Genomic DNA, 115,343 nt, shown 5'->3' on the forward strand with positions numbered 1-115,343 from the left:
CCACCGCGCGGCGGGGTCGGGCGCGGCGACGGCCGCATCCCGCCCGCGCCACCCGGCGGCCGCGGCCCGGTGCCGCTGCCGCTGACGTAGCCGGCCCGGCCGGGCGCGGCGGCGGTGCGGGTGCCGACCGCCTTGGTACCCATGGCGCCGAGCGCGGCCGCCGCGACCAGCGTGCCGCCGGTCGCGGTGAGGCCGGAGCCGCCGCTGCCGACGATGGCGACCGCGGGGGTCACCAGCCGCATGAGCGCGGGCAGCACGAAGGCGACCGAGCAGAGCAGCACGATGGCGACCAGCATGCGCTGCGCCTCCTCGCCCTCCGGCAGCCCGCCGGTCGGGGTGAGGCCGTCCACGTGCCCTGCGGTGGTGAAGGCGATCATGTAGACGATGGCGGCCACCGGTTTGTAGAGCATGAAGGCGATGATCCAGCCGACCAGTTTTTGGTACGAGGACTTGCCGAGGTCCATCCCGGACGACGCCGCGGCCAGCGGAAGCACCCCCGCCGCGATGATCAGCAGCCCCTGCCTGACGATGGCGAGCACGATCTGCGCCAGCGCGCCGAGCAGCCCGACGATGGCGATGATCAGCACCAGCCCCGGCGAGAACGCCTGCAGCTTGCTGGTCTTCACCATCAGCTCGGCCATGTCCTTGGCGTTGCCGTTGGTGGCGTCCTGGATGAGCCAGTCCGCGAAACGATCCGACGCCTGGGTACCCGCCACGATCACCGCGCCGAGCATCCAGGAGCTGAACACCACCCGGGCGAACATCCGGAAGGACTCGGCCGCCTCGCTCACGGCGGCCCCGCGTCTGGCCGCGGCCAGCCGCGCGCCGGAGAGGATCACCGAGGCTATGAGCAGCAATATCTGGATCTGGTACGTGTACTCGTTGATCTTGGTGAAGAGCGACCCGGAGTCGCTCGCCGCCTCGTTCGGCACCCGCATCCAGAAGGTCAGCGACAGCACGATGGCCTCGCCGAGGCCGTTCATCAGCGAGTCGACCACCTTGCCGAAGGTGGAGTCCCACGCCTTGTCCTTGACGGCGGTCGCGGCATCGGTCGGATGCGAGGCGGCATTGCCCGCCTTGCACACCGCCGAGGCCGCGTCACCCAGCGAGACGCCGGGAATGCCGACGCTGTCGAGGGTGTCGTGCAGCTCGTTGCACGCCTCGTCGAAGCCGTAGGTCTGGCCGTAGGCGATCATCGGCGTCGCCATCGTCACCGTGAAGACGACCGCGAGAATCGTGATTATCCGCCGTAGCATGGCATCCACCCCTCGATGTAGTGCCTGGTCACCATCGGGTCCACCCCTCGAGCGTCTCGAGGTACTCGGTCTGCGAGTTGGTCGACGAGGTCGGCTTGAGCCGCCAGTCGCCCGCGTCCCACACCACCACGAGCCGGACGGCGGCCCACAGCTGCTTGCCGTCGACGACCGGGCCGCGGGCGGCGAGCCGCACGATCGCCAGGTCGTCGGCGTAGTCGTCGATCTTGAAGGCATCCGGGGCCACCAGGTAGCGGGTGACCCGCTCCGGCTGCTGCTCCGGCAGTTTGTCCGCGGCCAGCGCGTTCTCGTACGCGGAGAGCTGCTGCGGCGAGACCCGCACCTGGGTGACGTACAGGTCGCGGTTGGCCGGGCGCGCGTTCAGCCGGTAGGTGATCTGCGCGGCGGCCAGCGCGGCGCCCTGCGGGGTGTGCGCGTAGCCGACCGCGAGGCCGTTCTCGATCCGCGCCGGGCCGTCCGAGGTGGAGAACGGCACCGAGGCGCCGTAGACCCGCTGCCAGCCCTGCGGCGCGGTGGTCCCGATCGGGGCGGCGGTGAGCCAGGCCGGGTCGCCCGGCTTGCGCTGCTTGCTCGTGTCCTGCGGCAGCGGCTGCCCCGCGGAGTTGTTCGGGATGTCCACCCGGCGGCCGAGGAAGTCCGCTTCCGGGGAGGCGAAACCCGTTCCGGTCCCGGTGTTCGCGGCCGGTGGCAGCGCCACGGTGGCGTCGGCGTCACCCCGGTTCAGGTAGACGACGAAGCCGACGATCAGGATCAGCGCCAGCACCGCGCCGGAGGCGATGACGCCGAAGGAGACGCGCTCCCGCGGCGCCGCGGAATCCTTGCCGCTCACGGCACCTCCCCCCGCCTGCTCACTTCGGGGCCTCCAGCTTCACGAGCTCCGCGGGCACCTGGTCCACCGCGTCCACCGGGCGCACGGTCGACTCCGGGTCGGGCAGCCGCAGCCGCCAGTCCTCGTCGAACCACTCGACGGTGGTGTGTGTGACGGCGCGCGAGGAGTCCGAGTACTCGGTGTAGACGTCGACCGTGGAGCGCTCGTCGGTGTAGCCGGTCACCCGGTACCCCAGCACCCGCGGCGCGTACTCGGCCGCGGCCGGGCCGGTGATCGAGAGCTGCACCCGGTTGATCGCCCACTCGTCGCGCGCGGGGCCGGGCACGACCTCCCGGTTCACCACCTGCGACCACTGCCCGTCCGGCGCGATGGAGAGCCGGACGGTGTGCACGATGGCGGCCACCGCCGCGCCGGGCGGCGAGTGGTCGAAGCCGGTCGCCGCGCCGTCCGCGCCGGAGCGCGGCCCCTGGTCGGCGTGCGGCAGCGCGACGCCCTGGAAGGACTGCCAGCGCACATTACTCGGGGCGGCGTTCAGGTCGGGGCCGGACTCACCGGAGCCACCGCCGCCGCAGGCGGTGGTCGCGGCGAGCAGCAGCGCGACGCCGACCGCGCCCGCACCGGGTCTCTGGATTCGATTCATGATGCTGGAGCTCCCCCTGACCGTCGGCGTCACGCAGGCAGGAACGCGAGTGCGATGCCGGAGGCGGTGCTGGCCACGATCGCGCCGAGCAGGCTCATGAGCACGCCGAAGGAGGCGTCGTTCACGGCCAGGTCGGACTTGAAGGCCATCCAGAGCCGCCCCGCGGACAGGATCATCCAGGCCAGGCAGACCAGCAGCACGAACCAGAGCAGCCAGTTCAGCAGCTGCATCAGCGGCTCCAGCACGTCGGCAGGCATCTGTTTGTAGGCGAGCACGGCCGACCTCACGTCCCGATGACGGCGTTCATGATGGTGCCCGCGCTGGTCGCGACGACGCCGCCGATCATGGCGCCCGCCACCATCTTCGGCGACTCCAGGCCGCCGCCGGTCCACCGCTCCCAGGCGAACTTGCCGCCCGCGTAGATGATCGCGACGATCCCGGCGAGCAGCACGAACCAGGTGAGGTAGCGGACCAGCTGGAGGATCTTCTCGGATCCGGGCGGCGCCTCTGGTGTCGGGTTGCCGACCTGGGCAAGGACAATGCCCGCGTCCTGTACGGCCAGCAGCAGCGCGCTCATCCGGATACCTTTCTCGAAGCGGAGATGACGTGGTTCGACACGGCGTTCACTCCTCGAACATCCGCTCGTCGGCGTCGTAGCTGGATTCGCGCAGGGCGGAGCGGGCCGCCGCGACGATCTCGGAGCCGAGCCGGTGGATCTCCGGCGGCACCTCGTCGAGCGGATCGATCCGCCGCTTGCGCGGCAGCTGCACGTCTCCCGGTGTCCACACCGGCAGCTTCTCCGGCTCGACCAGGGTCCACTCCTCGACCCACGGCACCTGCCAGAGCTGGCCGGCCAGCGAGCCGACCACATCGCGGTACCTGCGGATCTCGGCGGGCAGCCTGCCGGGGCGGGCGGCGACGGTGACCAGGCCGAGCACATCGGCGCGGCCTGCGTAACCGGAGAGGTGCTGGCGGAGCAGATCGTGCGCACGGGTCAGCCCGGGGATGGTCTCCCTGGCGACGAGGACGACGAACGGCGATTCACGCTCGAAGACGCCGGGCCAGCGGCGGCTCGAATCCGCCACTGGCGCAAGCACATGCGCGAGCGTACTGGCTCCGGCGCCCCCGTGTACACCCAGCACCCAGACCAGCGGCGCGCGCCCGATTCCGGGCACCGGACGCTGCCAGATGGGAGCACGCCGGGACTCCGGCGGCGCGATCACGCCCGCCGTTCCCGGCTCCGGAGCGGAGCGGCGCGGAAGTTTCATGGCCGCCGTCATGATGCCACGCTGCGCAGTAGCTCGTCGTAGGCCGCACGGGTGGTCTCGGCCAGCTCGCCGTGCTGCACCAGCTCGCCGCGGGCCAGGTGCGGGTCGTACGGGATCTCGCGGATCTCGTGCACCCAGCCGGCCAGGTGCTCGCGCAGGTGCTCGGCCACCCGGGAATCCGAATCCGGGAGCTGGTGCGAGACCACGATGGTGGTGTCGCCGACGATGCCGCCGCCCGGCCCCTCGTCGGCGGCGCCGAACTGGTCGTCCAGCCACTCCAGCGTCACCCGCAGCCGGTTGGCGGCGTCGGTGCGCGACGGGATCGCCAGGACCAGCGCGATCTCGGCGTCGTCGAGCAGCGGGCGCAGCTGGCGCGCGGCGATCGGGCTTCCGCCGTCGTAGACCGCGGTGAAGCCGGCCTGCGAAACCGCCCGTGCCACGGTCAGATACGTCGCGCGGCGGCGCAGCGGGGCCTCGTCCCGCCAGAGCAGCCCGATCCCGGAGGAGGCCCGGGACAGGCACTCCTTGAGCGGGGCGGGCTCGTCGTCGCCGCGGCCGTAGAGCCACGACTGCAGGCTGATCGGGTGCAGGTGTTCGTCGGCGCCGCGCAGCGCCAGATCGCCGCCCGCGGCGGTGGCGTCGACCGCCACCGTCGGGGTGCCGCCCGCGGCCCGCGCACCCGCGAGCCCGAGCACCGTCGTCGTCGTGCCCGCGCCGCCACAGCCCCCGACCACCAGGATCGGTCGCTGCCGGTCGGCCCGGGAACTCCTGTCCTCTCCCATCGCTACTGCTCTCCTCTACCCGGCCGCGATGCCCGTGATCAGGGTGCGGCCGCCGATCTCCGCGGTGGTGACCGTCTGCCTGCTGTAGGTCGCGGGGACTCCACCCGGCCGCTGTTCGGTGACCTCGACCGAATACCGATTGTCGCCCACCCCGGTGATCCGCACGCAGTGCGTGGTTCCGGCCGGGATGGAGTCGATTCCGCGCTGGATCACCTCGGCAGGCGAGACCGCCGCCGCAGGCGCGACCAGCTGCCGCGCGGAGGCGCCGCTGCGATCCACGTAGTACGCGTACTGGAAGGCGAGGATGGCGTCCGGCCCGGACATGGCCCCGCCCCGGCCCGCGCCGCGCACCTCGGTCGGGGTGCGGCTCGCCTGGCACTCGGCGGCCGGGCCGCCCGCGCTGCTGAACTGCATGGCGGAGGGGACGACCGGGGCCGAGCCGGTGCGGTCGGCGCCGGAGCCGAGCAGGTAGACCACGCCGAAGGCGGCCAGCACCAGCAGCAGCACCGCGACGCCGAGCACGACGAAGGCGCGGCGGCGCTTGCCCTCCGCCTGCGGGGCCTGCGCGCGCACCGCGAGCGGGCCGGGCAGGGTGCGCACCGTGCCGTCGTCGTCCCGGCCGGGCGCGGCGGCCGGGGGCGGGCCCGCACCGACCCAGTCCGACCAGCCGCCGACGAATTCGCTGCGCTGCGCGGTGACGTCGCTGGGCACGTAGTTGTCGAAGCGGTCGTCGCCCTGCCACTGCTCGCGCTCGCCGCGGTGCGCGTCGATCGGGGTGACGGTGTCGCCGCCGAGGTCGGCGTCGGCGAACAGGTCGGCGGCGTCCAGCGGGTCCGGCGGTTGCGGGCGCAGCCGCGGGACGGCGGCGGCTTCGGCGGCCGCCGCTTCCTCGGCCTCGCGCTCCCAGGGGAACTTGAGTTCGTCGTCGATCTCGTCCAGCGGGGTGGTCGCGGTGGTTCCGGTGTCGACCTGGACCACCTCGGCATCGATCACCGGGGGTGGCGGCTCGGCCGCGGCCTCCGCGATCTCCGGTTCGCCGCCGACGGGTGCGATGACCACCGGTTCCGCCGGTGGCTCGACGAGGACCGGCTCGATGACCTCCGGCTCGACGACCTCCGCCACGCTCGGCGGCTCGTCGGACGCGCCGGGCTGCGCGCGGTCGGCCCCCTTGTCCAGCACGATCCGCGGCTCCGCGGCGGGCGTCTGCTCCGGGTTCGTCCGACGCCCCTCGACGGCGTCGGCCGGGTCTACCGAGAGGAGCGGTGTGCCCGGCGGCGCGGCGTCGGGGTCGGGATCGGGGGCTGCCGGATGCTCCGGCGCGGCGGCCGCGGCCTCCGGCTCCAGCGCCCCGTACCATCGCGACAGTTGTTTGTACGACTTCAACATTCCCCCATTCCCGCTGATCGGGGCGCGTGCTGCGGCATCAATCGGCCCTTCTCGGCGTTCAGTTCCTGGAGAACGGATAGGCGTTGCCTGCGGAATCGGGTCGGTCGGCGGGGGGCGCCGACGGCACCGAGCCTCCGGAGGAGGCGCCGTCGACTCCACTCCCGAAGGGGAATTGTCCCGTACCCGACGGAGCCGGTGTCGGAGACGCGCCGGAGCTGCCGTCGAAGAATCCGGTCGGTACCTTCGGGGCCGCTCCGGACGGCTTCCCGCCGCTGCCGATGGTCGCGTGGATGTCGTGCGCCGTCGCCGCGAGCCAGTCCGCCACGAACTGGGTCGGCGCGTCGCCGTTGGCCGAGACGGACGCGTTGCCGTAGGCGCCGTGCCGCTGCACCGTGTCCCAGTAGCGGACCCAGGTGGTGACGTTCAGCAGCTCACGGTTGTCGGTGATGTTCTGCACCACCGCCTCGAAGGCCTGGGTCACCAGGCGGGAGACCGTGGTCGGCGGAATCAGCTGCGGGATCGCGCCGAGCAGCTTGGTGCCGAGCAGGAGCAGCGCGGCGGGCGGGTTGCTCAGCGCGGCCGTCGCGAGTTCGGCGATCGCGGTCGGGTTGAGCACCGTCTTCACGACGGTGACCACAGCGTTCAGCCCGATCATGCCGACCTTGAGCATGGCCTTGAAGGCGCCGTTCAGATCGACCGGGGTGCGCGGGTCGGAGGCCTCGGCCAGCCGCTGCGAGATCGACTGCTTCGGCGCGATCGAGAGATTCGCGAGCGAGGTGCCGGAGACGTCCTCGTTCACCACCCTGGTGGCGGTCTTGATCGAGGTGAAGGCCAGCGCCTGCGAGATGGAGACCAGCGAGGCGATCGGGTCGCCGCCGCTCAGCTTGGCCTGGCCGGCGATATTGGCCACCGCCTTGAGGATCGGCGCGCCCTCGGGGGCGTCGCAGGCGAGATCGCCTGCGGCACAGAAGCTCGCGACCCGGCCGGTGAGCGAGCCGAAATTGGCCGCCCGGTCCCGCTCGGGGCCGATGCCGCCGCCGGTGGCAGGCGCCTGCGGCAGCGCGGCGATGCTCGCGATCTCGTCGCCGGAGACGCCGGGGGCGGCGTCCGGGGCGGCCTTGCCCGGTGCGCCGGGGAAGAGCGGGGCGCCCGGATTGCGGGTGGGGTCACCGAAGAGCGCGACGGCCGCGACCTTGTCGGCGGCCAGCACGCCGTGCCCCTGCCCGACCTCCTGCGCGAACATCGAGGCGACGTGCGCGCCCTGCGAGTACCCGACGATCGCGAAACGGGTCTCGCCGCAGCGATCGGCGACCTGCTTGGCCATGGTGCGCAGCCGGACCAGCCCGCCGGTGATGGACTCCGAGTACGGCGCCTGCTGGCCGCCGACGGCGCCGCCGAAACCCGCCTCGTACGGCACATAGGCGCGGTCGACCAGCCCCGGATCGCTCGCCTTTGCCAGCAGCGGCCGGAAGACGGTGGAGAGCATGCCGGTGTCGGTGCTCGGCGCGGCGTCCGGCGAGGACTCACCGGTGCCCTGGATCCCGAGCGCGTACAGCGCGGGACACGACGCGATCTCCAGCTCCGTGGATGGCCCGGCAGGTGGCTGCGCGGCGGCGGTGCCCGTGGTCGCGGTCGCCACAGCGACGGCGAACGCGACGAGCATTCCCGAGATTCTTCCCGTGTACGTTGCCATAGCGGTTCGCAATCAGTCCGTATCGCCGAGCCAACAGGACGCTTCGAAACGCAATAGACCGTAACAGATTCCGGCTATGACTGCGGGCGCGGCGGAAACATTCCGCAGGACACCGTGGTGTCCACGACACATCGACGGCAATCGCTCGGCGGCACACCGCAAGTTTCCGATTTCCACGCGTGGCGCCGGGTGCGCCGCGCGGCAGGGAACGGCCGCGGGGAGGAAGTTACCACCGTCACCGCCGTTGTGGGGCTAATTGCGGGCAAACAGATCGCTGTTCGTGTCGCGCCGCAAGATCGAACCACTGCCCCAGCACTGCCTGTGCCGGATTACGCGGCCGAGGTTACTCGGTAGACGTCGTAGACGCCCTCTACGTTGCGGACGACGTTGAGGACGTGGCCGAGGTGTTTGGGGTCGCCCATTTCGAAGGTGAACTTGCTGATGGCGACCCGGTCGCCGTGGGTGGTGACGGAGGCCGAGAGGATATTCACCTTCTCGTCGGCGAGGACCTTGGTGACGTCGGAGAGGAGGCGGGTGCGGTCGAGGGCCTCGATCTGGATGGCCACCAGGAAGACCGAGGAGGGCGAGGGGGCCCACTCGACCGCGATGATGCGCTCCTGCTGGGCCTGCAGGGATTCGGCGTTGGTGCAGTCGGTGCGGTGCACGCTGACCGAGCCGCCCCTGGTCACGAAGCCGAGGATCGCGTCGCCGGGGACGGGGGTGCAGCACTTGGCGAGCTTGGCGACCGTGTTCGTCGCACCGGGGATGAGGACGCCCGCGTCGCCGGTGACGCGCTGCCTGGACGGGGTGCTGGAGGGGGTGGAGCGCTCGGCGAGCTCGTTCTCCACATCGCCGATGCCGCCGAGCTGGGCCATCAGCCGCTGCACGACGTGCTGGGCGGAGACCTGGTGCTCGCCCACCGCGGTGTAGAGCGCGGAGACGTCGTCGTAGTGCAGCTCCTTGGCCAGCGAGCCCATGGCGTCCGCGCTCATCAGCCGCTGCAGCGGCAGCCCGGAGCGCTTGACCTCCTTGGAGATCTGCTCCTTGCCGGTCTCCAGCGCCTCCTCGCGGCGCTCCTTGGCGAACCACTGCCGGATCTTGGCCTTGGCGCGCGGCGAGACGACGAAGTTCTGCCAGTCCCGGCTCGGGCCCGCGTTCTGCGCCTTCGAGGTGAAGATCTCGACGACCTCACCGTTCTCCAGCTGCCGCTCCAGCGCGACCAGCCTGCCGTTCACCCTGGCGCCGATGCACTTGTGCCCGACCTCGGTGTGCACCGCGTAGGCGAAATCGATCGGGGTCGACTTCTGCGGCAGCGTGATCACGTCGCCCTTGGGGGTGAAGACGAAGATCTCCGGCGACTTCAGGTCGAAGCGCAGCGACTCCAGGAACTCGGCCGGGTCCGCGGCCTCGCGCTGCCAGTCAAGCAGCTGGCGCATCCAGGACATCTCGTCGACCTCGGTGGAGTCGACGGTGTGCTTGCCCTTGGTCTCCTTGTACCGCCAGTGCGCGGCGATGCCGAACTCGGCGGTCCGGTGCATCTCGTGCGTGCGGATCTGCACCTCGAGCGGCTTCCCGTCCGGGCCGACCACGGTGGTGTGCAGCGACTGGTAGACGCCGTAGCGCGGCTGCGCGATGTAGTCCTTGAACCGGCCGGCCATCGGCTGCCACAGCGAGTGCACCACGCCGACCGCGGCGTAGCAGTCGCGGATCTCCTCGCACAGGATGCGGATGCCGACCAGGTCGTGGATGTCGTCGAAGTCCTTACCCTTGACGATCATCTTCTGGTAGATCGACCAGTAGTGCTTCGGCCTGCCCTCGACCACCGCGTTGATCCGGGAATCGGTCAGGTTGTTCACGATCAGCGCGCGCACCCGGGCCAGGTAGGTGTCGCGCGAGGGGGCGCGGTCGGCGACCAGGCGGACGATCTCGTCGTACTTCTTCGGGTGCAGGATCGCGAAGGCGAGGTCCTCCAGCTCCCACTTCACCGTGGCCATGCCGAGCCGGTGCGCCAGCGGGGCGATCACCTCGAGCGTCTCGCGCGCCTTCTTCGCCTGCTTCTCCGGCGGAAGGAAGCGCATGGTGCGCATGTTGTGCAGCCGGTCGGCGACCTTGATCACCAGCACCCGGGGGTCGCGGGCCATGGCGATGATCATCTTGCGGATGGTCTCGGCCTCGGCGGCCGCGCCCAGGTTCACCTTGTCCAGCTTGGTGACGCCGTCCACCAGGTGCGCGACCTCGCGGCCGAAGTCGGCGGTGAGCTGCTCCACCGAGTAGCCGGTGTCCTCCACCGTGTCGTGCAGCAGCGCCGCGGTCAGGGTGACGGTGTCCATGCCGAGCTCGGCCAGGATGTTCGCGACCGCGAGCGGGTGCGTGATGTACGGGTCGCCGGACTTGCGGAACTGGTGCTTGTGCCGCTCGTCGGCCACGTCGAAGGCGCGCTGCAGCAGCACCAGGTCGCCCTTGGGGTACAGCTCGCGGTGCACCGTCGCCAGCGGCTCCAGCACCGGCTTCACCGCCGCGATGCCGCGCTGCCCGGTCATCCGCCGGGCCAGCCGGGCCCGAACCCGCCGCGACGCGGAGGTGGGTACCGCGGCCGAGCCGCTGCGCGGGGGCGTGGGAGACGCCTCGGGGGTCGCGGCGGCCTGCTCGGGCTCGGGGCGGGGTTCGTCCGCCGAGTTCCCGGCGTTCACCTCGTCCAGATGCTGAGTCATGCCACCGCCTCTCTGATCCCCCCGGTGCCCCGAGGAGATTCCCACTTTAGTCCCGATCAGGCGTTACCGTCCCGCCTGCGTGCAAAGGCTGCGAGGGCTGATCATCGTCGTCGAAAGCCCAGACCGCGGCCGGGCGACCGGTCGCCTTCACTCTGCGCCGCTCCTCGGTTCGATTCAACCCGGGGACGCTCGCGAGGGTCCGGTTCAAGTTGGCGGGGTCCGGGCGGGTGCCGTGCACGGAGGTGGCCAGTTCGACGGCGCGGGTGGCGGGGAACTGGGGGCCGAGCAGGGCGCGGGTGAAGGCGGGGTCTTTCCAGAGCAGGCCGGTGAGGAGGGTGCGGGCGGTGCCGACGATGGCGTTGTGGTCGAAGGCGAGCGGCGGGACGCTGTCGAAGGAGACCCAGTCGGCGGGGCTGTCGTGCGGGCTGAGCACCGCCCACATGGCGATGGAGAGGGTGGGGCCGCGCGGGTCGCGGCTGGGTTCGTCGAAGGTGACCAGCTGCCCGATGGCGGCGATGGCGGGTTCGGGGGCGCCGAGTTTGGTGACCAGGGCGCGGTGCGCGGCGGCGACCAGGCGTTCGCCGCGGCCGAGCAGGACGCCGGGCAGTGCGAGCTCACCGGCGAACGGCGCGTGCCCACGCGGCGCGACCCCGAGCCGGATGCCCCGGTCCTCCCCCCAGAACCGCAGCGTCACCACATCCACCGATACGACCGACTGCATTGGGATATTCTCGCGCGGCCGCGCTCAGGCCGCGCGAGTGGCAGGGGTGGGGCGGCGGTCGGACCGGGCGGGGCCGTTACCGGTGAGCAACACGGGGGTACCCAGTTCGCGCTCCAGGTAGGCGGGGATGTCGGCGGGGAGATCCGCCAATTGCGGTGTGGCGGAGCGCAGGAGCTCGGTGAGGGACTCCTGGTGGGCCAGGTCCCTGACGGGCCCGACGGGCAGGCGGCGGATGATCCCGCCCGGGGTGCGGTAGGCCGTCGCCACGCGGAGCTGGCCGGGGACGTCGAGATGGTTGACGACCAGCCCGTCGACCCCGCCGCACACCGCGAGCGCGTAGCGCAGCAGCACCAGATCGAGGTGCCCGCGGCGGAACGCGCCCTGGTAGGGGCCGGTGCCGTTGTGCGGCTCGGGGAGGTCGAGCGCCGCGTCCTCGGTGGGGAACGGGCCGTCCCCGTGCCGGGTCTGGTAGCTCCTGGTGACGCCGAGCACGGTGCCGGTGGCGCCGATGCCTGCCAGCAGCGCGCGGGCATTGCTCGGCTCGACCGTCGACCAGGTGGTGTGCGGGTGGAACCCGCGCCACTCGTCGAGCAGCACCCCCTGTGCGCCCTCGAACACCAGCGGCCCGCGCCGGGCCAGCCGGGCGAGCTCGCCGTCGCCGACGATGCGGACGGCGGCGGCGAACTCCCGGTACATGCCGACCAGCTCGTCCACCGGTTCGTAGCCGAAGCCGCTGCCGTCGAGCAGCGGCGCGTAGTGCGCGGCCAGCGCGGTGAGCAGCGCCCGCAGCCGGTCCGGGTGCGCGCAGTCGGCGACCGTCGGGGCCGGGTGTTCCAGTGCGTAGGAGGCGGTCTCGCCGATCCCGCGACCGCAGGAGCCGTGCCTGCCTGCGCCGCGGGCCCGCTCCCGCGCCCGGTTCGCGGCGATGTGGATCGGGGTGGTGAGCAGCGCCCGGCCGTCGACGGCGAGCAGCCCGAGCGGGTCGGGCACGCCGAGCGCGGCGAGCGCCTCGGCCTCGGCGGCGAGCGCGATCGGCTCCACCAGCACGTGCCGGGAGAGCAGCGTCGGCACCCCGGCGAGGGTGCCCGACCCGAACTGCGCGAAGGTGTGCGTGCGCGCGTCGGCGACGACGGTGTGCGCGGCCTGCGCCCCGCCGTTGAACCGGACGACGGCGGCGGGGCCGAGCCCCGCCGCCGGGGAGCACAGCCAGTCGACCGTCGCCCCCTTGCCCGCGTCCCCGAAGCCGAGGTCGACCACGATCACGTGCGCACCGGGGACGGCGCCGCCACGTCGGTTCACGCCGTCCGCTTCCCGGGCAGCGCCTTGCGCTCCCCCAGCGTGCGGGCGACCGCGTCGGCCCCGGTGGCGCCGACATCGCGCAGGTCGGCGAGGCCGGTGGCGAGGTCGACCCGGTCCTCGCCGAGCCCGATGGTGAGCGCGATGAGCTCGCAGACCGCGGCCGGGTCGTCCAGCTTCAGGAAGTTCTGCCCGAGCAGCCCGCGCCAGTGCTCCGCGATCTCCGGATCGTGGAAGTAGCTGGACTGGTCGGGCAGGATGAAGTAGACGTGCCAGCGCTCGGCCAGCTCCCGGTAGATCGACTCCACCGAGACGTCCTGCCGCACGCTGTCGCCGATCACCGCGCGGATGTGCCTGCTCGCCAGCCGCGGCTTGTTCAGCTCGTCACCGATCAGGAACAGGTAGCCGCGCTTGCCGCGCTTGTCCCAGGCGTCGGTGGTGACGTGGGTCGCCATGAAGTAGGCGGCGAGCTCGTAGCTCTCCGACTTCTGGCCGCCGCCACCGCCCTCCAGCAGGATCGAGCGCAGCTGCTCGTCCATCCGGTTGTCCGACTCGAACTGGCCGACCTGCAGCGGCACCCGGTCGCTGTCGGCGTCGCCGATGGCGCCGAAGAGCAGCTGCGGGTCGTCGGCGTAGCCGCGGCTGCGCAGCAGGCCGTGCAGCAGCCCCAGCTTGTTCTGCATGATCCGCGGCACCCGGCCCATCGAGCCGGTGACGTCGAAGAGCACCGCGATCGGCAGCGCGGTGCCGTGCTCGTCGGAGTCACGGCACTCGCGCGCCCGCACCCCGAACGGCTCCAGGCTCGGGTGCGCCCGCCAGCTGTCGTAGGGCTTGTCGCGCACCTCGGCGGTGTAGCCGAAGTCGTCCTCGCCGCGCCGGGCGCGGAAGGTGGCCGCCGCCCGGTAGGCGGTGTCGTCCCAGTGTCCGTATCCCATGTCCGTCTCCTCCCGTGAAGTAGTTTTAGTGTAGGTGACCAAATCCAATCCGGCAAGGGTCGCCGACGGTTCGGCGACCCGGCGGGGTCAGGTGAGCGGCAGGTCCTCGACCTCGGGGCCGGTGCAGCGCAGCACGCGGGTGAGGCCGAGCGCGGCGAGGAAGCGCTGGTCGTGGCTGACCACGACCAGCGCGCCCCGATAGCCGGTCAGCGCCTGGGTGAGGTGCCCGAGGCTGGGCAGGTCCAGGTTGTTGGTCGGCTCGTCGAGCAGCAGCAGCCGGGGGGCGGGGTCGGCGAGCAGCACGGTGGCGAGCGCGGCGCGCAGCCGTTCGCCACCGGAGAGCGTGCCCGCCGCCGCGTCGGCGGCGGCGCCGCGGAAGAGGAAGCGGGCGAGCCGGGCCCGCACCTCCTCGACCTCCGCGTGCGGCGCGGCGGCCGCCACGTTCTCGAACACCGAGCGGGTGTCGTCGAGCACGTCGAGCCGCTGCGGCAGCAGCTTCCACGGCAGCTTCGGCCCGGATTCGGCGATCCGGCGCAGCAGCGTGGTCTTGCCGACCCCGTTGCGTCCGGTCACCGCGATCCGCTCGGGGCCGTGCACCCGCAGGTCGACCGAGACACCCCCGGGCAGCGCGGCACCGGTCAGCTCGACCACCTCCTGCCCGGGGTGCACCAGCGTGCGCGGCAGCTCGATCCGGATCTCGCGGTCGTCGCGCACCGCCTCCTCGGCGCCGCGCAGCTGGTCGCGGGCGGTGTCCAGCCTTTCCAGGTGGGTATTGCGCAGCTTGCCCGCGGAGACCTGCTGGCTGCGCTTCTTCTCGTTGGCGATGATCTTCGGCGCCCGCTTGGTCTCGGAGAGCATGCGGCCGTACCGCACCCGGCGGTCCAGCTTGATCCGGGTCTCGACCAGCTCGCGGCGCTGCCGCCGCAGGTCGCCGCGGGCATCCCGGACCGCGGCCAGCGCGGCCTCCTGCTCGGCCGCGACGATCCGCTCGTACTCGCCGAAGCCGCCGCCGAAGAGCCGCAGCCCGCCCCGGTAGAGCTCGGCGGTGACGTCCATGCCGTCGAGCAGCTCCCGGTCGTGGCTGACCACCAGCGCGATGCCGGTGAACTGGCCGAGCACGGCGGCGAGGCGCTGCCTGGCGACGCCGTCCAGGTTGTTGGTCGGCTCGTCGAGCAGCAGCACGGCCGGCTCGGTGAGCAGCTCCGCGACCAGGCCGAGCAGCACCGTCTCGCCGCCGGAGAGCGTGCCGATGGTGCGGTCGAGCGCGGCCGGGCCGTCGGCGACGTGGCCGAGGCCGACCCGGGCGAGCAGCGCCACCGCGCGCTCCTCGACATCCCAGGCCGCGCCGACGGTGTCGAAGTCGGCGGGCGTTCCCCCGCCCGCCTCGATCCGGTGCAGCGCGGCGCGCACGGCATCGATGCCGAGCACCCGGTCGACCCGGAGGCCGGTGCCGAGCCCGATATCCTGGCGCAGATAGCCGAGCGGGCCGGGGCGGGTGATCGAGCCGCGGCCGGGGGTGAGTTCACCCGCGACGAGCCGCAGCAGCGTGGACTTCCCGGCGCCGTTGGCGCCGACCACCCCGATGCGGCCGGGGGCGAGGGTCGCGGTCAGCCCGTCGAAGACGGGGGTGCCGTCGGGCCAGGTGAAGGCGACGTCCGACAGGGACAGCGAAGACGAAGGAGTGGGCACGGTTGCTCCCGAGGTGACTGCGACGGAACGCGGCGCGCGAGATACGGGCCGCCCGGGCGAGACCTCAGATCAGCAACAGCCGCTCCGTTTCGTCGGGAACAAGACGATTCAGGGTAACCCCGGCACCACCGCCGGGGTCAACTCCTTTTAGACGGTGACGATGGCGGTGACCGGGTAGCCGCCCTGCCTGGCCCGCCCGGCGAGAAAGCCGATCTCCAGCACGACGGCGGCCGCGACCACCTCGGCGCCCGCCTCGGCGAAGAGCTCCGCCGCCGCGGCGAGCGTGCCGCCGGTGGCGAGGACGTCGTCGAGCAGCAGCACCCGCCTGCCGCGCAGCCGCACGCCGTCGGCCGGGATCTCCAGCGCGGCGGTGCCGTACTCCAGGGTGTACTCGCGGGAGACCACCGGCGGCGGCAGCTTGCCGCCCTTGCGCACGGCGAGCACCCCGGTGCCGAGGCTCGCCGCGACCCCAGCGCCGAGCAGGAAGCCGCGTGCGTCCACCCCGGCGATCAGGTCGGCGTCCGGGGCGCAGGCGGCGAGGCCGTCGAGCACCGCGCGGAAGCCGGCGGCGTCCGCGAAGACCGGGGTGAGGTCGGCGAAACGCACTCCGGGCGTGGGGAAGTCGTCGTGCCAGCGGGTGAGCCGGTGCACCGCGTCGGCGGCCTTCGTGTGCCCGCTCATCGGGGTCCCCTCCGATTCGGTCACCGGGTCAGCCGCCAGCGGTCCATGTTCCAGCCGGTGCCGCCCTGGGTCGGCCCGGCGACGCCGTTACGCAGCCCGGTGCCGAAGGCGATCAGCCGGGGCGTGGCGAAGAGCGGGATGCTGGGCAGCTCGGACCAGAGCAGGTTCTCCGCCTCGGTGAGCAGCCCGAGCTGGCCGGCCGAGGCGTCGTCGGCGGCGAGCTGGTCGGTGATCGCGTCGAAGCGGCCGTTGCCGAACCGCCCGACGTTGGAGCCGTTCCCGGTGCGCAGCGCCGACATGGCGGCCACCTCGGTGCTCGCCCCGGCCGGGCCGGTGGCGGCGGCGGTGCCGCCGAGCACGGCGTCCACCGCGCCCTCGGTCAGCCGGGTGGGCTGGAAGTCGGGGGCGCCCGCGTCGACGACGGTGATGCCCGCGGCGCGGCAGGAGTCGGCGATGGCCCTGACGGTGGCGGCGCGGCGGGCGTCCGGTGTCCGGTAGCCGATCCGCACGGTCAGCTCGCCCGCCTTCACGTTCGGGTCGACCGTCGCGTACTTCTGCGCGGCGCCGGTGGCGGCCTCGTAGAACAGCGAATCCTGCTGCACGATATGGGCGTTCAGCATGGCGGAGCCGATCCCGCGCTCCGGCCGCTCCGGCACCGAGCCGAGGGTGTCGAAGAGCGCCTTGCGCGGCACGCAGGCGGCCAGCGCGCGGCGCGGCTGCACCCCGGCGAAGACCCCGCCGGTGCTCAGCACGAGCTGCTCGGCACCGCGGCCGGGGACGGTGCTGGCGGAGAAGCCGTCGAGCGGCAGCTCCGGCACCGAGCCGGCGCCGATGTCGATCACCCCGACGGCATTGTCGCCGATCTTGGCGGCGAGGTCGGTTCCCTTGGGCCACACCACGATCCGGCCGGTCTCCGGCTTCGCGCCCCACCAGCGCTCGTTGGCGACGAGCACCAGCCCCTCGCTCTCGCTGTAGGAGCCGATGCGGTAGGGGCCTGCCGAGGGGAAGCGGCTCGCGTCCAGCGCGCCGGGGGTCATGGTCCAGCCGGTGTTCCAGAAGTCGGCGAGCTTGCCGAGCGCGACCAGCTCGCCGGTGCGCACCGCGCCGATCAGGTTGGTCACCCCGGTGGCCTGGGTGGCGACGTGCGCGGGCATGAGCTCACCGGCGGCGAAGAGCGTGCGCCACGGCACGTAGCGGCGGCCGGGGCGGAAGACGACGGTGGCGTCCTTGGAGCCGGGCTCGCAGTCGATCCGCTCGATGTCCTCGTACCCGGCGGTGCTCGCGCTGTCGAAGAGCGGCGCGCCGCCGGAGGTGAACCGGCCGCTGCGCGCGGCCCAGGTGAAGACCAGGTCGTCGCAGGAGGTGGCGATGCCGTCGGAGTAGACGCCGTCCGGGCTGAGCCGGTACTGGATGGTCTGCGCCTCCCCCGGCACCTCCTTGGCGGTGCCGACGTCGGTGTCGGCCACCTGCTGGCCGTCCGGGCCGGTGTAGAAGAACCCGGTGAGCACCCGGCCGAAGACGGCGGGCGAGCCGCTGGCCCACCCCACCGTCGTCCCGCCGTTGTAGCTGCTGATCACCGCGTCGGTGGCATAGCCGATGGAGGGCACCTGGCTCTCGCTGGAGCACCCGGCGCCGAGCCCGGCCGCGACGATCGCGGCGGTGAGCGCGGCGACCACCCGCCGCGCTCGGATCCCGGGCCGGTGCCCGCGGCGTGGAAGTCGCAACGTCGAAACCCCTTCGTTCCCGAACGATGTCACCGGGGCCCGGCGGCCCCGCCGCTGCTACCGGCGGCTGCGCTTCCCGCTGGGGCGCGAACCCGCCCGCGGGCCCTGGCCCGCGCCGCGGGCCCGCCGGGGCTCCGCCTCCTGGGCACTGCGCGCCGTCGCGGTGCCCGCGCGCCGCTCGGCGGCGGCGCCGACCCGCTCCGCGGCCGCCGCGGACCGCTTGGCCTGCACCTTTCTGGTGTGCGCGGCCACCGGACCCCACCGCTCCTTGAGCGAGACCAGCAGCGGCGTCGCGAAGAAGATGGAGGAGTAGGTGCCGACGAGCAGCCCGACCAGCTGCACCAGCGCCAGGTCCTTGAGGGTGCCGACGCCGAGCAGCCAGACCGCGATCACCATCAGCCCGACGATCGGCAGGATGCCGATCAGGGCGGTGTTGATCGAGCGCATGAGCGTCTGGTTGACCGCCAGGTTGGCCTGCTCGCCGTAGGTGCGGCGGTTCAGGTGCAGGATGCCCCTGGTGTTCTCCTCGACCTTGTCGAACACGACCACCGAGTCGTAGAGCGAGAAGCCGAGGATGGTCAGGATGCCGATCACGGTGGCCGGGGTGACCTCGAAGCCGACCAGCGAGTAGACGCCCGCGGTCACCGCAACGTCGAAGACCAGCGCCGCGAGCGCGGCCAGCGCCATGTCCCGCTCGAAGCGGATGGCGATGTAGATCGAGACGACCACCAGGAACACCGCGAGCGCGATCAGCGCCTTGCGGGTGATCTGGCCGCCCCAGGTCTCGCTGACGTCGGAGACGCTGATCGAGGCCCGGCTCGGGCTGCCGTCGGAGTCCTGCGGCTGGAACCGCTCGTAGATCGCGGCGCTCAGCTGGTCGACCTGGGTCGCGTCCAGCGCCTCGGAGCGGATCAGCACGGTGGCCGAGCCGCCGGTGCCGACGGTCTGCACCGACTCCGGGTCGAAGCCGAGCGCGCCGGAGTAGGTCTGCTCGACCTGCTCGGTGGTGGCCGACCCGGCCGGGAACTGGATCTGCGAGCCACCCTCGAAATCGATGCCGAAGTTGAACCCGCGGATCGCCATGCTGGCCAGCGCGATCAGCACGATCACCGCGGTGATCGTGTACCAGCGGCGCCGGTTGCCGATCACGTCGATGGCGCCGGTGCCGGTGTAGAGCCTGCTGAAGAAGCCGCGCGCGTGCGCCCGCTGCACGGGCGTGAAGACGTCCGTGACCTCGGTGGCGTTGGTGCCGTTCTCCAGCGAGTAGCCGCTCGCGCGGTCGGTGTCGTTGTTCGTCACGGTGCTCACGCCTTCCCGAGTGCGGGGCGGGCCGCGGAGTGTTCCCGCGCGACCTGCTGCATCGCGCCGAGGCCGTTGACCGCGGGCTTGGACCAGAACGCGGTGCGCGAGGCGAGCAGCACCAGCGGCGCCGTCACCAGGAACACCACCACCACGTCCAGGATGGTGGTCAGCCCGAGCGTGAAGGCGAAGCCGCGCACCTGGCCTGCGGCGAGGATGTAGAGCACCGCGGCGGCGATGAAGCTGACCGCGTTGCCGGAGAGGATCGTGCGCTTGGCCCGCTGCCAGCCGCGCGGCACCGCCGAGCGGAAGCTGCGGCCCTCCCTGATCTCGTCCTTGATCCGCTCGAAGAAGACGACGAACGAGTCGGCGGTCATGCCGATGCCGATGATCAGACCGGCGACGCCCGCCAGGTCGAGGGTGAACCCGATCCAGCGGCCGAGCAGCACCATGATGCCGTAGACCGCGAAGCCGGAGGCGATCAGCGAGAGCGCGGTGAGCAGCCCGAGCATCCGGTAGTAGGCGAAGCAGTAGAGCAGCACGACCGCGAGCCCGATCGCACCGGCGAGCAGCCCCGCGCGCAGCGAGGCGAGGCCGAGCGTCGCGGAGACGGTCTGCGCCTCCGAGGTCTCGAAGGAGAGCGGGAGCGAGCCGTACTTCAGCGTGTTGGCCAGCTCCTTCGCCGACGCCGCGGTGAAGTTGCCGGAGATCTGGGTGCGGCCGCCCTGCTGCGGGCCCTGCTGCACCACCGGCGCCGAGACCACCTGCGAGTCGAGCACGAAGGCGACCCGCTTCTGCACGTACTCGCCGGTGAGCGCGGCCCACTCGTCGCTGCCGCCGGACTTGAACTCCAGGTAGACCTCGTGCCGCGCCTGCTGCTGGTTCAGCCCGGAGCTGGCGTCGGCGATGTCCTGGCCGTCGATCCGGCTCTTGTCCAGCAGGTAGACCTCGGTGCCGTCGCTCGCGCAGGCGACCAGCGGCAGGTTCGGGTCGTCGTTGCCGCGCAGCGGGTCGGGCTCGGTGCAGTCGAGCGTGGCGAGCGCCAGCTGCTGCACGGCCTGGTCGGTGCTCTGCCTGGTGGCCTTGGCCTCGGCGATCTCGGCGCGAGCCTGCTCGGCCGGGGTCAGGTTGCCCGGGCTGGGCTCGGGGGTCGGTGTCGGGGTCTGATCGGCGGGCGGCGCGGGCACCGGTTCGCCCGGCGGGACCTGCTCGATCGGCGGCGCGGGCTCCGGCGGCACCTGGGCCGGGAAGAGCCGCGGCTGCGGGGCGGGCGCGATCTCGGGGGCCGGTGCGGGAGCGGCGCCGTCCGGAGCGGGCGCCGGAGCGGCACCTTCGGGAGCGGGCGCGGGTGCGGGCGCGGCCGGGGTCTGCGCGGTGTTGCGGCCCGCGGCCGGGACCGCGGTCAGCACCGGGCGCACGTAGAGCTTGGCGGTGGTGGCCAGGGTGCGGGCCTGCTGGCCGTCCTCACCCGGGACGGTGATCACGATCGTGTCACCGTCGATCACCACCTCCGAGCCGGAGACGCCGAGGCCGTTCACCCGGTTCTCGATGATGGACTGCGCCTGCTTCAGGCTGTCCTGGCTCGGCCTGCTGCCGTCCGGCGTACGCGCCGTCAACGTGACCCGCGTGCCTCCCTGCAGGTCGATGCCGAGTTTCGGGGTGGGGGACTTGTCCCCGGTGAAGAAAACCAGCGCGTAGATCAGAGCGAGCAGGGCAACGAAGAGGCCGAGCAGTCGCCATGGATGCGCCGATCCCTGTGACGGAGGCACAGTGGGTCATCTCCTAGAGCGGAAGTCGAGTGGAACCGGCGCGCCGAGGCGGGCGCACCGACTTGTCCGCGCCGGGCAGCGGCGCGGACCGCGTGAACCTGACGAACGAGGTCAGTCCTTGGTCAGCCGGGTCTCGGTCTGGCCAGGGGTCTCCTCGGCGCTCGCCGGCGCGGCGGCCTCGACCTCGGACGCGGCGGGCACGACCGGGTCGGCGGCGCTCGCCTCCTCGACGGCGGTCTCGTCGTCGGTGCGGACCTCGCGGACGGCCTGGCGCAGCCAGGTCGTCACGACCTCCTCGGCGATCTCGAGATCGACGGTCGTCTCGTCGACCTCGACCACGGTGCCGTACAGCCCCGAGGTGGTGGTCACCCGATCCCCGATCTTCAGGTCGTTCTGCATCGCCGAGACCTTCTCGGCCTCACGCTTCTGGCGGCGGACGCCGAGAAACATCGGCACGAGCAGAGCGACCAGCAGCAGCGGAAACAGCAGTTCCATCGTCGACGTCAGTTCCTGGTTCGTGGGTGGGGTGGACAGGTACCCACACAGTCTGCCAGTTGGCGGAACCGGCCCCGCACTCAGGCGGGCGCGCCACCGTAGACGTAGTCGTCCAGCGGGAAACGCACGGCCTCCCGGTGCGCGTTCAGCGTGCTGGTCGGGCGCAGCAGCGCGGCCTCCCCGTGCGGGTCGAAGTAGTAGCTGCGGGCCGACCCGCAGTCGCCGCCGTAGAAGACCGAGGTGCCGAGCCGCTCGGTCACCCGGTCCAGGAATTCCGCGTTCGCGCGCTCGGTGACCTCGAAGGTGGCCGCGCCGCGCTTGGCCAGCTCGCCGAGCAGCCTGCCCATGTGCTTCATCTGCGCCTCGACGGTGGTGAAGTACGAGAGCCCGCTGTAGGAGTACGGGCTGTTCAGGCTGAGGAAGTTGGGGAAGCGCGGCACGGTGATGCCCTCGTAGGCCTGGAAGCGGCTCGCCCGCCACCAGGCGCCGAGGTCGACGCCGTCCCGGCCGAGCACCGTGATGGCCGGGAAGTTGGCCTGCCACAGGTCGAAGCCGGTGGCGAGCACCAGGGTGTCCAGCGCGACCTCGGAGCCGTCGGCGAGCGCGATGCCGCCGGGCGTCACCTCGGCGATGCTTCCGGTCTCCAGCCGCACGTGCGGGGAGTTGAAGACCCGGAAGTAGCGGTTGGAGAAGGTCGGGCGCTTGCAGCCGAAGTCGTAGCCGGGGGTGAGCGCGCGCCTGGTCTCCGGGTCGCGCACCGAGGTGCGCAGGTGCGCCTTCGCCAGCAGCCCGGCGCCCCGATTCAGCACCTTGGCCCTGGTGAACTCCAGTACGCCCGCCACCATGATCGCCTCCAGCACGGAGGTGTTGGCCAGCCGCGCGGCCCGCTGCGTCACCGGCAGCGCGGCGAAGAGCCGCTGCACCGCGGCCGGGATCGGGGTGTCGACCTTGGGCACGACCCAGATCGGGGTGCGCTGGAAGACGGTGAGCTCGGCGGCGACGTCGGCGAGCTCGGGGACCAGCTGCACCGCGGTGGCGCCGGTGCCGATGACGCCGACCCGCTGCCCGGTCAGGTCGAGGTCGTCCGGCCAGGCGGTGGTGTGCACGATCCGCCCGGTGAAGCCGTCGATGCCGGGGAAGGGCGGGGTGTAGGGCTGGGAGAGGAAGCCGGTTGCGGTGATCAGGAAGCGCGCGGTCAGCTCGCCGGATTCGGTGCCGACCACCCAGTGCTGCTGATCGGCGTCCCAGCGGGCCTGCTCGACGGCGGTGCCGAAGCGCATCCGGCGGCGCAGCCCGTACCGCTCGGCCACGTGCTGCGCGTAGCGGCGCAGCTCCTCCCCCGGCGCGAAGAGCCGGGACCAGTACGGATTCGGCTCGAAGGAGTACGAGTAGGTGACCGAGGCGATGTCGACCGCGAGCCCGGGGTACCGGTTCACGTGCCAGGTGCCGCCGAGGTCGGCCTCGCGCTCCAGGATCACGTAGTCGCTCAGCCCGAGCCGATCCAGCTGGATGGCGGCGCCCATCCCGCCGAACCCCGCACCGACCACGATCGCGTCGTACCGCGCCATCGCCACACCTTCCTTCGTGACCCGTCCGTCACGGAATGACATGTCATTCCGCTCTACGCCGACCGTATCATCGGCGGGGTGACGAAGCCATCGACGCGGGCCGACCGCCGCAAGGCGGAGCTGCGCCGCGACATCATCGACACCGCGTTCGTCTGCTTCGCCGAGAAGGGCTACCACGCGACCGGGATCGCCGACATCGCCACCGAGCTCGGCATCGGGCACGGCACCTTCTACCGCTACTTCAGCAACAAGCGGGAGATCATCGACCACGTCATCGACGATCTCGCCGCGCGCATCGTCACGGCGCTGGCCACCGAGAACTCCCCGGACGCGGCCGCGACGCTGGACGACTACCGGGCCCAGATCGAGCGGATCGGCGCCGCGCTGACCGTGATCCTGGTGCAGGACCGCCGGGTGGCGCAGCTCCTGCTCTTCCACGCCACCGGCATCGACGACGAACTCACCGCCCGGCTGTACGGCCTGCTCGACACCGCCGACGCGCTCACCGCCGGCTACCTGGAGCACGGCGTCGACCGGGGTTACCTGCGCGCCGACCTGGACACCGCGAACACCGCGAAGGCGGTCACCGGGATGCTGCTCGCGGCCGTGCTGCACGGGCTGCGCGACCCGGAGGGCGACGTGCGCGCGCTCGCCGAGGCCATCCGGCGGCTGCTGGTGGACGGCGTCCGCCGGGAAGGTGCCGGCGACCCCGGCTGAACCAGGACGCGGGAGCGGCCGCCTCGGTATCGTGTTCCGGGGTCCACCACTCTCGCGGGGGTTTCACACGTTGTTCGGAATGAACCGGTCGATCAGGAAGTCGCAGGTGTTGGCAGGACGCGCCCCCGCTCCGCCGCGGATGACCCCGGACGAGGTCGGCCGCGCGCACTTCGACCGGCCGCCGCTCGGGCAGCGCGGTTACCACGCCGACCGCGTCGACGAGTTCCTGAAGTCGGTGGCCGCCACCCTGGCGGGCGCGGGCGCGCTCACCGCCGACGACGTGCGCCGGGTGACCTTCCCGGTCCCGCGCTTCGGCGGCCGCGGCTACCAGACCGACCAGGTGGACGAGTACCTGGACCGGATCCGGCTGGAGCTGGAGTCCAGGCAGAACGGCGGGCCCCCGGCGCCGGAGCAGCGCGCGCACAGCAACGGCGGCAGCGCCATCCTCACCCCGGACGACGTGCACCGGGTGCGCTTCACCGGCGCCGTGCTCGACCGCCGCGGCTACGACGAGGAGGAGGTGGACGCCTTCCTCGACCTGGTCGCCACCACCCTCGCGCACACCGGGCCGGGCACCCTGACCGCCGCCGACGTGCGCGAGGTGCGGTTCACCGGTGCCCGGCTCGGCGCCCGCGGCTACAGCCGCGAGGAGGTCGACGCCTTCCTCGACCTGGTGGTCACCGCGCTGGAGCAGCGCCGCTAGCGCTCCCCCGCGCGCAGCCCCGGCTCCTGCAGTTCGTCCGGGAAGACGAAGCGGCGGAACGCCCAGAACCGGAAGGCCATGGCGAGCAGCACCCCGAGGAGCTGCCCGCTGACGAAGTTCGCCACCGCCTGGGTGACCGGCCCGACGAAGGGAACCCGCAGGTCCAGCACGTAGAGCGAGATCGCCTGCGGGATCAGGGTGACGCCGATGCCGAGCGCGCTGACCGCGAAGAAGAGCGCGGCCTCGTGGTGCCGCTGCCTGCCGCCCCTGGTTCGGAAGGACCACTCGCGGTTCAGGATGTAGGAGGCGATCGTCGCGATCAGCACCCCGAGCAGCCGCGCGGTGAGCGGCTTGTCGCCGAGCACGGTGAGCTTCAGGGCGTAGACGACGCCGGTGTCGATGAACCACGTGATCGCGCCGACGACAGCGAATTTCAGCAGCTCGCGGTGGCGGAGCACGGTGCTGCGGTGCGGCTCCGGGATGCGACCGAGCACGGACTGGACGACCGTCATCCGACCGACTCTAACCGCGCGCGCGGGGCGGCGCTCAGTCGAAGAGGTCGAGCGTCTGCTGGGATTCGTGCGCGCGCACCTCGAGCGAGCCGTTGAACGCGCCAGCGGGCGGCACCAGGCCGAGGTGCGCCCAGGCCGCGGTGGTCGCGACCCGGCCGCGCGGGGTGCGGGCGACCAGCCCGGCGCGGACCAGGAACGGCTCGCACACCTCCTCGACGGTGGCCGCCTCCTCCCCCACCGCGACGGCCAGCGTGGAGACGCCGACCGGGCCGCCGTTGAAGCCGCGCACCAGCGCGCCGAGCACCGCGCGGTCCAGCCGGTCCAGGCCGAGGCCGTCCACGTCGTACACCTCGAGCGCGGCCCGGGCGATCGCCAGCGTGACGTGGCCGTCGGCGCGCACCTCGGCGTAGTCGCGCACCCGGCGCAGCAGCCGGTTGGCGATTCGCGGCGTGCCCCTGGAGCGGCCGGCGATCTCGGCGGCGGCGTCCGGGTCGATGACGACGCCGAGGATCCGCGCCGAGCGCACCAGGATGCGCAGCAGCTCGTCGGGGTCGTAGAAGTCCATGTGGCCGGTGAAGCCGAAGCGGTCACGCAGCGGCCCGGTCAGCGAGCCGGAGCGGGTGGTGGCGCCGACCAGGGTGAAGGGCGCGATGTCGAGCGGGATGGAGGTGGCGCCGGGGCCCTTGCCGACCACGACGTCGACCCGGAAGTCCTCCATGGCGAGGTACAGCATCTCCTCCGCCGGGCGGGCGATGCGGTGGATCTCGTCGATGAAGAGCACGTCGCCGTCGACCAGGTTGCTGAGCATGGCGGCGAGATCGCCCGCCCGCTCCAGCGCGGGGCCGGAGGTGACCCGCAGTGCGGTGCCGAGCTCGCCGGCGATGATCATGGCCATGCTGGTCTTGCCGAGCCCGGGCGGGCCGGAGAGCAGCACGTGGTCGGGGGTACCGCCGCGCTGCTTGGCGCCGCGCAGCACCAGCGCCAGCTGCTCCCTGACCCGGGGCTGGCCGATGAACTCGTCCAGCGAGCGCGGTCGCAGCCCGGCCTCCAGCTCGCCGTCGGATGGCTGCTCGACCGCGGCGACCGGGGAGTCGTCGTCGGCGAAATCCGTGTCGTCCATCGGCTACCGGTTCCTGCCGAGCAGCGAGAGCGCGGCGCGCAGCACCGCCGAGGTACCGGCGCCCGGCTGCTCGGCGAGCACGGTGTCGACCGCGGGCTCGGCCTGCCTGGCCGGGAAGCCGAGGCCGGTGAGCGCCTCGATCACCTGGTCGCGCACGGGGCCCGCCGCGACGGCCGCGGTGCCGCCGGACTGCACCGGGACGGCGTCGACCTTGTCCCTGAGCTCGACGATCATGCGCTCGGCGCCGCGCTTGCCGATGCCGGGCACCCGGGTGAGCGTGGTCAGGTTGCCCTCGGCGAGCGCCTTGCGCAGCGCCTCCGGCTCCAGCACCGCGAGCACCGCCATGGCGAGCCGCGGGCCGACCCCGTTCACCGTCTGCAGCAGGCCGAAGAGCTCGCGCGCTTCGGTGTCGGCGAAGCCGAACAGCGTCATGGAGTCCTCGCGGACGATCATGGCGGTGTAGAGCCTGGCCTGCTCGCCGCGGGTGAGCCCGGCGAGCGTGGCCGGGGTGGCGCTGAGCCGGTAGCCGACGCCCGCGGCCTCGATGACCACGTGGTCGAGCGCGATCTCCAGTACCTCGCCGCGCACCGACGCGATCACGGCCGCACCGCCTTCCGTTGCTCGGCCAGTCTCGCCTTGTATTTGCGCTGTGCCTCGGCGGCGGCCTGCTCGGCCTTCGCCATCCGGTCCAGCAGGGGGGCCCGCCAGCAGTGGCAGATGGCCAGCGCCAGCGCGTCCGCGGCGTCGGCCGGCTTCGGTGCGACCCGAAGCCCGAGTATCCGGGTGACCATGGCGGTGACCTGCGCCTTGTCCGCGGCGCCGTTGCCGGTGACCGCGGCCTTGACCTCGCTCGGGGTGTGGAAGGCGACCGGGATGCCGCGCCGCGCGGCGGCCAGCGCGATCACCCCGCCCGCCTGCGCGGTGGCCATGGCGGTGCGCACGTTGTGCTGGGCGAAGACCCGCTCGACCGCGACCGCCTCCGGGAGGTGGGTGTCCATCCACCGCTCGGCGGCATCGGCGACCAGCAGCAGCCGGTTGGCCAGGTCGAGCTCGGGCGGGGTGCGCACCACGTCCACATCCAGCGCGGTGACGGTGCGGCCGCGGCCGCTCTGCACCATGCTGAGCCCGCACCGGGTGAGCCCCGGATCGACGCCCATCACCCGCACCGACGCATCCTCCCTCTGGGCGAACAATTGTTCGAGAGTTTAGCTCACACGGTCGTTTCCGCCGCGGGGCGACACGGTAGCAGGGGTTGGTCGTGCGGGGCTGTGCCCCGCGCCCCCGGCGCCGCCGCCACGCGTGGTCGCCGCCGCGCGTGACCGCCGGAGCGCATAGCGGCCGGTGATCTGTCGGACCCGCGGGGCACAATGCGGGCGAAGCCGACCCGCTCCGAACGGAGGAACACTGTGGCTCCCGAACCCACCGGCACCCTGCACCGCACCGCCACCGGCCGCGACCTGGTGCTCACCCGGCGGTACGCCGCGCCGCCCGCCGAGGTCTGGGCCGACCTGACCGAGTCCGAGCGCACCGCGCGCTGGTTCGGCCCCTGGGAGGGCGAGCCGGGCGGCGCGATCCGGGTGCGGATGGTGTTCGAGGAGGGCGAGCCCTGGACGGACATGCTGATCGAGACCTGCGAACCGCCCCGGCGCCTGGAGCTGCGCGCGGTCGACGAGGCGGGCTCCTGGCACCTCGAGGTCGTGCTCACCCCCACCGCCGACGGCACCGAGCTGGCGCTGATCCACCACCTGGACGAGGGCGCCGACCCGGGCATGATCGGCCCCGGCTGGGAGTACTACCTCGACCTGCTCGGGGCGGCCCGCTCCGGCGCGGACCGCCCCGACTTCGGCGACTACTTCCCCGCGCAGCAGGAGTACTTCCAGCGCCTGGGGTGAACTCAGTCGTCCAGCTCGGCGAGCACCTCGTCGGAGATGTCGGCGTTGGTGTAGACGTTCTGCACGTCGTCGCTGTCCTCCAGCGCGTCCACCAGCTTGATCACCTTGCGCGCGCCGTCGGCGTCGACCGCGACCGAGACCGAGGGCTGGAAGCCGGACTCGGCGGAGTCGTAGTCGATGCCGCCCGCCTGCAGCGCGGTGCGCACGGCGATCAGATCGCCGGGCTCGCTGATCACCTCGAACGCCTCACCGAGGTCGTTGACCTCCTCGGCGCCCGCGTCGAGCACGGCGGTGAGCACGTCGTCCTCGGAGAGGTCGTTCTTCTCCAGGATCACGACGCCTTTGCGGTGGAAGAGGTACGCCACCGAGCCCGGGTCGGCCATATTGCCGCCGTTGCGGGTCATCGCCACCCGGACCTCGCCCGCGGCGCGGTTGCGGTTGTCGGTGAGGCACTCGATGAGCACCGCGACCCCGTTCGGCCCGTACCCCTCGTACATGATGGTCTGCCAGTCGGCGCCGCCCGCCTCCTCGCCGCCGCCGCGCTTGCGCGCCCGCTCGATGTTGTCGTTCGGGACCGACGCCTTCTTCGCCTTCTGGATGGCGTCGAACAACGTCGGATTGCCTTCGGGGTCACCGCCACCCTGCCGCGCCGCCACCTCGATGTTCTTGATCAGCTTCGCGAAGAGCTTGCCTCGCTTGGCATCGATCGCGGCCTTCTTGTGCTTGGTGGTGGCCCATTTGGAGTGGCCGCTCATTCCCTACTTCCTTCGAGTCGGTGGCACGTTCGACGTGTGTACGTTACTCGCCCGGTTCGGCCGGGGTCGCCGCGCTCGCTCCGGCCCGCCGCACCAGGTCCACGAAGAGTTCGTGCACCCGCAGGTCGCCGGTCACCTCGGGGTGGAAGGAGGTCGCCACGACGGCCCCCTGCCTGACCGCGACGATCCGTCCAGCGGCCGGGCCGTGCGGCACGGTGGCGAGCACCTCGACGCCGGCACCGACTCGCTCGACCCACGGCGCGCGGATGAAGACGGCACGCATCGGCCCGTCGTCCAGCCCGGCGAAGTCGAGGTCGGCTTCGAACGAGTCGACCTGGCGGCCGAAGGCGTTGCGCCGCACCGTCATGTCGATGCCGTGTAGGTGCTCGGCGTCGGCCCTGGTGTCGAGCACCTCGGAGGCGAGCAGGATCATTCCGGCGCAGGAGCCGAAGGCGGGCATTCCGGCGCGCAGCCGGGCGCGCAGCGGCTCCAGCAGCTCGAAGGTCCGCAGCAGCTTGGAGATGGTGGTGGACTCGCCGCCGGGCAGGACCAGGCCGTCCACCGCGGCGAGCTCCGACGCCCGGCGGACCAGGGTCGGGGTGGCGCCGCACTTCTCCAGCGCGACGATGTGCTCGCGGACATCGCCCTGCAGGGCGAGCACGCCGACGAGGGGCCGATCGGTCACTGCTTGTCCCTGAGGGTGCGGATCAGCCCCTCCTGCACCACGGCGGCCACCAACCTGCCCTCCCGGTCGAAGATCTTGCCGCCGGTGAGCGCGCGGCCGAACCCCGCCGACGGCGAGGACTGGTCGTAGAGCAGCCAGTCGTCGGCGCGGAAGGGGCGCAGGAACCACATGGCGTGGTCCAGCGAGGCACCCTGGGTGGGCTCGTCCGGGTGCGTCACCTTGGAGGAGCCGAGCAGCGTCATATCGCTCATGTAGGCGAGGGTGCAGACGTGCAGCAGCGGGTCGTCCGAGAGCGGATGCCGGTAGCGGAACCACACCTGCTGCGGCGACACCACACCCGGCCTGGCCGTGACCCGGTCCCGCGGCACGATCCGGATGTCCCAGTGCTCCCACTCGCGCATGAGCCACAGGCTCTCCTCGCTGAGCGTGGTGGCGACGTCGGGCAGCTCGTCCGGGGTCGGCACGTCGGACATCACGTCCTGATGCGCCGGGCCCTGGTCGCCGGTGTGGAACGAGGCCGACATGGTGAAGATGGCCTGCCCCTCCTGGATCGCGGTGACCCGGCGGGTACAGAACGAGCGGCCGTCCCTGATCCGCTCGACCTGGTAGACGGTGGGCTGATCCGGGTTGCCCGGCCGCAGGAAGTACCCGTGCAGCGAGTGCACCTGGTAGCGCGGCTCGACCGTGCGCACCGCCGACACCAGCGCCTGCCCGGCGACCTGACCGCCGAAGGTGCGCGGCAGCTGCGTCTTGACCGAGGCGCCGCGGAAGATGTCCCGCTCGATCCGCTCGATCTCCAGTGCCTCTTCGATTGTCGCCATGAGCTGAGAGTATCCCGGCCGGTCGGTGGGGTCGGCGGCACCCGGCGGACCTGCCGCGCAGCCGTTTGCTGAGATGGAGCCGTGCCTCGCTACGAACCGATCGGCCCCGGTGAGCTCGTCGCCCGGATCGCCGAGCAGGTGCTCGCCCGTGCGGGCCGCGCCGTCGTCGCCGTGGACGGTGCCGACGCCGCCGAACCGGAATCTCTTGCCGCTGAGCTTGTTTCGCATCTGCGCGACGTCGGCCGAGACGCGGCCTCCGTCCCACTGCACGGCTACGTGCGCCCCGCCTCCCTGCGGCTGGAGTACGGCCGCGACGATGTCGACTCCTACCGCGACGCCTGGTTCGACTACGCGGCGCTGGACCGCGAGGTCCTGCGCGCCCTCCGCGAACGCGGCCGCTATCTCCCCGCGCTCTGGGACGAGGCCGCCGACCGCTCCGCCCGTGCGGCTCTCCGCGACGCCTCGGCCGGCACCGTCCTCATCGTGTCCGGCCCCATGCTCCTCGGCCGCGGCCTCGCCTTCGACCACACCGTCCGCCTCGAGCTGACCGAGCCCGCCCTGCTCCGCCGCACCCCGGAGGATCAGCGCTGGACCGTCCCCGCCCTGCTCGCCCACGCCACCGACTACCCGGAGGAGCCCGACTTCGTGGTCCGCTGGGACCACCCCAGCAAGCCCGCGCTTCGCATCTCGGACTGATCCCGAAGCGCGAGGCCGGTACGCACCCAACCTCCGAATATCCTGCTTCCATGGAGTTCGCCGCGCAGCTCATAGCCGAGGCATTCCCGTGGATGCTCGCCCTCTCGCCTGCGGACCGAGCAGCCTGCGCACAGGACCTCGTCGAAGCCGCCCACAAGTCCGCCGACCAACCGCATGCGATGATCGCCGAGCTGACCTCCTGGAAGGAGACCGCGACGGCTATCGCCGCCGGGCTCGGCAGCACCGCCCCGGAGTGGCTCGACGAGGCCGCGCCCGTGGAGCGTCCCTAGCTCCGGCAGGGCTCCAACGTGGTGGCGAAATACTCCTCCAGGTCCCGTACGGCCGTTGCGTCCGGCGCGACGGCCGCGAGGGTGCGTCGTGTTCCCTTGACCTCCGACGCAAGGCGAGGTGAGCCGTAGGCAGTAGCGACAGCACTGGTCGCGCGGGTGATCCGCGCGGATTCCTCGATCTCTCCCGAGTGCGCGAGCGCGGCGGCGAGTCCGATATCCGCGAATCCTCGGGAGAGGGCATAGGCCGGATCGATCAGCTCGACGCAACGACGCACCGCGGTGACGGCAGGTCGGCGGTCGCCCAGTCCGACCAGGCACTCCGAGCGAAAGCCGTAGTGGATAGCCGCGTCGAAGACGTAGGTCGGCAGGGTGGGCTCGGCGCTGCCGATGAGGTCGTCGGCTTCGTCGAGCGCGCTGCGGCACTCGCGTGCCTCCCCGCGTTCGGCGTGCGCCTCGGCAGCCATATCCAGCGCATACGCGGTGAGCAGCTGGTTCTGCGCCCGGGTGGCCCACCAGCGGGCGGCGGCGGCGTGATCGACGCCGAGTCCAGGGCGGCCGTCGCGGGTGGCCGCAAGGGAGGCGTTGCACAGCACCAGCGCGGTCAGCGCCGGATCGGCGGCATCGTCCGCCGCAGAACGCGCTACCTCATAATGGGCCATCGCCGCGCGCATGTCACCGGCGTCGTACGCCTGCCAGCCGATCACCCGCGCCAACGATGCCCGCACGGCGTACAGGCGGGATTTGAGCGCGGCGGGACAATCCGGCAGCAGAGTCTCCACCAGCTCGGCTTGGCCGCGCCGAATCGCGGCCACCGCGCGTGGACCGAACGACTCGTACTGCTGCGCGGTGACCTCTGTGACGGCTTCGAGTTGCTCGATGGCGGCTCGATCGACCTTGCCGCCGAGGGCGTACCCGAGGCGGCTCCGTGCTGCGTCGTCGAGCCCGGCGAGTACTGCGGCAGCGGGCAAAGTCCCGGCCGCGCCGAGGAAAGCTAGCAGTTCACGTCGGTTCATATCGATCCATGCCTTCAGGTCGAGGGGCAGCTGGTGCATGTCGACGGCGGCGGCCGGAGCAGCCGGGGTGACCGTGGTGCGGGTGTCGAAGGCGGTCACCAACCCTCCACCCGCTCGCACCGCCGCGTCGACGGCGATCCAGAAACGGCGGTCGGGGACCGATCGCCCGGCTTCGACATGCGCGATGTAGGAGCGGTCGACTCGGCATTGCCTGGCCACGGCAGCCTGGGTCATCCCCGCGTCGCGGCGGGCTCTCGCCAGCATCGCACCCAATGTCGGCCGTTCAGTTTCGAGCATGATCCCCACCCAGCTCTCAACGATTCTCAGTTGTCGCCGTCCACGATAGGCCACCGATTCCGACCGGTGAGGCTTTGTGAGCACTCCGTGTGATCACTGTGCTCACACACGAATTCACCGATGACATGGATGGTGCGTATCCCATCAGATAACGAGAAAGGAGCATGATCGTGGCCGATCAGCGGTACTGCCGCAGTATTCAAGAAGGAGTTGGTTCCCGATGATCCCGATGACTCTCGCCGAGGTCGCCGAAGCTACCGGCGGGGTCCTCGACGGTGTCGACGATGCCGGACGCCTGGTTACCGGGCCCACGGCGTTCGACTCTCGCGCTGTCGCCGAGGGCGGCTTGTTCGCCTGCCTCAGCGGTGCGCGCGCCGACGGCCACGATTTCGTTCACCAGGCCGTGGCTTCGGGTGCCGTAGCGGTGCTGGCCACCCGGGCGACCGGTGTCGGATCGGTGCTCGTGGACGATGTCGTGACCGCGATGAGCGATCTGGCGCGAGCGGTCGCCGGTCGCTATCAGGGCACGGTGCTCGCGATCACCGGATCGGCGGGCAAGACGAGCACGAAGGATCTGCTCACCCAGATCCTCGCGCGATCGGGCACGGTGGTCGCCACCGAACGATCCTTCAACAACGAGATCGGATTCCCGCACACGGTGCTGCGGGTGCAGGACGACAGCGATTTCCTGGTCGTGGAAATGGGCGCTCGCGGTGCGGGCCACATCAGTCACCTCGCCGGTATCGCCCGGCCGACGATCGCCGCAGTGCTGGGAGTCGGTTCAGCTCACATGGGTGAGTTCGGCAGCCGGGAAGCCATCGCGACGGCGAAGCGCGAACTGGTCCAGGCGCTCGATGCCACCGGCACGGCGGTCCTCAATATCGATGATCCGCTCGTCCGGTCAATGGCCGAGTACACGACCGCGCGAGTGGTGTGGTTCGGCACCGATTCCGAAGCCCATGTCCGAGCAGAGGAGGTCACGGTCGACACCCACGCTCGCGCTTGTTTCGTGCTGTGCCATGGATCGGAGCACGCGCCGGTGCGGCTGCGGGTGGTGGGCAGACACCACCTCACCAACGCTCTGGCCGCTGCCGCACTCGCGTTGAGCGCCGGGGTGCCGTTCTCGACCGTGGCCGAGACGTTGGGGCAGGTCGGATTGCTCTCGGGCAGCCGGATGGAGGTGCGCGAGCGCGAGGACGGCGTCACCATTGTCAACGACGCGTTCAATGCAAGTCCGGAGAGCGTGGCGGCGGCACTGGAATCGCTCGCCGCGCTCTGCGCCGACGGTCGTCCCTCGGTGGCCGTCCTCGGTGAGATGCGCGAACTCGGGGACACCGCTGCCGAGGTCCATCGCCGGGTCGGGCGACAGGTGGCCGAGCTGGGTATCGGCGAGTTAATCGCGGTCGGTTCCGAGCATGCGCAAACGCTGGCAGCGGCCGCACGCGAGGCCGGTGCCGCACGGGCCACCCTTGTCGCCACTCGCGATGAGGCATTCGAGGTACTCACCTCGCTGCTGCGAGGCCGGGAGGTGGTCCTGTTCAAGGGTGCGAACTCGGCCGGATTGTTCGAGACCGCCGCCGCCTTGGCTTCCTGGGCGAGACCGCAAGCGAGGCCATCGTGACCAGCGTCGATTTCCTCGAACTGGCACGGCGGGCGTGCGCGTCGGCCGACGTCCCCGCGCGACGGATCACCGCGATCCGATTGCGAGACAACGCGATGCTGCGCACCGAGGATCGCACCGTGATCCGTGTGCTCCGGCGTGGTCAGTTGGAGACCGCAGTCCGGGAGCTGCGGGCAGCGGATTGGCTCCGTTCCCACGGAATACGGGCGCCCGAACCGCTCGTTCCCGATCCCGTGGTCGTCGCGGGGCGGCCGGTGACCTTCTGGGAAGACCTGGGCGGCGGAGGACCCGTCGAGGCCGCCGAGACCGCCGCGCTGTTACGCACGCTGCACCGCCTGCGGATCCCCTCCCACCTGGGACTCGCTCGCTTCGCGCTCCCGGACTTCGCGGATCAGATCGCCCGCGCTGCGGTCGACGAGGAGGGCAGGTCGTGGCTGACCGGACATGCGGCCGAACTGGCACAGCGGTGGAAAGAAATCGACTGGCCCACTCCGTGGTGCGTCATCCACGGGGACCCGAGCCCGCACAACACCGTGGCCGCAGCGCACGGTGGCCATGTGGTCGATCTGGAACGCTGCTGCATCGGTCCACCCGAGTGGGATCAAACAACCGTCGCGTTTCAATCCGACACCCTGTCCGATCCACCGTCCCGATGGCACGCATTCCGCGATGCCTACGGTGCCGATGTCACCGAATGGTCCGGCTACGCCGTTCTCCGTGACGTTCGCTCCCTGGAGTTATGTCTGTTCGCACTACGGCATGCGAGCGCAGGCGACCATGCGCGGGCGCAGGCGGACTACCGCCTCACATGTATCCGCGGCGAACGCGGACCGCGGCCCTGGAAATGGGTCGCGCCCTGAAGACGGCACTCCACCACCGCCGCAAACTCGGCGGCCCGGACCGAGAGGCACACAATGTCGGCTCGAAGCCGTCGATCCACCTCGCGCGCCTTGAATACCAGGCTCGAGCAACGCCATCTGGCCCGAAGCGTCGGGCAGGACCGGTGGGTTGTGAGCTACCTACCCGGCCGAACGCTGTCCACCGATCAGGCGCGCGCTGCCCTGCGAGTCGCCGAACAAGTAGACGAACTGCACGGCTGCGCAGCCACGCTGGGCTTGACGCTGCTGGAATTGGTCGGGTTGGCGCTGATGGACTGCTCCGGACAGCGGGCGTTCACGCACCCGTCCACCACACCGGAGCAATTCTGGTGGGGACGGGCGGACTGATGTTCCGCAGCAGTCGTCCGGCAACCGGAACGCCGCTTTCCGGCGAAGCGATGCTGTCGGCGATCCGCGGGCATCACGTTGGCAACCACCGGCTTGCGCAGTTGGCCTACGAGTTCGGGCAGGTACATCACAGGGCGCTCTCCGGCCGGGAGTGCGAATGCCACGATCGCCGAGACCGACTCATCCGTGAGGTCGATACGTGGGCGAGGCAGCACCTGCCGATCCCGCACCCCGACGCGGTCCTGCACACGGAGACGCTGGGAACGGTGATCGACCGGATAGCACAAGCACAGGTACGCGCCTACCACCTGTTGATGACCGTCGATGACGTGGCGGCGCCGCAAGTGCACGCCGCGTGGTATCGGCTGGCACAACTAGTCGACGACTACCGCGATCTGATCACAGCCGTCGAACAGCGCTCCCTGCGTGTGCCCACGCCAGGGCACTACCGAGCACGGAGTGCCGGACCGAAGACGTGAGCAGACATCACCGGCCGACGCCCGGTACCTCCGAGAGGTACCGGGCGCAAGTCAAAAGAAAGATCACCAAACGCGCTCAGCGGAGCGGGGCGGCTCGGGGCCTGGTGCGCGGCCATCCCGGAGGTATGCACCCGGTCGGCGTCCCCCCGGCGAGACCTCATATCAAGCACGGCCTCACCACTGATCGTGCTCCAAGCCGATTGCACTGCCCTGAGTGCAATGCATTTCCCGTCCGCGTGGCGCCAAGCGCCGTCCAACCTCCAGTAAGGACAGTGCCGGACCAAGCCGAGGCATGGCGGTTCTTGAACAAAGATCGCCACCGCCCGGCATGCCCCGTCAAGGGATCAGCACAGGGCTGCATCAGCGATCAAAGTCGGCGGTCAAGCGCTGTAACGTCGAAGTCAGGTCCGCTGGTCTGACGCAAAGGTCTGGACAGCCAGGCACCTGACGACCGCTGCCAACCAAGCGAGACGTGACCCTTACTGAACGTTCGTCGATCTGCACAGAGCAGACTTGAACCTCTCCGCGATTGGCATATCGGGCGCCGTGGATGCAATGAAGGTGGTCTGCGTGTCCAACACGCTGCCAATCGCGACCTGCCCGAGCTGCGACCGCGAGAGCGTTGCCAAAGGCGGTAGCACTCGCGTGCCGCTGGCTGGGGTCACTGCTAAGAGATTTTCGCACGACCGTTCCAATAGCTCTCGTCACATGCGGGGCAATGCTGCGGAGTTCCCGCGTCGCCCCAGCGAGGATTGCGTCACGTTGCGCTACTTTCGACACCCGGTGGTCGATCGGGTACTCCCCGCTAAGGAGATAGAAAGCAGTCACGGCCAGCGAGTAGATGTCCGTCTGCTTGGAACACCTGCTTTCACTTCGGACAATCTCGGGGGCCACAGTGCAGAAGGTTCCGTTCGCTGGCGCTGTTCCATGACCGTCGAGTAGGTGGCAGAAGCCAAGATCGCCCAAGACGGCCGCATCGGCTCCTCGCAGAACATTGCCTGGTTTGATGTCGCGATGAACCATCCCGGCTAGATGGATACGCTCGAGCCCTGAAGCAATCTGCTCCACCAGGAGAGCCACCTTCGACGCAGGTAGTCCACACGGCGCTGCAAACGCCTCTAGGTCTCCACCTTCCATGACCGGTGTCACGATGAATCGGATGTCACTCTCGATCACGACATCGGCATTCAAGACAGGGAGCAGAAACCTCGACTTGAGTTGCTCTAGCAACTGAGCCTCACGCCAGGCTTCCCCGTCACCCGTTCGGGCTGGGTTGAGCAATTTGACCGCCACCTGGATGTCGAGGTGGCGGTCATGAGCCCCGTAGACCGAGCCCTCTGCGCCGCCACCGAGGTTGCGCTTCAGTTCATAACGGTCATTGATCGTCGTACCTGAGGGAAGTTCCGACAGATTCACAAGGTAGAGGTTAATCTCTAGCACATGCGCACGTTGGGAGTCTCCGTGGAACCGTCGGGCGGGCACCCGAAGGTTCATGTCGCTGTCGTTGAACTGCGTGCCTCCGAGCCAGAACTCGTCGACGGCTTCACCCTCAAGACGGCAGAAACCGAGCCAAGTACTCAGGCAGTCAATCTCGCCCGGTTACTCCAGGGGCGACTTCCCGGCATGACGTTCGAAGCCGCTGCCATCAAGACTGCTGGTGCTTCACCCGTTCCGCGCCGCAATCGGGCATTGTTCCAGAGAGCTCATGCCGAGGGCGCGCTGTTGTTCGTCCTCCATGAGGTTGGAAGCGTCCGCGTAGAGGCTAAGGATGCCCAGGGACTCGCTTCGCTCACGGGTAAGAAGAAGGCTGATCTGGAGTCTGCTGCGAAAGTGCTATCGACCCCGTATCGCGATGCTGTCTATGCTGCACTGGCGTTGCTGCCGTGAAGAAGTCGGTTTTGAACCCAACATGCACATAGTCGAGTTCAGCGATGCAAACCTCACTGTTTGAATCCACCAGTGGGTTCAGGACGAGTCCAACAAGCTGCGAATCGTTGCCACGATCCCGAAGGCGACGCGCAGCGCGTGCGATCAAAGTTCCGCTGGCGTAGTTAACGTCGAAAACAACTGCGGGTCCCGTGCTGACCCCGTGCACCGTCGAAGCCAGCATCATCGCGGCGCCGAGGACACGCTCGGCCTGTGGGCTCGCCGGTACAACGCCAAACCCGTCATAGGTCGACACTGCGTAGATCAGCGCCTCAGCGCAGCGACGCAGTTGATCGGTAGCATCGTTCTGTCGAACGACTACTCCGCCACGGTTCACGATGGCTGCTAGATCCACTGCACTCTCCTCCGAACGCGGGCCCTTCTACAATGCCGGATCGATCGAGGTGCAGTGTGGTTTCGTCAACATCAAACCACACACGATGCCCCGATCCCAATCCAAAACGGTCGCGCTACCCCGATGATTCGATCGCTTTCGACCTCGTGGCGGAACGGGTATCGCCCGAGGCGATGCGCCCCGGGCGACGGCTCGGTACAGATGACACGATCCTCATCGTTCACTCAGCTTGAGAGTTACCCGATCAGTTGCCTCTACCAACCGCGCTCGGCGAGGCGGTGGGGCTCGGGGATCTCCTCGACGTTGATGCCGACCATGGCCTCGCCCAGCCCGCGCGATACCTTGGCCAGCACGTCGGGATCGTCGTAGAACGTGGTCGCCTTGACGATCGCCTCGGCACGCTGAGCGGGGTTGCCGGACTTGAAGATCCCGGAGCCGACGAAGACGCCTTCGGCGCCGAGCTGCATCATCATGGCGGCGTCGGCGGGGGTGGCGATGCCGCCGGCGGTGAAGAGCACGACCGGGAGCTTGCCGGTCTCGGCTACCTCGCGGACCAGCTCGTAGGGGGCCTGGAGTTCCTTGGCGGCGACGAACAGCTCGTCCTCGGGGAGGGAGGAGAGGCGGCGGAGTTCCTGGCGGATCTTGCGCATGTGGGTGGTGGCGTTGGAGACGTCACCGGTTCCGGCCTCGCCCTTGGAGCGGATCATGGCCGCGCCCTCGGTGATCCGGCGCAGCGCCTCGCCGAGGTTGGTGGCGCCGCAGACGAAGGGGATGGTGAACTTCCACTTGTCGATGTGGTTGGCGTAGTCGGCGGGGGTGAGCACCTCGGACTCGTCGATGTAGTCGACGCCGAGGCTCTGCAGGATCTGCGCCTCCACGAAGTGGCCGATCCTGGCCTTGGCCATCACCGGGATGGAGACGGCGGCGATGATGCCCTCGACCATGTCGGGGTCGCTCATCCGGGAGACGCCGCCCTGCGCGCGAATGTCGGCGGGGACCCGCTCCAGCGCCATCACCGCGACGGCGCCCGCGTCCTCGGCGATCTTCGCCTGGTCGGGGGTGACGACGTCCATGATCACCCCGCCCTTGAGCATCTCGGCCATGCCGCGCTTGACGCGGGCGGTACCGGTGGTCGGGGTGGGTTCGGGGGTGGTCACGGCAAACTCCTGGGTCATGTGCGCCAATCGATCGGGGGGACGCTCCCGATTCTAGGCGTGCCAGGCAGGCCACTTGATAGCCAGTCCGGCACCACTGGTCTGGTACCGGACCGACACTTACAGCAACCCCGCCGCGATCGTGACGACCGTTACAGCGGAGCGACGACCAGCAGTTCGGCCCAGTACGTCGCGGCGGCCGGGCCGATCAGCGGCGTCAGGAAATCGAACAGCAGATACGACATGTGCTACCTCCACCTCTGCGCGCCCCCGAATGACGCGCGTCCGTTCAGGGGTACCCGACCCTGGGAGCCGGGCACCCCACTGCCCCCCGATTGTGCAGCAGATCACAGGTATGTTTCAGCGGATCGAGCGCACCTCGGGCTCGTCCCCGCCGTCGGCGACGGCCGATGCCTCGGCGAGCAACTCGTCCAACTGGTACGGGTAGACGGTCTCGCCGGAGCGGTCCAGTGCCACGATGTCGTCGGGGGCGCACCACTTGTTGCCGGAGATCGAGCGGCGCTCGACGAAGGTGGGCGAGGCCGGGTTCGGTGCGAAGGCGGGCACCCGGAGCACGAAGAAGAGTTCTTCGGCGCGGATGAGCTCGCCGTCGAACGGGAAGACCGCGACCCGGCGCCAGATCGGGCCGCGCAGCGCGGCGGGGTCGGCGATCTGCCCGGTCTCCTCGTGCAGCTCGCGCACGGCGGCCTGGCGCAGCGTCTCCCCCGGCTCGACGCCGCCGCCGATGGTGAACCAGAAGGCGGTCTCCGGGGTCTTCGGGTCGGAGCCGCGCATGAGCAGCACCCGGCCGGAGTGGTCGAGCAGCACCACCCGGGCGGAGGTGCGGCTGGTGTCGACGGCGAGCCCCGTCGACGCGGCAGGCGTGGTGCGCTCGGGGATCTCGAAGTAGGTGGGGTGCGGCGCGGTGCCGCCGAGGTGCAGCCAGCGCACGGGCCGCCTGGTGCGCAGCGCGAGGGTGTCGCGCACGGCGTCGTTGTGGAAGCGGCGGGCGATCAGCACCCTGGCCTCGGCGTCGGCGAGTTCGGAGATGAGCTGCGGGCGCAGGTGCTCGATGTCGACGGCGGCGAGCGCGGCGCCGAGCCGGTTCTCCGCCACCTCCCGCTCCCCGCGTTCGGCGCGTTCGGCGCGGCCGGCCAGCGCGGTGAGCCTGCGCGCCTGCTCGGTGCGGGCCGGGTCGGAGACCGGGCCCGCGATGGCGAGCGCCACCGCCCGCGCGACCACCGCTCTGCGGGCCAGCGCGGATTCCAGTGCGGCCCACGACTGGTCGTTGCGCACGTGCAGCCGGTCCAGCCGGTTGGCGGTGGCGTAGGCCCAGAGCGCCAGCGCGGCCAGGGCGGCCCCGATGACGGCGAGGACCAGGACCGTGGTGGCGGAGAAGGTGATCATCCGGCGGCCCGCACGCCCTCGTCGCCGACGGTGACGGTCTCGTAGACCCGCAGGATCTGCTCGGCCACCACCGGCCAGTCGTACTCGCCGACCACCCTGGTCGCGGTCCGCACGAGCTCGTCGCGGCGACCGGCGTCGGCGAGCAGGTCGCCGAGCGCGGTGGCGAGCGCGGCGGCGTCGCCGATCGGGACGAGCACGCCTGCGGCGCCGTCGCGCAGCACCCGGCGGAAGGCGTCCAGTTCGCTGGCGACCACCGCGGTGCCCGCGGCCATGGCCTCGATCAGGATGATGCCGAAGCTCTCGCCGCCCAGGTTCGGCGCGACGTAGACGTCGGCGCTGCGCATGGCGGCGGCCTTCTCGACATCCGAGACCTGGCCCAGGCAGTGCAGCCGGTCGGCGTGCGGCCCGGCCTCGCGGCGCAGCCGCTCCTCGTCACCGCGCCCGACCACCAGGATCCGCACGTCGGGGTGGTTGGCCACCAGGGCTGGGAGCGCGGCGAGCAGCACGGCCATACCCTTGCGCGGCTCGTCGTAGCGGCCGAGGAAGAGCACGGTGCCGCCGGGGCGCGGGTAGCAGGGCAGCATCGGCGCGCGGGCGAAGGCCTGCACGTCGACCCCGTTCGGGATCTCCACCGCGTCCGAGCCGAGCGCCTCCACCTGCCAGCGCCGAGCCAGCTCGGAGACGGCGATCCGGCCGGTGATCTTCTCGTGGTAGGGCCGGAGCACACCCTGAAAAGTGCTGAGGACCAGCGATTTCGTGGTGGAGGTGTGGAAGGTGGCGACGATCGGCCCCTCGGCGATCTTCAGTGCGAGCATGGAGAGGCTCGGCGCGTTCGGCTCGTGGATGTGCAGCACGTCGAAGTCGCCGGTCTCGATCCAGCGCCGGATCCGGGTGTAGGCCATCGGGCCGAAGGCGAGCCGGGCGACCGAGCCGTTGTACGGGATGGCGACGGCGCGGCCCGCCGAGACCACGAAGTCGGGCAGCTCGGTCTCGTCGGCGGCGGGGGCGAGCACGCTCACCCGGTGGCCGCGCTCGATCAGCACCCTGGCCAGCTCGACGACGTGCGCCTGCACGCCGCCCGGGACGTCGAACGAGTACGGGCAGACCATGCCGATCTTCATCCGCCCGCCTCGCCCTGCCGCTTGCCCGCCTGCGCGGCCTCGATCAGCGCGCGCCTGCGGTCGGAGAGGTCGCCCTCCCAGAGCGGCTGCAGCATGTGCCAGTCGGCGGGGTGCTCGGCGATGCCGGTGGCGAAGGAGTCGGCGAGGGCCTGGGTGGCGGCGGCGACGCCTGCCTCGGTGTCGATGGCGGCGCCGACGCGCAGCCCCCATGCCTCGGTGCCGTCCTCGGTCTCGCGGAACCAGAGGTGCACGGGGAGCAGCGCGGCGCCGGTCTCGGCGGCGAGCGCGGCGGGGCCGCCCGGCATCCAGGTGCGCTCGCCGAAGAAGGTGACCGGGACGCCGCGGCCGGTGAGGTCGCGCTCGCCGAGTAGGCAGACGATGCCGTTGGCCCGCAGGCGGGCGGCGAGGGTGGTGAAAGGCGGCTGTTCGCCGCCGGTGAGCGGGAAGATCTCGAAGCCGAGGCGCTCGCGGTAGGCCACGAACCGCTCGAAGAGGGATTCCGGCTTCAGCCGCTCCATGACGGTCGAGAGGCCGCCGTAGTTCTGCACCAGCCAGACTCCGGCCATGTCCCAGTTGCCGGTGTGCGGGAGGACCAGCAGCAGGCCCTTGCCGCGGGCCAGCGCGGCGTCGATGTGCTCGCGGCCGGCGACCGGGAGCAGCGGGGAGCGGCCGAGTGCGGCGTGGTCCATGGTCGGGAGCCGGAAGGCCTCGCGCCAGTAGCGGGCGTAGGAGCGGAGGGAGTCGCGGATCAGCGTGTCCGGGACCGCGTCCGGGGCGACGCCGAGGACGCGGGCGAGGTTGCGGCGCAGCTGGTCCGGGCCGCCGTCGCGGGCGCCGCGGTCGGCGCCGATACGAAAGGCGCTGCGCGCCACGCCCTCCGGCAGGGCGCGGACAATACGCCAGCCCGCCGCGTACCCGAGCGCGGCCGCCCGCTCGCCGAAACTCATGCGGCTTCCGGCGCGGGCGCGGCGGGCGGGAGCAGGTCGCGGGCGCCGGGTGAGTTGCGCACCGCGAGCACCCGCTGGAACACCGTGACGATGCTGAGCACGGCGAGGATCCACATGGCGACGTGCACCGCCCACGTGAGCCACTCGATGCCCCAGTACCCGGCCATCCCGGTGAGCCCGGCGCCGACCAGCACGATGATCAACCGGTCCGGCCGCTCGATCAGCCCGCCGTCGGCGGAGAGCCCGCTCGCCTCGGCGCGCGCCTTGGCGTAGGAGATGACCTGCGAGGTCACCAGCACCACGAGCGTCGCGGCGAACAGCAGCCTGCTGTTCTCGTGGAACACCGCCCACCAGGCCAGCCCGCCGAAGATGGCGCCGTCGGCGACCCGGTCGCAGGTGGCGTCGAGCACCGCCCCGTACCTGGTGCCGCCGCCGCGCGCCCTGGCCATGGCGCCGTCCAGCATGTCGAACATGACGAACAGCCAGATCACGATGGTGCCCCAGAACAGGTGCCCGGCCGGGAAGAGCGTGACCGCCGCCGCGATGGTGGCCGCGGTCCCGATCAGCGTCACCGCGTCGGGGGTGAGCCCGGTGCTCACCAGGGCGCGGCCGAGCGGGGCGGTGGCCTTGGCGAAGGTCGCGCGGCCGAAGAAGCTCAGCACCTCACTCGACATCCTTCGCGGCGGGCTCGGGGTTCTTCCAGGCGTCGGCGAGCAGCGCCCTGGTGTCGCGCAGCAGCTGCGGCATTACTTTGGCGCCGCCGATGACGGTGATGAAGTTGGCGTCGCCGCCCCAGCGCGGGACGACGTGCTGGTGCAGGTGGTCGGCGAGCGAACCGCCCGCGACCCCGCCCAGGTTCAGCCCGACGTTGAAGCCGTGCGGGGAGGAGACCCGCTTCATCGTGCGGATCGCCTCCTGGGTGAAGGCCATGAGCTCGGCGGCCTCCGCGTCGGTGAGGTCCTCCAGCTTGGCGACCCTGCGGTACGGCACCACCATGAGGTGGCCGGGGTTGTACGGGTACAGGTTCAGCACCGCGTACACCAGTTCGCCGCGCGCGATGACCAGGCCGTCCTCGTCGGTCATCAGCGGGATGTCGGTGAAGGGGTGGCCTGTGGAGCCCACCTTCGGCTCCGCCGTGGCGGCCTCCGCGATGTAGGACATGCGGTACGGGGTCCACAGCCGCTGGAGCCGATCCGGCTCCCCCGCCCCGCGAACCACGAACTCCTCCGTCATGCCCCCGCCTTCCGGACCTCGAATTCGTCCGCCGACGGCGACGCGTTCTCGCGCGCGGCGATCCAGGCGAGGATGGTGGCGACGGCGTCGTCCACCGGGACCCCGTTCACCTGGCTGCCGTCGCGGAAGCGGAAGCTCACCGCGCCCGCGGTGACGTCGCGCTCCCCCGCCAGCAGCATGAACGGCACCTTCTGCGCGGTGTGGTTGAAGATCTTCTTCTGCATCCGGTCGTCGGTGCGGTCCACCTGGGCCCTGATCCCGGCGTCGCGCAGCCGCTCGACCACCACGTCCAGGTGCTCGGCGAAGGCGTCCGCCACCGGGATGCCGACCACCTGCACCGGCGCCAGCCAGGCCGGGAAGGCGCCGGCGTAGTGCTCGGTGAGCACGCCGAAGAACCGCTCGATCGAGCCGAAGAGCGCGCGGTGGATCATCACCGGCCGCTGCTTGCTGCCGTCGGCCGCGGTGTACTCCAGCTGGAACCGCTCGGGCAGGTTGAAGTCGAGCTGGATGGTCGACATCTGCCAGGTGCGGCCGAGCGCGTCCTTCGCCTGCACCGAGATCTTCGGGCCGTAGAAGGCGGCGCCGCCCGGGTCGGGCACCAGGTCGAGCCCGGAGGCCGCGGCGACCTTGGCGAGCGTCTCGGTGGCCTCCTCCCAGATCTCGTCCGAGCCGACGAACTTCACCGGGTCCTTGGTGGAGAGCTCCAGGTAGAAGTCGTCCAGGCCGTAGTCGGCGAGCAGCCCGAGCACGAACTGCAGCGTGCTGGTGAGCTCGGCGTGCATCTGCTCCTTGGTGCAGTAGATGTGCGCGTCGTCCTGGGTCATGCCGCGCACCCGGGTGAGGCCGTGGATCACGCCGGACTTCTCGTACCGGTACACCGACCCGAACTCGAAGAGCCGCAGCGGGAGCTCGCGGTACGAGCGGCCGCGGGAGCGGAAGATCAGGTTGTGCATCGGGCAGTTCATCGGCTTGACGTAGTAGTCCTGGCCGGGCTTGCGGACGGTGCCGTCCTCGTTGTATTCGGCGTCCAGCTGCATGGGCGGGAACATGCCGTCGCGGTACCAGTCCAGGTGGCCGGAGACCTCGAACAGGTGCCCCTTGGTGACGTGCGGGGTGTTCACGAACTCGTACCCGGCCGCGACGTGCCGAGCCCGCGAGTACTCCTCCAGCTCCTTGCGGATGATCCCGCCCTTCGGGTGGAAGACCGGCAGCCCGGAGCCGAGCTCGTCCGGGAAGCTGAAGAGGTCGAGCTCGAGCCCGAGCTTGCGGTGGTCGCGCCGCTCGGCCTCGGCGAGCAGGTGCAGGTGCTGCTCCAGCGCCTCCGGCGATTCCCACGCGGTGCCGTAGACGCGCTGCAGCCCCTCGCGGCTCTGGTCGCCGCGCCAGTAGGCGGCGGAGCTGCGGGTGAGCTTGAAGGCCGGGATGAACTTGGTGGTCGGGATGTGCGGGCCGCGACAGAGATCGCCCCAGAGCCGCTCGCCGGAGCGCGGGTCCAGGTTGTCGTAGATGGTGAGTTCCTTGCCGCCGACCTCCATCACCTCGGGGTCGTCGATGCCGGACTTGTCGGAGATCAGCTCCAGCTTGAACGGCTCGTTCGCCAGCTCGACCCTGGCCTCCTCGACGTCGACCACGCGGCGGGCGAAGCGCTGGGCGCCCTTCACGATCTTCTTCATCCGGGATTCCAGCTTGGCCAGGTCCTCCGGGGTGAACGGCCGGTCGACCCGGAAGTCGTAGTAGAAGCCGTCCTTGATCGGCGGGCCGATGCCGAGCTTGGCCTCGGGGAACTCCTGCTGCACCGCCTGGGCCAGCACGTGTGCGGCGGAGTGCCGGATCACGCTGCGGCCGGTTTCGGTGTTCGCGGCGATCGCCTCGACCTCGACGTCGGCCTCGGGGGTCCAGGAGAGATCCTTGAGGCCTTCGGCGTCGCGCACCACGACGATGGTGTCCGGGCCCTTGGTCGGCAGCCCCGCCTCGCGCACCGCGGCACCCGCCGTCGTCCCGGCAGGCACCCGGACGTGGGTGGCAGGACTGATCGGGGCTGAGATGGTCACGGCTGAGCTCTCCTCGGCGTCGTCGGGCACGGGCCTTCCCGCCTCGGGGGCGGATCCCGCGTCGATGCCGGGCACCCGTGTGCTCCGGCGCTGCCATGCTATCGGCACCGCCGGGCGGGTGCGCCGACGGACACCGCCGCCGTGGGTTCGCCGGGAGTCAGTTCCCGGTGGTCAGTGCCGTCAGCAACTGCTCGCGCTCGGCGGCGGGGCGCTTGGGGCAGCTGGTGCACATGGCGCAGCCGGGGGCTTCGAAGACCAGGCAGCAGGAGATCCGCTTGACGAAGGTGCGGCCCGCGACCTCCTGGAAGCGGGGTGTCGGCAGCTTGCCGCCGACGTCGTGCGCCAGCGTGGGGGCGATCGCGGGGGCGCCCGCATCGATGGCACGGTTGCCGATGGCGTCGGCGACCACCGCCCAGAGTGCGGGGATGCCCGCGCCCGATGCCTGGGCGACGGTGGCGATGACCGAGGCCAGGCTGGCGCGCAGCGCCTGCGCGGCGGCGCGCGTGTCCGGCGCCGGGCTGTTTGCCGCGCGCCGGAAGAGGGCCCGCTCGGCCGACGCCGGTGCGACGGGTGCGAGTGCGGCGGGCGCGGGCGTAGCGGACGCGGGCGTAGCGGACGCGGGCGTAGCGGACGCGGGCGTAGCGGACGCGGGGGCGACGGGCGCGGTATCGCCCGGTTGCGCTGCGGCGGGCGCGAGATCGGAAGCGGCGGGCGGGTCGGCGGGGAGCAGCACGGTTTCGATGCCGCCGTCGGCGCGCACCGGGCAGTTGATCCGGTCCAGCTCGACGGCGGGCACCGGCGCCGCTGCGACGTAGGCCCGCACCACGGGCTGCACCAGGGCCGAGGCCACCATGCACCACCACAGCGTGCCCGCGGCGCGACAGGAGTCGGTGCCCCAGCTCCGGCCCATCTCCGCGATCCGCGCGGTGACCCACGCGGGATCGCGCAGCGCGGCGCCGCCGACCGTCTCCGTCACTTCAGGGGACTGCGCAACCATGGCCATTCCACTCCGATCCAGCCGCCGACCAGCGAGAACGTATTCAGCACCCACAGCGTCGCGACGACGAGGAGGAAGGTACCGAGCGCCGCGAGCGCGCGCACCAGCGGGCCGCGCGCCGAGAACCATGCCATGAATCGCCGGTACCGCCCGCGAAGCCACCGCAGGACACGCTGGGCCCAGGCGAATTCGCTGGCCAGGATGCCGAGCCCGGCGAAGACGAGGGCCCAGCCGGGCCCCGGGTAGGGGATGGCGACGATGCCGAGCGCCAGCACCGCGACCCCGGCCAGCGCGACCAGGATCCGGTAGCCGAACTCGACTCCGCGGCGCTCCGCGATCCGGCGCCGCCAGGCGTACTTGTGCTCGCGCTCGGCGCGAGTCTCCGCTGAGTCGTCGGGCGGCGCTGGCGCGACGGGGTCCGGCTCGATGGTCACCAGCCCAGCGTACGAGCCGTCCGGGCGCGGCAGCGCGAACGCGCCCACTCGGCGGGCCGAGCACCGCGGCTCGTCCGCTCAGCGGGCCGCCACAGCCCGCCGACTCGGCGGGCCGGTCACAGCGGCGAACCCACTCGGCGGGCCGGACGACCCCGGCCCGCCCGGACGGCGCCGGGCGGACCGCGGTGTCAGGCCGGTTCGAGCACCCGCCGCTGCCCGCGCTCGTCGATCTGCGCGATCCCGTCCACGGTCACCTCGACGACCCGCGCGCTGGCGATGTCGAAGAACAGCCCGGTGACCGTGGCGCCGCGCTCGAGCACGGCCGGGTGCGCGCGCAGCGTCTCCAGCTGCACGGCCACGTTCACCATGCTGAGCTGGTCGACCTCGCCGAAGCCCGCCGCGCGGGCGGCGAGCGCGACCGGGTGGCCGCGCCGGAACCGCTCCAGGCTGGGCGCGGCGTGCGCCAGCCAGGCGTCGATCTCCGGCCCGGCCGCCGCGCCGGAGTGCAGCGCCTTCATCGCCCCGCAGGACGAGTGGCCGCAGACCACGACGCTGCGCACGTCCAGCTCGGCCAGCGCGAAGAGCAGCGCCGCCTCCACCGACGGGTCGCCGGAGACCGGGACCAGATTGCCGACGTTGCGCACGGTGAACAGGTCGCCGGGGCCGCTGTTGGTGATGACGTTCGGCACGATCCGGGAATCGGCGCAGGTGAGGAAGAAGGAATCCGGGTCCTGCCGGTCGCGCAGTTCGTCGAGGTGCGGCCGCACCACGTGCGCGTGGCTGCGGTGGTAGGCCGCGACCCCCGCGGTCACCCGGTCCCCCTGCACCCCCTCGTTCCGCCACGGCCCGAGGAGGTCGTCCCAGATGGCGCGGCCCATGCCGCGGGCGGGCGGCCCCGCGGTGGCGTCGGCCATCCGCGCGCTGCCGATCTCGACGAAGTGCACCGAGCCGCCGCCGTTCTCCTGCTGGCGCACCCACTCCTCCAGCGCCTCGAAGGCGGCGTGATCGAGGAAGTCGACGGTCATCTCCACCGTGACGTCGGCACCGGCGGGCACCTTGCCCAGCTCGCCGGTGAGCCGCGGCAGCGCCAGGAAGGTACAGGAGCCGTCGATCCGCACCACCCACTGCTCGGAGCCGGGCGCCTGCTGGGCGTGCACGTGGATCCGGACCACCCGCCAGAGCAGCAGCGCGAAGGCGAGCGCGAGCCCGATGAGCACCCCCTCCAGCAGGTTGAGGAAGATGACGCCGAGGATGGTGGAGGCGTAGATCAGCAGGTCGCCGGTGCGCTTGGCGAGCTTGATGTGCGCGAGCTTGACCAGCTGGATGCCGATCACGATGAGCAGCCCGGCCAGCGCGGCGAGCGGGATCTGCTGCACCAGCGAGGCCAGCACCACCGAGAAGATCAGCAGCCAGACGCCGTGCAGGATGGCCGAGGCCCGGCTGCGCGCGCCCGCGGCGACGTTGGTCGCGCTGCGCACGATGACGCCGGTCACCGGCAGCCCGCCCGCGAGGCCGGAGAGCACGTTCGCCGCGCCCTGGCCGATCAGCTCGCGGTCGAAGTCGGTGCGTTTGCCGTCGTGCATCTTGTCGATGGCGACCGCGGAGAGCAGGCTCTCCACGCTGGCGATCAGCGCGATGGTGAGCACCATGAGCGCGACGGCGGCCCAGCCGCCGTCCGGGATCCGCGGCAGCGCGATGGCGTCGAAGAGCGAGCCGTTCAGCACGATCCGCTCGACGTCGGTGGGCAGTACCAGGGAGAGCACGGTGGCGACCAGGACGGCCACCAGCGGGCCGGGCACGGCCGCGAGCCGCTTCGGCACCCGGCGCCAGCCGATCATGATCGCGACGACGACCAGCCCGATGGCGGCGTCCCAGGCGTGCAGGTGCAGGACCTGCTGCGGCAGCTGGGTGATGTTGCGCCAGGCGCTGCTCTGCGATGCGCCGCCGAGCAGCACGTGCACCTGCTGCAGCGCGATGGTCAGGCCGATGCCTGCCAGCATGGCGTGCACCACCACCGGCGCCACCGCGAGCGCGGCGCGCGCCACCCGGCTCAGCCCGAAGAGGATCTGCAGCACACCGGCGGCGACCACGATGAAACAGGTGGTGCGCCAGCCGAATTGGTTGATCGACTCGGCGACCACCACGGTCAGCCCGGCCGCGGGGCCGCTGACCTGCAACACCGACCCGCCGAGGAATCCGGCCACGATGCCGCCGATGACCGCGGCGATGAGCCCGGCCTCCACCGGCGCGCCGGAGGCGACCGCGATGCCCAGCGAGAGCGGGAGCGCGACGAGGAACACCACGATGGAGGAGGGAACGTCGTGGCGCAGAACGGAATTCATCCGCTCCCGCAGCGCGGGGCGGCCGGGTGGAGCCAGGTCGTTCTCGATTGCCATGTCTTCTCCTTCGCCGACCCGGGCACAGCCGGGGTCGGTTGACGATCACGAAATCCGACGGGGAGCAGACCGCGAACCGGCAGTCGCGGTGGAGCGATGCCCCGGCGCTGCTGCGGGCCGGGGTGCAATGAAAAGCAAGGGTATTGGTAATGACTTAGCAAAGCCTGAGAACTCCGCTGCCGGGCGGATTGCTACGCGGCCGTTCTGAAACCCTTGCGCTTCAACATTTCTCGCCCGTCGGGCGGAGACGCGGGGCGACGTCGGTGTCGGTGAACATATTTCTCCTTCGCCGGGGCCGAACCCCGGTTCATCGGCGGAACATGTGCGGCATCGAACGCGCCGCGCGGGAGCGCGGCGCCCTTGGTACGTGACCGTGACGCTGAGGTCGCCCCAATAGTAAAGATGAACCAAAGCATGTGGAAAGTCCCAGGTCGGACGAATGGCGCACACAATCAACCTGTGACCGTCCACATAGTGTGGCGCTTCCCATCAGCGGGAACAGTCGATCCGAGCGTTGGCACGTCTTCAACGTACCGTTAGATAACGGCGCACTACAGAGTGTGCACTTATTCGAACGGAGTTCCCGATGACCACCAGTTCGACCACCCGCCGCATTCTCGCCACCCTCGCGCTGACCGGCACCGTCGCCGGCGTCATCGCGGGCGCGGCAGGCACCGCGGGCGCCGCACCGCGGGATTCGCGCCACGGCCGGGACGACACCGGCTGGGACCACATCGACCCGAGGGGCTACCACCACGACTCGGACGACCCGCGCTCGCGGGCCGAGACCAGGGACAACCGCAGGGCCTACTACGCCGAGAACTACCCGAACTCCGGCAGCGGCGGCGACAACACCACCTGGTCCCGCTCGGACAACGAGGACGGCTGGACGGTCTGCAAGCCGCAGGCCCGCTACTGCTAGGGGCGCGGCTCAGGCGCCGGGCAGCGCCTCGTTCAGCTCGGAGTCCTGGGCCAGGTAGCGCGCGGTGTACCGGTTCACCAACTCGGCGGCGAGCCGGCCCGGCGCGGTCCTGGTGACCTCGGCCCGCTCGGCGAGCTCGGCGATGTCGGCGGCGGTGCGCTCCGATTCCAGGAACGGCTGCCACGCGGTGCGCTGGAAGAGCTCGACGAAGCGGCGCGAGACGCGCTCGCAATCGCCGCGCAACCGGTCCAGCTCGTCGAGCACGTCGGCGACCGGGACACCGGCGGCGCCGAGCTGCTCGGCGACCGCGATGAGCTGCGGGTCGGCGATCCGGTAGGTGGTGGCGTCCACCGGTTCGTACAGCCCGGCGGCGACCACCCTGGTCAGCCCGTTCGGCACCGCGCGGTACCGCTCGTCGAGGTCGGTGGCGGAGATGGTCTCGCCGGTACCCGCCGCGGCGCCGTCCAGCTCCTCGGCGTCGGAGACCCCGAGCACGTCGCCGAGGTCGTCGCCGCGATCCCACGCCTCAAGCAGCTCTCGGATCCCGTTGAGCTTAATTCCGCGATCCAGCAATCGGCTGATGGTGCGAATTCGGTTCAGGTGCTCCCGGCTGTAGAAACCGGTGCGCCCCTTCACCTGCGGCGGGGGGAGCACGCCGCGCTCGTGGTACACGCGCACGCTGCGAACCGTCGTGTCAGCCGCACGCGCCAGCTCATCGATCGTGTACTCAACACCCGCAGACATGCACTAAGGAAACCATATCCGGCGTGCCGGGCACGGCCCGCCGCGCGCCGCCCCGCCGGGGCGCGGCACCGGGTTCGTGACACCGCACAACGCCGCGGGCGCCCGGCCGGACATCGCGACCCGAACCCGGTGACCCGGCACGGAACGGGGGCTCTTCCGGCCCTGCGCAAGTCCCGGGCAACCGCAGCGGCGCCGGCGATTCCCAGGATCGGGAAGACGCGGCGCTCGACAGCACAGTTTACCCATGGATAACGTCTCGTTATATAGCGGCAGTATTGCGCCGCGGGAGTGGAGGCTTCGATGTTCACGAGGTTCGCGGCACGGGCGATGGCCGCGTGCGTTGCGGTGGCCGCCGGTGCGATCGGCACCGGGCTCGGCGGCGGTGCGGCGCAGGCCGACGAGGGCATCGCCTGTCTCTGGGCCGGCGTCTCGCACCCCTACCTGTCCGAGGTGGTGGCAGGCGGCTGGAACTTCGAGTGCGGCTGGGACGGGCTCAGCTCGCACTGGTTCCGCGGCGGGCGGACCGGCGCGCCGAGCACGGTGCCGAATCCGGGCGCCGGCTCGGCGCCGTCCGGCTCGTTCAGCGGTGGCGCGCTGCAGCCGGGAACCGCCTACACCGACTACTGCGTCGGCAGCCAGCTGATCGAGGGCGCCGAGGACGTCTACCAGGTGGTCTGGGGCGCGAGCGGCCCGCCGTTCTGGAAGGCCGCCGCGCCGATCGCGCAGTGGCGCTTCGACGCCGGGACCGGGCCGCAGCCCTCCTGGCGCTCCTCCAGCCTGTGCTACGACGGCATGCTGATCTGAGCCGGGCCGTGGCCGCATCCGATTCGCGCGCGGGCGACGCCGACCGCGAGCGCGCCATGCGCGAGCTCGTCGAGCACCTGGGCTCCGGCAGGCTGAGCCTGCCGGAGTTCGAGGTGCGCAGCGCGGCGGTGGTGGCGGCGGAGAGCAGGGCGGAGCTGGCCGAGTCCTTCGCCGACCTGCCCGCCGGGGTGCCGCCGGGGCCGCCCGGCCCGGCTCCGCGCCCCGGGGTGCGGCGGGCGGTGCTCGCTGCCGGGTCGGTCGGCGCGGCGGTGCTGCTGACCGTGCTGAGCGGCCAATGGGTCTGGCTGCTCGGACTGCTCGCCGTCCCGTTGCTGCTCCGCCCGGTGCTGGCGCGACCGGGCTGAACTCCGTGCGCGGTACCGGTCGCCGCCGAGCACGGGCGACGCCTCGGAGCGCGCCGCGGCGCGATGCGAACCGGGGCTACGCCTCGCGCCGCGACAAGAGCCGCGCCACGGCCTCGGGCCGCGTCAAGAGCCGCGCTACAGCCCTCGGGCCGCGTCAAGAGCCGCGCTACAGCCCTCGGGCCGCGTCAAGAGCCGCGCTACAGCCCTCGCGCCGCGTCAAGAGCCGCGCTACAGCCCTCGCGCCGCGACAAGAGCCGCCTGGCTAGAACCGGGTCCGGGGCCGGACGTAGTTGGCCAGGTCGACTAGGCGGTACCGGTGCAGCCGCTGCGGCGCGCCGCGGGCGAGCGCGCGCAGCGCGGTCTCCAGCCCCGCGCGCAGCCCGGGGCGGGTGAACGGGGTACCGAGGATGGTGCTGTCCGCCCGCACCGCACGCGGCTGGGCATCCAGCGACTGCAGCGCGGCGCCGAGGACGACGATCCGCAGCTGCAGCGCGCGCGGCTCGTCCGGCGCGGCCTCCAGCCTGGCGGCCGCCTCGGCCAGGTCGGCCTCGGTGATCTCGGCGGCCGGGCGCGAGACCAGCAGCAGGCAGCCGGTGAGCCGGGCGATGCCGTGGTAGCGCGAGGCATCGGGCACCTGGTCCAGGATCTCGACGGCCTCCGGCACCCGCTGCTCGGCGCCGAGCAGCCTGGCCAGCCCGAAGGCCGCGCTCACCGCGCCGCGGTCGGTGCGCCACACGGTGCGGTAGTACTCGATCGCCGCCGCGCTCCAGCGCTCCGCCGCCTCGGGCCCGCCCAGTGCCAGCTCGGCGGTGGCGGCCAGCGCGAGCTGTGGCGCCAGCTCCCCGGGGACCATGGTGTGCACCCGGTCGAAGTGCTCGTACGCGGTGCGGTGCTCACCGTCGAGCAGCGCGGCGATCGCGCTGTACCACTCGATCCGCCAGTCGCCGCCGTAGCGCGGCCGCAGCTCGGCGAGGCGCGCGCGGGCCTGCCCGACGTCGCCGAGGTCGAGGTGCGCGCGGACGACGGTGAGCGTGCCCTCCAGCTCGAAGGTCGCCGGCTCCGGGATGGTGCCCGCGACGATCCGGTCGGCGGCGCGGCGCAGCGAGTCCAGCGCGTGGATCGGGTCGGCGTGCGGCAGCGTGGAGAGCAGCTCGGCGCTCGGGTCCTCGCTGTCGACCAGCGGCACCGGCAGCGCGGCGACCACGCTCGGGGCGTCCAGGGTCGGCAGCCGGTGCCTGCCGTCGGCCATGCCGTCGGTCTGGCCGATCACGGTCTCGATGCCGAAGGCGCCGCGCATCGAGCCGAACTCGGCCGACGACTGCGGGTGCTCCAGCTCGGTGTCGGTGGCGAGCACCATCCGGAGCACCCCGGCGAGCTGGCAGTGCAGCGCGTAGGCCGAGGGGAAGCGGCGCGCCGGGTCCGGGTCGGTGGCGCGGACGAGGAGCCTGCGCAGCGCCGGGTAGCGGCCGAGCAGCGGCACCTCGTCGGCGTCGGGGATACCGGTGCGGTAGTGGCCGTGCTCGTCCTTCGGCAACTCCAGCACCAGCGCGGCCAGCGTGCGGCCGACGGTGTGGATGTCGGAGGCGACGGTCGGGCCGGTCTCGGTGACCTCGGGGGCCTGGTAGCCGGGGGTGCCGTAGATACTGCCGTAGGACTCGACGGCGGCCACCGCGCCCAGGTCGATCAGCTTGACCTCGTCCGCGCTGACCATGACGTTGTCCGGCTTGAGGTCGTTGTAGGCGAGTCCGGAGGAGTGCAGGTAGTCGAGCGCGGGCAGGATCTCCATCAGGTAGGCGATCGCGTCGGCGACCGGGAGCCGCTCCGGCGCGGCCAGGTCGAGCAGCGTCTTCAGGGAGCGGCCGCCGACGTACTCCATGACGATGTAGCCGTCCGGGGTGTCCCGGACCGAGCGGTGCTTCACGAAGTTGTAGATCTTGACGATGCTCGGGTACGCCACCTCGGAGAGGAACTGCCGCTCGGCGAGCGCGACCACGTGCGCCTCGAAGTCGAGCGGGTTCTGCAGCCCCTTGAGCACCACCCAGCGGTCGCTCACGTTGCGGTCGATGGCCAGGTAGATCCAGCCGAGGCCGCCGTGCGCGAGGCAGCCCTGCACCTCGTACTGGCCGGCCACCATCTCCCCCGCGGCCAGCGCGGGGCGGAAGTTGAACGGCGAGCGGCAGCGGGCGCACTCCCCCGCCACCGGGCCTGGCTCGCCGCCGGTGCCGCGGCCGACCGGGTGCTGGCACTTCCAGCAGTGCCGCTTGTGCTCGGCCACCTCCGGGTTCGGCAGCACCGCGCCGCGCGGGTCGAGCGGGCTCACCTGGGGCATGGACACCAGGCCGTCGCCGAGCCTGCGGGTGCCTGGACGCGATCGCGCGCTGCGGCCGGAGCCGGGCTGGGTGCCGGAGTCGAGCGCCGCGAAAAGCGCCGCGGCGGTGTCCATCTGTTCGGCACCGGAGTCGGGTCCGGTGCCGGAGTCCGGTCCGGTGCCGATGTCGGGTCCGGCGCCTCGGTCCGGCTCGGTGCCGCGCTCGGCCGCGCGGTCGGCGACGGCGGTCTGACCCGGCCGCGCCCCTGCGGTCGGGGCGCGCCTGGTCGCCCACGGGTGCCTGGCGCGCCTGGGCAGCTCGGTGCCCCTGATCCGCCTGCTCGACCACGGGTGCGGCAGGGGGCGGTCGGCGTCGGGCTGCTCCGGCATGCGAACCTCTCGGACCCACTCGTTCGGCGCCCCATTGTGATCCACCACCTTTCGTTCCGGGCAACCTCGTATTCCCAGCGCTGGGAACAGCACTCCACCCCGGGCGGGTCGCCCGGGGTGGAGTGGAAGGCGGTCAGTCGCGGTCGTCGGCCGCCTCGGATTTGCCGAGCACCACCGCGGGGCCGCCGCTGCCCGGCGGCCGCTCGGCCACCACCGGGAAGGCCCCGGTGTGCCCGACCCGCGCCGTCGCGATCGCCAGCACCCGCTTGCGGGCGAGGAACCAGCCGCCGACGAAGAGCGGGAACACCACCAGCAGGGTGGCGATCACCGCGCCGCGCTGCACCGCGTCGTCGCTGAAGAGCATCAGCAGCACCACCGTGGCCAGGAAGACCAGGGTCGCGTAGCTGGTGTACGGCGCACCGAAGAGCCGGAACTTGGGCCGCTCGATCCGCCCCTCCTTGGCCCACCTGTACAGCTTGAGCTGGCAGAGGATGATCGCGCTCCACGCGGCGATGGTGCCGAGCGCCGACATGTTGAGCACGATCTCGAACGCCTGCTCCGGGACAAGGGCGTTGAGCCCGACGCCGAAGAGCGCGATCGCGCCGGTCGCCAGGATGCCGACGTAGGGCACGCCGCCCTTCGACATCCGGGCGGCGATCCCCGGTGCGCTGCCGCTCATCGACATCGAGCGCAGGATCCGGCCGGTCGAGTACAGCCCGGCGTTCAGGCTGGAGAAGGCGGCGGTGAGCACCACCAGGTTCATCGCCGAGCCCGCGCCGTCGACGCCGATCTTGGAGAAGAAGGTGACGAACGGGCTCTCCCCGGAGCGGAACGCGGTGTAGGGCAGCAGCAGCGCGAGCAGCACCAGCGAGCCGACGTAGAAGAGCGCGATCCGGGCGATCACCGAGTTGATCGCGCGCGGCATGACCTTCTCCGGATTCTCCGTCTCCCCCGCCGCGGTGCCGACCAGCTCGACCGCCGCGTAGGCGAAGACGACGCCGGTGGTGACCAGGACCAGCGGCATCAATCCGCTCGGGAACAGCCCGCCGTTGTCGGCCATGATGCTCAGCCCCGTCGGCACGCCGTCGATCTCGGTGCGCTTGGCGAGGAAGACGGTGCCGATGACAAGGAACCCGACCAGCGCGACCACCTTGATGATCGAGGCCCAGAACTCCAGCTCACCGAACCAGCGCACCGAGACCATGTTGATGGCGACCACCGCGGCCAGCGCGACGAACGCGATCACCCACTGCGGCACGACCTCGAACTTGCTCCAGAAGTGCACGTAGGTGGCGATGGCGGTGATGTCGACGATGCCGGTCATGCACCAGTGGAAGAAGTACATCCAGCCGACCGCGAAGGCCAGCTTCTCGCCGTAGAACTCGCGGGCGTAGGAGACGAAGGAGCCGGACGACGGGCGGTGCAGCACCAGCTCGCCGAGCGCCCGCAGGATGAAGAAGACGAAGACGCCGCAGATGGCGTAGATGAGGAAGAGCCCGGGGCCGGCGTGCGCCAGCCTGCCTCCCGCGCCGAGGAAGAGGCCGGTGCCGATGGCGCCGCCGATGGCGATCATCTGGATCTGCCGCGGGCGGAGCGCCTTGTGGTAGCCGGCGTCCTCCTCGAGCGGCGCGTCCGCCGCGGGGCCTGGGCTCTGCGCTTCGGGTGCGCGAACTGTAGTCATGCCGATGCCTTTCGCGTGACGGCGATCATATCGGTGATTAATGTACCGCCAAACAGCGGCACGTTCAATAGCGGTTCTCTAATTGGAGTGCCGCTATAGTGAAACGTGGGGAGCCGACTCGACGGAGGAGCGCGCATGGCCTGGTTGGCACGGGAGTTCATCGCGGTTCCGGAGAACCGCAAGAACCAGCTGGTCTACAAGTGGCCGGACGTCACCATCCGGCGCTACTCGCGCGCCATCGTGAACGCCGACGAGCTGGCGCTCTTCGTGCGCTCCGGGCAGGTGCTCGCCACGCTCGGCCCTGGCAGGCACCGGATCGACGCGGTCGAGCTCCCGGTGCTCGGCGCGCTGCTCGACGGCGTCACCGGGGGCAACCTCTACCGCGCGGAGCTGTACTTCGTCGCGGCCCGCGAGGTCACCGGGCTGCGCTTCGGCGGCAGGCTGGCCGACGTCCGCGACCCGGTGAGCGAACAGGTGGTGACGCTGCGCGCCTTCGGCGAGTTCGCGCTCGCGGTCCGCGATCCGGCGGTGCTGATCACCGCGCTGACCGGGACCACCGACCTCACCGACCCGGCCTCGGTGACCTCGTGGGCGGCCGAGCTGCTGCTCAAGTCCATGAAGGTGGCCGTCGCGCGCGGGGTCTCCGGCGGGGAGTGGCCGGTGCTCGGGCTCTCCGAGCAGCTGCGGCCGATCGAGGCGGCGGTGCTGCGGGAGACCAATCTCGCGCTCTACGAGTACGGGCTGCGCATTCCGCGGATGGGCAACTTCGACATCACCCTCGCTCCCGAGGACGCCGAGCGGTTGAAGCGGCTCGCCAAGGACATCACCTACATCCGGCTGGCAGGCGACTTCCAGCGGTACGCCGCGGGTGAGCTCGCGCTCGGCGCCGGGCAGGGGCTGGCGCACGGCGGCGGAGGTGGCGCCGAGGGTGGATTGCTCGGCGCCGCAATGGGTCTGGCGGCGCTGCAGCAGCCTCGGATCGTTCCGCCCGCGGTGCCGGAGCCCGCCGTGGGGTGCGGCGGGTGCGGGGCGGCGGCCCCGGCGGGCGCCCGGTTCTGCCCCGGGTGCGGTGCCAGGCTCGCCGCCGCGCCGCGGCACTGCCCCGGCTGCGGGGCCGAGGCCGCCCCCGGCGCGCGCTTCTGCGCCGCCTGCGGCACCGGGTTGACCGGCTGAGTCGTCAGGTGCGGTGGCGCACCCCCGGCTCCCCCGGGCGGCGGCCCCAGGCGGCGGCCCCAGGCGGCGGCCCCAGGCGGCGGCCCCGGGAGCACCAGGGGCACCAGGGCCGCCGCCGATCAGCCGGATCGGGAGGCGTTCCCCGACTCGCCGCCGACCAGCCCGCGCACCTGCCGCGCCGCTACCGACAGGGTGGCGATGTCGTGGTCGTCGGCGGCGAAGATCTCGCGCAGCGCGGCGCCCGCCCGTGCCAGCCTGGCCCGGTTGATCGACTCCCAGTAGGCGATCTTGGCGGCGACGCCGTCCTGCGGGCCGGTGGCGGCCAGCACGTCCCTGGTGAGCAGCCGCCAGGATTCGTAGAGGTCGTCGCGGACCGCGAGCCGGGCCAGGGTGTGCCAGCGGTCGCCGCGGGCGAGCCTGCCCACCGCGGTCAGCAGCCGCTCGATGGCGAAGTGCTCGTTCAGCGCGTACATCAGCGCGGTCACCTCCGCGGGGTCGCGCTCGGCGATCTCGGCGACGTCGACCGCGTCGAGCAGCGGGCACAGCTGGATCAGCCGGTACACCTCGGCGGCGATGTCCGCGGGCGCGCCGTGCTCGACCGCCCAGCGCGAGCGCGCGGCGAGGTCGGCGGCGAGGTAGCCGGTGAGCAGGGCGGGCACCGCGTCGGCGAGCACCCGGACCCGGTCCCAGTAGCGGGCGATCTCGGCGCCGATGGCGATCGGCTGCGGCCGGTTGGCCAGCAGCCACCGGGATGCCCGGTCCAGGGTGCGCTCGGCCTCCAGCTCGAGCTGGTCGCGGACCGCGGTCGGCATCGGCGTGCTGCGGATCCGCTCGCGCAGCACCGGCAGGTCGAAGATGGCCGAGGCGACGGTGCAGGCACGGACGGCGTCCTCGGTGGTCGCGCCCGCCTCCTCGGCGAGCCGGAAGGCGTAGGTGATGCCGCCGTTGTCGACCATGTCGTTGACCACCACGGTGGCGACGATCCGCCTGCGCAGCGGGTGCCTCGAGATGGCGGCGCCGAAGCGCTCGCGCAGCGGGGCCGGGAAGTAGCCGGGCAGTACCCCGGCGAAGGCGGGGCCGTCGAGCAGCTCGCCGTCGAGCAGCTCGGCCTTGAGCGCGAGCTTGACGTGCGCCATGAGGTTCGCGAGCTCGGGTGAGGAGAGGCCGCGGCCGTCGGCGCCCCTGCGGTCGAGCTCGGCGTCGGTGGGCAGCGCCGCGAGGCGGCGGTCGAGCCCGTGCCCGGACTCCAGGGCGCCGATCAGCCGCCGGTGCACGCCGAGCATGGCGGGCGCGTCCGCACGGGAGATGCCGAGCCGGACGTTCTGCGCGATGTTGTTGCGCAGCACCAGCTCCGCGACCTCGTCGGTCATCGAGGCGAGCAGCGGGTCGCGGTCGGCGGCGGCGAGCTCGCCCGCCGAGACCGCCGCGTCCAGCAGCACCTTGATGTTGACCTCGTGGTCGGAGCAGTCGACGCCCGCCGCGTTGTCCAGCGCGTCGGTGTTCATCCGGCCGCCCGCGCGGCAGAACTCGATCCGGCCGAGCGCGGTCACCCCGAGGTTGCCGCCCTCGCCGATCACCTTGACCCGCAGCCGGTCCGCGTCCACCCGCACGGCGTCGTTGCCCTTGTCGCCGACCTCGGCGTCGGATTCGGTGCTCGCCTTGACGTAGGTGCCGATGCCGCCGTTCCAGAGCAGGTCGACCGGGGCCTGCAGCGCCGCCCTGATCATCTCCGCAGGCGCGAGCGCGGTCACCTCGCGGGCGATGCCGAGCGCCGCGCGCACCTCGGGGGTGACCGGGATCGACTTGGCGGTGCGGTCGTGGACGCCGCCGCCGGGCGAGATGAGCGCGGTGTCGTAGTCGGCCCAGGAGGAGCGCGGCAGCGCGAACAGCCGGGCGCGCTCGGCGTGCGAGCGCGCGGCGTCCGGGGCGGGGTCGAGGAAGATGTGCCGGTGGTCGAAGGCGGCCACCAGCCGGATGTGCTCGGAGAGCAGCATGCCGTTGCCGAAGACGTCGCCGCTCATGTCGCCGACGCCGACCACGGTGAAGTCCTGGGTGCGCACGTCCACGTCCAGCTCGTGGAAGTGGCGTTCGACGCTGGTCCAGGCGCCGCGGGCGGTGATCCCCATGGCCTTGTGGTCGTAGCCGGCCGAGCCGCCGGAGGCGAAGGCGTCGCCGAGCCAGAAGCCGTACTCCCCGGCCACCTCGTTGGCGATGTCGGAGAAGGTCGCGGTGCCCTTGTCCGCGGCGACCACCAGGTAGCTGTCGTCGCCGTCGCGGCGCACGACGCGGGTGGGCGGGCGGGTCTCGCCGGTGGCCCGGTCGACATTGTCGGTGAGGTCGAGCAGCCCGGCGATGAAGGTGCGGTAGCAGGCGATGCCCTCGGCGAGCGCGGCCTTCCGGTCGGCCCCCGGGTCGCCGGTCGGCGCGGGCGGGTGCTTGACCACGAAGCCGCCCTTGGCGCCGACCGGGACGATCACCGCGTTCTTCACCGCCTGCGCCTTGACCAGCCCGAGGATCTCGGTGCGGAAGTCCTCCAGCCGGTCCGACCAGCGCAACCCGCCGCGCGCCACCGAGCCGAAACGCAGGTGCACACCCTCGACCCGCGGCGAGTAGACGAAGATCTCGTACTTCGGCCGCGGCTCGGGCAGCTCGGCGATGGCGGGTGGATCCAGCTTGCAGGAGAGGTACTCCGGCGGCCTGCCCGCGGCGTCGCGGCGGTAGTGGTTGGTGCGCAGCGTCGCCTCGATCAGCCCGTGCACGGCGCGCAGGATGCGGTCCGCGTCCAGCCCGGTGACCTCGTCGATCGCGGCCCGGAGCCGGACGGCGAGCGCCGCGGCGCGCACCCCGCGGGTCGGTTCGGGGGCGTCCGGGTCGAAGCGGGCGGCGAACAGCTCCGCGCAGGCGGCGGCGATGGCCGGGTGGCCGAGCAGCACCCGGGTGATGTGGTCGAAGGTGTACGGGAACCCGGCCTGCCGCAGGTACTTCGCGTACGCCCGGAGCATGGCGATCTGCCGCCAGTGCAGCCCCGCGCGCAGCACCAGCTCGTTGAGGCCGTCGACCTCGGCGTACCCGAACCACATGGCCTCGACCGCGTCGGGGAACCCGCGGCCGACGCCGGTGCGCGGCCCCGCGCCGATATCGCCCGCGCCGAGCCCGGCCTCCAGCTCCGGGTCGAGCGCACCGCGCAGCAGCGCGGCGGGCACCCGCAGCCCGAAGTCGAGGATCCAGCGATCCGCCGCGTCCGCGCGCCGCACCCGGTGCGGGCGCTCGTCGACGACCTCGACGCCGAGGCTGTGCAGCACCGGAAGCACCCGGCTGAGCGAGACGCCCGCGCCGGTGAGGTAGAGGGTGAACCGCCACTCCCCCGACGGCGCGCCCGCGTCGCGGGCGAGGCGGGTGTCGATCTCGCCGTCGCGCAGCCGCTCCAGCCTGCGCAGGTCGGCCAGCGCGCGGTCGGGGCCGTGCTCGTCCCGGTAGCTCGGCGGGAAGGCGTCGGCGTACGCGTCGAGCAGCGCGGGGGTGATGTCCGGTGCCGCCGCTGCGGCGCCGCGCAGCCGGTCCGCCCAGGTCAGGGTGGCGTCCTGGAGCAGTTGCTGGACCCGCGCGCGGCCGTCGTCGGAGAGGTCGGCGGGTGTGGCGCCCGCGGCGCGGTGCACGGTGAAGTACAGGACCGCCAGCTCGGATTCGGTGGCCCTGGCGGAGTAGGTGATCCGCTCGCCGCCGTACTCGGCGCGCAGCACCTCGGTCATCCGCCGCCGCACCTCGGCGGAGTAGCGGTCGCGCGGCAGGTAGACCAGGCAGTAGAGGGCGTCGCTGCGCACGTCGCGGCGGACGAAGAGCCGCAGCTGCCTGCGCAGCCCGAGCGTCATCACGTCGGTGACGGTCTCGTAGAGCCTGCGCGCGTCGGTGGAGAACAGCTCCGCGCGCGGGAACGACTGCATCAGCTCCAGCATGGTCTGCCCGGAGAACGAGTCCAGCGCCAGCCCGGACCGCGCGATGGCCTGCAGCGCCCGGCGGGAGACGACCGGGATGTCCAGGATGTTCTCGTGCAGCCCGGTGACGGCGAAGGTGCCGACGAAGACGTGCTCGCCCTGCACCATGCGCACGGTCTCGCCCGGCACGACGGCCTGGCCCCGCTCGCCGGCGCCGTAGTCGGCGACGCTCACGAAGTAGAGGTCGCGCGAGCCGGGCAGCAGCGATTCGACGGTGCCGTTGGACATGCGCAGCACCGAGCGCTTCGGCCCGAGCAGCGGGACGGTCAGCGCCACCGACCCGTCGTTGCGCAGCACGCCGAGCCCGGTGCCGGGCACCTGCCAGGCCTCGTCCGCGGTGGGGTTCGCGCGGCGGATCCGGTAGTAGCCGTAGCCGAGCACGGTGAAGTGGCCGTCACCCATCCAGCGCAGCAGCTCGGCGCACTCGGCGATCTCCGGGTCGTCGGCGCGCGCGGCGGCCCGGTCCAGGCTGCCCGCCACCTCGCCGAGCGTGCCGAGCATGGCGGGCCGGTGCTCGGCGACCCGGCGCAGGTCGTGCAGCAGCGGCGGCAGCGCCGCGGCGATCCGGTCGGCGGTCTCGGCGGTGAGGTCGGGCGCGAGCTGTACGTGGATCCAGGACTCGGCGAGCCCGGCGAGCGGCTCGCCGTCCGGGACCGCGACCCCCGTCAGGGCGCCGCCGCCGTCCCTGGTCACCGCGAAGACCGGGTGGATCACCTCGGTCACGGTGCCGCCGAGCCTGCGCAGCGCGGCGGTGACCGAGTCGACCAGCATCGGCATGTCGTCGTTCACGATCTGCACCGCGGCGCCGAGCCCGCCCGCGTCCCCCGGCCGGTACACCCGGGTGGCCGCCGAGCCGGGCGCGCGCACCGCGGCCAGCTCGCGGTGGCGGCGGAAGATCTGCTCGGCGCGGCCGGAGCCCGCCGCGGCGGCGCCGGGCGGGAGCCAGCGGAAGTACGCCGCCTCCGGGTCGTCCCCGAGCTGCCGCGGATTCGTGAACTGAGTGGTTGCCACCATCGACCTGTCGCCTTCCCGAGCGGGGTTCGTCCGCGCCGCGCCCGTTCGGCTATCTCTTACTCCTGAACGAACGAGCCGTTATATAGCGGCACGTTCAACAGTGTAACAAGCCGGGGGCGCCGCGTCACGGCATCAGCAGGCCGGCCCGGTTCAGGAAGGTCCGCGCGGCACCGGAGCCGGTGAAAGCGCTGGTCTCCAGCACCAAGCCGGTGCGCGAGTCGGCGTAGAGCACGGTCGTCGACGGGCCGACCGCGGCGTAGACGCGGCCGTCGAGCAGGACGGTCCCGCCCGCCGACCGCCACCGGCGCACGGTGGCGGCCAGCTCCTCCGGCGCGGCGAGTTCGGTGTAGAGCGTCAGCTCGCGTCCGCCTGCCAGCCCGCCGAAGAGCAGCGGGCTCCCCGCGGGCAGCACGCACCGCTCGGCGCGGCGCCCGGCGTCGGCCCGCTCGCAGGAGGTGGCGGCGGCGGCGAGCAGCTCGGGCAGCGCCTGCGCTGCCGAGACCGGTGGCGGCGGCGCCACCGCCGAGCGCAGTGGCGAGCAGGACCAGACCAGCACCGCGCAGAGCACCGCGATCAGCACGCCGACGGCGGGCAGCACGAAGCGCTGCCACTCCCCGCCGACCACGCCTGCGACCTTCTCCGCGTTCCGCACCACCTCGTGCGCGCCCTTCACCACCTCCTGCGCCCCGCGCACCGTGGTCTCGGCGACGTCGAGCGCGGCGCGCAGCGGCCCACCGCAGTGGCCGCACCTGGACTCGCCGCCCCGGCTGCGATGCGCGCAGTACTCGCAGACCAGCTCGAGCGGGCCGCTCACCGGCCGGTCACCACGACCGAGGAGATGGCGGTGGTGTTCACCGCGGCGTCCCCGCTGGATTGCAGCACGGTGAGCACGATCCGGGAGGCGCGCAGCGCGGGCCGGATCGGCGTGACCACCAGGGTGCGCTGGTTCAGCGTCTGCTGGGTGTAGACCGTGGAGTTGCCGTCGTCGAACTGGTACGAGACCCGGCTGACGGTGCGGAACTTGCTCCACTGGTCGGTCCCGTCGGCGGCGACGCTGTCCCAGCCGGGGACGATGCCGATCGAGTCCACCTCGTAGCTGCGGCCCAGGTCGATGGTCAGCACTTGGCCGTCCACCTTGTAGGCGCGCACGCAGGACCACGCCTTCTCCGGCAGCCCGCTGAACGCGTCCATCGCCGCCGTGCTGCCCGGCGGGCACTTGGACTGGGCCGATTTCACCTCGATCGGCTCGGTGAGCGGCACCGCGGAGGTGCTCGGCGCGGTGGTCAGCGGCGGTGCGGTGACCACGAGCGTGCCGACCGTCGCCTGCTCGTCGGTGCGGCCGCCGGTGGTGACGAGCGTCAGGATCAGCGCGAGGGCCAGCGCCGCGGCCGCCGCGACGGCCACCTTCGGCCTGCGCAGCAGGGCGAGCCCGGCGGCGAGCGGCCGCTCTGCCCTCGGCTGCCGGGGCGGCTCGGGCTCCGGGTCGGGCTCGGGGCTCGCGGTCTGCTCGGAGCGCGCGACGCTGGAGAGGCCGGGCGGCGGCTCCGGGTCGTACTGTTCGCCGTTGAGCAGCGCCAGGATTCGCTCGCTGGCCTTCGGCCCGCGGGCGCCCCGCGGCGCCGAGACCGGCCCCGAGTGCTCCGGATCCGGGTCCGGCGCGCCGCGGCCCGGCCCCGCGAGCGCCGGATCGGCGAGCAGGGTGTCGAGGAGCAGCGCGCGATGGTGGAGAAAGACATCTCCCGAGTCCTCGTCGGGCATGTCGCAGAGCGTATCCGGGCGGCTCCGGCCCCGGCTCGGGCGACATTCCCGCCGGTGGGAACCGGCCTCACTCGGAGAGGAAGTACTCCTGCGGCACGTCGAAGACCCGGGCGAGCGCGATCACCAGGTCGAGCCGGGGGATGGCGTCGCCGTGGATCAGCCGGTACAGCCCCGACTGCGAGACCGGCACGTCCGGGTAGGCCAGCTCCAGGTGCCTGGCCAGCGAGTACAGGGTCAGCGATCGGGTCGAGCCGTCCTCGGTGGAGACCACCGACTCCGCGATCAGATCCGACAGCCTGCGGGAGAAGATGGCCGCCGCCGCCTGGCGCGGCGTCAGCGCGGCCCCGTCACCCGGCGTCTCCGCCGCGTCGCCGGGGGAATCCGCTGCCACGGAAATAGTCATAGCGCCTGCGCACCTCGTCAGCTCACGCGACGTCCGCCGGTCGGCGGGATCGCTCGGGGGACAGTGGAACCGGCGGGCGCGCTCGGTGTGCGCGGGCCGTCGGCGGGATCGACGTAGCGGGTTTCGCCGCGTGGTTCGATGAGCTCGACCCGCACTGTACGCATCGGGATGCTCACGTCCACCGCGGTCGCGCTGACCTGGGTGATGGCCAGGTCGGCCGAGCGCTGGCGCGGGCCGCCCGGCTCGTTGATCGTCACGGTGGTCGGCGCCTCGGAGCCGTGCGGCGGGAGCTGGTCGAAGACCGCGATGGTCGCGGGCGGCTCCCGGTGCGAATCCGGTTCGGCCGCATAGGCGTCGACCAGCCGCAGCGACCGGTCGTCGCCCACCGCGGCGACCAGCTGCTGCCAGCTCTGCGGCCGCGCGGTGTGCACCTCGATGTCGGCGCCGACGACCATGGCGCGCAGCACGATCTGCTGCGCCACCGGCAGCACGGCGTGCACGTCGACGGCCCGGCGGCGCGGGTTGTAGCGGGCGGGGTCGAAGAGCGGGAGCGCGAGGCTGTGCCGCGGCTGTCCGCTGATCGCCCCCAGGATCTGGCCGTTCGGCCCGATCGGCAGCGCGAGCCGCGAAACCACCTCGGCCGGGGCGACATCGGCGCCGGACTCCGCGCCGCGCAGCTCACCCACCGCGACGACGCCGGGCAGCGTGGCGAGCAGCGCGACGGACTGCGCGCCGCCGAGCGGGCGCAGGTACTCCGGCAGCGCGCTGGAGACCGGCGGGCCGACGTAGCGCACCAGCGCACGCGGCCCGGCCGCCGCCGCGGAGAGCCCGATGACGAGGGTGGTGTGGCCGCGGCTCCAGGACCAGCAGTCGTCCAGCCCGGTCTCGCCGAGCCGGGGCCAGTCGATGGCGAAGCTGGTCACGCTGCGTCCGGGCACCGACGACTCGAGCTGCCGCCAGGTCTCGCGCAGCTCGTCGAGCTCGACCCCGGCGTGCAGCGACCGGATCGCCTCGCGCAGCGCGCCCGCGGGCAGCGCGTGCGCCGCGATCCCGCGCTCGCGCAACCGGTTCGCGATCCGGTGCGCCGCGGTCGCCAGCGCCTGTGGCCCGGTCACCTCGACCCGGCCGCGCCGCGCCAGCGCGACCAGGTCGCGCCGCTGGTCGAGCCGGACCACCAGCCAGGTGCGGCGGTCGCCGACCACCGGGTGGGTGCCGATCAGCTGGTCGTAGAGCATGCTGTAGCCGCCGTCGGCGCGGACCCGGCGCCCGGTGGTGACGACGTCGATGTCGACGCCGACGCCGAACTGGTCGAGCATCGGGTACAGCTCGGCGATCCCGATGGTGTCCTCGGTGTAGAGCGACGCCTCGGTGACCACGGTCGGCAGGTCGAGGTTCGGGGCGAGCTGGATCATGGCGACCAGCACGCCGTCCCGCCCACCGATCCCGCAGACGCCCGCGGGCACCGCGACGTCGGTGATCGGCAGTGGCGCGGCGCGGGCCGCCGCCCTGTCCGCGTGGCCGGCGCGGTAGGCGATCCGGTCGAGCAGGACGCGCACCCCGGTGCGGCCGCCGACCCGCACGGTCACCAGCGCCAGCAGCGCACCGCAGACCAGCGCGACCACCCACCACGGGGTGTGCGCCGAGAGCAGGACCAGCGGCGGTCCGCCCGCGATCACGATGGTGGCGAAGGGAACACGCTCCACACCTCCGATCCGCAGCGATGGGAAGGTCACCGGCGCCTCCGGCGCACCGCGCTCGCGCCCGCCGCGCCGCCCGCCCCGAGCAGCACCGCGGCCAGCACGACCACCGTGGCGGCGACCGCGGGCACCGGGTCCGCCGGGCGCGGCGGCACCGGCATGGTGAACGGGGTGCCGCGGAACAGCCCGGCGGGCGGCCGCGGCGGACTCCGGTAGCCGAGCGCGGCCACCGGGTCGATCAGCCCGGCGCCGACCGCGTTGTCGATGCCGCGGGCGGGCGCGTGCGCGCTCGCCTGCAGCCGCGCCGCGATCTCGGCGGGGGTCTCGTTCGGGAAACGGGAGCGCAGCAGCGCCGCGACCCCGCTCACGTAGGCCGCGGCGAACGAGGCGCCGCCGACCGGCACCAGCTTGTCCGGCGAGCCGACCCCGTTGACCAGGCCGCTGCCGCCGGGGCCGAGCGACTCCACCCCGGTGCCCGGCGCCGCCACCGAGATCCACGGCCCGGCCAGCGAATCCGGCATGGGCACGCCGGTCGCGGTGGTGAAGCCGACGGTCAGCACGGTGGGGGCGAACCAGCCCGGGGTGGCGATGGTGCGCACCTTCTCCCAGTTGCGCGGGTCACCGGGGCGGGCCGGGTCGATGGCCGGGTTCTGCTCCTGGCAGCCGGTGCTCCCGGTGTTGCCGGCACCGGCCACGATCAGCGCGCCGCGCACGTGCACGGCGTGCCCGATCGCCGCGGAGAGCATGGCCTGGTCGAGCTGCTGCTCCACCGGCATGCAGATCGGCAACGACACGGTGATCACGCCGGCGCCCTGGTTCGCCGCCCTGGTGATGGCCCGTGCCAGCGTCCTGATCTCGGCCGCGGCGCGCTGGGCCTGGTCGAAGCTGCCGCCGTCCGGCACGAAGGCGCCGGAGTGGTGCCGGATGGAGATGATCCGCGCGTCCGGGGCGACGCCGGTCAGCCCGTCCGCCGGGTCGTCGGCGGCGCCGATGATCCCGGCGACCAGGGTGCCGTGCGCGTCGCAGTCGGAGAGGCCGTCGCCGCCCGGGGTCACGTAGTCGCCGCCGCCGATCAGGTTGGGCAGCCGGGGCTGCGGCTGCACGCCGGTGTCGATCACCGCGACGGTGACCCCGGCGCCGCGGCTCAGCGCCCGCGCGCGATCCAGGTCGAGCGCCTCCTCCGGCGGTGGGGTCCTGGTCAGGTCGCTGTCCGGCAGCACGCCCGCGGCCAGGCAGCCCTTGTCCTGCTTGACCGGGAACTCGGGGCCGGGCGGGTCGTCGGCGGGCGGGGAGCCGATCACCACCTCCGGCGGCGCCAGCGCGCCAGCGGGCGCGGCGGTGGTCGCCAGCACGCTCGCCGCGAGCGCGGCCAGCGCTCCCCTGCCGACCCGGCCGGGCAGCGTGCGACCGCGGTGCCCGGTCAGCCGCATCACAGGCTCCGCATGGCGGTGTAGATGCCCATGATCCAGCAGGCGATCACCGGGACGACCAGGATCAGCGCGTACTCCAGCAGGTCGATCATCCGCCGGGTGACCGGCGAGAGCCGCCTGCCCGGCAGCCGGAGCGCGGCCACGCACCCGGCGCAGGCGAGCAGGGTGACAACGACGGCGACCACCAGGTCGGCGCCGGGCGTGCGGTAGGTGTCCGCGAGCTGGATGCCGATCGCGGCCACCACCGCCGATGCCGCGGTGAGCAGCGCGATCGCCTGCACCCGGTCCGGGAACCAGCGCGAGCGCAGCGCCAGGATGCCCGCGACGGCCGCGGCGAGCACCAGCTCCCTGATCCCGCCCGGCGCCGCCGCGGCGGTGCAGACGACCGCGGTGGCGAGCACCGCGGAGACGGCGGCGATCAGCCCGCGCAGGCTGGTGACCGCGAGCCGGGCCCGCGCCTCGATCCCCGGCTCGGCGGTCGCGCGCGGGTGGTCGCCCTCCTCGACGGCGCGGCCGGTCTCGGCGTCGAACAGGTCGGTGAGCGTGGCAGGCGCCACCTCGGTGCCGGGGTCGGGCAGGTCCGGCGGGCGGATCCGGGCGATCACGACGGCGAGCCGGGGCGCGGCGGTCAGCAGCACGATGCCGACGAAGGCGGCGCCCGCGCTGACCTGGGCCACCGCGAGGTTCAGGTAGGTCAGCGGCAGCGCCGCGCAGGCGAGCACCGCGCCCGCGACGGTGATCGCCGTGAGCGTCGCGGTGCCGATGCCGGTGAGCCGCAGCATGGTCGCGGCGGCGACCGCGGCCACCACCGCGCCCGCCGCGAGGTTGGCGGCGGCGAACGGGCCCGGCTCGCCGTAGGCGGGCGGCACCAGCATGGCGCCGCCTGCGAAGAGCAGCGGGATCGAGGCGAGGGTCAGCCCGAGCGGGAGCCGCGGCGGGGCGGCCCGGCGGAACGCGAGCACGGCGGCGCCCCAGCAGGCCAGCCCGAGCAGCAGCGCGGGCAGCGCGCACCACCAGAGCGACCCGGAGGCGAACCAGGAGCGCGCGAGCAGCGTCGCCACCGCGGTCGCGCCCGCACCGAGCGCGGCCAGCCCGACGACCGTCGCGGTGCCTGGATCGAACTCGGCGAACTCGCGCTCGTTGATCTGCGCCAGCGCGTCGGTGATGTCCTCCACCACCGGGGTGAAGACCTCGGCGGACTCGATCGCCGCGAGCATGAGCACGGTGCCGTCGGCGATGTCGTGGTCGGCCAGGCTGCGCCAGCGCGGCATCGGCGGCTCGCCCGGCCTGGCCAGGCTCCACTGCCCCTGCGGCGGAACGAAATCCACGCCCTCGTCGTCGATGGCGGCGGCCAGCACGGCGAGCAGGTCGTCGATGAAGGTCTCGATGGTGAACCTGGTCGGCACCACCACGTCCACCTGGTAGGTCGCCACCAGCACCGCGATCCGGGCGCGGGCCACCTCGGCCGGCGCCTGCGTGGTGACCGGAGCGGGCGGCGCGACGGCCGTGCTCATCGCCACCCGCCCTGGTGGCCGGGGAAGCCGTCGGCCAGCTCGGCGGCGAGCTCCTCGAAGGCGGCGGCGGTCTCGCCGTTCAGCAGCCGCAGGTCGATCTCGCCGCCCTCGGCCAGGTGCGCGTCGTAGGGCAGCACCCGGGTGGGGCGCTGGGCGGTCGCGAAGAGCTGCTCGATGGCCTCCACCTCGACGGTCGGCTTGGCGGGCTGGTGGTGCACGATCGCGACGATCGAGCTCGCGACCAGGCGGCCGAGGCCGTGCGAGCCGAGCCAGTTCAGGGTGGCGACGGCGCCGGTGACGCCGCCGACGGTCGCCGGGGTGACGACGACGACGGCGTCGCTGGCGCGCAGCACGGTCGCCGAGGCGGAGTCCAGCACGCCGGTGCCGCAGTCGACGAGCAGCAGGTTGAAGTGCCTGCGCAGCACCTCGACGGTGGTCGTGTACTCGGGGCCGGAGAGCGGCTCGGTGGCCTCCGTCGTCCACGGCGAGGCGAGGACGGCGAGGTCGGCGGTGTTGATCGAGGTGAAGGACTGCACGGCGGAGAAGGCGTCCAGGTCGGGGGCCTGGGCCAGGTCGCGCAGGGTGAGGCCGTAGGGGTGGCGGCTGGTGCGGGTGGCGAGGTCGCCGAAGTCGGGGTTGGCGTCGATGGCGACGACCCGGTCCGGGCGCAGCGCGGCGAAGGTGGAGCCGAGCGCGGCCGCGGTGGTGGTGCGGCCGACGCCGCCCTTCACGCTCACCACGGCGATCTGGTACGTGGAGGTGAGCTGGCGGCGGATGCGCGCGCGGCGCTCCTCGATCCGCTGCTCGGCCGGGGAGAGGCCGAGCTTGAAGCCGACCTTGTTCAGCGCGCCGCGCATGCCGGTGGTGGAGCGGAGCTTGGCGCGGTTCGCGGCGGCGATGTCGGCGAGCAGGTCCATCGAGGTGAGCGTCGCGGGCAGTACCTCGATCCGCTGCGCCGCTTCGGCCGCGCGGTCGTAGCGCTGCGGGACCAGCGGGCTCGGCTCCGCCACGCCGTACTCCGCGCGCCTGCGGGCCGCTGTCTGGGCCCGGGACGGCGCGGTGTACCGCCGGATCTCGGCCCGCGATTCGCCGGGTTCCGCTGCCGAGCGGGTGGATTCGATCACGAGCGACGGCTCGGGGGGCGGGGCCCACGAGTTCTGCTCCGGCACGTCGAACCCGGCCGCTGGGCGCGGCGCCTCGACACCGGCGACCAGCACGCCACGCGGCCCGTCGTGGCCGGAATCCGCTGCGGTGCGGGTTCCGTCGTGGCCGGAGGCCGATTCTGGCCGCGGTCCGTCGGCGCCGGGAGCCGAGGTCTCCGGGACCTGCGGCGGGGAGGGTGGGGCGACCGCGGCGGACTGGGCGAGCAGGCGGGCGGCGTCCGGCACCTGGAAGGGCTCGGCGGGCACCGGCGCGGGCGGCTCGCCGTCACCCGCCGGGGGCGGGGCGGCCAGCGCGACGTCCGGCTGCGCGAAGTACGCGTCGTAGCCGCCGAGCGGCCGGACCGACTCGGTCGAACGGCCGTTGGTGCTCGGCATCCGATTCCTCTCTCTCACTGAATCCGGCTGGTGTCGAACCAGCTCCGCCCGGGCAGCAGCTCCAGCAGCGCCGCCACCCCCGCGTGCACCGCGGCGTCGTCGCCGGGCGCGAAGGTGGACCTGACCCGCCCGTCCAGCGCCAGGTGCGGAACGACGACGAGCCGCCCGGAGACGGTGTCCAGGACGGTCAGGCAGACCTCGGTCTCGATCGAGCCGCCGTCCCGGTGCTGCACCGCGACGATCTCGGCCCGGCGCACCACCTCGTCCAGCACCCGGGTCAGCACCCCGGCGCTGTGCGGGTTCGCGCCGAGCTCGAGCAGCGCCGCTCGCCGCTCGATCGGGTCGCCCGGCACCGCCTCGAACTCCGCCAGGTCGGCACTGACCGGCTCGAACCGCACCGCGGGCAGGTAGCCGAGCGCCGCGGTCAGCGCCGCGGTGACGTTCCGCAGCTCGCGCCCGCCCTGGAACACCGGCTGGATCACGATGCTGTCCTCGCAGCGCAGCGCGAGCACGTGCTCGCGCGCGCTGCGCACCAGCGAGAACCGCAGCATGGTCCGGTCGCCGCCGGTCCGCCCGGTGTCGACGATCCGCGCCACCAGCTCGACGTCGGGCCGGTGCAGGCAGTGCAGCCAGCGCTCGACCACCGGGTGCACGGCGCCGCCGACCAGGATGCCGAGCTCGCCGAGCTCGGCCGCGACGGCGACCCGCACCCGGTGCCGATCGTCCGGGTCGTAGATGTTCGGGAGCACGGCCAGCACCGGGGGGTAGGACTCGATGCCGGCCAGCTCCTGCAGCAGCAGCGCCGCGTCGACGTTCAGGTCGACCGCGACGGGGTCGCTCTCCACGAACGGATGCCCTCCGCGAGCTACACGCCCAGGAAGCGGTTGCCCTGGGCGATATCGGTCTCGTGGTGGATACCGCCGGTGTTGACGTTCTGCACCAGCTTGGCCTTGACGTTCTTCACGCTGCCGTCGTAGGCGGTCAGCTTGCTGTCGAAGTTCGCCATGACCGTTTCGTAGCCGGTGCCGCCGGAGCCCTGGAATTCCTGCAGCAGCTGCTGGTAGATCTGCCGCAGGTTGGCGGTGTTCGTCTCCATGGCCGCGACCAGGGAGCCGACATTGCCGGTGGCCGCGTCCGCGGCGCTGAAATTGACGTGAATGGGCTTACCGCTCATCGGTTCGCCGCCTTTCTGGTGATCGGTGTTCGATGACCGCCGGATGCGCCGGTCAGAAATTCATGTTCAGCTTGGAGCCGCCGCCGAAACCGGCGCCGGTGTCGAGCTTTCCGTCGGTGCCGAGGTCCCGGTAGAACTGCCCGGCGGAGTCGAGATCCGCCGCGTCGAAGTTGGCGCCGACGGCGGTCATCGCGTCGATGATCTCCTGCAGCGTCCCGGCCAGCGTCTTGCCGGAGCTGTACGCCTGGCTCATGGCCTGGTAGATGGCGTCACCGGTCTGGCCCTGCACGGCGGCGTACAGTTCGTCCTGCGCGCCGGACAGCCCCTTCAGGTGGCTCTCCAGCTCACCGAGCCCGGCCGCCGTCTTCCCCGCCGACGCCTGGATCGATTCGGGGCTGACATTCATCAAAGTTGCCACTGTGGTTCCTCTCTCTAGTGGTCGTAGGCCGATTCGAGAACGCCGACCGAGTACTGCCGGTCGGCGGCGAAGCGGTCCTCCTGCGGGTCCTCGTCGTACTCGATGACGCCGAAGACCGGCATCTCCTCCAGCAGCGGCACACCGAGATCGCCGCCGGGGACGTAGACGGCCACATCGCCGTCCCGCTCCTCGTCCCGACGCCTGCGCATCGTCGCCCGCGGCGCGGTCACGCCGCGCGGCGCCTGCCTGCTCACCGGGGCCGCCGACGGCGCGGCAGGCGCGGCGCCGAAGGCCGTGCCCGCGCCGGGGGTCCAGGTGCGCGGCATCCGGAAGCCGGTGGCGGAGCCGGCCAGCGCGCCGAGCCCGCCGGTGATCAGCCCGAGCCCGCCCGCGGTGGCGAGCGCGCCGCCGTTCAGCGCGGCGAGGGTGCTGGAGTACGGCGAGGTGCCGAGGAAGCCGTGCTGGTCGAGTACCTCGCCGCCGCCGGAGCCCGCGTCCGCCAGCGAGTCGGGCAGCCCGGCGCCCGCGCGCTCGACGTCGCCGAGCGCCTGCGCCGGATCGCCCGGCGCCTGCGGCGGTTCGGTGGGCGGGTTCGTGATGTCGGTGCCGGGGTTGGCCCCCGGGTCGCCCGGCTGGGTGACGTCCTTCGGCCCGGTGTCGCCGCCGCCGTTGTCGCCGCCGCCGGTGTCACCGCCGCCCCCGGTGTCGGCGAGCTTCTCCAGCCGGACGCCGGTGTCGTCGGTGCCGCCGATGCCGTCGCCTGCCAGCTCGCCGAAGGTCTGCAGCGCCTCGTACCCGATGCCGAGCGTGGTGATCGGCGGCGGTGGCACCGGCGGCGGCAGTGCCGCGGTGGCGCTCAGCGCCGCCGCCGCATAAGCCTCCATGACCATGGCCGCATCGACCCACAGCGCCAGGTACACCGCCTCGTTCGCGGCGATGGCCAGCGCGTTCTGCCCCATCGAGTTGCTGGCGGCGAGGGCGGCCGACGCGGCGCGGTTGGCCAGGATCACCCCGAGCGGCGGCATCGCGAACTCGGCCGTCGCACAGGCCTCGGCCACCGCCGCCGCGCTCGTCGCGGCCGCGGCCGCGACCTGGGCCTGCTGCTCCAGCCAGGTCGAGTGGTTGCGGAAGGCGCGCTGCGCCCGGCTCGCGGCCGGGCCGCGCCAGGTGGTCTCCAGCGCGCCCATCGCCCCCGCGGACTCGGCCGCCATGGTCATCAGCGCGACGGCGGCGAGCGCGTACGACTCCGCCACCGCCGCCATCGGCAGCGGGCCGGGGCCGAGCAGCATCCGGGCGGAATTCACCTCGGGCGGCAGCGCGCCGAATCCCAGCAATGGCATGATGCCTCCGATTCCTTCCGCGCTCGAATCGGCCTATTTGCCGAAACGCGCGCCCGCGGCGGCGGTCGAGACGCCGCCCGCGATATCGGTGGTCTCGTACCCGGTGCTCACCGGGAGCAGGACCTGGTGGCCGTCGCGCAGATAGGTGGCGCCGCCCTGGTTGCAGCCGGCGAACGGAATCTCGAAGGACTGGAAGACCATCCCGCAGGCCGCCATGACCGGTTCCGGGGTGGCGGTGACGGCGAGCGCGGTGGTGGTGGCCGCGTGCGTCGCCTCCAGCGCGGCGCTCAGCGCGGCTTCGGCGGCGGCGAGACCACCGCTGGTCACGACGAGATGTTCCGGAGTTACGTCGACAGTCATGAGAACTCCTAGTGAAGCGGGGGTGTCGACCCGTACCGGGCGGTACAAACAGAACGTTAAGGCATTCCCAACTCTGGGAATTCGTCCGGCGGAATCCACGCGGACTGCACGAGGTCCTTCCGGGAATGCAGCGGCTCGACCAGAATTCCGCGGCCGACGGGTTGTTTGGTCGCCTTCACGTCGCCGATCAGAATGCCGTCCAGCTTGGAGCCGTCCATGATGAATCCGGAGGAGTTCAGATTCTTCATCTGGCCGAGCACGCTGTCGTACATCGCGGTGTCGGCCTGCGCGACATTGCGCGCGACCACGACGTGCAATCCGGTGTCGCGGCCGTCGACGATGAGATCCTTCAGCGGCTCCAGCGGATTTCGCGCGCCGCGCTGCGCGACCATGTGGTAGTCGTCAACGACGACGAAGATCTCCGGCCCGCTCCACCACGAGCGCTCCCTGAGCTGCTGCGAGGTGACGCCGTCCGGCGCGCGGCGGGCGCGCATCCGCTCGGCGAAGGCGGGCAGGTTGTCGACCGCGTCGCGCTCGCTGGTCAGGTAGCCGACCAGCTGCTCCTCCGGCAGCGCGTCCATGTGCTGTCTGCGGTAGTCGACCAGCAGCACCCTGGCCTGCGCGGGGTCGAAGCGCTGCCGGATCGAGGCGAGCAGCGCGCCGAGCACCGTCGACTTCCCGGACCCGGAGGAGCCGAGCACGATCAGGTGCGTCGAGACGCCGAAATCGATGCTGGCGGCGGAGAGGTCGGACTCCCGGATGCCGAAGGGCACCCGCAGCCGCTCGGCCGGCGTGGCGGGCGCGGGCAGCCCGGCCCCGATCTCGGCCAGCGTGACCCGCGCGGGCAGCAGCTTGACCTCGGGCGCGTGCCGCTCCCGGTACTGCGCGCCGAGCAGGTCGACCGCGGCGGCCAGCCCGGCGCCCGCGGTCTCGACGTCGCCGGAGCCGTCCACCCGGGGCAGCGCGACCAGCATGTGCAGCCCGTCGGCGGTGATGCCGCGGCCGGGCCGCTCGGCGGGCACCGCGGCGACCGCGGCGCGGTGATTGCCGAACACGGTGTCGGTGAGGTCGCCGAGGCGCAGCTCGATCCTGGTCTGCAGCAGGTCCTTGACGGCGGGGCGGATCGCGACCCAGCGCGAGCTGCTCACCATGAGGTGCACGCCGAAGTTGAGCCCCTGCAGCGCGATCGACTCCATCAGCGGCAGGTACTCGTCGAAGTACGGGCCGTTCACCGCGAAGCCGATGTCCCAGCCGTCGACCACGACGAAGACGTCGCCGTGCTGGTCGCCGCGGGCGGCGAGCTCGGCCGCGCCCGCCGCGGTGCCGCGCCGCCTGCGGAACTCGCGCATGGAGTCGATGCCGAGCTCGGCGAAGAGCATCTGCCTGCTCGCGATCAGAGTGGTGAGCAGCGCGAAGGTGCGCCGGATCCGGTCGCCGTCGCGGGACGAGGCGATCGAGCCGACGTGCGGCAGCCTGCGCAGCCCGGCGAGCCCGCCGGAGAAGTCGAGGCAGTAGAACTGGGCCTGCTCCGGGGTGTGCGTCAGCGCGGCGGAGAGCACGAGGGTCTGCAGCGTGGTCGACTTGCCCGACTGCGGCCCGCCGACGACGGCGACGTGCCCGCCCGCGCCTGCCAGATCGACCGACCAGATGTCCTGGCGCTGCTGGCGCGGCCGGTCGACCAGCGCGACCGGCAGCTGCAGCGCGCCCGGCTGCACCGTCGGGACCATGCGGTCCAGGGTCTGCGGGACCAGCAGCGGCGGCAGCCACATGGCGTGCGCCCGCCTGCCGTGCCCGGCCAGCTGCTGCAGCGCCGTCTCCATCACGGTCACCGGGTCGCCGGACTCCGGCTCCGGCGCGACCGGTTCCGGCTCGACGGCGGGGGGGCGGTGCTCGGCGATCACCCCGGAGACGAAGAGCTGCGGCGGCCGGTAACCGCCGCCCGCCCGCCGCACCCGCTGCGCGCCTGCCGCGCTCTGCACCGGCGCCGCGTAGGGCGCGCCGACGTAGGCGGCCTGGAAGCGCTGCAGCTCGCCCGCCCCGACCCGCAGGTACCCGGCGCCCGGCTTCTTCGGCAGGTGGTAGGCGTCGGCGGTGCCGATGGCGTCGCGGGAATCGCTGGTCTGGTTGGTGCGCAGCGCGATCCGGTAGGACAGGTGCGCCTCCAGCTCGCCCATCCGGTTGGCGGGCACCTTCTGCGAGGCGAGCAGCAGGTGGATCCGGAGCGAGCGGCCGAGCCTGCCGATCGCGACGAAGAGCTTGGCGAAGCCGGGGTACTGCTCCAGCAGCTCGGCGAACTCGTCCAGGATGATCAGCAGCGTCGGCAGCGGGGCCAGCTCGGCGCCCTGCTCCCTGGCCCGCTCGTAGTCGGCGACGCTGGCGAAGTTGCCCGCGTCGCGCAGGATGCGCTGGCGGCGGGCCATCTCGCCGTTGATCACGTCCTCCATGCGGGTGACGAGATCGGCCTCCTCCTCCATGTTGGTGACCACCGCGGTGACGTGCGAGAGCCGGTCGAAGCCGAGGAAGGTGGCGCCGCCCTTGAAGTCGACGAGCAGCAGGTTGAGCAGGTCCGGCGGGTGCGTCGCGACGGCCGAGAGGACCAGCGTGCGCAGGAACTCCGACTTGCCGGAACCGGTGGCGCCGATGCACATGCCGTGCGGCCCCATCCCCTCCTCGGCGGACTCCTTGATGTCGAGGTGCACGATGCCGCCTGCCGGGTCGTGGCCGAAGGGAATGTTCAGCCGGGTGCGGTCGGCGTCCCGGCGCTGCGGCCACTGCCGCAGCACCCGGATGTCGCCGGGGTCGGCGATCCCGACCAGCTCCTCCCAGCTGGTCCCGGTGCCCGCCTGCTCGGCGGCGACCGCCTCGACCACGGTGGTCAGCCGGTACGGCGAGAGGGTGCGGGCGAGCGCGCGCACCGCGGGCGCCGACATGGTGTCGGCGGTGCCGACCGGGCGCGGCCCGCGCGCACTCAGCTCGCGCAGCGCGCCGTCGGCGGCGACGGTGAAGCGCAGCGCGCGCGGCAGGTACTGCTCGGCGGCGCCGATCCGGATCCAGGTGCAGCCGTCGGTGCCGGAGATGTCCCGGTCGGTGGCGGCGCCCGCGGTCTCCACCAGCAGCAGGTAGTGCTGGCGGTCCAGCGTGGGCTGGGAGTTGGCGGAGAACGGGCCGCGGTTCAGCCCGGCGAGGACCTTGGCGCGCAGCTCGCTCACGGTCCGGTAGATCATCCGGCCCGGCCCGATGGCGTCGGTGTCGGCCGGGTGCTGGGTGTGCGGGAGCCACTTGAGCCAGGCCCAGTGCTCGGCGTCGGGGTCGGTGAGGACGGCGGCCACCGCGACCTGGTCCGGGCCGTGCAGCACGACGGCCTCGGCGATCATCGCCCTGACCAGCCCGGCAACCGCCTCCGGGTCGCCCTCCAGGCCGAGCTGTGGCGCGGAGAGCAGGTTGATCGCGACCGGCATCCCGCCGACCGTCGAGTACGCCTTGGCGAACCGGGTCAGCTCCACCACGCCGACCGGGTCCAGGTCGGAGGTGGGCGCCGCCTCCGGCACGATCACCCGCACCTGGTTGGCGATCCGCCCGCGCCCCACCCGCACCCGCAGGAACTGCGGGTGCGCCACCTGCACCTCCCACATCCGCTTGCCGCCGATCAGCCTGGTCAGCGCGGCGGGGCCGGGGTGGGTGTACTGCAGGAACTCGAAGAGCTCGGCCTCGGAGCCGTGCACCGTCCTGCGGTTGTCGGTGAGGCTGCGCAGGTAGTCCTTGCGCTCCTCGTTCAGGCTCGCCGCGCCGCCGGACGAGTTGCCCGCCATCGAGCCGCCCATCATGCCGAACATCGAGACCATCATCATGACCGGGAAGAGCATGGCCATCGGCGAGCTGCCGATGCCGCCGCCGCGGACCATGATCACGACCATGCCGCACATGGCCGCGACCATCACCACCGGCATGATCATCTTGAGCCGCGAGGGCGGCACCGGTTTCGGCAGCTCGGTGGGGGGCTGCAGGCGCAGCTCGGTCACCGCGGGCACCTTCGGCCCGCGCACCATCCGGGCGGGCCGCACGAAGCGGCGGGTCACCGTCACGACGGACCTCCGAAGCCGGCCACCAGCTGATCCGGTGGGATGCCGTCGTGCATGACGCGGGCGTCGCGCTGCGAGAGCGTCGGCCCGACGGCGAACAGCGAGACGATGTGCCAGGGCGCGGGCACCGGGGTGCGCAGCGCGAGCGCGGTCAGCGTGGGATCGGTGCCGCTGCCGGTGAGCGCGGCCTCGACCCCGTAGCGGACCCCGCTGTCCGAGATCCAGTACAGCGATTCGCGCAGCGGCGACCCGGTGTCGGCGCCGGTCACCTGCACGAACCGGCCGGTGTCGCGGGGCAGGTGGGCGGCGTCGGCGGTGCTGCCGCCGGAGGCGGGCGCGGTCACCAGCGAGACCGTGCGGCGCTGCTCATCGGCGGAGAGCGGGAGCCCGGTGCCGACCAGGAGCTCGGTGACGGCGGCCGGGTCGCGGTCGGTGCGCGACCAGTGGTAGCAGCTCACCCCGATCCGTTCGGGGTCGACCAGCCGCACCGGCTTGGCCGGGTAGCTCGCGGTGCCCGGCCAGGTGCCCGGCCGCAGGTTGGCCGCGAGCACGTCGGGGCCGATGGTCCGCGCCGAGGCCGCGCCGTGCGCGTCGGCATTGCGGACGACGGCGGCGAGCAGCGCCGTCACCCGGACCAGGCCGTCCCTGGCGACCAGGTAGTACGCGGCGGGCTGGTCCGGCGCGGAGGTGGTGAGCACCGAGCCGACCGGGATGGTGAGCCCGGAGTTCAGCGTGACGACCTCGCCCGCCCCCGGCACGTCCGGCACGGTCAGCGGCGGCGCCTCGGGGATGGCGCCGATCAGCCCCTTCGAGACGGCGAGCACCGGCGCGGCGGCATCGATGCCGAGGGCGAGCGCGACCGCCGAGTTCTTCGGGTCGATGGCGGCGCGCACGACGCCGCGCTCGCCGTCGGTGTAGACCAGCCAGGTGGTGGTGTCGTCGCGGAACAGCCTGGCCTCGTCCGCGGCGAGCCCGCGCACAACGGTGCCGTCCACCGTGAGCTGGCCGCCGATCGCGGTGGTGTGCGGGGCGGAGAGCCGCGCCGTCGGCAGCCCGGTGCTCGGGTCGACCTGGGCGGTGGCGCCGCTGCGCGAGGTGTCGCAGACCGTCCAGGAGGAATCCCGCTCGGCGTTGTCGGCGATGGTGCCCGGAGCACCGGGGATGCCGACCCAGGGGCCGCGCGGGTACTTCGCCAGCTCGTCCTTCGAGACCGGGACCGGCTTGTCCGCCGAGCCGATGATGAGCCGCGCCGAGGTCAGGTTGAGCGCCGGGTGCAGCCGGTCGCCGATCCGGACGAAGAGCGCGCCGGAGTCCTTCTCGGAGACGATCTTCGCGTCCGCGACCTTCTTCGCCGGTTTGAAGAACGACAGCACCGCCGCGCCCGCGACCACAACGCAGGCCAGCGCGACCCCGATGGAGAGCGCGGTGGAGCGGCCGCGCTGCGGGTCGTCGATCATCGAGGCGTCCCGGCGCACCAGCGCGTGCTCGATGCGGCGCAGCAGGAACCGCCACCCGGAGATCTGGTGCTTGGTCACCACCCGGAAGCGCGCCACCGCTCACTCCCCCCGCGGCGCCGGGCGCCGGTTCACGCCCGCGCCACCGGGGCGAGGCCCTCCAGCGCGCCGGCGACATCGAGCACGTCGATGGTCATCAGCTCCTCGTCGGTCATGGCGAGGACGTCGATATTGGTGCGGGTGAAGCGGTAGTCGCGCTCGGACTCGGCGGCCTCGACCACATTGCGCACGAAGCGGCCGTTGCCCGCCAGGTCGATCAGCCTGCGGCCGTCCTTCCGGTTCGCGGCCAGGTGCGCGCAGCGCTCGCGGAGCGCCTCGCGCGCCTCGCCGGAGAGGATCGAATCCTTCTTGCGCGCGATGTGATCGGCGATCCGGACCAGCTCGTCCGCCTCGTAGCTGGCGAACCGGATCCGCTTGGTGAAGCGCGAGGCGAGCCCCTCGTTGGAGGCGAGGAAGCGGTCGATCTGGTCCTCGTAGCCCGCGATGATGACGACCAGTTTGTCCCGGTCGTTCTCCATCCGGGCCAGCAGCGTGTCCACCGCCTCCTTGCCGAAGGCGTCGCCGCCGGAGAGCCCCTCCTGGATCAGCGTGTACGCCTCGTCGATGAAGAGCACCCCGCCGAGCGCGGAGTCGATGAGCGCGTTGGTCTTCGGCGCGGTGTGGCCGAGGTGGGTGCCGACCATGTCGTTGCGGGACACCTCGATCACGTCGGCGTTCTCCACCACGCCGAGCCCGGCGAAGATCTTCGCGATCACCCGCGCGATCGTGGTCTTGCCGGTGCCGGGCGGGCCGGAGAAGATCAGGTGCTGCGACCTGGCGTCCACCGCAAGGCCGCGCTTGGCCCGCACCTGGTCCATCAGCACTCCGGACTTGAGCCGGTCCACCTGCTCCTTCACCGAGTCCATGCCGATCTGCGCCTGCAGCAGCTCGGAGGCCTCCGTGAGCAGCGTGTCGCGCTCGGCCTTCGCGGCCGAGGCCGCTGCCTCCGCCGGGTCCAGACCGGTGGACGGATCCCAGACGTCGGTGCGCGAGGCGATGATCTCGGCGGTGGCGACCTCCAGCCGGAATCCCTTGTCCTGCAGCGCCTGCTGCCACTCCGGGCGGTCCGGCCAGAGCGCCGAGCTGCGCAGCCCGCCGAGGATGCGGTCGGCCTCCTCGTGGTCGCCGTTGTGCCGCAGCAGCATGCCGTGCAGGTAGTGCGCGTCGGCCCAGATGTAGGAGAGGTTGCCGGAGCGGCTGTCGTCGACGATGCGCTGGGCCCGGGAGAGCGCCTCGCCGGTGCGGCCGGTGTGCGCGAGCGCGGTCGCCGCCATGAGCTCGGCGGCGATGTCGAGCAGGCCGTCCTCCAGCACCGGGCGGGCGGTGCGCGCGGCGAGCACGTCCGGCCAGCGCTTGGTGCGGAAGTACAGCGACATGCGCACGAAGTCGGCGATGTCGTCGCTCGGGACGCTCTCCAGGATGGTGGCCGCCTCGGCCCACTCGCCGTCCGCGGCGTAGGAGCAGGCCTGCGCGACCGAGATCTGGTCGCGGTCGGCCATCGCCACCCGCAGCCCGTACATCCCGATCTCCACCTGGCACCACAGCGCGCGGTCGACCAGCCCGGCGCGCTGCTGATCGCGGTACAGGTTGTGCACCGAGCGGAACGCGCCGTAGATCACCTCCGGGGTGACCTCGCCCGCCATCGCCCGGCCCAGCCAGGCATCGCACATATCCGGATCGAGATCGGTGGCCGCCCGGAACGCGGCCCTCGCATGCTCTTCATTGCGCGCCGCACCGGTGACCAGTCCCAGATTCTGAACCCCGGTGTAGAACGCGTCCTCGGCCGCTGACAACTCGGATTTTCCTTCCGCCGATCTCGCCTGCGAGAACGATAGGTTCCGGCCGGGGTCGACCGGCGCCGCGCGCTTCCCACGGCTGGGAAGCAGTTATATGACGTCTCATAGGTGTACGTCGTTGCATGTGCCGTTATTCAAGTGTAAGGTTTGCGGCGGATCGGTCAGACCCTCATCCTGCCGATCCGCACACCGGCGGTTACCGGTGACGCCGGCACGGCATCGGTAACCACCGGAACCCCTCTCAGGACGCGGGCGGATCCCGCTTCCGACCGCGGAGACCGGTGGTGTCGGACGCCACCGGTCTCCGTCGGCGTTTCCGGGGTTCAGCCGTTCTCGTCGCGGGAGCGGACCGAGGGGACGGTGACGCTCGGTGCGGGGCGGTGGGTCCGCCAGGGGGTGCGGGGGCGTTGCCCGGTCACGGGGGTTTCGACATTCGCCGGGGTGCGCGGGGGTCTGCGCCAGGGGGTGTGCTTCGCCCGTTTCCCCTCCGCTCCCTCGTCTTCGGGTGACGGCGCACTCGCGAGCGGAGGCGCGCCGGTCTCTGATTTCGCGACCACCCCGCTTCCGGCGCGGTCCAGTGCCGCGACGACCCCGGCGAGCACCGACACCTGCCGGAGCAGCTCCTCGAGCAGCCGCACGCGGTGCCGCACCGCATCGGCGTCGATGTGCCGCACCGGCGCGCGCACGCCGTCCTCGTCCGGCGCCGGGTACGGCACGCCGATGAGGTCGAGCAGGAAGGCGGCCTCGTCAGGCATCTCGATCGGCACGCCCGGCTCCCCCGGCGGGCAGCACCCGGATGATGATCGCCTCGTCCGGCATGGCCGTCCGCTGCACCTTCTGACCCGGTGTCGGCGCCTCCACCACCGTGTTGCGGTCCACCGCCAGCTGCACGTGCTCGGGCCCGCGGGCGCTGAACGAATCCTTCGGGAACACCAGGTCACCCGGCTGCACCTGATCGATCGGCACCTGCCTGCCGCTGTAGATCTGGTCGTAGGTGGTGCGCGGCAGGATCACCTCGCCGCCGGAGGCCTGCGCGATGGCGTACTGGGTCAGCCCGGAGCAGTCGAAGCCGCCGCCGGTCGGGCCGCTCGCGCCGCCGCCGCCCCACACGTAGTCCAGCCCGATCTGGCCGAAGGCCGCCTGCACGGCGGCGCTGCCCGCGGTGCCGTCGTCGCGGAACGTCCCCGGCACGACCGGGTTCCTGCCGCGGCCCGAGCGGGTGGCGGTCCCGGTGCGGGAGCGCGAGCGGTGGGCGGAGCGCGAGCGGTTGCGCCTGCGCCGCGAGGCGGGGGCGCGGGTGAACTTCTGCAGCGGCACGTCCGGCGGCATGATCTGCGCCGCCTGCTTGCGGGCGGCGGCCACGTCGGCGTCGACCTGGCGCACGGCGTTGCCGACGGTGGTGTGCGCGGCGTCGAGCAGCGCGGGGCCGGAGAACCTGGCCCCGCCGAGCGCGGCGAGCGCCTGCACCCGGCTGCGGAAGTCGGCGAGCTGGTCGGTCAGCCGGGAGCGGCCGTGCACGGTGCCGTCGCCGGACTCCCCGACGGCGGTGCCGACCACGCCGTCGCGTCTGCTGTGCGAATCGGCGATCGAGCTGCGCATCCCCTCGGCGTGCGAGTACCCCGCCGCGGCCGCGCCCGCCACCCGGGAGCCATCGGTCGCCGCCGCGTACGCGGGCCCGGCCACCCGGTTCGCGTCGGGGCTGCCCGCGCCGTACAGCTCGAGCATCGAGCGCAGCACCCCGTCCACATCGCCGCTCAGCGTCGGCGCCATTCGACCGGCTCGCCCTCGCGCGGTGCGGACCATCTCTCGATTCGCATCCGCTCATTGTGGAGAGGCCGGGCTCGCGACCATTCCCAATCCTGGGGGTGCCCGGTTTTGCCCGCATTCCCATCGGGGAGAAGCCGGGAGAATGAACGGGATTCGAGGAAGGTGGTTCGTAATGGCCGTCGACGCCGCGAAAACCGGCACCGAGGATGCCGCGACGATCGCCGCGACGCCGCTGATGACGCTCGCCGCGGGCAAGAACTATTGGCCGGTGAAGCTGGTGCGGCCGCCGGGCGGCTCGCCCGGGCTGCTCGCCTTCGTCGCGCTGGCCGAGATCGCCATCCAGACCGCGGTCGACCTGCTCGGCCGCGGCATGCCGAAGCCGCCGCCCAAGGTCGACGACCTGCTGCAACCGGTGGTGTTGGAGAACATCGGCAAGGGCAAGGGCGTCGACGAGTACGAGAAGGCGCTCACCGCGGTCCAGGCCCGCCAGACCACCCTGCTCACCCTGGACACCCAGGTGCTGAAGACCTCGGTGGTGGTCGCCGCCGAGCAGAACGAGACGCTGCGGGCGATCAAGACGATCGTGGCCGAGCTGAACGCCGCGCTCACCGCCGCAGGCAAGGCGAAACTGCAGCCCGCGCAGGAGAAGGCGCTGCTGAAGAAGGTGGCGGACGCCGTCGACGCGGTCTACGACAAGGTCGAGGCGGTCGCCAAGCTCAACGAGGACATGGCGGGCGGGGACAAGAGCGGGGGCGGCGCCAAGCAGGTGTCGACCGGCGGGGCCGCGTCGGGTGGCGGCGGTGGCGGTGGCGACGGGGGGCTCGGCGGGATCCTGCCGATACTCGCCATGCTGCCCATGGCGGCGATGCCGCTGATCTCGCAGATTCCGGAGCTGCTCGAGCAGCAGGAGGAGAAGCGGAAGGAAGCAGAGGAGGAGGCGAAGAAGGATCCGGCCGGAACGGCCGATCCGAACGCCACCGGCTCCGATCCGACCGTGCAGGCCGGGCAGCCGGGCGGGCCGCCGCAGCCGGTGATCGCCGAGCCCATCCCGGACCCCACCGCGGTGGTCTAGGTCCCGTCCCGACGGTCCGAGGCAGCGCAGGCGCTGTGCTGCGCGCGGGCCGGCGGCGCCGCGCCGCGGTGCACCCCACGTTCTTCGACACCCCCATGATGGCGGGCGTCCTGGACGACCCGGCCGGGCGCGCGGTGTGGGGCGAGCGCTGCCGAGGTGCGGCACCCCCGCGTCAGATGGTGACGCTGACCGGGGGCGGTGCGGTGACCGCCGGCGGCATGGGGACGGGCGGGGTCGAGGGGGTGGCCGGGATCGGCGGCGCCTCCCCGGCGCCGGGCACGGCCTGCTCGCCGATCCCGGCACCGCCGGGGCGGGCGAAGCCGAGGAACTCGCCATCGGCCGGGTTGTTCGGGTCGAGCGGGACGATCTGCCCGTCGGCGACGATGTGCGGCACCCCGTCGACCACCACCACGAGCCCGGTGTGGTCCCGCCACTGCGCGACATCGCCGGTCCGGACGTCGTTGCCGTCCACAACGGTCCACGGATTGGCGGCCGACGACTCGCCCGGCGTGCCCACGTAGGCGGCCCTGGCGTCGCTGCCGTTGGGGTTGTTCAGCTCGCGCTGGATCGCCTCCGCCACCACCTGCGAAACCTGCTGCGTGCTCGGCGGTTTCGTCGGCAGCTGGACGTCGACCATGGACTTGTTGCCGAGCACCACCGGCGGCGGGGCAGCCGGGTCGGCGGTCACCGTTCCCGGCGGCGGGGCGGTGACCGGGTTCTGCACCTGCTGCACCGGCGCGTTCGGGTCCTGCCCCGGTTCCGGCTCCCGCTTCTCCTCGTCCTCTTCTTCGCGGTCGCGGTCGCGGTCCCGGTCGCGATCGCGGCCCTGGGACATGGACTGCATCATCTGTTGCATCATCATCATCATGGGCAGCTGCTGCATCATCTGATTCATGCCGGAGCCCGCCCCGCCGCCGGAGGAACCGCCGCCGGTCGTTCCCCCGCCGCCGGCCACGGTGGCGCCGCCGGTCCCGCCGCCCGCCGAACCCGCCCCGCCCTCGATCTCCTCGATCGCCGAGTTCAGCAGGTCGACGATCTTGTTGGAGCCGCCGGAGCCCGCGCCGAGCGGATCGGTGCCGAGCGCGGTGTCGGTGCCGAGCAGGTCGCCGTAGAGGCCGCTGAAATCCTGGGTTCCGGCACCGGGCGGCGTTGTGCCACCGGAGGTGTCGCCGTACTGCCCGCCGTTGTACTGCCCGTTGCCGTTGTTCTCGCCGCCGTACTTCGGCTCCTTGTCGTCGACGTCCTTGCCGCCCGCGTCGGCGGCATCGCTGACCTTCCCGATCTCGCTCTCCACGAAGTGCACCAGATCGTGCAGCACCCCGAGCAGGAAGTCCTCGGTGGCCGGGGGGAGTTTCGGGTCCCCCACCACATTGCCCTTGTCGTCGTACTTGATCTCCATCGGCGTGTCCATGACGACCTCGGGCACCTGATAGGCCCGGCGCGGCGCGAACAGCTTCTCGTTCGTGGAGTCGACCCGCGCCTCGATCGCCTTGAGCGCCGTCGCGGACTTGGCGGAGAGGTCGGTGGTGGTGACGTGCACCTGCTGGACCTTCTGGTACAGGTCGGCGTTGACCTTGTCGAGCCGGTCGGTCTTGCCCTGGTAGCGGTCGGTCATGCTGGAGTCGATCCAGGTGCCCTGCAGCCCGGCATCGGTGAGCAGCTGGTCGAGCGAGGGGTTGTCGGTCTCCTTGCCGTTGCCCCACAGCTCCCTGGCGCACGCGGTGATCAGGAAGTTCTCGCAGATGTCGATGTGCTTGTCCAGGTTGGCCGATGCGCCGTACGGGTGGTGCAGGTGCCAGTCGAGGCCGCGATCGGGGTCGGGTCCGGCGACCGTGCCGATCGGCTTGTTGTCCTTGTCCAGGAAGACCAGGCTGCCGTCGTTGTTCAGTTGGAGCCGGACCGCGCCGGGCACCTTGTCGGTCGCCCAGACCGGGAGCGACTGGTAGTAGGCGTCGGCCTTGAGGATGATCTGCCCGTCCGGGCCGATCGAGGCAGCCAGGATATTGCCGCTGCCCCGGTCGGTGGACGGGTTGGTGTTGGTGGTCGCGGACTCCCAGACCACGCCGTGCGGCCCGGTCAGCACCAGATTGCCGTTGTCGAGGGACAACTGGTATTTGCCGTCTTGGGATTTGATCGGGGAGCCGGAGAGGATCGCGCCCCCGGCATCGACACCGTTTCCGGGGGTGTCGCCCTTGGCGACGACCTTGTCGTCGATCTTCGGCTCGGGTGCCTTCGGCGGAGCCATCAGACCGACCGCTCCGGCGGCGGGGTGCTCGGGGCGGCGACCGCGCCAGCGGGCGGCCCGGCGACAGCGGGTGCGGTGACCGCGCCCGGCGTGGCGGCACCGGCGGGCACGGCGACCCGCTCGGGCACCGAGACCGCGGCCGGGACCGCGGTGAACTGCGGATGCTCGGCGATCTGGCCGTGCGCGTAGATCGCGTCCCGCAGCGTCTGCCTGGTCGGCTCGCCCTGCAGCAGCAGCACCAGCTCGGTGCAGCGGCGCTCGAAGACCAGGTCGCGCAGCAGCGTCGTCACGGTGTCGACGCGCAGCTCGCCGAGCTCGACCCGGCCGACGTCGATGCGTTGCGCCAGCATCGAGGCGGCGAGCAGGTCGTCGGCGTCGCGCAGCTCGTCCCAGAGCCGGCGCGGGACGGTGCCGCCCGCCGTCAGCTCGACCAGGATCCGCTCGCGCAGCTGCCGCGCGGCGCGGGCGTCGGGCGGGGTGCGGCCCGCGCGGCCGGTGGCCGCGTTCGCGGTGACCGCCAGCTCCAGGGTGTGCGCCCGGAGCTGCGAATCCGGCACGGCCGCCGCGCTCTCCAGGCCGGCGATGGAGCCGGCCAGGCCGAGCCGGTCGGTGGTGTCCGGGGTGGGGACCCGCAGGTCGAGGTCGTAGGCGGGAGCGACGTGGTCGGCGATGGCGGTGCTGCCGAGCCGCAGCCGCAGCCCGGGGTCGATCGGCCCGGAGGAGGCCAGCGCGGAGAGCCCGGCATTCGCCTTGGCGCCCCAGGCGAGCGCGAACTCGGCGAGCACCCGGGCCGGGTCGGCGATTCCCTCCCACGGCGAGCCGCCGTGCTCGGGGGTCTCCAGCAGGGCGTCCCAGAGCCACGGGGTGGAGATCTCGCGCGGCAGGTGCAGCCCGGCGGGCAGCCAGCCGCGGCCCTCGTTGCTGGTGATGAAGACGCCTGCCCCGGCGGGGCCGCGCAGCACGGCGACGGCCCAGGTGGTGCCGACCGCCGTCTCGCTGGCGGCGAGCACGCCGGCGAGCAGCGTCCTGGCCAGCACCAGGTCGTCGTCGAGCGCGGCACCGACGACGTGGCCGGGCTCGGCGGCGTCCTGCTTGGCGTTCGCGACGGCGGCCGCGAACGGGGTCGGCACCGGCGCGCCAGGTACCGCGTCGGCCCGGTTCGCGCCGTTCTGCGGCCTGCGCTCGTCGGCTCCGGCGGCGAGCGGCGCGAGCGGAACGGGCGGGACGACACCGGTTCCGGGCGCCGCGGTCACGCCGGAGCCGGTCGCGGGGGCCGTTGCCTGGTCGGTGTGCACCGGGGCGAGCCCGGTCGCGCGGTCGGCGCCGCCGGTGTCGGCGCCCATGGCGGTGACCGGGGTGGGCGGGGTGACCGGGGTCGCGGTGGCGCCGGACGGCGCCGCGCCGTCGGAGCCCGCGCCGCCCGCCGCGGCCGCGGCGGGGGCGCTGCCGTTGGTCGCCGGCGCGGCGTGCACGGGTTCACCGGACGGCTGCGCGGCGGGTGCCGCGGACACCGGCGACTGGCCGGTGTCGGCGGTCACGGGGGCGGGGCCGGAGATCGACGGGGTGCCGGTCGACTCGCTGACCTCCGCGCCCGCGGTGCGGGTCCGCGCGGCCAGGTCCTCGTCGGTCTGCTCGTAGGTGTCGGCGGAGGCGCGCAGCGCGGCGGCGGTGTCGTCGTGCTCCCGCGCCAGGTTCTCCGCGGCCCGCTGCCTGGCGTCGTAGTACCGGCCGAGCGCGTCGTAGACCGGCTGCGCGATCTTGCCGTAGGTGGGGAGGAAGTTCGCCAGCCATTCGGCGGGCGGCTTCCCCCACTCCCTGGTGTCCTGGGCGATCCGGTCGTGCTGCGCGGCCAGTTGGCGCAACACCGCAGGGTCGATGTTCATGCTTTCCGGCATGCCTGCTCAGATCCTTTCCCGTACCGATCAACTCATTTTCAGCGATTCCCACCAGTGGGGATTCCGGTCCGGGCCGCATAGTCCGGATGCCCGATGACCTGGGCGTGCACGTAGATCGCGTCGCGCAGCCGCTGCCGGTCGGGCGGTCCGGCGAGCAACAGCACCAGCTCGTCGCAGCGGCGCTGGAAGGCAAGGGCGCGCAGCGCGGCCCGCTCCGGCCCGGAGCGCCCGTCGGGGGTCTCGGCGCGCAGCTCGCCGAGCGGAATCCGCGCGACGTCGGCGCGGCGGGCCGGGACGGCCGCGGCGATCAGGTCGTCGGCGTCGCGCAGCTCGGCCCACCACTGCTCGGGCACCGGCTGCCGGTGCCGCAGCGCGAGCAGGATCCGCTGCCGCAGCGCGGGCGCGTCCAGCGCCTCCGGTGCGTGCAGCCGCCTGCGGCCCACCCCGGTGTGCGCGTCCAGCGCCGCGCTCAGGCAGCGCGCGCCGAGCTCCGGCTCCGGCACCGCGGCGGCGCGCTCCAGCAGCGCGGGGGCGCCGGTCAGGCCGAGCCGGTCGGTGAGCCCGGGCCGGGCGGCGGTGAGGTCGAGCGCGGCCGAGGCAGGCACCTCGCCCGCCAGCGCCACCTCGCCGAGCTGCCCGCGCAGCGCGGGCGCGATCCGCGCCGACGAGGCGAGCGCCGAGAGCCTGGCCCCGGAGCGGCGGCCGAGCGCGAGCCCGAACTCCGCGAGCACCCGCGCCGGGTCGGCGATGCCCTCCCAGGCGAACCCCTCCGCGATCTCCCACACCCACGGCGTGGAGACCTCGCGCGGCAGGTACAGCCCGGCGGGCAGCCAGCCCCGCCCCTCGTTCGAGGTGACGAAGGCGCTCACGCCGGACGGTCGGCGCAGCACGGCGACGGCCCAGGAGACGCCGAGCACCTCCGGGGTGGCGGCGCGGATGCCCGCGAGCAGGGTGCGGGCGAGCACCAGGTCGCCGTCGACGCACTCGCCGAGCACGAACGACGGTTCGGCGGCGAAGAGCATGGCGGCGCCGACGGTCTCGCGGATCAGGTCGTCGCTGCCGCCGGAGCGGCCGGAGCGGCCGCGCGGGATGGGCGGGAGCGGTCCGGGGGAGGCCGGGCCGCCCTGGCCGGTGGAGACGCGGGGTGGTCCGAGGGTGCGGCCGTCCGCCGCTGCCGCGCCGGCGGACCGGCCGCCTTGCCCGGCCCCCTGCCCGGTGCCGCCTGTCGACGAACCCGCGGCACCGCTGCCACCGGCCGCTCCGGAACCGGCACCCGCCGAACCGGCCCCGGAAGCCCCGGCACCGACCGAACCGGCGCCGGGACCGGGCGCACCGACGCGGCCTGCTCCGGACCCGGGGAGCCCGGCGCCGGGCGCTCCGGACTGCGCGAGAAACGCCGGTAGGGCCCCGAACGGCACTGCGCCGGGAGCGGATCCGGTATCGAACCGGGCGGGGTCGGCGGTCTCGGCACCGGGACCGCCCGCGAGCGTCGCGGGGTCGAAGCCCACCGCGCGCTCCCCCGGCCCGGACCGGGCGGCGGCCACAGCGGGCCCGCTTCGATCCAGGTCCTCCCCGGCGTTGGCACCGGGGTGCGGCGCGCCGCCCGGCCCGGCACCCGACCGGTCGTAGGGCCCGGCCACGGCCGGCCCGTACCCGGCCCCGCCGGGCCCCGCCCCGCCCGATACCGGCGCGCCGGGCCCCGGCGCACCGGGCGCGGCCACGTCCGGCGCGGCCGCGGTCGGCTCGAACCCGCTCGGGACGACGGGAACCGGATCTCCGGCCCCGAACTCCACCGGGACCTGGGAAACCGGTACTTCCGCACCGGCCTCCGGCAGCGGAAACGCCACCGGCACCGAAAGATCGGTCCCCGGCTCGGGCGGCCTCCGGTCCCGCCGGCGCCCGGGCCCGCGGTGCCACGGCTCCCGCCCCGGCCGCCGCACCGCGCCTGGACTCCCCGGCACCCACGGCCCCGGCATGCCGAGCAGCTCCGCGATGATCTGCAGCCCGGGGAACCCGGAGGGCCCGGTCTCCCGCAGCGCGGCCCGCGCCACCTCGTCGACCTCGTCCCGCGCCTCGGCGATCAGCCCGGGGATGCGGGCCCGCTGTTCGTTCGCCGTCGCCTCGTCCTCGGCGTCGGCGGCGCAGCGGTTCGCGGTGGCGATCCGGGCGGTGGACCGGTCCACGATGTCCAGAATCCGGTTCCTGGTGCGGTATACGAGGTCGGCGAAGTCGCGCAGCACGGCGGCGGTGGCGAGCAGCGCGTCCGCGAAGGCCTGCGGGGTGCCGCGCTGGCGCAGCAGCTCGTCCTTGGCGAGGTGCAGCCCGGCGCTGGAGCGCACCCGCTCCTCGAAGGCGCGGCGGTGCTGCTCGGCCGCGCCGGGGTCGAGCCCGGCCGCGCCCGCTTCGGCGATGCGGGCCAGCGCGTTCCAGTCCGCGGGCGCGATGGCGGGCCAGTTGCCGCCGACGATCGCGGTCCAGTGCGGGTTGCCGAGGTCCGGTTCCATCGAGGGGTCAGCCGGCTCCGGTCCAGCGCGTCGCCTGCCCGCCCGCGATGTCGGCGGCGCCGAGCGCCCGCGCGGTCTCGGTGATCTGCCGCAGCGTGAGCGCGGTGCGGCCCGCGTCGTTGCGCAGCGCGCCGTCGAAGGTGTCGACGATCCAGCCGAGCCGGTCGGCGAGCACCCGATCGAGCGCCGAGCCGGGGCGCCGCGGCGGCTCCAGCTCCCCGGTGACCAGGGTGACCAGCTCGCCGACGGTGTCGATGGCGGTGGTGAACCCGGTCGCGGCGGCGATCACCTCGTCCGGGTCGTCGATATCGAGGTTCACGAGCGCGCCCTGCCGAATTCGGCCGCCTCCAGCGCCCGGTAGGACTCCTCGGTCGGCAGGTCGAAGGAGTCGACGGTGTAGGGCCGCGTGCCCTTGAACTCCATCTCGGCGCGCAGCCCGACCCGCGACTTCTCGTGCGCCAGCCGGGCCACCCGCAGGATCTCCGCGGCCAGCCAGGGCTCGCCGTTCTCCCCGGCGTCGTCGGCGAGGTGCATGCCGACCACCTCGCCGTCCCGGTCGCAGGCGACGCCGACGGTGTGCTCGGGGTTGAACACCTCGTAGACGGCGTGCTCCCAGTCGGGTTCGGCCGGTTCCTGTGCGTCCTCGTCGTCCCGGAACACCGGTTCGTCGGTCATGCGTCCTCCTCGGGTGAATCGTCCAGCTGCCGCGCGAGCTCGGCCCACGGCTCGTCCGCGACGCACAGCACGTGCCGCAGCCGCCAGAACCGGCTGCCCAGGTACATCTCGCCGGTGCCGTCGGGCTCCAGGTCGAGGTGGTCGGGGCCGTCGTCGGTGGCGTTGAAGGTGATGGCGGTGAGCGGCGGGCGGTCGTCGTCGATGTTCACCAGGGTCGCGCCGCTGCCGGGGATGAAGCTCTGCCGCAACCGTTGGTTGTCCCCCGCCACCACCTCCGCGCTGTTCGTGGTGACCGAGACCGCCGGGTTCAGCATGAGCTGGAGCACCCAGGAGCGGGCCGCGAGCGCGGGCCGGTCGGCGTTGATGGAGAGCGCGAGGGTCGCGGCCAGATCCACCACGAGCACCTCCTCGGCGGCGGTGACCCCGACCACCACCAGCCGCTGCGCCGAGCCGACCGGGTGCGGCAGGTCGTCGGCGGCCAGCGAGGTCACCTCGGCGCCCTCCTCGCCGCCGCTCTCCGGGTGCGCGCCGACCCGGCCGGTGCGCACGTCGACGGTGAAGGCGCAGAAGTTGCGCAGCGCCTGGTCGGCGACGGCGGCCAGCCGCACCAGCCCCTCCTCGTGCAGCCAGCGCACGGTGTCGGCGACGGTGACCTCGGCGAGCTCGGAGCCGACGGTCACGAGGGAACCGTCTCGGCGGTGTCGTCCATGATGGCCCGGTACTGGCGGGCCGCGTCCGCGGAGCTCTCCCTGATCGCGGCCATGATCTCGGCGGCCAGCTCGGCGCCGGTGAACCGGGCGGTCGTGCCGGGCGCCAGGTACAGGTCGGTGAGGTGGCCCATGGCGTCGACCTCGGGGATCACCGCGCCGCTCGGCGACGGCCTGCGCGCCCGGATGGCGTCGATCCGCTCCCGCATGTCCGCGATCCGGTGGCGCAGGTCGCGCGCGGCGTCCAGCGCGGCCTGGACGTCGGGGTGGATGCTGCTCATGCGGTACCTCCGGAGGACGGTTGCTGGGTGGGCGGCGCCGGGGTCGGCGGCGTCACCGTCGGGGCGATGCTCGGCCGTTCGCCGATCACCGGGTCGGTGTGCGGGGTGTCGTCGACGTACATGAGCCGGTCCGGGTGCCAGGCGACGACCCGGTTGCGGTCGCCGCCCCCGCCGCCCTGGCCGCCGCCCATGCCGGGCGCCATCGGCATGTACGGCATGTACGGGCTGCCCGCGCGCGACCCGTTCGCCCCGGCCTGCGAGCCGCCGCCGAGCGGCTCGATCACCGAGGCGCGCGGCAGCCCGGCGGTGCTCGGCGCGGTGCCGGTGCCGCTCACCATGGGCATGGCGCCGACCGCGAACGCCGTATCGCCCGGGATCCCGGCGTCGACGCCCGGCATGCCGCCCGGCGCGCCGGGCGAGCCGGGGCCCGCGCCGGTGAAGCTCGGGATGCCGTAGTCGTCGGAGTAGTAGCCGTCGTCGTAGCCGTAGTCGTCGTAGCCGACGTCGTCGTACTCGTCGCCGCCCTGCAGTCCGTCCATGCCGCTCATGGCGCTCATCAGCGCGGGCAGCATGGCGCTCATCATGCTCGAATCGCCCTGCCCCGAGCCCTCGTCCGCCCCGGCGCCCGCGGCGGCCTGACCCGCGCCGACGCCGGACTCCACGGCGCCGGTGTACCCGGTGATCGTCTCCGCCGAGCGCGCGTTCTGCTCCTGGAACTCGGCGAGCGCCAGCTCGGTGCCGACGGCGTCCTTCGAGCGCAGCGCGGTGAGCAGTTTGCGGCGGGCGGCCAGGATCTCCTGCGGCGTCGGGTGTTTCGCCTTGGCCAGCCGGAACGCGGTGCCGTAGCTGTCGATGCCGTCGGCGAGCGTGCCGAGCCGGGCGCCGAGCCCGGTGAGTTTGCCGTGCTGGCCGAGCAGCTCGGTGCTCGCCGCCGCGCCCACCGGCGTCCAGCCCTGCAGCGTGCCCGCGGCCGCCGTCACCCCCGGCGCCGTGCCCGCCAGCAGCGTGCCCGCGAAATTGCGCACGGTGCCCGCGAATTCGGTGGCGCGGCCGGGGCCGGGGCCGGTGTGCAGCGCGCGGGCGAAGGTCAGCGGGTCGACCGTGGCGTCCGGCATGCCGCCGACCGGGGGCGGCAGCCGGATCGGCAGCGACACCACCTCCGGCACCGGGTTGACGGCCTGCTCGCCGCCGCTGCCGCCGAGCGCCCGGCTGCCATCGGCGTCGGTGGCGGTGTAGTCCACCGCCGCGGCCCCGACCTTGCTCGCGGTGCGCTGGATTTCGCCGAGCAGCCCGCCGAGTTCGTTGAGCAGCGAGGCGGCCTGGCCGTTCAGCCGCGGCACCGCCGTCGCCGAGATCGGGTCGGCGCCCGCGGGCACCACCCAGCCGCCCGGCATCGCCCCGCCCGCGTCGCGCGCGAGCGCGGCGAGCGCCGCCGCCGTGCGGACCAGCTCGTCGACATCGACATTCAGGACCATCGCTCCCTCCTTCCCTCGCTCAGACCACCGGTACCGCGACCGGGTCGCCCACCGGCACCTGCTCGCCGCCGCGCGGCGCGGCGGCCCCGACCCCGGGCGGGTGCGCGAAGCCGCCGAAATCGCCGAGCGGCCCGGTGGCATCCGCCAGCTCGGCCTGGAAGGGCCGCAGCTCACCCTGGACGATGACCTCGAGGGTGCCGCCCTCCTCGGCCGGGAAGACCACCGCGAGCGCGGTGCGGTCCGCTCCCGGCGCGGAGCCGCGCGTGCCGTCCTGCGGCGGCGCCACGTCGCCGCTCGCCGGGCCGCCGACGTTCGCGCCCATCGGCGGTGCGCCGGTGGACATCTCGGCCTTCGGCGGCTCCATCGGCCCGGTGTCGGCCGGGGCGGCGATCGAGACCCAGGTGGCGACGTCACCGGTCTGCATGGCGTACGGATCGACCCGCTCCAGCGACTTCACGTCGCTCCACTTCGCCGTGGTCTTCGCGTAGGCGGCATGCGCGTCGGTGTGCTCCCTGTCCGCGAACGCCGCGTCCAGTGCCTCCGCCACGGCGGGCCAGACCCGCTGGTGCCGCCCGTCCGGGAAGTCGTAGGGCACCTTGCCGTCCTCGCCGACGACCCGGGCCGGCGCACCGACACCCGGTTGGCCGGGGGTGGTGTTCGGCGCGTGCACGGCCGGATTCGCGCTCGGCGCCGGGGTCGTGCCCGGCGCGGTGACCTGCGGTGCGGGCGCCGCGACGGCGGGCGTGGCGATCGGCGGGGTCTGCACGGCGGGCGGCCTGATCCCGCGGTCCGGGTCGCGCATACCCCGGCCGAGGTCGCGGTCCTGGTCGGCGAAGTTCCTGCTCATCGCCTGCTGGGCCAGCATCGGGAGCAGCATCTCCATGCCCGAGCCCATGCCGAGGCCGGAGCCGATCCCGGACCCCGGGTTCACGCCGGGCACCGCGCCAGGGGTGATCGGCGTGGCGGGGGCGGGCTGGTTCGCCGACTGCGCGGCCTGCACCGCGCGGTCGAGCGCGTCGGCGGTGCGGCCGGAATCCGTGCCGGTGCCGGTGCCGGTCCCGTCGATGCCGGGCAGGGTGGTCCCGGGCGGGGTCGAGCCGCCGATGCCGGGCAGGCCGTAGTCGGTGGGCGAGGTGCCCGGCGCCACGATCGGCGGGGCACCCTGCCCCTTCGACTGTTCGAGCAAGGCCTTCAGCTGCTCGATCGCCTTGGTGTCGGCGGCCAGTTGCTCGGTGGTCTTCCTGTCGATCTCCTTGGCGAGATCGTCGGCGCTGACACCGCCCCTGCCGAGGGCGGTGTCGACATCGGCGAAGGCCTGGATGAGGAGTTCGGTGAAGTTGCCGCCGGGGGTCGTCGCGACCACGAGGTTCATACCGCTGATCAGGCCACCGATGCGCCCCTGCCCGGTTGCCTTGATCTGGTCCATCTTCTGATCGGTCGCTGTGATCACGGCGTTCTGGATCTCGGTGAACTTCGCCGCCATCCCGTTGAGCCGGTCGACCAGCTGCGGGTAGCTGGTGCCGACGGCTCCCGCGCCGGTGACGACCGGCGGCCGGAAGGGCGCGATCGCGGGCGAGGTCGGCTCGGTGCGCTTCTCCAGTTCGCCGAAGAGCCGGTAGCCGTCGGAGAGCGAGACCGCGAGCGAGCTCCCCACCCCCGCGTGCCAGTTCGCCAGCGCACGCTCCAACCCCTCCGGCTGCAGCAGGAACCCGGCGCCGATCGCCGGGTAGGCCGGGTCTCGGTTGAACGGCGGGGTCGGGTACATCGACACGTGCTCCCCGACCCAGACGAAGGTGACATCGGTGGGCTGCGCACCGGGGGTGTTCTCCCGGTTGAGGTCCCACAGCGAGACCGCGCCCGTCGAGACCCCGGCGACGACGAGCGCATGGCCCAAGCCGCCCTTGACCGCGTCGCTCGCGCGGGCGAGTGTGCCGAGCCGGTCCTTGGCCGCGTTCGGGGCGGCGCCCCGCTTGGCGAGCGCGTCCTTGTAGCGCTGGTAGGCCTCGTGCCGCGCCTTCTGCAGCGCCGTGTCCGACGGGTCCTTCTTCAGCGCGGCCTTGGCCAGGTCGAACTCCTTCTTGGCGTCGTCCGCGCCCTGCACCGCCTTGTTCAGGGCACTGCCAGGGGTCGTCCCGGCCGCCCCGTGCGCCGTGTACGCGGCGAGCTCGTCGCCGAGCTTCTTCGAGGCGCCGGCCAGGTACTTCTCGGCGCCCCTGGTCATGAAGTGGCCGGCGAGCCCGCCTGCCGCGCCGACGGCGCCGCCCGTCGCCCAGCTCTCGATATCGGTATTGCCGCTGACCACCTGGTTGACGACACCGCCCGCGGCGCCGCCGACGATCGAGGCCGTCCACTTGGGGCCGGGCAGGAACCGGGTGAGGGCCGCCGTCGTCGCGAAATCGGCCGCCAGGCCGAGGATCGTGGTCATCGCGCCACCCCGCCTATCCCGCGACCGTCAGCGGGGCGCCCACCTGCTGCTCGACCGGGCCGGGGCCGGGCGCGACCACGTCGACCCCGGCCGGGCGGTGGAACCCGCCGAAGGCGCCGAAGTCGAGCCCGCCGTGCTGGACGCTCTCGGAGAAGGGCCGCAGCTCGCCCGCGACGATCACCTCCGGCGGCGCGCCGTCGAAGGCGACGACGATGGCCGTGGTCACCCGCTCGGTCTCGCTCGCCGTCGTCACGGTGGCGCCGGGTCCGGCCGCGGGCAGCGGCGCCCAGCTGGCGACCACGCCGGTCGCCAGATCGGACGGGCCGACCGGCTCCCCCAACGGCTGCCCCTGCGGCGGCAGCGGGATCGCGGTGCGCGCGTAGGCGGCCCTGGCGTCGGTGCCCGCGTGGTCGCTGAGCGCGAGCGAGAGCGCGTGCGCGACCACCGGCGAGACCAGCTGGGTCCGGCCGTCCGGGAAGGTGAAGAGCTCGCGGCCGTCACCCGCCGTCGCGGCGGGCGGCGCCCCGGTGACCGGGGCCGACACCGTGCGCGCGGCGGGATTCGCCGCGGTGCTGCCCGCTTGGGCCTGGGCGCCCGGCTGCTGCCTGGCCGCGGCGGGCTGCTGGGACTGCGACTGCTGGCTCGCGGTCCGGTTCGCGGTCTGCGCGATGTCGGAGCCCCGCCGTTGACCGGGGCGCTCCCGGTTGCCGGTGCGGTCGGTGCCGCGGCCGGAATCGGCCATGGCGCGCTGCATCATGGCGTTCTGCAGCAGCGGGTCGAGGCCGGACGAGCTCGACGCGGGCGCCGCGGCGGCGGGCTGCGCGACGGTGGCGGGGGACACCTGCGGGCCCGCGCCCGCGGCGGGTCCGGCGCCGGTGGAGGTCCCGGTGCCGCCGGCGGAACCCGGCTGGGCCGAGGTGCCGGTGAGGTCGCCGGTGCGGGTGGCCATCGGGTCGGTGGTGGTGCCCGCGGGGTCGCTCCCCCACTCCAGCGGCGCCGGTGGCAGCACGGTGGTGCCCGGGTCCACCGTGACGGCGTCGCCGACCGGCGGGGTGGAGCCGGTGCCGGTGTTCTCGCCGTCACCCTTGGCGTCGTCGACTTTCGGGGCGGTGGCCTCTGGCTCCTTCGGCGGCGCCGGCGGGTCCTGCACCTCGCCGGCGAGGTCGCCGAACAGCGCTGTCGCCGCCCGCATCTCGGCCTCGGCCCGCGCGGTCACCGACTCCAGCACCGACAGCACATAGGTGTCCTCGGTGATCGCGCCGGAGCCGGTCTGCAGCCCCTCCGGGCTCAGCCGCTGCTCCTGCACCAGCGCCTGGATCTTCTCCGTGTCGGCCGGGTGCACCCCGGCCATGTCGGTCAGCGAGGCGATCTGCGAACTCAGCCCCTCGCGCCCCTCGGACACCTGCGCCGCGGTCTTCTCCACCACCCCCGCGACCGCCTCGTCGCTGCGCCGCAGCGATTCGTACAGCTCACCGAGGTACCGCACCCGCTGGAAGTACGAGGGGATGTTCGCCGCCTCCCCGTCGGCGACCGGCGCCGCCGTCCACGCCTTCGGCATCAGTTCGCGGGATTCGGCGCCGAAGGCCTGCCAGTTCGCGTGGTAGATGCCGGGCAGGTTGTTCCGGTAGTTGTCGACGACCGCGGACGAGAGCGAGAGCCCCTCCGGCAGCCGGGCCGGGTCCGGCATCATGACCCGCGGCATCTTCGGCGCCGCGGCCGGGCTGGTGATGTCGATGAGCGGAATCCCGCGATCGACCGCCTGGTACCGATCCCACTTGTCATCGAACGACCTGGCGAGACCGGGCCCGGACGCCGCACCGGCGAGCCCGGCGTAGGTGCGCCACGGCGCGACGTGCGCGCCGCCGAGGGCACGCGGGATCGTCGACTTGAAGAGCCCGGTCCTCGCCAGCTGCGTCGGTGCGGCCTTGGCCAGCGAGGCGCCCGCGCCGAGCGCACCCTTCACGCCGAACCCGGCGGTGGGGATCAGCCCGCCGATGGCGCCGAACGCGGCGCCCTCGGCCATCTCCTCCGGGTCCCACCCGCTCTCGAAACCGGCGACCAGACCGCCGATGATGCCGCCGACCAGCGCGCCGCCGACCGGGCCTCCCATCGCGTACCCGGCCATACTCGCCGCGCCGGTGAGGATGCTGCCCAGCAATGACACGACATTTCACCTATCTCGCGTGCGGGGTGTCCAGCGGTCCCGGCCTCCTGCGGATCGCCCTCTCGGGTCACCCCATTCTCGGCGATTCCCATCGGTGGGAATTCCGGCGGCGCAGGTACGGGCCAAGATTGGGGAGGCGTGCCGCCGAGCCCACCGGCCGACCAGCGAACGAGGAGGGAGCGCCGGATGAACCCCGTCCAGCTCCGGCGCGCGCGAGCGGACGGGCGCCGGTGACCAGCGCCGGGCTCCGGCCGCCCGGCGAAGGGGCCGAAGCGGTGGACGCCGAGGTGGTGGTGGACGAGACCGCGACCGTCACGGTGACGCCGTGGTCGCCGCGGGGTGAGCGCCGGGCAGCGGTGCCGCTGCGACCCGGCGCGCCAAGCGAGCCGCAGGCCACCCCGGTGGCCGCAGCGAGTCCGGTACCCATGTCGAACCCGCTGCCTGCGAGCTCGTTTCCCGCACTGGCGGGGATCACCGCACCCGCGACCCTGCTGCGGCAGGCCGCGCCGACCGGCACGGCCCTCCCTGCCCCGCTCACCGGCGCCGCCCCCGCGGTCGCACCGCCCGCCACCACCGGCACGGATCTCGCGCCGGACCGTACGCGAGCGGACGACGAGGCCGGCGAATCGGCCGAATCCGCCCCCGCGACCTCCGCGATGGACCTGCTCCCGACCCTCGCCGACGCCCTCGCCAAACTCGGCACCGGCACCGGGGCGACACCGGCCGCGAACATCATGGGGGCCGACCCGGCCGAAGCGGCCCCCGTCGCAACGGGATTGAGCCCCGCGGCCGAGCGCGCCCTGCAACTGCTGAAGAACCTGGCCGCGGCCTACGGCGACGGGGACACCAAGGACCCCGAGACCCTAGCCCTCCGCAAGGAACTCACCGGAAGCCCCGGCACCGGCAGCGCCGCCACCAACGTCGCGGCCCGCCGCCTCTACCAGGCCAACTTCGCCAACGCCTACAACACCCTCGACAACCAACTCGCCAACTACATCACCCGCACCGCGGGCACCACCAAAATCGACCGCACCGCCATCCACAACCTGCTCCGCGAAGTCAACATCGCCATCAACGAACTCGGCCCCCAGGCCTACACCAAACAAGGCCAGCAACAGGTCCACACAATCCTCACCGCCGCCCTCACCAAAGCCAACGCCATCGCGGGCGGCACCAACACGGGCAACACCGACACCGCCGGCTTCATCAACCAGCTCACCGCCCAATACCTCAACAACATCGCGGGCCGCAGGACACCGGACACCACCCCGGTGAGCGGGCTCCCCGGCGGCAAGGTCGGCGACTGGATCGCGCAGGCCGTGCAGATCCTGCGCGCCATGGGCTACGACACGAGCAAGATCGACCCGGCCGCGCTGGCGATCATCGCGAAGCACGAATCCGGCAACAATCCGAGTGCGGTGAACAACTGGGACAGCAATGCCGCGAAGGGGATTCCGTCGAAGGGGCTCATGCAGACCATCGGCCCGACCTTCGACCGCTGGGCGGTGGACGGCCACCGGAACATCATGAACCCGGTGGACAATATCGTCGCCGCCGCTCGCTATGCCATCAACCGGTACGGGTCGGTGAGCAATGTGCCCGGCGTGGTGGCGGTGCGGGCGGGCCGCAAGTACGTGGGGTACTGATGCCGGCGACCCGACCTCCGAAATCCCCCGACCGCCCGCCCGACCGGGCGCCCGGCCCGGGCGATCCGGCGCCGGGTCCGGACGATCGGACCACCGGCCCGGACGATCCGGCCACCCCCCGTGCGACGACCGCCGCCCCGGAGCGCCCGCGCCGAGCTGGCACCGCGACCCGCAACCCCACCCGCGCCCCACCCCAGCCACACCGAGCCGGCACCGCGGGCCCATCCGCCACCACCGCCGCCCCCGCCGCGAGCACCCCGGCGGCCACCGGAAGCACGGCCCCGATCCGCGCCGACGCCATGGCCGCGCAGTCCGGCGCGAGCATGCCCATGGCCGCCGCCGCGCTCGGCACGCTGGCCATGATCGCCGCCCAGTACGGCGCGGGCACGCCCGTCTCGGCCACCGGCCAGCCGTACGCGCCCCCGCGGCTCGCCGACGGCCGCCCGACCGGCCCGATCGCCTGGGACGGCGCCCTGAACTCCCGCTACGCCGCCGACAGCGGGATCACCGCAGGACAGGACGCCGCCGCGCAGTCCATGAACGCCGAACTGAACCGCATCCTGGACGGCGCCGTCGACAACTCGGTGCAGGGCAGGGCCGCGATCGGCGCGATCATCGCCGAGGTCAACACCGCGCTCACCGCGCTGGGCAGCGTCGAGAACACCGCGGTCGGCAGGCAACTCGTGATCGGCACGCTGGGCAACGCACTGCAGCGCGCCGGAACGGTGCTCGGCCAGGGGCAGGCCGCGGCGGCGCTCACCGCGGACCGGGTCGCCGGGCTGGCCGACCGGTACCTCCAGCAATCCGCGCCGCGCAAACGCGCCACCCAGCGCCCGGCGGTCGCGGCGGGCGGCACCGGCGGGCCGCCGCGCACCCGCCCCACCGGGCAGCAGGGGCAGTGGATCGACGAGGCCATGCGGGTGCTGCGCCAGCACGGCTACGACACCAGCCGGATCGACCCCGCCGCCATCGCGGCGATCATCCAGCACGAATCCGGCGGCAACCCGAACGCCATCAACCTGTGGGACAGCAATGCCGCAGCGGGCATCCCCTCCAAGGGGCTGATGCAGACCATCGACCCGACCTTCGCCGCCTACGCGCTGCCCGGCCACGGCAATATCTGGAACCCGGTGGACAACATCATCGCCGGGACGCGGTACGCGATCGAGCGCTACGGCTCGGTGAGCAATGTGCCCGGCATCGTCGGGCTGCGCGACGGCAGCGGATACGTCGGCTACTGAACGCTCAGGCCCAGCGCGCGGCCCGATAGTTCTTGGGCAGCGGCACCTCGCCGAGCGGGACCCCGGACCGAGACGCCGCATAGCAGACGCCGTTGCCCGCGTACATGATGACGTGCCCCGGGACGCCGTTCTCGAAGGAACTCTCCGGGAAGACGAGGTCGCCGGGTTGCAGCGGCCCGGTCACCCGCGGAAGCTGCCGGTACTGGTCGGCGGCGACCCGCGGGATCTTCACCCCGGCGGCCCTGGCCGCGTACTGCATGAGCCCCGAGCAGTCGAAGGAGTTCGGCCCCTCGTTGCCCCACACGTAGGGCTTGCCGAACTGCGCCCGAGCCGTGTCGAGCGCGATCTTCACCTTCCCGCTCGCGGGTGCTCCGGCGCCACCGGCCGAGACCGGTGTCTTCTTGCCCGCGATGTTGTTGAGGTATTGGGCGGTGAGCTGGTTGATGAAGGCGGCGGTGTCGGTGTTGCCCGTGTTGGTGCTGCCCGCGATGGCGTTGGCTTTGGTGAGGGCGGCGGTGAGGATTGTGTGGACCTGTTGCTGGCCTTGTTTGGTGTAGGCCTGGGGGCCGAGTTCGTTGATGGCGATGTTGACTTCGCGGAGCAGGTTGTGGATGGCGGTGCGGTCGATTTTGGTGGTGCCTGCGGTGCGGGTGATGTAGTTGGCGAGTTGGTTGTCGAGGGTGTTGTAGGCGTTGGCGAAGTTGGCCTGGTAGAGGCGGCGAGCCTTGACCGATTCGGCGCCGGCGCCGGAGCCGGGGGCGAGTCCGAGTTCCTTGCGGAGGGCGAGCGTCTCGGGGTCCTTGGTTTCCCCGTCGCCGTAGGCCGCCACCAGCGCCTTCAGGACCTCGAGCACCCGCTGGTCCTGCGGGCTCAAGCCCGCTGTCGCGGTGCCGCCCCCGGGCGCGGCGGTGCTTTCGCTCGTCGGAGCGCCGCCGCCCGTCCCGGCCGAGCCCCCGCCCCCGAGCAGGGACTGGGCCAGGGTCGGGAGCATGCCCAACGCCATGGTCCCCGCCATGGTGGCGGCGGGGAGGACCGCGGCGACGGTGTCGGCATCCAGCGCGGGTGGCGGCGGATTCGCCGGCGGCGCCGCGACGGCCTGCGGCTGCGCCGGGACGGGAGCGGGAGCTGCCGCCGGAGCCACGGGGACCGCCGCCGCGCCCCCCGGTGCGAGCGGACGCAGCGCGGGTGGCAGCAGCGCCGAAGGCACCGTGATCCCCGGCAACCCCGGAATCGCGGTGTTCCCGGGCGGGCCCGCCACCGGCGCGGCGGCACCGGGCGCGCCGACCGCGGGCATCGCGGGCATGGCGGGCAGCCCACCGCGCCCGCCGCGCCCCTGCCCGGACCACGGCGTCACCGTCGCGCCGTTCTCCCCCGCCCCGTCCTCCGGTGTCTCCACCGGCTCCGCGACGACCGCCTCCGCGATCGACCACACCTCCGCGCTCGTCATACCGCCCCGCTCAGCACGCGCTTCACCCGGACATCCGCACCGGACGGCAGCTCCTGCCACACCGCCAGCCCGGTGCCCGGCTCGACCGTCACCAGCTGCCCCGGCCCCACCGCGACCCCGGCCCTGCCCGGTGCGTTCCCGCGAAAGTCCCAGAACACCAGGTCACCCGCCGAGACCGCCGACCGATGCACCCGCTGCCCGCACCCACTCTGCGCGGCAATGGATTCCGGCAGCAGCACCGCGCCACCGGCATCCGGCCGCCCGCAGACCGCGCTCCCCGCAGCGGGCTCGACCGGCACCTCCGCACAGCGCCCGGAGGCCACCGCGAGCGAGGCGCCGTAGGTCACCGACCGGACGAACGCGCCCGCCTCGGCGACCGCGTCGCGCCGCGCGAGCGCCAGCTCCCGCGCGCACCCGGCCGCGACCCCGGTATTGCCGTACCCCCACGGCTGCTCCTGGTACGGGGCCGTCCGCATGGCGGCGACGCAGCTGCGCTCCCAGGCCGAGAGCGAACCGGCGTCCGGCGGGACCGTCAGCGCCGCATAGGGATTGGTGCTCGGCGTCGCGGCGGGCGGCGGGGCCGCGGTCAGCGGCGGCGGCTCCGCACCGCTCCCGGACGGGTCCGGCCCGACCGCGCTGTCGCACTGGTAGCGCAGGTCGGCGGCGGAGGTCGCGACCGAGCCCGCCGCGGCGATGATCGCCACCGCGGGCACGGCGAGCAGCAGGACGGCGACCGCGCCGCCACCCCACCGGGCCCCGCTCCCACCGCCGGAGCGATCCCGCCGCCGCCGCGGCCGCGGCACCAGCCACGCGAGCATCATCAGCCGACCGAACATCGCGGCTCACCGCAGCCGTTCGGCGACCGGGGAGAGGGCGCGGCGCCACGCGGCGACGTCGGGGCGATGCGTTCCCGGCGGTTGCAGGGTGTGCCACGGCGTCCGGTTCACCCCGGAGCTCCACAGGTCGGTGTCGGTGGCCGCGGTGATGACCCGCCGGGCATACCGCATGCGATGCGGATCGGAGACGTCGGCCATGATGGCGTCGACCGCCTCCGTTGTCAGTTTCGCGTGCTCGTTGCCGATCCACTTCATCATGCGCCCGGCGGCATCCCGGTCCACGCTGTGCAGGGTGGGGGGAATGCTCGTCCGGTTGCCGTCGGCCACATTCTGCAGCGCTTCCAGCTTCGTCTTGGTCGGATCGCGCATGTAGTCCTCGACGTACCTGCGCTGCGCGCCGATGGCGGCGCCCCCGTCCAGGGTGACCCCGCCCGCGTGCGCGAGGCGCCACCGCTGCGCGACCGACTCCAGCGTCGCCAGGTGCGCCACCATCTCGTCCGGGTCGCCGTTGTGGCCGAAGACCAGCCGGTCGGCGGCGTGCCCCACGTTCTGCATGGCGGCGACCACGTGGCCGAGGTGCTTGTTGGCGAGCGTCTCGTCCTCGGCGTTGTCCTCCATCATTCCCCAGGAGCGGACGGCGCGGGCCATGATCTCGCGGTCGCTGAAACCGGCGCCGGTGAGCGCGCCGTAGGCGCCGTCGAGCAGGCCGCCGGAGTTCCGCAGCCTGCGGATCGCCGCCGCGGCGCCGCGCGGGGTGTCGAGGCCGCCGCCGTGCTCGGCGCCCGCGCGCGCGGCCACGGCGAACTGCTCGCGGTTGAGCTGTGCCTGCGCCATCCAGCCGGTGGCACCACCGAGCCCGGGCGCGGCGTAGTACTCCCACATCGACTTCTGCATGGCCTTCTCCATGCGCGCCCGCGGCCGCAGCGGGTTCCTGATCCCGCCCCACACCCACTCCGTCGCGGGGGAGCTGTTGATGGTGCTCACCGCGGCCAGCGTGTTGAGCAGCCCGAGCCCGCCGATCGAGGTGGCCCCGCCGCCGCCACCCGTTCCCATCGCGCCGCCGCCCGCCCGGCCGTTCTCGCCGCGCATGGCGTTCCCGATCCGGTCCACGATCCAGTCGGTGCCCCCGGCGATCTTCCGGTTCAGCAGGTTCAGCTCCACGATCAGCACCAGCCCGGCCCCGGCGCTGATCACCAGGACCGACATGACCTGCCCGCCCGCCTGCCGGAACAGGTTCCCGTAGAAGAGGCAGGCCGCGCCGAGCGCGATGGTGTTGACGACCATGGCCGCCGCGGCGATCAGCCCGTCCACGATGTTGTACACCAGGAACGACTGCGTCGGCCCGTACACGAAGCCGCCGGCCGCGAAGCCGAAGATGGAGTAGATGCCGTGCTTGAGCACGCGCATCCCGGCGCGCAGGATCCGCCAGGCGAGCATCACCCCGAGCCCGCAGATGATCAGCGCGGTGAGCAGCATCAGCAGCCCGGCCCCGATCTGCCCGGCCCCCGGATTCGAGGCGGAGACGAAGGCGGCGGTATCGCCGCAGCTCTGCAGCCCGTCCTTGACCCGGTCCTCGCTGCCGCTGAGCATCCCGCTGGTCCAGACCCCGCCGCAGGCGGGCCGGTCGTCGATCACGTGCCCGAAGTTCCAGACCTGCAGCGGGCGCCGGGCGAGGTTGTCCGCGAGCGTGGTCTGGATGGTCGCCACCAGCCGCATGGGGTTCACCTCGGTGTTGCCGTTCAGCCCGGCGGCCACGGTGATGCCGACGTCCCTGCCCTTGGCGAGCACCCCGTCCGCGGCCAGCGCGTCCTCCAGCGGGTGCGCGAGGAAGAACGGCCCGGCGATGGCGACCAGCACCATGGTGCAGACCTGCGCCACCGCCTTCGCCGACTGCCCGCGCACGATGAAGTAGGCCACGAAGAAGGCGCCGATCGCCGCCGCGGTGAGCAGCATGATCGGGGTGGCGAGCTGCCCGCTGAGGTTGGCGGCGACCCCCTCGAGGGCGGAGCCGATCGAGGCGAGCCACTGGAAGCTCAGGGCGTAGCCGATGATCCAGATCGCGGTCGTCACGATCACCGCCCAGCCCGCGAACTCCAGGCTGATGATGGTCGAGAGCACGGTGTTGCCCGGGTTCAGCACGCCGCCGCGGTCGGTGACGAACATGTACTGCGACAGCGGGACCCCGGCGGAGTCCTTCACCGCCATCCAGCTCAGCGCGCTGTTGACCGAGCCGGGGGTGCCCGCCGAGCCGCTGCCTGCCAGCGCGGCCCCGCCGAGCGCGGCCGGGAGGACGACCGTGAGGGCGAGCACGGCCAGCAGCCGGGCGGTCCAGCGCCTGCGCCGGGTGGCGGTGACCCAGGACCGCCCGCGCCGCCACCACCTCGCCGCGCTCCCGGCGCGCCCGCGCTCCGTCGTCACGGCACGGTCTGTCGCGCGGCGGTCGGGGTGCTGGTGATCGCGGCCGCCCGGTCCGCCCGCGCCGGGCCGAGCACCTTGCCGCGGCCGATCCGGTTCAGCGCGTCCCGCATGAACATCTCGCCGCGCCGCTCCTCCGGCACCTTGCGTCCGGCCCCGACCGGCGGCGCGGTCTCCTCGCGCAGCACCTGCAGCAGGAACGGCGCCTCCTCCAGGTCGACGCCGAGCCAGTCGAGGCTGTTGCGCGCCAGCACCTCGTCGCGCTGCCGGAAGACGAAGCGGTTCGGGATGAGATTGTGCGCGGCGCCCTGGAAGTCGGTCGCCGGGTCGTGCGAGGCGAGCCCGATCGCGGCCAGGTGCTTGCGGCCGTCCCTGCTGAAGTCGGAGGTGACCGCGGCGCCCACCTGGGTCTGCGTGAAGTGGTGCGCCTCGTCCCCGACCAGCAGCCCGAACCGCCCGTTGTCGCTGAGGAACGCCTCCCGCGCCGCCACCCCGACCAGCTCGTAGAGCGCGGTGCCGAGCCGCTTGGTGAGCGGCAGCCGCTGGTACAGGTGCGGGGTGGTCAGCTCCTCCGCGCTCGGCAGCGCCAGCTTGTGGCTGCGGACGACGGTGGCGGCGGCGTCCAGCCGCAGCGGCGGCAAGTCCGGGTCGAAGAGCACCGGCACCCGCTCCACGATGGTGCCGAGCCGGGCCGCCAGGTCCGCGTACTCCTCGCCCAGCTCGCCCGCGCCGCGCAGCCGCCGAACCGTGTTGTAGAGGTCGAGCATGCTCCGGATGCCGTGCTCGGCCATGCCCTTCACCGAGAGCAGCGAGCTCCCGGCGGCGCCGGCGCCCGAGGTGGGCGAGAGGTCGAGCAGCGGCAGGATCGAGTCGAGCGCGCGCTCGCCCGCGATCCGCGGGTCGAAGAGCCGCAGCGGGTCCAGCGAGACGACCGGGTCGGCGAGGTCGATCACCACCGCGTCGTCGATGGTGCCCGCGAAGTGCTCCCACTCCCCGACCTGGCTGCGGTCGAGCGCGAGGAACTGCCCGCCCATGTCGTGGACCAGCACCGCCATCAGCTTCAGGAAATACGACTTGCCCGAGCCGAGCTCGCCGGTCACCGCGAACGAGGCGGAGAAGTCGTGCAGCGCCGCCTCCATGATGCCGAAGTGGATCGGCTCGAAATTGCCGGAGAGCAGGTTCACCCCGATCACCGGCCCGCTGTCGTCGCCGACCTGGCTGGTGATGAACGGGACGAACCCGGCCCACATGTCGGAGGGGACGATGTGCGCGAAATCGTCGAAGGCGCGCCGCGGCGGGCTGCCGGGCACGAACATCGACCACAGATCCACCTGGGCGCCGACCGGCGCCGTCAGCTCCACCTGGAACCGCTTGTACCGCCGCTTCAACGTGTTCACCGCGTCCATGGCGACCTCGCGGGAGGGCCCGCCGACGGCGATCACGGTGGTGAACGAGATCTCCGACTCGCCGCTGTTCACCTCGAAGTGGTTGTTGTACTCGCCCAGCATCTGCGCCTTGGCGGCGAGGGTGTTCTGCGCGAACGAGACCTCCTGGTCGCGCTGGTCCATCTGGTCGCCGAGCCGGCGCAGGTTCAGCTCGTTGTTCTTCAGCACCTGGTCGGCCGGGCGGGTGGCGATCCGCATCGCCCAGTCGACGGTGACGTTCTCCATCGCCTCCAGCACGGTCAGGAACTCGCTTCCCCCGGGAAACACCATGCCCGAGTACGGGAACGAGTGCGGGGTGAGCATGGCCTGGTAGGACGGCCGGTACTCGAAGTCCGGCTGCACCACCTTGATCACCGGGACGAAGGAGGGGCGCAGCCGCCGGTTGCCGTCGGTCCTGGCGCCCTCGTCCAGCGCCGCCGAGCGGAAGACCGCGGCGGTGGCGTCGTCCAGCGCGCCCGCCCGCGCGGGTGCCACCGGGTCGCCGACCGCGCCGCGCGAGAGGTAGTGCTCCCAGAGCCACTGGAACAGCGAGGCCGGCACCGGGACCGGGTCGAAGTCGCCGCCGATCCGGGAGAGGATCTCGTTCGCCTTCTCCGCGTAGCCGTCCAGCTCGGCCCGGGAGATCGCGGTGGCGTCGACGGCGGTGGTGCTGCCGCGCCAGACCCTGGCGAGCCCGGAGATGCCGGTGTTGCCCGCCCCGACCGGGATGGAGAGCAGGTGGATCCGGGTGCGCGGCCCGATCGCCCGCATCCGCTCGAAGGAGGCGACGACCTCGTCGGCGTAGTCCTCGCAGGCGTCCAGGTCGACGCCCTCCACCATCTTGGTCAGCACGTCGAGGGTGTTCAGCCTGGCCTGGATGCCGAGCAGCAGCGCGCCGTCCGGCAGGCTGGTGACGAGCGCGTGGTGCGCCGCCTTCACGTCGAACTTGTCGCTCCCCCTGCGCAACCCGTAGCCGAGCGGCTGCACGAAGTAGGTCGCGGTGACCAGCCCGGAGTGGGTGAACTGCAGGTTGCCCCTGACCGCGGCCGTCGGCTGCAGATCCCGGTCGAATGCCATCCGCTACGCCGCCTTCGCGTCCGGGAGCAGCAGCACCACCGATTCCTCGATGAACGTGGTCTGCTCCGCCGAGTCCGAGCCGATCGGCATCCCGGAGGCCGAGACCGGCCTGCGCAGCACGAGCAGCCTGCCGATCCACCAGATCCGCGAGGAGAGCCGCACCCCGGTGTAGGGCACGAGGCCACCGGCGAAGACGATCAGCACCGTCACCGCGGTGCCGATCAGGAAGGTGACCGCCGGGTTGGCGGGCAGCGTCATGGTGCCGATGCCGGTGAGCAGCAGCCCGGTCATGCCCGCCGCGACCTGCGGGAGCGTGTACGGCCCGAAGGGCAGCTTCTGCCCGTTCTGCGATTTCCCGATGACCGTCGGCACCCTTTTTATCGGGGTGAAGACCTTGACGACGTCACTCATGAACCGTAACCGACGGGGAAATTCGGCACGATGCTGTTGGAATCGATGCGGGCGTAATTGATGAGCGCGGGCAGCACCCAGAGCACGACACCGGCGAGCACCGCGGAGGCGCCGACGCCGATAATGCGGGTCGCGGCCAGTTTGGTGCGCGCGCTCTCCGCGATCAGAATTCCGATCGCGACGATCGCGATCACGATGAGCCCGGCCCACCGGACGAAATTCAGGACGATTACCAGAATGCTGGTCAAGCTGCTCATGGGGTGCTCTCTTTCCTGCTCAGTTCTGGGTCGGCGGCGGAATCCGCGCGGTCGTCGTCGCCGGTGTCGTCGAGGCGTTCGCCGGGCCCGCCGGGCCCGCCTCGCCGCCGGTCACCACGGTGAGCGGCTCGGTCAGCGCGGGGATCGGGTCGACCGAGGCCACCTGCCACTGCCCGCCGGTGCGCACCAGCGTGAGCGGGTAGACCAGGGTCGCCGCCGCCGCGCCGTCGACCTTCGGGGTCACCTGCACCGAGAGCCTGGCCCGCGCGCTCTCCGCGCCGCAGCTGCGGTCGTCGGAGTCCACCGCCGTCACCTCGGCCGCGCTGAACGGCGCGGGCTGCACCGCCGCGATCGCCGAGCCCGGCTGGGTGTAGCGGGCGATATCGCCGCTACCGGCGAGCATGGCGGCGAGGAAACCCGCGGCGACCTGGTGCAGCGGGGTCTCCTGGCCGCACGGCGCGCCGTAGGCGAGGCTCAGGTCGGTGCCGCGGGCGGGCGGCTGCACCAGCGCGGGCGGGGCCAGCGCGCGCAGCCTGCCCGCCGCGGTCGAGACCGCGACCCGGTAGTACTGCCGCGGCTCGCCCGCCGCCGCCGCGCCGGTCCGCGCGCCGTGCCGCACCGAGACCGTCACGCTCCACACGTCCAGCCCGCCGCCGGAGACCGTGCGCGCCACGTACACCACCGCGGGGTCGGCGACCGGTCGCCCGCTCGACGGCAGCGCGACCTGTCCGACGGCGGCGTACTCACCGAGCTTCTCCCGCTGCGCGGTATTCGCGGACAGATAACTCACCACGAATTGCTCCGCGAACGAACCGGCCAATTGCGCGCGCCCGATCAGCGCCGCCGTGGAATCGTCGGAGGGGCCGGGCGGCGCCGGGGTGAAGAAACCGTGCAGCGCGTTCCCGCCGCCGAGCACGGCGAGCACCGCGAGAATCGCCACTATCGCATTGTCACGGCGGCGGCGGGCGACCATCCGGCGGAGCAGAGCCTCCGAATCGTCCCGTTCGCGGACCGTGTTCCTCATGTCGGAAATGGTAGAGCGCACCGCTCGGCACGCTCGTCCACGCGGTTCCCAGGAATGGGAACCGCTCAGCAGGCAGAACTCCGGTCGCCCCCGGCCGCCAGCCGGTGGTGCAATTGCTCGTCGTACCCGATCGGGTGCCCGAAATCCGCGGGCGCGGGCCGCGCCGGATCGCCTGCCATCCGGACCAGCTGGGCGATCGCCAGCCGGGTGCTCGAACAGCCCGGGTACGGGTAGAGCAGCAGCGAGGTCGGGGTGTAGCCGCCCGCGTAGTTCAGCGTGCCGACGGTGACGCCCGCGCTCTCCCCGGTGTCGAGCCGCGCGCCGAGCTCGGCCAGCCGCGCCCGGTCGCCCGGGTGGAAGACGTCGACCGGGCGGAAGAGGTAGTCCCAGCGGATCCACGGCGCCGGGTCGGTGAGCCAGTGCGAGATGCTCGGGAAGTCGAGCTGCAGCACCGCCAGGTGGGTGCCCGCCCTGCGGTGCGCCTCGCGCAGGCCGATGCGCTCGAGCGTCGGCGGCGCCGCGGGGGTGTCGGGCACGGTGACGTCCTCGACCAGCAGCCAGGCGCCGCGGGTCCGCTCGTCGTCGCGGGAGCGAATCGTGAAGCGCCAGCGGCCCGGTCGCGTCCCGCCGTGCGTGATGGCGGCGTCGAACTGCAGCCGCCCGCCGCCGGCCGGGTCGTAGAGCAGGTCGAGCACCTCGGCGTGCCGGTCGAAGCTCGCCGCCCGGTGGAAGAGCTCGGCCAGCGAGATCCGGGGCACGTACTGCTCCGGCGAGCCGCCGGTCAGCCGGGTGATGCCGACCGGCTGCTCGATGGTCTGGTTGTCCAGGTCCCAGACCGCACCGACCGCGGCGGGCGGCTCCGGCGCGGGCGTGTCGTCCGGGCCGAGCCACAGCCGCACCGCGTGCACGTCACCGGCGGGGCCGAAGACCGGCCGCAGCAGCAGCCGGAACCGCCCCGCGCCGGTCCGCACGGTCCTGGCCAGCTCCTGCGCCCCGATCCGGGCCGCGCGAATGGCCTCGGCGACCTCGAGCGTGGTCAGCCCGTCGTACACGGCGGGGGTCTTGGACAGCAGCCGCTGCAGCACCCGCTGCCAGCTCGCGAAATCGCGGGGCGACTCCCCGACCGACGCCACCGACATGGTCTCCGGCGTCAACGTCTCGATCGTCACCCACGGAATCACGGGGCCAGTCCACATCGCACCCATTCAATGTACCGTTACTTAGCGGCGTGATCAACCGGTGCGTGAACTCCGTCCGACTTCGGAACGACCGCGAAATGGCCGCCCGGAGCGGCGGTTACTCCGGCAGGGCCAGCGCGAGCACCCCGGCGCCCGCCAGCAGCCCGAGCCCGCCGAGCGGCGACGGCACCACCCGCAGCCCGGAGACCGCGCTGAATCTGGCGTGCGTCGCGATCGCCTCGCCGAGCGGCTTCCAGAGCGCCGGGCCCGCCTCGGCGACCTGGCCGCCGAGCACGACCAGGTCGAAGTCGAGCAGCGCCGCCGCCGAGACCAGCGCGCGCCCGGTCGCGGTGCCTGCGCGCCCGACGGCCGCCGCGGGCACCTCGGCGCCGACCCGCGCCGCGTCGAGCAGCTCGGTCAGCGAGCCGCCCGCCCAGCCCTGGCCGCGCGCCCAGCGCAGCATCGATGTGCCGCCCGCGACCGCCTCCAGGCAGCCGCGGCCGCCACAGCCGCAGCGGTCGTCGAAGCCGGGGACCAGCGCGTGCGCGAGGTGCCCGGCATTGCCTGTACGCCCGACCACGGTGTACCCGCCGACCACGACACCGGCCGCGACGTGCCCGGAGAGCGCGACCGCGAGCACGTCGAGCGTCTCCCGCGCGGCCCCGAAGTTGCGCTCGGCCATGGCGAGGCAGACCCCGTCCAGCCCGAGCCGCACCGCGGCGCCGGGGAACATCGCCTTCGCCGCGTCGACGATGCCGAAGCCCGCCCGCCACTCCGGCACCCCGCCGGGGGCGACGACGCCCGCCTTCATGTCGATCGGCCCCGGCGAGGCGATGCCGAGCCCGGTCACCTCCAGCCCGTCCGATGCCTCGAAGAGCAGCGAGCGGCAGTTCTCCCAGACGTTCCTGGCGGGCATCGGGATCCGGCGCACCGCGTCGGCGTCGACGTCCTCGGCGATCCGGACCGCGGCGAGCTCGGTCGAGCCGATCTCCAGCGCCAGCGTCGTCACAGCCCGTCCGTTCCGGTGGGCGCGAGCGGGCGGCCGAGCACGAAGTGCCTGCGCGGGGCGGGGAGCGCGGGCACGGTGTCGCGCGGGCGCCTGCCGGTGCGGATGATCCGCACCGGGCGCTTGTGGTCGATCAGCGCGGGGCGGTGCGCGTCCAGGTTCTCGATCACCCGCCCGGAGTTGTCGTAGGCCACCCCGGCCCAGATCATGGCGCGGGGCGTGTCACCGCGGTCGATGAAGGTCTGGGCGAGCTGGGCGCAGCGGTCCGCGAGCGGGCAGCTCGCGCAGACCCGGACGGCGGAGCGCCAGGCCTCGGGGCCGCCGGCGTCCAGGTCCCAGTCCGCGGGGCTGCCCGCACACGGCGGGCGCACGGCGTTCTTCGGGGGTGAGTTCGAAATGTCTACCGGCGCGGGATGATTCGCGCCGGACGGACGGATTCGCGTAATGCTCATGGTCATCTCCGGAATTACCGAGGGCACACGTCACACCCGGTGCGTGTCCCATGGGATCGGACGATCATCGGGGCTGACGACAGTCCCCGGAAGGCCGGCCGCGAGAAGCCGACACCCCGAACGGTAACCCACCGTTGGCCGCCCGGCAAGACTTCATACCCCTGAATAACGGCACGTTGACTAGAGGGAGTGTCGAGCGCTACGGTGTCCAGCGATACGCTATCGAACGGTCCATCAGACCGGTTGCCCCGTGAGGTTTCGTTGTGAACATGGCCGCAGAAACCGAATTCACCATCGACGAGCTCGCCAGGGCGGCCGATATCACCGTGCGCAGCGTGCGCGTCTACCACGAGCGCGGCCTGCTGCCCTCCCCCGACGTGCGCGGCCGGGTCGGGTACTACCGCGGGGACCACCTGGACCGGCTGCAGACGATCAGCAGGCTGCTCGGCCGCGGCATGAAACTCGCCGGGATCAGGGAGCTCCTCGACGCATGGGACCGCGGCGACGGCCTCGCCGACGTGCTCGGCGTCGGCCCCGAGGAGCCGCTGGTCACCGACGCGCAGAGCCTGGAGCTGGCGACCACGCTGTCCGGCTCCGGGCTGCTCACCCAGGACACCCTGGAGCTGGTCGAGCAGCTCCGCACCGACTGCGCGCAGCTCGCCGAGCGCTGCGCCACCGAGCTGCGCGAGCGGATGGCGGGCCGGGATCCGGCCGATGTCGACGCCGCGCGGCGCGCCGTCGGCCGCGCCGCCGCCGAGATGCTGGAGCACGCCTTCACCGATCCGGCGCCGCAGACCACCTGAGCGACTTCGCGAACAGAACGAAAAGTACCCGGGCTTCCGGTGCGGGAAATTGCGCCGGAAGCTTAGATGTACGAATCAGTTCGGGTTCGCGGGAGGTCGAGACGTTGCGCCAGGTCGGCCCCGCGGGCAGCGTCATCCGCGAGCGAACGGCGGGCGCGCCGAGCTTCACGCTGCTCGGCGCGGTGCGCGGCAGGCTCGGCGCGCGGGAACTCGAGCTCGGCAGCCCGCAGCGGCGGCTGGTGCTCGCCGTGCTGCTGCTGCACGAGGGCGGCCCGGTGGAGCTCGACGACCTGGTCGACGCCGTCTGGGGCGACCGCCCGCCCGGCCAGGCGGTACAGGGAATCCGCAGCCACGTCGCCAATCTCCGGCGGGTGCTCGAACCCGAGCGCGCCGCGAGACAGCCCGCCGGACTGCTGATCTCGGTCGGCCGGGCCTATGCGCTGCGGCTGCCCGCGGGCAGCGTGGACGCGGTGCTGGCCGGCACCCTGGTCGAGCGGGCGCGGCGCAGCGAGCACGCAGGCGACAAGGCGGCCGCGCGCGAGCAGCTCGCCGCCGCGCTCGAACTCTGGCAGGGTTCGCCGCTGGCGGGGCTGCCCGGCCCCTTCGCCGAGCGGCACCGCGAGCGGCTGGCCGAGCTCCGGCTGGCCGCGCAGGAGCGGCGGCTCGCGCTCGACCTCGCGCTCGGCCCCGCCGAGCCGCTGCTCCCCGAGATCGCCGCGCTCAGCGCCGAACACCCGCTGCGGGAGGGCTTGCGCGGCCTGCACCTGACCGCGCTGCACCGGGCGGGCAGGCGCGCCGAGGCCCTGGCCGTGTACGCCCGCACCCGCAGCGAACTGGTCGCCGAGCTCGGCGTCG

General features: G+C 72.8%; 99 protein-coding genes (1 of these 99 running past the window's edge). 19 read left to right on the forward strand and 80 right to left on the reverse strand.

The genetic code is table 11. The features are described 5' to 3' along the window. The 20 genes from ACFUJ1_RS19075 to ACFUJ1_RS19170 form a co-directional block, all read right to left on the reverse strand. On the reverse strand, positions 1–1,256 hold a 1,256-nt coding region (locus tag ACFUJ1_RS19075), incomplete at its 3' end, for a hypothetical protein (RefSeq protein WP_378647323.1). A gap of 28 nt (positions 1,257–1,284) precedes the next feature. Beyond that, positions 1,285–2,103, reverse strand: coding sequence for a hypothetical protein (locus ACFUJ1_RS19080; RefSeq protein ID WP_378647324.1), 819 nt, complete (start codon positions 2,101–2,103; stop codon positions 1,285–1,287). 19 nt (positions 2,104–2,122) lie between these two features. Next, positions 2,123–2,743, reverse strand: a complete 621-nt coding sequence (locus ACFUJ1_RS19085) for a hypothetical protein (RefSeq protein WP_378647325.1) — start codon at positions 2,741–2,743, stop codon at positions 2,123–2,125. A gap of 29 nt (positions 2,744–2,772) precedes the next feature. After that, complete coding sequence (locus ACFUJ1_RS19090) at positions 2,773–3,030, reverse strand: hypothetical protein (RefSeq protein WP_378612749.1); 258 nt, start codon at positions 3,028–3,030, stop codon at positions 2,773–2,775. Further along, a complete protein-coding gene (locus ACFUJ1_RS19095; protein WP_233019332.1) occupies positions 3,027–3,320 on the reverse strand; it encodes a hypothetical protein in 294 nt (97 codons plus the stop codon). The genes ACFUJ1_RS19090 and ACFUJ1_RS19095 overlap by 4 nt, the downstream gene beginning before the upstream one ends. 46 nt (positions 3,321–3,366) lie before the next feature. Continuing rightward, a complete protein-coding gene (locus ACFUJ1_RS19100) occupies positions 3,367–4,023 on the reverse strand; it encodes a hypothetical protein (protein WP_378612750.1) in 657 nt (218 codons plus the stop codon). Then, a complete protein-coding gene (locus ACFUJ1_RS19105) occupies positions 4,020–4,793 on the reverse strand; it encodes a hypothetical protein (protein WP_378647328.1) in 774 nt (257 codons plus the stop codon). Before ACFUJ1_RS19105 ends, ACFUJ1_RS19100 begins: the two co-directional genes overlap by 4 nt. A gap of 15 nt (positions 4,794–4,808) precedes the next feature. Continuing rightward, complete coding sequence (locus ACFUJ1_RS19110; RefSeq protein ID WP_378647330.1) at positions 4,809–6,179, reverse strand: hypothetical protein; 1,371 nt, start codon at positions 6,177–6,179, stop codon at positions 4,809–4,811. A 58-nt stretch (positions 6,180–6,237) separates the two neighbouring features. Beyond that, positions 6,238–7,842, reverse strand: coding sequence for a cutinase family protein (locus ACFUJ1_RS19115; RefSeq protein WP_378647332.1), 1,605 nt, complete (start codon positions 7,840–7,842; stop codon positions 6,238–6,240). 359 nt (positions 7,843–8,201) lie between these two features. Further along, positions 8,202–10,583, reverse strand: a complete 2,382-nt coding sequence (locus ACFUJ1_RS19120; protein WP_378647334.1) for a RelA/SpoT family protein — start codon at positions 10,581–10,583, stop codon at positions 8,202–8,204. A gap of 46 nt (positions 10,584–10,629) precedes the next feature. Next, complete coding sequence (locus tag ACFUJ1_RS19125; RefSeq protein WP_378647336.1) at positions 10,630–11,304, reverse strand: NUDIX hydrolase; 675 nt, start codon at positions 11,302–11,304, stop codon at positions 10,630–10,632. Positions 11,305–11,328: 24 nt separating this feature from the next. Beyond that, entirely contained in the window at positions 11,329–12,603 is a 1,275-nt protein-coding gene (locus tag ACFUJ1_RS19130) for an adenylosuccinate synthetase (RefSeq protein WP_378647338.1), read from the reverse strand. Next, positions 12,600–13,535 carry a hypothetical protein gene (locus ACFUJ1_RS19135; protein ID WP_378647340.1) on the reverse strand — a complete coding sequence of 312 codons (936 nt, stop codon included), beginning with the start codon at positions 13,533–13,535 and terminating at the stop codon, positions 12,600–12,602. The genes ACFUJ1_RS19130 and ACFUJ1_RS19135 overlap by 4 nt, the downstream gene beginning before the upstream one ends. A gap of 87 nt (positions 13,536–13,622) precedes the next feature. Further along, a complete protein-coding gene (locus ACFUJ1_RS19140) occupies positions 13,623–15,224 on the reverse strand; it encodes an ATP-binding cassette domain-containing protein (protein ID WP_378647342.1) in 1,602 nt (533 codons plus the stop codon). Positions 15,225–15,371: 147 nt separating this feature from the next. After that, positions 15,372–15,905, reverse strand: coding sequence for an adenine phosphoribosyltransferase (locus ACFUJ1_RS19145; protein WP_378647345.1), 534 nt, complete (start codon positions 15,903–15,905; stop codon positions 15,372–15,374). 20 nt (positions 15,906–15,925) lie between these two features. Then, positions 15,926–17,629 (reverse strand): ABC transporter substrate-binding protein, encoded by a 1,704-nt coding sequence (locus ACFUJ1_RS19150; RefSeq protein WP_378647347.1) that lies wholly within the window; start codon positions 17,627–17,629, stop codon positions 15,926–15,928. 57 nt (positions 17,630–17,686) lie between these two features. Next, positions 17,687–18,928 carry a protein translocase subunit SecF gene (gene secF / locus ACFUJ1_RS19155; RefSeq protein ID WP_378647631.1) on the reverse strand — a complete coding sequence of 414 codons (1,242 nt, stop codon included), beginning with the start codon at positions 18,926–18,928 and terminating at the stop codon, positions 17,687–17,689. A gap of 5 nt (positions 18,929–18,933) precedes the next feature. After that, entirely contained in the window at positions 18,934–20,697 is a 1,764-nt protein-coding gene (gene secD / locus ACFUJ1_RS19160; RefSeq protein ID WP_378647348.1) for a protein translocase subunit SecD, read from the reverse strand. A 111-nt stretch (positions 20,698–20,808) separates the two neighbouring features. Further along, a complete protein-coding gene (gene yajC / locus ACFUJ1_RS19165; protein ID WP_378647349.1) occupies positions 20,809–21,192 on the reverse strand; it encodes a preprotein translocase subunit YajC in 384 nt (127 codons plus the stop codon). Positions 21,193–21,272: 80 nt separating this feature from the next. Further along, positions 21,273–22,760, reverse strand: a complete 1,488-nt coding sequence (locus ACFUJ1_RS19170) for a flavin-containing monooxygenase (protein WP_378647350.1) — start codon at positions 22,758–22,760, stop codon at positions 21,273–21,275. Between the two features lie 78 nt (positions 22,761–22,838). Here ACFUJ1_RS19170 and ACFUJ1_RS19175 point away from each other — a divergent pair, with 78 nt between their 5' ends. Together ACFUJ1_RS19175 and ACFUJ1_RS19180 are read left to right on the forward strand one after the other, a co-directional pair. Then, positions 22,839–23,477 carry a TetR/AcrR family transcriptional regulator gene (locus ACFUJ1_RS19175; RefSeq protein ID WP_378647351.1) on the forward strand — a complete coding sequence of 213 codons (639 nt, stop codon included), beginning with the start codon at positions 22,839–22,841 and terminating at the stop codon, positions 23,475–23,477. Between the two features lie 106 nt (positions 23,478–23,583). Beyond that, positions 23,584–24,180 carry a DivIVA domain-containing protein gene (locus ACFUJ1_RS19180; RefSeq protein ID WP_378647353.1) on the forward strand — a complete coding sequence of 199 codons (597 nt, stop codon included), beginning with the start codon at positions 23,584–23,586 and terminating at the stop codon, positions 24,178–24,180. On the opposite strand, the gene ACFUJ1_RS19185 is transcribed toward ACFUJ1_RS19180, so the two are convergent. From ACFUJ1_RS19185 to ruvC, 4 genes are read right to left on the reverse strand one after another with little or no spacing between them, the layout of a single operon-like run. Beyond that, positions 24,177–24,692, reverse strand: a complete 516-nt coding sequence (locus tag ACFUJ1_RS19185; RefSeq protein ID WP_378647355.1) for a GtrA family protein — start codon at positions 24,690–24,692, stop codon at positions 24,177–24,179. The two genes, ACFUJ1_RS19180 and ACFUJ1_RS19185, sit on opposite strands and share 4 nt — an antisense overlap. Before the next feature lie 34 nt (positions 24,693–24,726). Beyond that, positions 24,727–25,812 (reverse strand): Holliday junction branch migration DNA helicase RuvB, encoded by a 1,086-nt coding sequence (gene ruvB, locus ACFUJ1_RS19190; protein WP_378647358.1) that lies wholly within the window; start codon positions 25,810–25,812, stop codon positions 24,727–24,729. A 3-nt stretch (positions 25,813–25,815) separates the two neighbouring features. After that, complete coding sequence (gene ruvA, locus ACFUJ1_RS19195) at positions 25,816–26,412, reverse strand: Holliday junction branch migration protein RuvA (RefSeq protein ID WP_378647360.1); 597 nt, start codon at positions 26,410–26,412, stop codon at positions 25,816–25,818. Beyond that, entirely contained in the window at positions 26,409–26,978 is a 570-nt protein-coding gene (ruvC, locus tag ACFUJ1_RS19200; RefSeq protein ID WP_378647362.1) for a crossover junction endodeoxyribonuclease RuvC, read from the reverse strand. The genes ruvA and ruvC overlap by 4 nt, the downstream gene beginning before the upstream one ends. A 240-nt stretch (positions 26,979–27,218) precedes the next feature. Here ruvC and ACFUJ1_RS19205 point away from each other — a divergent pair, with 240 nt between their 5' ends. After that, on the forward strand, positions 27,219–27,704 hold the full coding sequence (locus ACFUJ1_RS19205) for an SRPBCC family protein (RefSeq protein WP_378647364.1): 486 nt from the start codon (positions 27,219–27,221) through the stop codon (positions 27,702–27,704). Positions 27,705–27,706: 2 nt separating this feature from the next. On the opposite strand, the gene ACFUJ1_RS19210 is transcribed toward ACFUJ1_RS19205, so the two are convergent. The 3 genes from ACFUJ1_RS19210 to ACFUJ1_RS19220 are packed head-to-tail and all read right to left on the reverse strand — an operon-like array spanning position 27,707 to position 29,965. After that, positions 27,707–28,459, reverse strand: a complete 753-nt coding sequence (locus ACFUJ1_RS19210; RefSeq protein ID WP_378647367.1) for a YebC/PmpR family DNA-binding transcriptional regulator — start codon at positions 28,457–28,459, stop codon at positions 27,707–27,709. 43 nt (positions 28,460–28,502) lie between these two features. Continuing rightward, positions 28,503–29,144, reverse strand: a complete 642-nt coding sequence (gene pdxT / locus ACFUJ1_RS19215) for a pyridoxal 5'-phosphate synthase glutaminase subunit PdxT (RefSeq protein WP_378647369.1) — start codon at positions 29,142–29,144, stop codon at positions 28,503–28,505. Continuing rightward, positions 29,141–29,965: an acyl-CoA thioesterase gene (locus ACFUJ1_RS19220; protein ID WP_378647371.1), complete on the reverse strand. Its 825-nt coding sequence runs from the start codon at positions 29,963–29,965 to the stop codon at positions 29,141–29,143. The genes pdxT and ACFUJ1_RS19220 overlap by 4 nt, the downstream gene beginning before the upstream one ends. An 81-nt stretch (positions 29,966–30,046) precedes the next feature. Here ACFUJ1_RS19220 and ACFUJ1_RS19225 point away from each other — a divergent pair, with 81 nt between their 5' ends. Continuing rightward, the gene (locus ACFUJ1_RS19225) at positions 30,047–30,661 is read left to right on the forward strand and encodes a hypothetical protein (RefSeq protein WP_378647373.1); all 615 of its coding nucleotides are present in this window, start codon (positions 30,047–30,049) and stop codon (positions 30,659–30,661) included. A gap of 50 nt (positions 30,662–30,711) precedes the next feature. Then, entirely contained in the window at positions 30,712–30,951 is a 240-nt protein-coding gene (locus ACFUJ1_RS19230) for a hypothetical protein (protein ID WP_378647375.1), read from the forward strand. Here ACFUJ1_RS19230 and ACFUJ1_RS19235 read toward each other — a convergent pair. Beyond that, on the reverse strand, positions 30,948–32,261 hold the full coding sequence (locus ACFUJ1_RS19235; RefSeq protein ID WP_378647377.1) for a helix-turn-helix domain-containing protein: 1,314 nt from the start codon (positions 32,259–32,261) through the stop codon (positions 30,948–30,950). The two genes, ACFUJ1_RS19230 and ACFUJ1_RS19235, sit on opposite strands and share 4 nt — an antisense overlap. A gap of 220 nt (positions 32,262–32,481) precedes the next feature. On the opposite strand from ACFUJ1_RS19235, the gene murF reads away from it, so the two are divergent. From murF to ACFUJ1_RS19255, 4 genes are all read left to right on the forward strand, one after another. Next, positions 32,482–33,882 carry a UDP-N-acetylmuramoyl-tripeptide--D-alanyl-D-alanine ligase gene (murF, locus tag ACFUJ1_RS19240; RefSeq protein ID WP_378647379.1) on the forward strand — a complete coding sequence of 467 codons (1,401 nt, stop codon included), beginning with the start codon at positions 32,482–32,484 and terminating at the stop codon, positions 33,880–33,882. Then, entirely contained in the window at positions 33,879–34,742 is an 864-nt protein-coding gene (locus ACFUJ1_RS19245) for a phosphotransferase enzyme family protein (RefSeq protein ID WP_378647381.1), read from the forward strand. The genes murF and ACFUJ1_RS19245 overlap by 4 nt, the downstream gene beginning before the upstream one ends. A 150-nt stretch (positions 34,743–34,892) precedes the next feature. Further along, entirely contained in the window at positions 34,893–35,108 is a 216-nt protein-coding gene (locus ACFUJ1_RS19250) for a hypothetical protein (RefSeq protein ID WP_378647383.1), read from the forward strand. After that, the gene (locus tag ACFUJ1_RS19255) at positions 35,108–35,587 is read left to right on the forward strand and encodes a DUF4254 domain-containing protein (protein ID WP_378647385.1); all 480 of its coding nucleotides are present in this window, start codon (positions 35,108–35,110) and stop codon (positions 35,585–35,587) included. Before ACFUJ1_RS19250 ends, ACFUJ1_RS19255 begins: the two co-directional genes overlap by 1 nt. Before the next feature lie 360 nt (positions 35,588–35,947). Here ACFUJ1_RS19255 and ACFUJ1_RS19260 read toward each other — a convergent pair whose 3' ends face one another. Beyond that, positions 35,948–37,003, reverse strand: a complete 1,056-nt coding sequence (locus ACFUJ1_RS19260) for a serine/threonine-protein kinase (RefSeq protein WP_378647387.1) — start codon at positions 37,001–37,003, stop codon at positions 35,948–35,950. 24 nt (positions 37,004–37,027) lie between these two features. Here ACFUJ1_RS19260 and ACFUJ1_RS19265 point away from each other — a divergent pair, with 24 nt between their 5' ends. Further along, on the forward strand, positions 37,028–37,474 hold the full coding sequence (locus ACFUJ1_RS19265) for a hypothetical protein (protein ID WP_378647389.1): 447 nt from the start codon (positions 37,028–37,030) through the stop codon (positions 37,472–37,474). 648 nt (positions 37,475–38,122) lie between these two features. Here the strand turns inward: ACFUJ1_RS19265 and pdxS are convergent. The 10 genes from pdxS to ACFUJ1_RS19315 all read right to left on the reverse strand — a co-directional run bounded on the left by pdxS (position 38,123) and on the right by ACFUJ1_RS19315 (position 49,608). Then, a complete protein-coding gene (gene pdxS, locus ACFUJ1_RS19270) occupies positions 38,123–39,025 on the reverse strand; it encodes a pyridoxal 5'-phosphate synthase lyase subunit PdxS (RefSeq protein WP_269821865.1) in 903 nt (300 codons plus the stop codon). Positions 39,026–39,382: 357 nt separating this feature from the next. Continuing rightward, positions 39,383–40,426 carry an NUDIX hydrolase gene (locus ACFUJ1_RS19275; protein ID WP_378647633.1) on the reverse strand — a complete coding sequence of 348 codons (1,044 nt, stop codon included), beginning with the start codon at positions 40,424–40,426 and terminating at the stop codon, positions 39,383–39,385. Continuing rightward, positions 40,426–41,550: a glycosyltransferase family 4 protein gene (locus ACFUJ1_RS19280; RefSeq protein ID WP_378647391.1), complete on the reverse strand. Its 1,125-nt coding sequence runs from the start codon at positions 41,548–41,550 to the stop codon at positions 40,426–40,428. The genes ACFUJ1_RS19275 and ACFUJ1_RS19280 overlap by 1 nt, the downstream gene beginning before the upstream one ends. Continuing rightward, a complete protein-coding gene (locus ACFUJ1_RS19285) occupies positions 41,547–42,497 on the reverse strand; it encodes a phosphatidylinositol mannoside acyltransferase (protein ID WP_378647393.1) in 951 nt (316 codons plus the stop codon). Before ACFUJ1_RS19285 ends, ACFUJ1_RS19280 begins: the two co-directional genes overlap by 4 nt. Beyond that, a complete protein-coding gene (pgsA, locus tag ACFUJ1_RS19290; RefSeq protein WP_378647395.1) occupies positions 42,494–43,159 on the reverse strand; it encodes a phosphatidylinositol phosphate synthase in 666 nt (221 codons plus the stop codon). The genes ACFUJ1_RS19285 and pgsA overlap by 4 nt, the downstream gene beginning before the upstream one ends. Before the next feature lies 1 nt (position 43,160). Further along, positions 43,161–43,730, reverse strand: a complete 570-nt coding sequence (locus ACFUJ1_RS19295) for an HIT family protein (RefSeq protein WP_378647397.1) — start codon at positions 43,728–43,730, stop codon at positions 43,161–43,163. Beyond that, the gene (thrS, locus tag ACFUJ1_RS19300) at positions 43,727–45,781 is read right to left on the reverse strand and encodes a threonine--tRNA ligase (protein ID WP_378647399.1); all 2,055 of its coding nucleotides are present in this window, start codon (positions 45,779–45,781) and stop codon (positions 43,727–43,729) included. Before thrS ends, ACFUJ1_RS19295 begins: the two co-directional genes overlap by 4 nt. A 157-nt stretch (positions 45,782–45,938) precedes the next feature. Further along, the gene (locus tag ACFUJ1_RS19305; protein ID WP_378647401.1) at positions 45,939–46,757 is read right to left on the reverse strand and encodes a (2Fe-2S)-binding protein; all 819 of its coding nucleotides are present in this window, start codon (positions 46,755–46,757) and stop codon (positions 45,939–45,941) included. Further along, positions 46,754–47,212, reverse strand: coding sequence for a TIGR02611 family protein (locus ACFUJ1_RS19310; protein ID WP_378647403.1), 459 nt, complete (start codon positions 47,210–47,212; stop codon positions 46,754–46,756). Before ACFUJ1_RS19310 ends, ACFUJ1_RS19305 begins: the two co-directional genes overlap by 4 nt. A 188-nt stretch (positions 47,213–47,400) precedes the next feature. After that, a complete protein-coding gene (locus tag ACFUJ1_RS19315) occupies positions 47,401–49,608 on the reverse strand; it encodes a solute carrier family 23 protein (RefSeq protein ID WP_378647405.1) in 2,208 nt (735 codons plus the stop codon). Positions 49,609–50,194: 586 nt separating this feature from the next. Between ACFUJ1_RS19315 and ACFUJ1_RS19320 the strand changes: the two genes are divergently transcribed. Beyond that, on the forward strand, positions 50,195–50,530 hold the full coding sequence (locus ACFUJ1_RS19320; RefSeq protein WP_378647407.1) for a hypothetical protein: 336 nt from the start codon (positions 50,195–50,197) through the stop codon (positions 50,528–50,530). Positions 50,531–50,539: 9 nt separating this feature from the next. On the opposite strand, the gene ACFUJ1_RS19325 is transcribed toward ACFUJ1_RS19320, so the two are convergent. Next, a complete protein-coding gene (locus tag ACFUJ1_RS19325) occupies positions 50,540–51,274 on the reverse strand; it encodes a MerR family transcriptional regulator (protein ID WP_378647409.1) in 735 nt (244 codons plus the stop codon). A 300-nt stretch (positions 51,275–51,574) separates the two neighbouring features. Here ACFUJ1_RS19325 and ACFUJ1_RS19330 point away from each other — a divergent pair, with 300 nt between their 5' ends. Further along, complete coding sequence (locus ACFUJ1_RS19330) at positions 51,575–52,078, forward strand: hypothetical protein (RefSeq protein WP_378647410.1); 504 nt, start codon at positions 51,575–51,577, stop codon at positions 52,076–52,078. A gap of 8 nt (positions 52,079–52,086) precedes the next feature. Continuing rightward, entirely contained in the window at positions 52,087–52,443 is a 357-nt protein-coding gene (locus ACFUJ1_RS19335; RefSeq protein WP_378647411.1) for a DUF1707 domain-containing protein, read from the forward strand. A gap of 262 nt (positions 52,444–52,705) precedes the next feature. Here the strand turns inward: ACFUJ1_RS19335 and ACFUJ1_RS19340 are convergent, their stop codons facing one another. After that, complete coding sequence (locus ACFUJ1_RS19340) at positions 52,706–55,141, reverse strand: tetratricopeptide repeat protein (protein ID WP_378647412.1); 2,436 nt, start codon at positions 55,139–55,141, stop codon at positions 52,706–52,708. Positions 55,142–55,274: 133 nt separating this feature from the next. Then, on the reverse strand, positions 55,275–56,822 hold the full coding sequence (locus tag ACFUJ1_RS19345; protein WP_378647413.1) for an amino acid permease: 1,548 nt from the start codon (positions 56,820–56,822) through the stop codon (positions 55,275–55,277). 135 nt (positions 56,823–56,957) lie between these two features. Between ACFUJ1_RS19345 and ACFUJ1_RS19350 the strand changes: the two genes are divergently transcribed. Next, positions 56,958–57,995 (forward strand): SPFH domain-containing protein, encoded by a 1,038-nt coding sequence (locus tag ACFUJ1_RS19350; RefSeq protein WP_378647414.1) that lies wholly within the window; start codon positions 56,958–56,960, stop codon positions 57,993–57,995. 119 nt (positions 57,996–58,114) lie between these two features. Here ACFUJ1_RS19350 and ACFUJ1_RS19355 read toward each other — a convergent pair whose 3' ends face one another. The 18 genes from ACFUJ1_RS19355 to ACFUJ1_RS19440 all read right to left on the reverse strand — a co-directional run bounded on the left by ACFUJ1_RS19355 (position 58,115) and on the right by ACFUJ1_RS19440 (position 83,831). Next, positions 58,115–63,001 (reverse strand): NAD-glutamate dehydrogenase, encoded by a 4,887-nt coding sequence (locus tag ACFUJ1_RS19355; RefSeq protein ID WP_378647415.1) that lies wholly within the window; start codon positions 62,999–63,001, stop codon positions 58,115–58,117. 124 nt (positions 63,002–63,125) lie between these two features. After that, complete coding sequence (locus ACFUJ1_RS19360) at positions 63,126–63,815, reverse strand: hypothetical protein (protein ID WP_378647416.1); 690 nt, start codon at positions 63,813–63,815, stop codon at positions 63,126–63,128. Beyond that, positions 63,812–64,759, reverse strand: coding sequence for a hypothetical protein (locus ACFUJ1_RS19365; protein WP_378647417.1), 948 nt, complete (start codon positions 64,757–64,759; stop codon positions 63,812–63,814). The genes ACFUJ1_RS19360 and ACFUJ1_RS19365 overlap by 4 nt, the downstream gene beginning before the upstream one ends. 67 nt (positions 64,760–64,826) lie before the next feature. Then, complete coding sequence (locus ACFUJ1_RS19370) at positions 64,827–65,162, reverse strand: helix-turn-helix transcriptional regulator (RefSeq protein WP_357029350.1); 336 nt, start codon at positions 65,160–65,162, stop codon at positions 64,827–64,829. 17 nt (positions 65,163–65,179) lie between these two features. Further along, positions 65,180–66,865, reverse strand: coding sequence for a type VII secretion protein EccE (gene eccE / locus ACFUJ1_RS19375; protein ID WP_378647419.1), 1,686 nt, complete (start codon positions 66,863–66,865; stop codon positions 65,180–65,182). Positions 66,866–66,891: 26 nt separating this feature from the next. Next, positions 66,892–68,289, reverse strand: coding sequence for a type VII secretion-associated serine protease mycosin (gene mycP, locus ACFUJ1_RS19380; protein WP_378647421.1), 1,398 nt, complete (start codon positions 68,287–68,289; stop codon positions 66,892–66,894). After that, on the reverse strand, positions 68,289–69,803 hold the full coding sequence (eccD, locus tag ACFUJ1_RS19385; RefSeq protein ID WP_378647423.1) for a type VII secretion integral membrane protein EccD: 1,515 nt from the start codon (positions 69,801–69,803) through the stop codon (positions 68,289–68,291). Before eccD ends, mycP begins: the two co-directional genes overlap by 1 nt. After that, entirely contained in the window at positions 69,800–71,341 is a 1,542-nt protein-coding gene (locus ACFUJ1_RS19390) for a MinD/ParA family protein (protein ID WP_378647425.1), read from the reverse strand. Before ACFUJ1_RS19390 ends, eccD begins: the two co-directional genes overlap by 4 nt. A 14-nt stretch (positions 71,342–71,355) precedes the next feature. Further along, entirely contained in the window at positions 71,356–72,186 is an 831-nt protein-coding gene (locus tag ACFUJ1_RS19395; protein ID WP_378647428.1) for an ESX secretion-associated protein EspG, read from the reverse strand. A 20-nt stretch (positions 72,187–72,206) separates the two neighbouring features. Then, positions 72,207–72,515, reverse strand: coding sequence for a WXG100 family type VII secretion target (locus ACFUJ1_RS19400; protein ID WP_378647430.1), 309 nt, complete (start codon positions 72,513–72,515; stop codon positions 72,207–72,209). Between the two features lie 52 nt (positions 72,516–72,567). Further along, a complete protein-coding gene (locus ACFUJ1_RS19405; RefSeq protein ID WP_378647431.1) occupies positions 72,568–72,933 on the reverse strand; it encodes a WXG100 family type VII secretion target in 366 nt (121 codons plus the stop codon). A gap of 14 nt (positions 72,934–72,947) precedes the next feature. Beyond that, on the reverse strand, positions 72,948–74,273 hold the full coding sequence (locus ACFUJ1_RS19410; RefSeq protein WP_378647432.1) for a PPE domain-containing protein: 1,326 nt from the start codon (positions 74,271–74,273) through the stop codon (positions 72,948–72,950). Positions 74,274–74,306: 33 nt separating this feature from the next. Continuing rightward, complete coding sequence (locus ACFUJ1_RS19415) at positions 74,307–74,633, reverse strand: hypothetical protein (protein WP_378647434.1); 327 nt, start codon at positions 74,631–74,633, stop codon at positions 74,307–74,309. 56 nt (positions 74,634–74,689) lie between these two features. Beyond that, positions 74,690–78,715, reverse strand: coding sequence for a type VII secretion protein EccCa (gene eccCa, locus ACFUJ1_RS19420; RefSeq protein ID WP_378647436.1), 4,026 nt, complete (start codon positions 78,713–78,715; stop codon positions 74,690–74,692). Further along, positions 78,712–80,265 (reverse strand): type VII secretion protein EccB, encoded by a 1,554-nt coding sequence (eccB, locus tag ACFUJ1_RS19425; RefSeq protein ID WP_378647438.1) that lies wholly within the window; start codon positions 80,263–80,265, stop codon positions 78,712–78,714. The genes eccCa and eccB overlap by 4 nt, the downstream gene beginning before the upstream one ends. 32 nt (positions 80,266–80,297) lie before the next feature. Then, complete coding sequence (eccA, locus tag ACFUJ1_RS19430; protein ID WP_378647441.1) at positions 80,298–82,058, reverse strand: type VII secretion AAA-ATPase EccA; 1,761 nt, start codon at positions 82,056–82,058, stop codon at positions 80,298–80,300. A 326-nt stretch (positions 82,059–82,384) separates the two neighbouring features. After that, the gene (locus ACFUJ1_RS19435) at positions 82,385–82,828 is read right to left on the reverse strand and encodes a hypothetical protein (protein WP_378647443.1); all 444 of its coding nucleotides are present in this window, start codon (positions 82,826–82,828) and stop codon (positions 82,385–82,387) included. Beyond that, positions 82,809–83,831, reverse strand: a complete 1,023-nt coding sequence (locus ACFUJ1_RS19440; protein WP_378647445.1) for a C40 family peptidase — start codon at positions 83,829–83,831, stop codon at positions 82,809–82,811. The genes ACFUJ1_RS19435 and ACFUJ1_RS19440 overlap by 20 nt, the downstream gene beginning before the upstream one ends. 169 nt (positions 83,832–84,000) lie before the next feature. On the opposite strand from ACFUJ1_RS19440, the gene ACFUJ1_RS19445 reads away from it, so the two are divergent. Then, positions 84,001–84,900, forward strand: a complete 900-nt coding sequence (locus ACFUJ1_RS19445) for a hypothetical protein (RefSeq protein ID WP_378647447.1) — start codon at positions 84,001–84,003, stop codon at positions 84,898–84,900. 172 nt (positions 84,901–85,072) lie between these two features. Here the strand turns inward: ACFUJ1_RS19445 and ACFUJ1_RS19450 are convergent, their stop codons facing one another. The 10 genes from ACFUJ1_RS19450 to ACFUJ1_RS19495 are packed head-to-tail and all read right to left on the reverse strand — an operon-like array spanning position 85,073 to position 99,271. Further along, a complete protein-coding gene (locus ACFUJ1_RS19450) occupies positions 85,073–87,145 on the reverse strand; it encodes a hypothetical protein (protein ID WP_378647448.1) in 2,073 nt (690 codons plus the stop codon). Further along, on the reverse strand, positions 87,145–89,040 hold the full coding sequence (locus tag ACFUJ1_RS19455) for a type VII secretion target (protein WP_378647450.1): 1,896 nt from the start codon (positions 89,038–89,040) through the stop codon (positions 87,145–87,147). Before ACFUJ1_RS19455 ends, ACFUJ1_RS19450 begins: the two co-directional genes overlap by 1 nt. A 38-nt stretch (positions 89,041–89,078) precedes the next feature. Beyond that, positions 89,079–91,544 carry a hypothetical protein gene (locus ACFUJ1_RS19460; RefSeq protein ID WP_378647452.1) on the reverse strand — a complete coding sequence of 822 codons (2,466 nt, stop codon included), beginning with the start codon at positions 91,542–91,544 and terminating at the stop codon, positions 89,079–89,081. 7 nt (positions 91,545–91,551) lie between these two features. After that, on the reverse strand, positions 91,552–91,863 hold the full coding sequence (locus ACFUJ1_RS19465) for a hypothetical protein (protein ID WP_378647454.1): 312 nt from the start codon (positions 91,861–91,863) through the stop codon (positions 91,552–91,554). Continuing rightward, positions 91,860–92,219, reverse strand: coding sequence for a hypothetical protein (locus ACFUJ1_RS19470; protein WP_378647456.1), 360 nt, complete (start codon positions 92,217–92,219; stop codon positions 91,860–91,862). The genes ACFUJ1_RS19465 and ACFUJ1_RS19470 overlap by 4 nt, the downstream gene beginning before the upstream one ends. Next, positions 92,216–92,899, reverse strand: coding sequence for a hypothetical protein (locus ACFUJ1_RS19475; protein ID WP_378647458.1), 684 nt, complete (start codon positions 92,897–92,899; stop codon positions 92,216–92,218). The genes ACFUJ1_RS19470 and ACFUJ1_RS19475 overlap by 4 nt, the downstream gene beginning before the upstream one ends. Further along, complete coding sequence (locus ACFUJ1_RS19480) at positions 92,896–93,207, reverse strand: hypothetical protein (protein ID WP_378647460.1); 312 nt, start codon at positions 93,205–93,207, stop codon at positions 92,896–92,898. Before ACFUJ1_RS19480 ends, ACFUJ1_RS19475 begins: the two co-directional genes overlap by 4 nt. Further along, positions 93,204–94,682: a hypothetical protein gene (locus ACFUJ1_RS19485; RefSeq protein ID WP_378647462.1), complete on the reverse strand. Its 1,479-nt coding sequence runs from the start codon at positions 94,680–94,682 to the stop codon at positions 93,204–93,206. Before ACFUJ1_RS19485 ends, ACFUJ1_RS19480 begins: the two co-directional genes overlap by 4 nt. 19 nt (positions 94,683–94,701) lie before the next feature. Further along, complete coding sequence (locus ACFUJ1_RS19490) at positions 94,702–97,107, reverse strand: hypothetical protein (RefSeq protein ID WP_378647464.1); 2,406 nt, start codon at positions 97,105–97,107, stop codon at positions 94,702–94,704. Positions 97,108–97,120: 13 nt separating this feature from the next. Then, positions 97,121–99,271, reverse strand: a complete 2,151-nt coding sequence (locus ACFUJ1_RS19495; protein ID WP_378647466.1) for a hypothetical protein — start codon at positions 99,269–99,271, stop codon at positions 97,121–97,123. A gap of 230 nt (positions 99,272–99,501) precedes the next feature. Between ACFUJ1_RS19495 and ACFUJ1_RS19500 the strand changes: the two genes are divergently transcribed. Beyond that, positions 99,502–100,917: a DUF4226 domain-containing protein gene (locus tag ACFUJ1_RS19500; RefSeq protein ID WP_378647468.1), complete on the forward strand. Its 1,416-nt coding sequence runs from the start codon at positions 99,502–99,504 to the stop codon at positions 100,915–100,917. Further along, a complete protein-coding gene (locus tag ACFUJ1_RS19505; protein WP_378647470.1) occupies positions 100,917–102,158 on the forward strand; it encodes a transglycosylase SLT domain-containing protein in 1,242 nt (413 codons plus the stop codon). Before ACFUJ1_RS19500 ends, ACFUJ1_RS19505 begins: the two co-directional genes overlap by 1 nt. Positions 102,159–102,162: 4 nt before the next feature. Here ACFUJ1_RS19505 and ACFUJ1_RS19510 read toward each other — a convergent pair whose 3' ends face one another. The 10 genes from ACFUJ1_RS19510 to ACFUJ1_RS19555 all read right to left on the reverse strand — a co-directional run bounded on the left by ACFUJ1_RS19510 (position 102,163) and on the right by ACFUJ1_RS19555 (position 113,604). Next, a complete protein-coding gene (locus ACFUJ1_RS19510) occupies positions 102,163–103,605 on the reverse strand; it encodes a DUF4226 domain-containing protein (protein ID WP_378647472.1) in 1,443 nt (480 codons plus the stop codon). After that, entirely contained in the window at positions 103,602–104,441 is an 840-nt protein-coding gene (locus ACFUJ1_RS19515; RefSeq protein WP_378647474.1) for a hypothetical protein, read from the reverse strand. Before ACFUJ1_RS19515 ends, ACFUJ1_RS19510 begins: the two co-directional genes overlap by 4 nt. Before the next feature lie 6 nt (positions 104,442–104,447). Continuing rightward, positions 104,448–106,859: a hypothetical protein gene (locus tag ACFUJ1_RS19520; RefSeq protein WP_378647476.1), complete on the reverse strand. Its 2,412-nt coding sequence runs from the start codon at positions 106,857–106,859 to the stop codon at positions 104,448–104,450. Beyond that, on the reverse strand, positions 106,856–109,357 hold the full coding sequence (locus ACFUJ1_RS19525) for an ATP-binding protein (protein WP_378647478.1): 2,502 nt from the start codon (positions 109,355–109,357) through the stop codon (positions 106,856–106,858). Before ACFUJ1_RS19525 ends, ACFUJ1_RS19520 begins: the two co-directional genes overlap by 4 nt. A gap of 3 nt (positions 109,358–109,360) precedes the next feature. After that, positions 109,361–109,768 (reverse strand): hypothetical protein, encoded by a 408-nt coding sequence (locus ACFUJ1_RS19530; protein ID WP_378647480.1) that lies wholly within the window; start codon positions 109,766–109,768, stop codon positions 109,361–109,363. Beyond that, a complete protein-coding gene (locus ACFUJ1_RS19535) occupies positions 109,765–110,025 on the reverse strand; it encodes a hypothetical protein (protein WP_233019411.1) in 261 nt (86 codons plus the stop codon). The genes ACFUJ1_RS19530 and ACFUJ1_RS19535 overlap by 4 nt, the downstream gene beginning before the upstream one ends. A gap of 19 nt (positions 110,026–110,044) precedes the next feature. Then, positions 110,045–111,049: a conjugal transfer protein gene (locus tag ACFUJ1_RS19540; RefSeq protein WP_378647482.1), complete on the reverse strand. Its 1,005-nt coding sequence runs from the start codon at positions 111,047–111,049 to the stop codon at positions 110,045–110,047. Between the two features lie 65 nt (positions 111,050–111,114). Beyond that, positions 111,115–112,245: a GAF domain-containing protein gene (locus ACFUJ1_RS19545; protein ID WP_378647484.1), complete on the reverse strand. Its 1,131-nt coding sequence runs from the start codon at positions 112,243–112,245 to the stop codon at positions 111,115–111,117. Positions 112,246–112,345: 100 nt separating this feature from the next. Continuing rightward, positions 112,346–113,236, reverse strand: a complete 891-nt coding sequence (locus ACFUJ1_RS19550; RefSeq protein ID WP_378647485.1) for an ROK family protein — start codon at positions 113,234–113,236, stop codon at positions 112,346–112,348. Continuing rightward, a complete protein-coding gene (locus tag ACFUJ1_RS19555) occupies positions 113,233–113,604 on the reverse strand; it encodes a hypothetical protein (protein ID WP_378612833.1) in 372 nt (123 codons plus the stop codon). The genes ACFUJ1_RS19550 and ACFUJ1_RS19555 overlap by 4 nt, the downstream gene beginning before the upstream one ends. 350 nt (positions 113,605–113,954) lie before the next feature. Between ACFUJ1_RS19555 and ACFUJ1_RS19560 the strand changes: the two genes are divergently transcribed. Both ACFUJ1_RS19560 and ACFUJ1_RS19565 read left to right on the forward strand, forming a co-directional pair. After that, the gene (locus ACFUJ1_RS19560; RefSeq protein WP_378647486.1) at positions 113,955–114,488 is read left to right on the forward strand and encodes a MerR family transcriptional regulator; all 534 of its coding nucleotides are present in this window, start codon (positions 113,955–113,957) and stop codon (positions 114,486–114,488) included. 104 nt (positions 114,489–114,592) lie between these two features. After that, on the forward strand, positions 114,593–115,343 hold the 5' portion of the coding sequence (locus tag ACFUJ1_RS19565; RefSeq protein ID WP_378647488.1) for a BTAD domain-containing putative transcriptional regulator. The gene runs 2,240 nt beyond the window's last position; 751 of the gene's 2,991 nt are visible here — the first part of the coding sequence; it begins with the start codon at positions 114,593–114,595; the stop codon falls past the right edge of the window.

Source organism: Nocardia sp. NPDC057227 (genome assembly GCF_042669725.1).
Lineage (GTDB): Bacteria > Actinomycetota > Actinomycetes > Mycobacteriales > Mycobacteriaceae > Nocardia > Nocardia asteroides_A.

Excerpts from the sequence above, each read along its gene's own strand:
- ACFUJ1_RS19085 (WP_378647325.1), bottom strand. The coding sequence starts at position 2,743 with ATGAATCGAATCCAGAGACCCGGTGCGGGCGCGGTCGGCGTCGCGCTG.
- ACFUJ1_RS19095 (WP_233019332.1), bottom strand. The coding sequence starts at position 3,320 with ATGAGCGCGCTGCTGCTGGCCGTACAGGACGCGGGCATTGTCCTTGCC.
- ACFUJ1_RS19100 (WP_378612750.1), bottom strand. The coding sequence starts at position 4,023 with ATGACGGCGGCCATGAAACTTCCGCGCCGCTCCGCTCCGGAGCCGGGA.
- ACFUJ1_RS19105 (WP_378647328.1), bottom strand. The coding sequence starts at position 4,793 with ATGGGAGAGGACAGGAGTTCCCGGGCCGACCGGCAGCGACCGATCCTG.
- ACFUJ1_RS19110 (WP_378647330.1), bottom strand. The coding sequence starts at position 6,179 with ATGTTGAAGTCGTACAAACAACTGTCGCGATGGTACGGGGCGCTGGAG.
- ACFUJ1_RS19115 (WP_378647332.1), bottom strand. The coding sequence starts at position 7,842 with ATGCTCGTCGCGTTCGCCGTCGCTGTGGCGACCGCGACCACGGGCACC.
- ACFUJ1_RS19120 (WP_378647334.1), bottom strand. The coding sequence starts at position 10,583 with ATGACTCAGCATCTGGACGAGGTGAACGCCGGGAACTCGGCGGACGAA.
- ACFUJ1_RS19125 (WP_378647336.1), bottom strand. The coding sequence starts at position 11,304 with ATGCAGTCGGTCGTATCGGTGGATGTGGTGACGCTGCGGTTCTGGGGG.
- ACFUJ1_RS19135 (WP_378647340.1), bottom strand. The coding sequence starts at position 13,535 with ATGGGATACGGACACTGGGACGACACCGCCTACCGGGCGGCGGCCACC.
- ACFUJ1_RS19145 (WP_378647345.1), bottom strand. The coding sequence starts at position 15,905 with ATGAGCGGGCACACGAAGGCCGCCGACGCGGTGCACCGGCTCACCCGC.
- yajC (WP_378647349.1), bottom strand. The coding sequence starts at position 21,192 with ATGGAACTGCTGTTTCCGCTGCTGCTGGTCGCTCTGCTCGTGCCGATG.
- ACFUJ1_RS19170 (WP_378647350.1), bottom strand. The coding sequence starts at position 22,760 with ATGGCGCGGTACGACGCGATCGTGGTCGGTGCGGGGTTCGGCGGGATG.
- ACFUJ1_RS19185 (WP_378647355.1), bottom strand. The coding sequence starts at position 24,692 with ATGACGGTCGTCCAGTCCGTGCTCGGTCGCATCCCGGAGCCGCACCGC.
- ruvB (WP_378647358.1), bottom strand. The coding sequence starts at position 25,812 with ATGGACGACACGGATTTCGCCGACGACGACTCCCCGGTCGCCGCGGTC.
- ACFUJ1_RS19210 (WP_378647367.1), bottom strand. The coding sequence starts at position 28,459 with ATGAGCGGCCACTCCAAATGGGCCACCACCAAGCACAAGAAGGCCGCG.
- ACFUJ1_RS19220 (WP_378647371.1), bottom strand. The coding sequence starts at position 29,965 with ATGGCGACAATCGAAGAGGCACTGGAGATCGAGCGGATCGAGCGGGAC.
- ACFUJ1_RS19230 (WP_378647375.1), top strand. The coding sequence starts at position 30,712 with ATGGAGTTCGCCGCGCAGCTCATAGCCGAGGCATTCCCGTGGATGCTC.
- ACFUJ1_RS19235 (WP_378647377.1), bottom strand. The coding sequence starts at position 32,261 with ATGCTCGAAACTGAACGGCCGACATTGGGTGCGATGCTGGCGAGAGCC.
- murF (WP_378647379.1), top strand. The coding sequence starts at position 32,482 with ATGATCCCGATGACTCTCGCCGAGGTCGCCGAAGCTACCGGCGGGGTC.
- ACFUJ1_RS19255 (WP_378647385.1), top strand. The coding sequence starts at position 35,108 with ATGTTCCGCAGCAGTCGTCCGGCAACCGGAACGCCGCTTTCCGGCGAA.
- ACFUJ1_RS19265 (WP_378647389.1), top strand. The coding sequence starts at position 37,028 with ATGCGCACGTTGGGAGTCTCCGTGGAACCGTCGGGCGGGCACCCGAAG.
- ACFUJ1_RS19280 (WP_378647391.1), bottom strand. The coding sequence starts at position 41,550 with ATGAAGATCGGCATGGTCTGCCCGTACTCGTTCGACGTCCCGGGCGGC.
- ACFUJ1_RS19285 (WP_378647393.1), bottom strand. The coding sequence starts at position 42,497 with ATGAGTTTCGGCGAGCGGGCGGCCGCGCTCGGGTACGCGGCGGGCTGG.
- ACFUJ1_RS19295 (WP_378647397.1), bottom strand. The coding sequence starts at position 43,730 with ATGACGGAGGAGTTCGTGGTTCGCGGGGCGGGGGAGCCGGATCGGCTC.
- ACFUJ1_RS19315 (WP_378647405.1), bottom strand. The coding sequence starts at position 49,608 with ATGGCAATCGAGAACGACCTGGCTCCACCCGGCCGCCCCGCGCTGCGG.
- ACFUJ1_RS19320 (WP_378647407.1), top strand. The coding sequence starts at position 50,195 with ATGACCACCAGTTCGACCACCCGCCGCATTCTCGCCACCCTCGCGCTG.
- ACFUJ1_RS19325 (WP_378647409.1), bottom strand. The coding sequence starts at position 51,274 with ATGTCTGCGGGTGTTGAGTACACGATCGATGAGCTGGCGCGTGCGGCT.
- ACFUJ1_RS19330 (WP_378647410.1), top strand. The coding sequence starts at position 51,575 with ATGTTCACGAGGTTCGCGGCACGGGCGATGGCCGCGTGCGTTGCGGTG.
- ACFUJ1_RS19340 (WP_378647412.1), bottom strand. The coding sequence starts at position 55,141 with ATGCCGGAGCAGCCCGACGCCGACCGCCCCCTGCCGCACCCGTGGTCG.
- ACFUJ1_RS19345 (WP_378647413.1), bottom strand. The coding sequence starts at position 56,822 with ATGACTACAGTTCGCGCACCCGAAGCGCAGAGCCCAGGCCCCGCGGCG.
- ACFUJ1_RS19350 (WP_378647414.1), top strand. The coding sequence starts at position 56,958 with ATGGCCTGGTTGGCACGGGAGTTCATCGCGGTTCCGGAGAACCGCAAG.
- ACFUJ1_RS19355 (WP_378647415.1), bottom strand. The coding sequence starts at position 63,001 with ATGGTGGCAACCACTCAGTTCACGAATCCGCGGCAGCTCGGGGACGAC.
- ACFUJ1_RS19365 (WP_378647417.1), bottom strand. The coding sequence starts at position 64,759 with ATGCCCGACGAGGACTCGGGAGATGTCTTTCTCCACCATCGCGCGCTG.
- ACFUJ1_RS19370 (WP_357029350.1), bottom strand. The coding sequence starts at position 65,162 with ATGACTATTTCCGTGGCAGCGGATTCCCCCGGCGACGCGGCGGAGACG.
- mycP (WP_378647421.1), bottom strand. The coding sequence starts at position 68,289 with ATGCGGCTGACCGGGCACCGCGGTCGCACGCTGCCCGGCCGGGTCGGC.
- eccD (WP_378647423.1), bottom strand. The coding sequence starts at position 69,803 with ATGAGCACGGCCGTCGCGCCGCCCGCTCCGGTCACCACGCAGGCGCCG.
- ACFUJ1_RS19390 (WP_378647425.1), bottom strand. The coding sequence starts at position 71,341 with ATGCCGAGCACCAACGGCCGTTCGACCGAGTCGGTCCGGCCGCTCGGC.
- ACFUJ1_RS19400 (WP_378647430.1), bottom strand. The coding sequence starts at position 72,515 with ATGAGCGGTAAGCCCATTCACGTCAATTTCAGCGCCGCGGACGCGGCC.
- ACFUJ1_RS19410 (WP_378647432.1), bottom strand. The coding sequence starts at position 74,273 with ATGCCATTGCTGGGATTCGGCGCGCTGCCGCCCGAGGTGAATTCCGCC.
- ACFUJ1_RS19415 (WP_378647434.1), bottom strand. The coding sequence starts at position 74,633 with ATGACTGTCGACGTAACTCCGGAACATCTCGTCGTGACCAGCGGTGGT.
- ACFUJ1_RS19440 (WP_378647445.1), bottom strand. The coding sequence starts at position 83,831 with ATGGCGCCGACGCTGAGCGGCGATGTGGACGGGGTGCTGCGCTCGATG.
- ACFUJ1_RS19445 (WP_378647447.1), top strand. The coding sequence starts at position 84,001 with ATGGCCGTCGACGCCGCGAAAACCGGCACCGAGGATGCCGCGACGATC.
- ACFUJ1_RS19450 (WP_378647448.1), bottom strand. The coding sequence starts at position 87,145 with ATGGCTCCGCCGAAGGCACCCGAGCCGAAGATCGACGACAAGGTCGTC.
- ACFUJ1_RS19455 (WP_378647450.1), bottom strand. The coding sequence starts at position 89,040 with ATGCCGGAAAGCATGAACATCGACCCTGCGGTGTTGCGCCAACTGGCC.
- ACFUJ1_RS19460 (WP_378647452.1), bottom strand. The coding sequence starts at position 91,544 with ATGGAACCGGACCTCGGCAACCCGCACTGGACCGCGATCGTCGGCGGC.
- ACFUJ1_RS19470 (WP_378647456.1), bottom strand. The coding sequence starts at position 92,219 with ATGACCGACGAACCGGTGTTCCGGGACGACGAGGACGCACAGGAACCG.
- ACFUJ1_RS19480 (WP_378647460.1), bottom strand. The coding sequence starts at position 93,207 with ATGAGCAGCATCCACCCCGACGTCCAGGCCGCGCTGGACGCCGCGCGC.
- ACFUJ1_RS19485 (WP_378647462.1), bottom strand. The coding sequence starts at position 94,682 with ATGGTCCTGAATGTCGATGTCGACGAGCTGGTCCGCACGGCGGCGGCG.
- ACFUJ1_RS19490 (WP_378647464.1), bottom strand. The coding sequence starts at position 97,107 with ATGACCACGATCCTCGGCCTGGCGGCCGATTTCGCGACGACGGCGGCC.
- ACFUJ1_RS19505 (WP_378647470.1), top strand. The coding sequence starts at position 100,917 with ATGCCGGCGACCCGACCTCCGAAATCCCCCGACCGCCCGCCCGACCGG.
- ACFUJ1_RS19510 (WP_378647472.1), bottom strand. The coding sequence starts at position 103,605 with ATGACGAGCGCGGAGGTGTGGTCGATCGCGGAGGCGGTCGTCGCGGAG.
- ACFUJ1_RS19515 (WP_378647474.1), bottom strand. The coding sequence starts at position 104,441 with ATGTTCGGTCGGCTGATGATGCTCGCGTGGCTGGTGCCGCGGCCGCGG.
- ACFUJ1_RS19525 (WP_378647478.1), bottom strand. The coding sequence starts at position 109,357 with ATGGCATTCGACCGGGATCTGCAGCCGACGGCCGCGGTCAGGGGCAAC.
- ACFUJ1_RS19530 (WP_378647480.1), bottom strand. The coding sequence starts at position 109,768 with ATGAGTGACGTCGTCAAGGTCTTCACCCCGATAAAAAGGGTGCCGACG.
- ACFUJ1_RS19535 (WP_233019411.1), bottom strand. The coding sequence starts at position 110,025 with ATGAGCAGCTTGACCAGCATTCTGGTAATCGTCCTGAATTTCGTCCGG.
- ACFUJ1_RS19540 (WP_378647482.1), bottom strand. The coding sequence starts at position 111,049 with ATGAGGAACACGGTCCGCGAACGGGACGATTCGGAGGCTCTGCTCCGC.
- ACFUJ1_RS19545 (WP_378647484.1), bottom strand. The coding sequence starts at position 112,245 with ATGTGGACTGGCCCCGTGATTCCGTGGGTGACGATCGAGACGTTGACG.
- ACFUJ1_RS19560 (WP_378647486.1), top strand. The coding sequence starts at position 113,955 with ATGGCCGCAGAAACCGAATTCACCATCGACGAGCTCGCCAGGGCGGCC.